Source organism: Providencia sp. PROV122 (assembly GCF_028482365.1).
Taxonomy (GTDB): domain Bacteria; phylum Pseudomonadota; class Gammaproteobacteria; order Enterobacterales; family Enterobacteriaceae; genus Providencia; species Providencia stuartii.
Genome location: NZ_JAMPQI010000007.1, coordinates 1 through 115,343, shown reverse-complemented (window position 1 = coordinate 115,343; position 115,343 = coordinate 1). Strand labels below are relative to the sequence as shown.

103 protein-coding genes, 4 tRNA genes and 2 pseudogenes (1 of these 109 running past the window's edge) are annotated in these 115,343 nt (G+C 40.1%); 48 read left to right on the top strand and 61 right to left on the bottom strand.

Annotation, left to right across the window (positions count from 1 at the left end; all coding sequences use genetic code 11):
- The 5 genes in view from PSE69_RS06660 to PSE69_RS06640 are tightly spaced (at most 10 nt apart) and all read left to right on the top strand, a layout consistent with a single transcriptional unit that may run on beyond the window.
- A protein-coding gene (locus PSE69_RS06660) for a type VI secretion system Vgr family protein (RefSeq protein ID WP_121875257.1) crosses the window boundary here: on the top strand, positions 1 to 1,690 show its 3' portion. 419 nt of this gene lie to the left of the window's left edge; 1,690 of the gene's 2,109 nt are visible here — the last part of the coding sequence; its start codon lies off the left edge, out of view; it ends in the stop codon at positions 1,688 to 1,690.
- A gap of 10 nt (positions 1,691 to 1,700) precedes the next feature.
- The gene (locus PSE69_RS06655; protein ID WP_004918554.1) at positions 1,701 to 2,912 is read left to right on the top strand and encodes a DUF2169 family type VI secretion system accessory protein; all 1,212 of its coding nucleotides are present in this window, start codon (positions 1,701 to 1,703) and stop codon (positions 2,910 to 2,912) included.
- Entirely contained in the window at positions 2,905 to 3,261 is a 357-nt protein-coding gene (locus PSE69_RS06650) for a DUF4150 domain-containing protein (protein ID WP_102781069.1), read from the top strand. Before PSE69_RS06655 ends, PSE69_RS06650 begins: the two co-directional genes overlap by 8 nt.
- Before the next feature lie 9 nt (positions 3,262 to 3,270).
- On the top strand, positions 3,271 to 8,037 hold the full coding sequence (locus PSE69_RS06645; protein WP_230088978.1) for an RHS repeat-associated core domain-containing protein: 4,767 nt from the start codon (positions 3,271 to 3,273) through the stop codon (positions 8,035 to 8,037).
- Positions 8,037 to 8,531, top strand: coding sequence for a hypothetical protein (locus tag PSE69_RS06640; protein WP_104873386.1), 495 nt, complete (start codon positions 8,037 to 8,039; stop codon positions 8,529 to 8,531). The genes PSE69_RS06645 and PSE69_RS06640 overlap by 1 nt, the downstream gene beginning before the upstream one ends.
- 205 nt (positions 8,532 to 8,736) lie before the next feature.
- On the opposite strand, the pseudogene PSE69_RS06635 reads toward PSE69_RS06640, so the two are convergent.
- Both PSE69_RS06635 and PSE69_RS19820 read right to left on the bottom strand, forming a co-directional pair.
- Positions 8,737 to 8,865: pseudogene (locus PSE69_RS06635) on the bottom strand (SymE family type I addiction module toxin); the annotation flags it as partial.
- A gap of 37 nt (positions 8,866 to 8,902) precedes the next feature.
- Positions 8,903 to 9,088: a hypothetical protein gene (locus tag PSE69_RS19820; protein ID WP_318566651.1), complete on the bottom strand. Its 186-nt coding sequence runs from the start codon at positions 9,086 to 9,088 to the stop codon at positions 8,903 to 8,905.
- 55 nt (positions 9,089 to 9,143) lie between these two features.
- Here PSE69_RS19820 and PSE69_RS06625 point away from each other — a divergent pair, with 55 nt between their 5' ends.
- The 3 genes from PSE69_RS06625 to PSE69_RS06615 all read left to right on the top strand — a co-directional run bounded on the left by PSE69_RS06625 (position 9,144) and on the right by PSE69_RS06615 (position 10,473).
- Positions 9,144 to 9,494: a hypothetical protein gene (locus tag PSE69_RS06625; RefSeq protein WP_259466031.1), complete on the top strand. Its 351-nt coding sequence runs from the start codon at positions 9,144 to 9,146 to the stop codon at positions 9,492 to 9,494.
- 320 nt (positions 9,495 to 9,814) lie between these two features.
- Positions 9,815 to 9,979 (top strand): hypothetical protein, encoded by a 165-nt coding sequence (locus PSE69_RS06620; protein WP_154610408.1) that lies wholly within the window; start codon positions 9,815 to 9,817, stop codon positions 9,977 to 9,979.
- Complete coding sequence (locus PSE69_RS06615) at positions 9,979 to 10,473, top strand: CPCC family cysteine-rich protein (protein WP_004918541.1); 495 nt, start codon at positions 9,979 to 9,981, stop codon at positions 10,471 to 10,473. Before PSE69_RS06620 ends, PSE69_RS06615 begins: the two co-directional genes overlap by 1 nt.
- A 111-nt stretch (positions 10,474 to 10,584) precedes the next feature.
- Here the strand turns inward: PSE69_RS06615 and PSE69_RS06610 are convergent, their stop codons facing one another.
- The 11 genes from PSE69_RS06610 to PSE69_RS06560 form a co-directional block, all read right to left on the bottom strand.
- Entirely contained in the window at positions 10,585 to 10,809 is a 225-nt protein-coding gene (locus PSE69_RS06610) for a SymE family type I addiction module toxin (RefSeq protein ID WP_072152284.1), read from the bottom strand.
- A 721-nt stretch (positions 10,810 to 11,530) separates the two neighbouring features.
- Positions 11,531 to 11,863: a helix-turn-helix domain-containing protein gene (locus tag PSE69_RS06605; protein WP_004918538.1), complete on the bottom strand. Its 333-nt coding sequence runs from the start codon at positions 11,861 to 11,863 to the stop codon at positions 11,531 to 11,533.
- Between the two features lie 970 nt (positions 11,864 to 12,833).
- Positions 12,834 to 13,607 carry a DeoR/GlpR family DNA-binding transcription regulator gene (locus PSE69_RS06600; protein ID WP_053110762.1) on the bottom strand — a complete coding sequence of 258 codons (774 nt, stop codon included), beginning with the start codon at positions 13,605 to 13,607 and terminating at the stop codon, positions 12,834 to 12,836.
- Positions 13,608 to 13,626: 19 nt separating this feature from the next.
- Complete coding sequence (locus PSE69_RS06595) at positions 13,627 to 14,256, bottom strand: epimerase (protein ID WP_014658027.1); 630 nt, start codon at positions 14,254 to 14,256, stop codon at positions 13,627 to 13,629.
- A gap of 21 nt (positions 14,257 to 14,277) precedes the next feature.
- Complete coding sequence (locus PSE69_RS06590; RefSeq protein ID WP_004918535.1) at positions 14,278 to 14,712, bottom strand: PTS sugar transporter subunit IIA; 435 nt, start codon at positions 14,710 to 14,712, stop codon at positions 14,278 to 14,280.
- Between the two features lie 123 nt (positions 14,713 to 14,835).
- Complete coding sequence (locus tag PSE69_RS06585) at positions 14,836 to 15,642, bottom strand: BtpA/SgcQ family protein (protein WP_004918534.1); 807 nt, start codon at positions 15,640 to 15,642, stop codon at positions 14,836 to 14,838.
- Between the two features lie 11 nt (positions 15,643 to 15,653).
- Positions 15,654 to 16,967: a PTS sugar transporter subunit IIC SgcC gene (sgcC, locus tag PSE69_RS06580; protein WP_004918533.1), complete on the bottom strand. Its 1,314-nt coding sequence runs from the start codon at positions 16,965 to 16,967 to the stop codon at positions 15,654 to 15,656.
- A 17-nt stretch (positions 16,968 to 16,984) separates the two neighbouring features.
- On the bottom strand, positions 16,985 to 17,263 hold the full coding sequence (sgcB, locus tag PSE69_RS06575; protein ID WP_004918532.1) for a PTS sugar transporter subunit IIB SgcB: 279 nt from the start codon (positions 17,261 to 17,263) through the stop codon (positions 16,985 to 16,987).
- Entirely contained in the window at positions 17,260 to 18,381 is a 1,122-nt protein-coding gene (locus PSE69_RS06570) for a M42 family metallopeptidase (protein WP_004918530.1), read from the bottom strand. Before PSE69_RS06570 ends, sgcB begins: the two co-directional genes overlap by 4 nt.
- Positions 18,382 to 19,647: 1,266 nt before the next feature.
- Entirely contained in the window at positions 19,648 to 20,022 is a 375-nt protein-coding gene (locus tag PSE69_RS06565) for a hypothetical protein (protein WP_225829581.1), read from the bottom strand.
- A 397-nt stretch (positions 20,023 to 20,419) separates the two neighbouring features.
- A tRNA-Lys gene (locus PSE69_RS06560) sits at positions 20,420 to 20,492 on the bottom strand.
- 250 nt (positions 20,493 to 20,742) lie between these two features.
- On the opposite strand from PSE69_RS06560, the gene cycA reads away from it, so the two are divergent.
- The gene (gene cycA / locus PSE69_RS06555; RefSeq protein ID WP_076914412.1) at positions 20,743 to 22,146 is read left to right on the top strand and encodes a D-serine/D-alanine/glycine transporter; all 1,404 of its coding nucleotides are present in this window, start codon (positions 20,743 to 20,745) and stop codon (positions 22,144 to 22,146) included.
- Positions 22,147 to 22,565: 419 nt separating this feature from the next.
- Entirely contained in the window at positions 22,566 to 23,312 is a 747-nt protein-coding gene (locus tag PSE69_RS06550) for a glutathione S-transferase family protein (protein ID WP_036943714.1), read from the top strand.
- 268 nt (positions 23,313 to 23,580) lie between these two features.
- On the opposite strand, the gene putP is transcribed toward PSE69_RS06550, so the two are convergent.
- Positions 23,581 to 25,065 carry a sodium/proline symporter PutP gene (putP, locus tag PSE69_RS06545; protein ID WP_014658023.1) on the bottom strand — a complete coding sequence of 495 codons (1,485 nt, stop codon included), beginning with the start codon at positions 25,063 to 25,065 and terminating at the stop codon, positions 23,581 to 23,583.
- Between the two features lie 454 nt (positions 25,066 to 25,519).
- On the opposite strand from putP, the gene putA reads away from it, so the two are divergent.
- Positions 25,520 to 29,503: a trifunctional transcriptional regulator/proline dehydrogenase/L-glutamate gamma-semialdehyde dehydrogenase gene (putA, locus tag PSE69_RS06540; RefSeq protein WP_014658022.1), complete on the top strand. Its 3,984-nt coding sequence runs from the start codon at positions 25,520 to 25,522 to the stop codon at positions 29,501 to 29,503.
- 407 nt (positions 29,504 to 29,910) lie between these two features.
- On the opposite strand, the gene fliZ is transcribed toward putA, so the two are convergent.
- Entirely contained in the window at positions 29,911 to 30,423 is a 513-nt protein-coding gene (gene fliZ / locus PSE69_RS06535; protein ID WP_004918523.1) for a flagella biosynthesis regulatory protein FliZ, read from the bottom strand.
- Between the two features lie 1,188 nt (positions 30,424 to 31,611).
- On the opposite strand from fliZ, the gene PSE69_RS06530 reads away from it, so the two are divergent.
- Together PSE69_RS06530 and PSE69_RS06525 are read left to right on the top strand one after the other, a co-directional pair.
- On the top strand, positions 31,612 to 31,926 hold the full coding sequence (locus PSE69_RS06530; protein WP_004918520.1) for a DUF5339 domain-containing protein: 315 nt from the start codon (positions 31,612 to 31,614) through the stop codon (positions 31,924 to 31,926).
- A 298-nt stretch (positions 31,927 to 32,224) separates the two neighbouring features.
- Positions 32,225 to 33,019 (top strand): hypothetical protein, encoded by a 795-nt coding sequence (locus PSE69_RS06525; protein WP_014658021.1) that lies wholly within the window; start codon positions 32,225 to 32,227, stop codon positions 33,017 to 33,019.
- A gap of 58 nt (positions 33,020 to 33,077) precedes the next feature.
- On the opposite strand, the gene mgtA is transcribed toward PSE69_RS06525, so the two are convergent.
- From mgtA to cspE, 4 genes are all read right to left on the bottom strand, one after another.
- A complete protein-coding gene (gene mgtA, locus PSE69_RS06520; protein ID WP_121875274.1) occupies positions 33,078 to 35,789 on the bottom strand; it encodes a magnesium-translocating P-type ATPase in 2,712 nt (903 codons plus the stop codon).
- 153 nt (positions 35,790 to 35,942) lie between these two features.
- Positions 35,943 to 36,641 carry an MgtC family protein gene (locus PSE69_RS06515; RefSeq protein WP_004918513.1) on the bottom strand — a complete coding sequence of 233 codons (699 nt, stop codon included), beginning with the start codon at positions 36,639 to 36,641 and terminating at the stop codon, positions 35,943 to 35,945.
- 520 nt (positions 36,642 to 37,161) lie between these two features.
- Positions 37,162 to 37,353, bottom strand: coding sequence for a protein DsrB (dsrB, locus tag PSE69_RS06510; protein ID WP_004918512.1), 192 nt, complete (start codon positions 37,351 to 37,353; stop codon positions 37,162 to 37,164).
- A gap of 108 nt (positions 37,354 to 37,461) precedes the next feature.
- A complete protein-coding gene (gene cspE / locus PSE69_RS06505) occupies positions 37,462 to 37,674 on the bottom strand; it encodes a transcription antiterminator/RNA stability regulator CspE (RefSeq protein WP_008911725.1) in 213 nt (70 codons plus the stop codon).
- Between the two features lie 471 nt (positions 37,675 to 38,145).
- On the opposite strand from cspE, the gene PSE69_RS06500 reads away from it, so the two are divergent.
- Positions 38,146 to 38,664: a YlaC family protein gene (locus PSE69_RS06500; RefSeq protein WP_004918510.1), complete on the top strand. Its 519-nt coding sequence runs from the start codon at positions 38,146 to 38,148 to the stop codon at positions 38,662 to 38,664.
- A 122-nt stretch (positions 38,665 to 38,786) separates the two neighbouring features.
- Positions 38,787 to 38,862: transfer RNA gene (locus PSE69_RS06495), tRNA-Asn, on the top strand.
- Positions 38,863 to 38,899: 37 nt separating this feature from the next.
- Here the strand turns inward: PSE69_RS06495 and PSE69_RS06490 are convergent.
- Both PSE69_RS06490 and PSE69_RS06485 read right to left on the bottom strand, forming a co-directional pair.
- On the bottom strand, positions 38,900 to 40,087 hold the full coding sequence (locus PSE69_RS06490) for an anaerobic sulfatase maturase (RefSeq protein WP_004918509.1): 1,188 nt from the start codon (positions 40,085 to 40,087) through the stop codon (positions 38,900 to 38,902).
- 12 nt (positions 40,088 to 40,099) lie between these two features.
- Complete coding sequence (locus tag PSE69_RS06485) at positions 40,100 to 41,815, bottom strand: arylsulfatase (RefSeq protein ID WP_004918507.1); 1,716 nt, start codon at positions 41,813 to 41,815, stop codon at positions 40,100 to 40,102.
- A gap of 218 nt (positions 41,816 to 42,033) precedes the next feature.
- Here PSE69_RS06485 and PSE69_RS06480 point away from each other — a divergent pair.
- Positions 42,034 to 42,109, top strand: a tRNA-Asn gene (locus PSE69_RS06480).
- 125 nt (positions 42,110 to 42,234) lie between these two features.
- Here the strand turns inward: PSE69_RS06480 and PSE69_RS06475 are convergent.
- Positions 42,235 to 42,480, bottom strand: coding sequence for a hypothetical protein (locus PSE69_RS06475; protein ID WP_225829583.1), 246 nt, complete (start codon positions 42,478 to 42,480; stop codon positions 42,235 to 42,237).
- A 38-nt stretch (positions 42,481 to 42,518) separates the two neighbouring features.
- Positions 42,519 to 43,487: a hypothetical protein gene (locus PSE69_RS06470; RefSeq protein ID WP_230088982.1), complete on the bottom strand. Its 969-nt coding sequence runs from the start codon at positions 43,485 to 43,487 to the stop codon at positions 42,519 to 42,521.
- Positions 43,488 to 43,784: 297 nt separating this feature from the next.
- Here PSE69_RS06470 and PSE69_RS06465 point away from each other — a divergent pair.
- The 4 genes from PSE69_RS06465 (at position 43,785) to PSE69_RS06450 (ending at position 46,405) form a co-directional block, all read left to right on the top strand.
- A tRNA-Asn gene (locus tag PSE69_RS06465) sits at positions 43,785 to 43,860 on the top strand.
- Positions 43,861 to 44,055: 195 nt separating this feature from the next.
- On the top strand, positions 44,056 to 45,105 hold the full coding sequence (gene pyrC, locus PSE69_RS06460; RefSeq protein WP_061064178.1) for a dihydroorotase: 1,050 nt from the start codon (positions 44,056 to 44,058) through the stop codon (positions 45,103 to 45,105).
- Between the two features lie 210 nt (positions 45,106 to 45,315).
- Complete coding sequence (bssS, locus tag PSE69_RS06455; protein ID WP_004918503.1) at positions 45,316 to 45,570, top strand: biofilm formation regulator BssS; 255 nt, start codon at positions 45,316 to 45,318, stop codon at positions 45,568 to 45,570.
- Positions 45,571 to 45,811: 241 nt separating this feature from the next.
- Positions 45,812 to 46,405, top strand: a complete 594-nt coding sequence (locus PSE69_RS06450; RefSeq protein WP_272675182.1) for a LuxR C-terminal-related transcriptional regulator — start codon at positions 45,812 to 45,814, stop codon at positions 46,403 to 46,405.
- Between the two features lie 34 nt (positions 46,406 to 46,439).
- Here PSE69_RS06450 and trhO read toward each other — a convergent pair whose 3' ends face one another.
- Positions 46,440 to 47,486 carry an oxygen-dependent tRNA uridine(34) hydroxylase TrhO gene (gene trhO / locus PSE69_RS06445; RefSeq protein ID WP_014658015.1) on the bottom strand — a complete coding sequence of 349 codons (1,047 nt, stop codon included), beginning with the start codon at positions 47,484 to 47,486 and terminating at the stop codon, positions 46,440 to 46,442.
- A gap of 259 nt (positions 47,487 to 47,745) precedes the next feature.
- On the opposite strand from trhO, the gene PSE69_RS06440 reads away from it, so the two are divergent.
- Together PSE69_RS06440 and PSE69_RS06435 are read left to right on the top strand one after the other, a co-directional pair.
- Entirely contained in the window at positions 47,746 to 48,378 is a 633-nt protein-coding gene (locus tag PSE69_RS06440) for a DUF1007 family protein (RefSeq protein WP_121874513.1), read from the top strand.
- Positions 48,369 to 49,394 carry a nickel/cobalt transporter gene (locus PSE69_RS06435; protein WP_121874514.1) on the top strand — a complete coding sequence of 342 codons (1,026 nt, stop codon included), beginning with the start codon at positions 48,369 to 48,371 and terminating at the stop codon, positions 49,392 to 49,394. Before PSE69_RS06440 ends, PSE69_RS06435 begins: the two co-directional genes overlap by 10 nt.
- Positions 49,395 to 49,532: 138 nt before the next feature.
- Here PSE69_RS06435 and ttrA read toward each other — a convergent pair whose 3' ends face one another.
- Genes ttrA through ttrB form a run of 3 tightly spaced genes read right to left on the bottom strand, consistent with a single transcriptional unit; the run spans position 49,533 to position 54,377 of the window.
- Complete coding sequence (gene ttrA, locus PSE69_RS06430) at positions 49,533 to 52,619, bottom strand: tetrathionate reductase subunit TtrA (RefSeq protein WP_154610410.1); 3,087 nt, start codon at positions 52,617 to 52,619, stop codon at positions 49,533 to 49,535.
- Complete coding sequence (gene ttrC, locus PSE69_RS06425; protein ID WP_014658010.1) at positions 52,612 to 53,640, bottom strand: tetrathionate reductase subunit TtrC; 1,029 nt, start codon at positions 53,638 to 53,640, stop codon at positions 52,612 to 52,614. The genes ttrA and ttrC overlap by 8 nt, the downstream gene beginning before the upstream one ends.
- Positions 53,640 to 54,377 (bottom strand): tetrathionate reductase subunit TtrB, encoded by a 738-nt coding sequence (gene ttrB, locus PSE69_RS06420; RefSeq protein ID WP_004918495.1) that lies wholly within the window; start codon positions 54,375 to 54,377, stop codon positions 53,640 to 53,642. Before ttrB ends, ttrC begins: the two co-directional genes overlap by 1 nt.
- A gap of 264 nt (positions 54,378 to 54,641) precedes the next feature.
- Between ttrB and ttrS the strand changes: the two genes are divergently transcribed.
- From ttrS to PSE69_RS06355, 13 genes are all read left to right on the top strand, one after another.
- Positions 54,642 to 56,387, top strand: a complete 1,746-nt coding sequence (gene ttrS, locus PSE69_RS06415; protein ID WP_081384213.1) for a tetrathionate respiration histidine kinase TtrS — start codon at positions 54,642 to 54,644, stop codon at positions 56,385 to 56,387.
- 128 nt (positions 56,388 to 56,515) lie between these two features.
- A complete protein-coding gene (gene ttrR / locus PSE69_RS06410; RefSeq protein ID WP_121874517.1) occupies positions 56,516 to 57,112 on the top strand; it encodes a tetrathionate respiration response regulator TtrR in 597 nt (198 codons plus the stop codon).
- Between the two features lie 268 nt (positions 57,113 to 57,380).
- Entirely contained in the window at positions 57,381 to 58,325 is a 945-nt protein-coding gene (locus PSE69_RS06405) for a Kdo(2)-lipid IV(A) acyltransferase (RefSeq protein WP_004918492.1), read from the top strand.
- 71 nt (positions 58,326 to 58,396) lie between these two features.
- A complete protein-coding gene (gene mdtG / locus PSE69_RS06400; protein WP_272675178.1) occupies positions 58,397 to 59,617 on the top strand; it encodes a multidrug efflux MFS transporter MdtG in 1,221 nt (406 codons plus the stop codon).
- A 443-nt stretch (positions 59,618 to 60,060) separates the two neighbouring features.
- Positions 60,061 to 61,593, top strand: a complete 1,533-nt coding sequence (locus PSE69_RS06395) for a peptide MFS transporter (RefSeq protein WP_004918490.1) — start codon at positions 60,061 to 60,063, stop codon at positions 61,591 to 61,593.
- A 142-nt stretch (positions 61,594 to 61,735) separates the two neighbouring features.
- Entirely contained in the window at positions 61,736 to 62,527 is a 792-nt protein-coding gene (locus PSE69_RS06390; RefSeq protein ID WP_121874518.1) for a PhzF family phenazine biosynthesis protein, read from the top strand.
- Positions 62,528 to 62,739: 212 nt separating this feature from the next.
- Positions 62,740 to 63,150, top strand: a complete 411-nt coding sequence (locus PSE69_RS06385) for an acyl-CoA thioesterase (RefSeq protein WP_014658007.1) — start codon at positions 62,740 to 62,742, stop codon at positions 63,148 to 63,150.
- A 265-nt stretch (positions 63,151 to 63,415) separates the two neighbouring features.
- Positions 63,416 to 63,871: a DUF1097 domain-containing protein gene (locus PSE69_RS06380; RefSeq protein ID WP_014658006.1), complete on the top strand. Its 456-nt coding sequence runs from the start codon at positions 63,416 to 63,418 to the stop codon at positions 63,869 to 63,871.
- A 435-nt stretch (positions 63,872 to 64,306) separates the two neighbouring features.
- On the top strand, positions 64,307 to 65,353 hold the full coding sequence (locus PSE69_RS06375) for an aliphatic amidase (RefSeq protein ID WP_004918358.1): 1,047 nt from the start codon (positions 64,307 to 64,309) through the stop codon (positions 65,351 to 65,353).
- A gap of 145 nt (positions 65,354 to 65,498) precedes the next feature.
- The gene (locus PSE69_RS06370) at positions 65,499 to 66,512 is read left to right on the top strand and encodes an AAA family ATPase (protein WP_121874519.1); all 1,014 of its coding nucleotides are present in this window, start codon (positions 65,499 to 65,501) and stop codon (positions 66,510 to 66,512) included.
- A 3-nt stretch (positions 66,513 to 66,515) separates the two neighbouring features.
- On the top strand, positions 66,516 to 67,001 hold the full coding sequence (locus PSE69_RS06365; protein ID WP_121874520.1) for an AmiS/UreI family transporter: 486 nt from the start codon (positions 66,516 to 66,518) through the stop codon (positions 66,999 to 67,001).
- 564 nt (positions 67,002 to 67,565) lie between these two features.
- Entirely contained in the window at positions 67,566 to 68,132 is a 567-nt protein-coding gene (locus PSE69_RS06360) for a tetratricopeptide repeat protein (RefSeq protein WP_004918352.1), read from the top strand.
- Positions 68,133 to 68,319: 187 nt separating this feature from the next.
- Positions 68,320 to 68,757, top strand: coding sequence for a universal stress protein (locus PSE69_RS06355; RefSeq protein WP_004918350.1), 438 nt, complete (start codon positions 68,320 to 68,322; stop codon positions 68,755 to 68,757).
- Positions 68,758 to 68,940: 183 nt separating this feature from the next.
- Here the strand turns inward: PSE69_RS06355 and PSE69_RS06350 are convergent, their stop codons facing one another.
- Together PSE69_RS06350 and agp are read right to left on the bottom strand one after the other, a co-directional pair.
- Positions 68,941 to 69,432, bottom strand: a complete 492-nt coding sequence (locus tag PSE69_RS06350) for a GNAT family N-acetyltransferase (protein ID WP_014658003.1) — start codon at positions 69,430 to 69,432, stop codon at positions 68,941 to 68,943.
- A 153-nt stretch (positions 69,433 to 69,585) separates the two neighbouring features.
- Positions 69,586 to 70,845 carry a bifunctional glucose-1-phosphatase/inositol phosphatase gene (agp, locus tag PSE69_RS06345; RefSeq protein ID WP_004918346.1) on the bottom strand — a complete coding sequence of 420 codons (1,260 nt, stop codon included), beginning with the start codon at positions 70,843 to 70,845 and terminating at the stop codon, positions 69,586 to 69,588.
- Positions 70,846 to 71,134: 289 nt separating this feature from the next.
- On the opposite strand from agp, the gene PSE69_RS06340 reads away from it, so the two are divergent.
- The gene (locus tag PSE69_RS06340; protein ID WP_004918344.1) at positions 71,135 to 71,575 is read left to right on the top strand and encodes a GNAT family N-acetyltransferase; all 441 of its coding nucleotides are present in this window, start codon (positions 71,135 to 71,137) and stop codon (positions 71,573 to 71,575) included.
- Between the two features lie 13 nt (positions 71,576 to 71,588).
- Entirely contained in the window at positions 71,589 to 72,137 is a 549-nt protein-coding gene (locus PSE69_RS06335; RefSeq protein ID WP_080998005.1) for a GNAT family N-acetyltransferase, read from the top strand.
- A 10-nt stretch (positions 72,138 to 72,147) separates the two neighbouring features.
- On the opposite strand, the gene PSE69_RS06330 is transcribed toward PSE69_RS06335, so the two are convergent.
- The 7 genes from PSE69_RS06330 to PSE69_RS06300 all read right to left on the bottom strand — a co-directional run bounded on the left by PSE69_RS06330 (position 72,148) and on the right by PSE69_RS06300 (position 79,897).
- Entirely contained in the window at positions 72,148 to 72,606 is a 459-nt protein-coding gene (locus PSE69_RS06330; RefSeq protein ID WP_036943686.1) for a YbaK/EbsC family protein, read from the bottom strand.
- A gap of 127 nt (positions 72,607 to 72,733) precedes the next feature.
- A complete protein-coding gene (locus PSE69_RS06325) occupies positions 72,734 to 73,414 on the bottom strand; it encodes a hypothetical protein (RefSeq protein WP_183124475.1) in 681 nt (226 codons plus the stop codon).
- Between the two features lie 104 nt (positions 73,415 to 73,518).
- The gene (gene fdnI, locus PSE69_RS06320; RefSeq protein ID WP_004918336.1) at positions 73,519 to 74,172 is read right to left on the bottom strand and encodes a formate dehydrogenase-N subunit gamma; all 654 of its coding nucleotides are present in this window, start codon (positions 74,170 to 74,172) and stop codon (positions 73,519 to 73,521) included.
- On the bottom strand, positions 74,165 to 75,046 hold the full coding sequence (gene fdxH, locus PSE69_RS06315; protein ID WP_004918334.1) for a formate dehydrogenase subunit beta: 882 nt from the start codon (positions 75,044 to 75,046) through the stop codon (positions 74,165 to 74,167). Before fdxH ends, fdnI begins: the two co-directional genes overlap by 8 nt.
- A 12-nt stretch (positions 75,047 to 75,058) precedes the next feature.
- On the bottom strand, positions 75,059 to 78,106 hold the full coding sequence (gene fdnG / locus PSE69_RS06310) for a formate dehydrogenase-N subunit alpha (RefSeq protein ID WP_102780659.1): 3,048 nt from the start codon (positions 78,104 to 78,106) through the stop codon (positions 75,059 to 75,061).
- Between the two features lie 533 nt (positions 78,107 to 78,639).
- Positions 78,640 to 78,963: a YnfA family protein gene (locus tag PSE69_RS06305; RefSeq protein WP_014657996.1), complete on the bottom strand. Its 324-nt coding sequence runs from the start codon at positions 78,961 to 78,963 to the stop codon at positions 78,640 to 78,642.
- A 28-nt stretch (positions 78,964 to 78,991) separates the two neighbouring features.
- On the bottom strand, positions 78,992 to 79,897 hold the full coding sequence (locus tag PSE69_RS06300; RefSeq protein WP_004918324.1) for a LysR family transcriptional regulator: 906 nt from the start codon (positions 79,895 to 79,897) through the stop codon (positions 78,992 to 78,994).
- 97 nt (positions 79,898 to 79,994) lie between these two features.
- Between PSE69_RS06300 and PSE69_RS06295 the strand changes: the two genes are divergently transcribed.
- Complete coding sequence (locus tag PSE69_RS06295) at positions 79,995 to 80,435, top strand: PACE efflux transporter (RefSeq protein WP_004918323.1); 441 nt, start codon at positions 79,995 to 79,997, stop codon at positions 80,433 to 80,435.
- Between the two features lie 464 nt (positions 80,436 to 80,899).
- Here the strand turns inward: PSE69_RS06295 and PSE69_RS06290 are convergent, their stop codons facing one another.
- Positions 80,900 to 82,330, bottom strand: a complete 1,431-nt coding sequence (locus PSE69_RS06290; protein WP_121874521.1) for a 6-phospho-beta-glucosidase — start codon at positions 82,328 to 82,330, stop codon at positions 80,900 to 80,902.
- 43 nt (positions 82,331 to 82,373) lie between these two features.
- Positions 82,374 to 83,813: a PTS cellobiose/arbutin/salicin transporter subunit IIBC gene (gene ascF, locus PSE69_RS06285; RefSeq protein ID WP_036943678.1), complete on the bottom strand. Its 1,440-nt coding sequence runs from the start codon at positions 83,811 to 83,813 to the stop codon at positions 82,374 to 82,376.
- A gap of 356 nt (positions 83,814 to 84,169) precedes the next feature.
- On the opposite strand from ascF, the gene PSE69_RS06280 reads away from it, so the two are divergent.
- Complete coding sequence (locus PSE69_RS06280; RefSeq protein ID WP_121874522.1) at positions 84,170 to 85,183, top strand: LacI family DNA-binding transcriptional regulator; 1,014 nt, start codon at positions 84,170 to 84,172, stop codon at positions 85,181 to 85,183.
- Positions 85,184 to 85,403: 220 nt separating this feature from the next.
- Here the strand turns inward: PSE69_RS06280 and PSE69_RS06275 are convergent, their stop codons facing one another.
- The 5 genes from PSE69_RS06275 to PSE69_RS06255 all read right to left on the bottom strand — a co-directional run bounded on the left by PSE69_RS06275 (position 85,404) and on the right by PSE69_RS06255 (position 88,944).
- Entirely contained in the window at positions 85,404 to 85,667 is a 264-nt protein-coding gene (locus PSE69_RS06275) for a DUF2798 domain-containing protein (RefSeq protein ID WP_014657992.1), read from the bottom strand.
- A 243-nt stretch (positions 85,668 to 85,910) separates the two neighbouring features.
- Positions 85,911 to 86,447 carry an aminoglycoside N-acetyltransferase AAC(2')-Ia gene (gene aac(2')-Ia, locus PSE69_RS06270; RefSeq protein ID WP_004918308.1) on the bottom strand — a complete coding sequence of 179 codons (537 nt, stop codon included), beginning with the start codon at positions 86,445 to 86,447 and terminating at the stop codon, positions 85,911 to 85,913.
- Between the two features lie 102 nt (positions 86,448 to 86,549).
- Positions 86,550 to 87,137, bottom strand: a complete 588-nt coding sequence (locus PSE69_RS06265) for a YcxB family protein (RefSeq protein ID WP_223854719.1) — start codon at positions 87,135 to 87,137, stop codon at positions 86,550 to 86,552.
- Positions 87,138 to 87,303: 166 nt separating this feature from the next.
- Positions 87,304 to 88,317: a LacI family DNA-binding transcriptional regulator gene (locus tag PSE69_RS06260; protein WP_004918303.1), complete on the bottom strand. Its 1,014-nt coding sequence runs from the start codon at positions 88,315 to 88,317 to the stop codon at positions 87,304 to 87,306.
- Between the two features lie 75 nt (positions 88,318 to 88,392).
- Positions 88,393 to 88,944, bottom strand: coding sequence for a D-lyxose/D-mannose family sugar isomerase (locus PSE69_RS06255; protein ID WP_004918301.1), 552 nt, complete (start codon positions 88,942 to 88,944; stop codon positions 88,393 to 88,395).
- A gap of 211 nt (positions 88,945 to 89,155) precedes the next feature.
- Here PSE69_RS06255 and PSE69_RS06250 point away from each other — a divergent pair, with 211 nt between their 5' ends.
- The 5 genes from PSE69_RS06250 to PSE69_RS06230 all read left to right on the top strand — a co-directional run bounded on the left by PSE69_RS06250 (position 89,156) and on the right by PSE69_RS06230 (position 95,333).
- Positions 89,156 to 90,193: an NAD(P)-dependent alcohol dehydrogenase gene (locus tag PSE69_RS06250; RefSeq protein WP_040132983.1), complete on the top strand. Its 1,038-nt coding sequence runs from the start codon at positions 89,156 to 89,158 to the stop codon at positions 90,191 to 90,193.
- A 3-nt stretch (positions 90,194 to 90,196) separates the two neighbouring features.
- Positions 90,197 to 91,708, top strand: coding sequence for a xylulokinase (gene xylB, locus PSE69_RS06245; RefSeq protein WP_004918297.1), 1,512 nt, complete (start codon positions 90,197 to 90,199; stop codon positions 91,706 to 91,708).
- Positions 91,705 to 93,207, top strand: coding sequence for a sugar ABC transporter ATP-binding protein (locus PSE69_RS06240; protein WP_121874524.1), 1,503 nt, complete (start codon positions 91,705 to 91,707; stop codon positions 93,205 to 93,207). Before xylB ends, PSE69_RS06240 begins: the two co-directional genes overlap by 4 nt.
- Positions 93,208 to 93,249: 42 nt before the next feature.
- Positions 93,250 to 94,290, top strand: coding sequence for an ABC transporter permease (locus PSE69_RS06235; protein ID WP_036943664.1), 1,041 nt, complete (start codon positions 93,250 to 93,252; stop codon positions 94,288 to 94,290).
- Between the two features lie 83 nt (positions 94,291 to 94,373).
- Positions 94,374 to 95,333 (top strand): substrate-binding domain-containing protein, encoded by a 960-nt coding sequence (locus PSE69_RS06230; RefSeq protein ID WP_376738367.1) that lies wholly within the window; start codon positions 94,374 to 94,376, stop codon positions 95,331 to 95,333.
- A 38-nt stretch (positions 95,334 to 95,371) separates the two neighbouring features.
- Here PSE69_RS06230 and PSE69_RS06225 read toward each other — a convergent pair whose 3' ends face one another.
- Together PSE69_RS06225 and PSE69_RS06220 are read right to left on the bottom strand one after the other, a co-directional pair.
- On the bottom strand, positions 95,372 to 95,737 hold the full coding sequence (locus PSE69_RS06225; protein WP_004918288.1) for a hypothetical protein: 366 nt from the start codon (positions 95,735 to 95,737) through the stop codon (positions 95,372 to 95,374).
- Positions 95,738 to 96,021: 284 nt separating this feature from the next.
- Positions 96,022 to 97,383, bottom strand: coding sequence for an alanine/glycine:cation symporter family protein (locus PSE69_RS06220; RefSeq protein ID WP_004918286.1), 1,362 nt, complete (start codon positions 97,381 to 97,383; stop codon positions 96,022 to 96,024).
- A 462-nt stretch (positions 97,384 to 97,845) separates the two neighbouring features.
- On the opposite strand from PSE69_RS06220, the gene PSE69_RS06215 reads away from it, so the two are divergent.
- Positions 97,846 to 99,036 carry a TPM domain-containing protein gene (locus tag PSE69_RS06215; RefSeq protein ID WP_171830837.1) on the top strand — a complete coding sequence of 397 codons (1,191 nt, stop codon included), beginning with the start codon at positions 97,846 to 97,848 and terminating at the stop codon, positions 99,034 to 99,036.
- A gap of 184 nt (positions 99,037 to 99,220) precedes the next feature.
- Here PSE69_RS06215 and PSE69_RS06210 read toward each other — a convergent pair whose 3' ends face one another.
- Positions 99,221 to 99,979 (bottom strand): YnfC family lipoprotein, encoded by a 759-nt coding sequence (locus PSE69_RS06210; protein ID WP_004918281.1) that lies wholly within the window; start codon positions 99,977 to 99,979, stop codon positions 99,221 to 99,223.
- Positions 99,980 to 100,943: 964 nt separating this feature from the next.
- On the opposite strand from PSE69_RS06210, the gene PSE69_RS06205 reads away from it, so the two are divergent.
- Positions 100,944 to 101,324, top strand: coding sequence for a nitrogen fixation protein NifS (locus PSE69_RS06205; RefSeq protein ID WP_223854717.1), 381 nt, complete (start codon positions 100,944 to 100,946; stop codon positions 101,322 to 101,324).
- A gap of 166 nt (positions 101,325 to 101,490) precedes the next feature.
- Here the strand turns inward: PSE69_RS06205 and PSE69_RS06200 are convergent, their stop codons facing one another.
- Entirely contained in the window at positions 101,491 to 101,943 is a 453-nt protein-coding gene (locus tag PSE69_RS06200; RefSeq protein WP_088498581.1) for a hypothetical protein, read from the bottom strand.
- A 737-nt stretch (positions 101,944 to 102,680) separates the two neighbouring features.
- Positions 102,681 to 103,349, bottom strand: a complete 669-nt coding sequence (locus PSE69_RS06195) for a hypothetical protein (protein WP_150376581.1) — start codon at positions 103,347 to 103,349, stop codon at positions 102,681 to 102,683.
- A gap of 639 nt (positions 103,350 to 103,988) precedes the next feature.
- On the opposite strand from PSE69_RS06195, the gene PSE69_RS06190 reads away from it, so the two are divergent.
- Both PSE69_RS06190 and PSE69_RS06185 read left to right on the top strand, forming a co-directional pair.
- A complete protein-coding gene (locus tag PSE69_RS06190) occupies positions 103,989 to 104,876 on the top strand; it encodes a PhzF family phenazine biosynthesis protein (protein WP_272675169.1) in 888 nt (295 codons plus the stop codon).
- A gap of 284 nt (positions 104,877 to 105,160) precedes the next feature.
- Complete coding sequence (locus tag PSE69_RS06185; RefSeq protein WP_004918269.1) at positions 105,161 to 105,565, top strand: DUF2251 domain-containing protein; 405 nt, start codon at positions 105,161 to 105,163, stop codon at positions 105,563 to 105,565.
- A 378-nt stretch (positions 105,566 to 105,943) separates the two neighbouring features.
- On the opposite strand, the pseudogene PSE69_RS19815 reads toward PSE69_RS06185, so the two are convergent.
- The 13 genes and pseudogenes from PSE69_RS19815 to PSE69_RS06125 form a co-directional block, all read right to left on the bottom strand.
- Positions 105,944 to 106,090: pseudogene (locus PSE69_RS19815) on the bottom strand (phage antirepressor Ant); the annotation flags it as partial.
- An 83-nt stretch (positions 106,091 to 106,173) separates the two neighbouring features.
- Complete coding sequence (locus tag PSE69_RS06180) at positions 106,174 to 107,040, bottom strand: MrpH family fimbial adhesin (protein WP_004918264.1); 867 nt, start codon at positions 107,038 to 107,040, stop codon at positions 106,174 to 106,176.
- A gap of 6 nt (positions 107,041 to 107,046) precedes the next feature.
- Complete coding sequence (locus PSE69_RS06175) at positions 107,047 to 107,577, bottom strand: fimbrial protein (RefSeq protein ID WP_004918261.1); 531 nt, start codon at positions 107,575 to 107,577, stop codon at positions 107,047 to 107,049.
- An 18-nt stretch (positions 107,578 to 107,595) separates the two neighbouring features.
- Positions 107,596 to 108,114: a fimbrial protein gene (locus PSE69_RS06170; protein WP_004918259.1), complete on the bottom strand. Its 519-nt coding sequence runs from the start codon at positions 108,112 to 108,114 to the stop codon at positions 107,596 to 107,598.
- 2 nt (positions 108,115 to 108,116) lie between these two features.
- Positions 108,117 to 108,614 carry a fimbrial protein gene (locus tag PSE69_RS06165; protein WP_014657978.1) on the bottom strand — a complete coding sequence of 166 codons (498 nt, stop codon included), beginning with the start codon at positions 108,612 to 108,614 and terminating at the stop codon, positions 108,117 to 108,119.
- A gap of 10 nt (positions 108,615 to 108,624) precedes the next feature.
- The gene (locus PSE69_RS06160) at positions 108,625 to 109,161 is read right to left on the bottom strand and encodes a fimbrial protein (RefSeq protein WP_014657977.1); all 537 of its coding nucleotides are present in this window, start codon (positions 109,159 to 109,161) and stop codon (positions 108,625 to 108,627) included.
- A gap of 10 nt (positions 109,162 to 109,171) precedes the next feature.
- Positions 109,172 to 109,780, bottom strand: coding sequence for a fimbrial protein (locus PSE69_RS06155; protein ID WP_040132977.1), 609 nt, complete (start codon positions 109,778 to 109,780; stop codon positions 109,172 to 109,174).
- A gap of 39 nt (positions 109,781 to 109,819) precedes the next feature.
- Complete coding sequence (locus PSE69_RS06150; RefSeq protein ID WP_014657975.1) at positions 109,820 to 110,608, bottom strand: fimbria/pilus periplasmic chaperone; 789 nt, start codon at positions 110,606 to 110,608, stop codon at positions 109,820 to 109,822.
- 57 nt (positions 110,609 to 110,665) lie between these two features.
- Complete coding sequence (locus tag PSE69_RS06145) at positions 110,666 to 113,335, bottom strand: outer membrane usher protein (RefSeq protein ID WP_004918248.1); 2,670 nt, start codon at positions 113,333 to 113,335, stop codon at positions 110,666 to 110,668.
- Positions 113,336 to 113,426: 91 nt separating this feature from the next.
- Positions 113,427 to 113,963, bottom strand: a complete 537-nt coding sequence (locus PSE69_RS06140) for a fimbrial protein (RefSeq protein WP_014657974.1) — start codon at positions 113,961 to 113,963, stop codon at positions 113,427 to 113,429.
- Positions 113,964 to 114,030: 67 nt separating this feature from the next.
- The gene (locus PSE69_RS06135; RefSeq protein ID WP_014657973.1) at positions 114,031 to 114,567 is read right to left on the bottom strand and encodes a fimbrial protein; all 537 of its coding nucleotides are present in this window, start codon (positions 114,565 to 114,567) and stop codon (positions 114,031 to 114,033) included.
- Positions 114,568 to 114,746: 179 nt separating this feature from the next.
- A complete protein-coding gene (locus PSE69_RS06130) occupies positions 114,747 to 114,977 on the bottom strand; it encodes a helix-turn-helix domain-containing protein (RefSeq protein WP_004918240.1) in 231 nt (76 codons plus the stop codon).
- A gap of 10 nt (positions 114,978 to 114,987) precedes the next feature.
- The gene (locus tag PSE69_RS06125; protein WP_004918238.1) at positions 114,988 to 115,302 is read right to left on the bottom strand and encodes a helix-turn-helix domain-containing protein; all 315 of its coding nucleotides are present in this window, start codon (positions 115,300 to 115,302) and stop codon (positions 114,988 to 114,990) included.
- Positions 115,303 to 115,343: the final 41 nt, after the last annotated feature.

Here is a 115,343-nt window from a genome sequence, read left to right as displayed (position 1 = left end):
CTTGAGCATTAATGCCGTCAGCCTACTCCCAGTGATAGATTTCCAAGAACATCTTGGTCAAGTTTCATCACTTACCGTCAAACGTGACGGTAAAGTTGTGCGTACCGTAAAAGGTATTCTTGCAGGGGCTGCTCAAGGTAATACCGATGGAGTGAAAACGTGGTATCATTTTGATATTCGTCCTGAAATGTGGATCATGACCCTCAACCAAGACAGTCGTATTTTCCAAGACCAAAACGCCCCCACCATTTTAAAAACCTTATTAGACGAAGCGCACGTCAAATCAGACTGTCTTTTTTACCGTGAAGCTTTACATCCGGTACGGACCTACACCACACAAAAACGGGAATCCGCTTATGACTTTTGGTGTCGCTTAGCCTTTGAAGAAGGGATTAACTTCTGGTTTGAAGATGAAGAGATGTTCTATAGCGATGAACATATGGGAATGACCGCGGGGATCCACCTCACCTACAACCCACAAGCCGATACCGATATAACGGATAGCACCGTTTCAACATGGCAATACGGTGAATATCTATGCTCAGATGAGACGATCCAAAAAGATAATAATTATGTTCGACCTTCCTACCCTCTGATGCATAAAGGGAAATTAGAAAAAGGTGGGCAACATAGTGTGTTTGAAAGTTATGGTCGTTTCCAATTAGATGCGGAAGGCGAACCTTTAACAAAGGTCCGATTTGAGCAATTACGTAGCGGTAGTCGCATGGGGAATGCCACGACTAACTGTTTTGCCTTACGTCCGGGAAAAATTTTCACCTTACAAAATCACCCAAATGCGCTGATGAATGACAGTTGGCAAGTCATCACTGTCACTCACCATGGCGTACAACCACTCGCCGATAACGGGGGTGGTGACGGAACTCAACTAAGTAATAGCGTTACATTTATACCTGGCCGTGAAGAATGGCGTCCGCCTCATCATTACAAGCCAACTGCCGATGGGGATGAATTAGCCACCGTAGTTGGTCCTCCAGGAGAAGAAATTTACGTCAACGAATATGGTGCCGTTAAAGTCCATTTCCATTGGGATCGCTATGGTAAGCCTGATCATGGCGCCTCCTGTTGGGTGCGTGTTGCTATGGGATGGAGTGGCAATGGCTACGGTTTTTCTGCCGTACCTCGTATTGGCACTATTGTGCAGATAAGCTACTTAAACGGGGATATTGATCGCCCCATTATCACGGGATGTACCTACGATGGGCGTAATGCACCACCAATAAAATTTCCTGAAAATAAAACGCGTACGACCTTCCGTACGAAAACCCATAAAGGAAAAGGTTTTAACGAGCTACGTTTTGAAGATGAGGATGGCAAGCAGGAAGTGTTTATTCATGCCCAAAAGGACATGAATACGAAGGTGCTCAATGACCGTACTACCCATGTATTACATGACCATATGGAAGTGGTTGATAACGACCAAGCGATGCTGGTGAAAGGCAATCGCACTGAAAGCATTAATAAAGACAATACAGAGACTGTTGGGCAAAGTAAAACTATCAATGTTACCAATCAGTTATCCATTAATGTCGGTGATGTCATTGAACTCCGCTGTGGAGCCAGCGTGTTGCGGATGGATAGTGCAGGCCATGTCACAATTAATGGACATAAGTTTAATTTTGAAGCATCCGGACCTGTACAAATTACCGGTAAAGATGTGGACTTAAACTAGAGGATAAGAAATGGAATTTCGTAATCTTACGCCTTTTTCAGTTCTTAATTATAAAATGCTCAATGTGGAAGATATTGAGCACCATGTAATTGCTATGAAGGTTGGGTACGCTCTGGTCCCAACAGAAAATAAAGGGGAATATGTTCCTTCTTTACTGACTGATTTAAATTTTGAGTTTGAAGATCAATTTATTAGTAAACCAAACAGTTCATCTGTTCTCGTAGAAAGTGACTTAGCCCCCTTCAAACCTCATTGTGATGTACTAATCAATGGCATAGCGTATGCACCAGACAACACGCCCGCTGAATCCATTACTGTCTCTTTTACCATGACAAGCCGAGATAATAAGGTACTAATTGAAAAATCCCTACGCTGTTTTGGGGCTCGTCAGTTTGTACTCGATGAAAAGTCAGGTGAATGGAAGTTAACTTCTCCTTCTCCCATACGGCAATTGCCGATTGATTATCGTTATGCATTTGGTGGTGAATGTAAGGTCTATGAAAATGAAAAACTGGCTAAGCCTATTCCCGATGAAGCGTTATTTCCTGAGGCGCTACGTGCTGAGCATCCTGAAAAGGATTTCGCACCGATAGCACACAGTACCTATGAATACAATCCGCTAGGACAAGGATTTATCACACCATGGTATCAACAATCTAAAGAAATCACTGTACTTCCTGCCCCACAAATCGAATCATTAGAATATCCAATCACCACTGAATGGTTGACGTCACAATTAAATAATGAGTTGCAACAAAATCCTGTCGCTGGATTTGGGGCGATTGGTCGAGCATGGTTGCCTCGGCGCTTGCTTGCTGGAACCTATGATGAAACTTGGTTAAACCAACGTCATCCTTATCTCCCCAGTGATTTTGATTTTGGTTATTGGAACTGTGCACCAATCGACCAACAAATTACTTACCCAAAAACTGATTTTTCACTAATACTCAAAAATTTAACACCAAGTGGTGAACTCAACACAACATTACCGGGACATCGGCCTTTTGTTTTATTGCGCATGTTAAATGGCCTTTTTATCCCTCTACATCTAAATTTAGATACGCTGTTAATTGATACTGAGAAATTACAACTGTCCTTAACCTATCGCTTAATGTTTGAAGCTGATTTACCTATACGTGTATGTGAAGCACGATTTGAAATGGATCCAAATGCCCCATTAGTTCGTCTTGCTGAAACTCAAGAGGAGTTGAACCATGGCTGATAATTATTTAGCTCGCCAACAAGGTGAATGGTTGGTGATTAGCTTAACCCCTGATGTCTGTAAAACGCCTATGGGTTCATCAACACCGCCAATTCCATACCCTGTTATTGCAAAATTAGAAACTGCAGCCTCTGTCGTGCCATCCGTCAAAGCCAATGGTCATCCCGTTGTTGTTTACGATCAAAGCTATATTCCAACCACTTTAGGTGATGCGCCAGGAGTAGCTAATGGTGTGAAAAGTGGTACTGTCGGCGGCAAATGCTATCCCATCGAGCATTCAAAGAGTGTTCGAGTAGGAAAAAAACCTATATTGCGTCATGACGATAAATTTTGGATGAATGGGAAATAGGGATAATAAATGTCTAATCACCAAGATAATGTAGATGCAATGCTCGTAATTGGTTCGAGCCCACTAGCTAAGCCATACCCACCATTTGAGCAAGTCAAAGATAAAGTTGCTGATTGGAGGTTATACAGTAATGCCAGATTTGATGACACTAGCGAACGCCTTATTTATATCGAATTTGACGATAGCTCATATAATATAATTTCAACAGGAAAATATTCACATGAAGAATATGAAATTTTTCGCCAGCAAAACCCTTCACTCAATTTACCTGAATTAAATTCGGATGAGAAAGGTTACCCTGAATCTGGGTTTATTAGCAGCCGAGAGGACGAAATTAAGAAACATTCCAACATTTCTGCAAATGGTAATACTCAAGGTGTCATTACACACCAAGCAAAACCTTCCTCTGCCCCTGTAGAAAATGCTAATCCCATTGTTAAGACAGAAACACCCGCAGAAAAAAAAATGTCAACACGGCATCCAGTCTCTTTATTGACAGCTGAAGAGGCTGAAAATGTCCGTCAGTGGGCTGAAGAACGAAAACAAGATTTAACCAAATGGGCAACTCAAACTAGTCACGAAGTATCAGCAGCTATTGACTCTCCTTTTGAAGGATTAAGCGGTGCTCTCAAAGAAACATGGAATGTGGTACCTGATGTACTCGACCTAGCTTATACTGGAGCTCAAATTATTGAAATTACAGGGAGTGTTCTTGGCTCAAAAATTGCTGGACTATTCAATGCTAAGTGGCAAAAGCAACTGGAAGATCATGCTCAGTTAGTTCGAGATCAATTTGGTGAATCTCCATTTGATGCTATTCGATTTACAGAATTGTCAGATGCAGAAAAAGGCGGTGCATTTCTGATGATGTTCACCCCAGTTGGTTTGGTAAAAAAAGCTGGAAAAAAATTGGGGAAAGAGCTCACTCAAGAAGCGGCTGAGATTATCGGCAAGACTTCGCGAAAAACATCTAATGAAGTAGCAGATATTGCTAATAAAGCACCATCTTCTGGCGGAACAGTTAAACCAAATACGAACTCGCCATCAAATAAAACCTCCGATACTCCATCAACTAAAGTCAACGAAGACACAAAAAAAACCCAAAAAAATCAAGATGGAAAAGGAAACGATACTGATAAAGTAAATACCTGTGGTGACCCCGTCGATATAGTGAGAGGCGATCTCATTCAAGCATGGTCAGTCATTAATATTCCGGGTCTATTACCTATCGAACTAACGCGAACCTATTACTCTACTCAATCCCCCAATGGTATTTTTGGAAAGAAATGGGCAGATAACTGGTCAATGTATCTGCTAATCAATGACAACACAATAGACTTTCAAGACCCTGAGGGGAGCTTATATACTTTTACCGCTCCTAACGATGAAGTGCGCTCCCGAAACTTACGAGCTCCACATTATCTACTATTGGGTAATAAACAAACAGGGCTACAAATACAAGATAATCGCCGTCAACGTATCTATCACTTTGATACATTATCTTTATCTTGTCGTCGATTAGTTAAAATCACTAATTTGCAAGGAATTGCACTACACTTTCATTACGATGATAAACAGCAACTCAGCCACATTTTACGTGATGATGGTTTTTTGGTTCGACTCCATTATCAACACAACCAACTAACTCATATCAATTATGAGCATGCTCAGCAAATACAACGGTTAGTTACGTGTCAATATGATAATCATGGTTATTTAAGTGAATGTGATGCTTTCCAACAAAACCACTTATGGCACACTTATACACCTGAAGGTTGGATGACCTCATGGCGAGATACAGATCAAACAGAACTCACTATTTGTTATGATAAACAAGGACGGGTCATTCAAACTCATTCAGATAGTGGGTATTGGTGCGATCGTTTCTTATATGATGACACATTACAGATTAACACTTATATAGACGGTGAAGGAGGTCATTACCGCTATTATTACAATGAAGATCAATTGGTCGTGCGTACCCTTGACCCTTTAGGTCGAGAAACTCGCACACAGTGGCGTGATTTTCAAAAGATCAGTGAAACCAATGATACTGGTGAGACTACACACTATATCTACCATGTCGATGGGTTACTGGCACAGATTCACCTACCAGATAAACGTAAAGTGGGTTATGAATATAATGATAATGGACAACTCACTCGTTACATTGCCCCAACAGGCGACGAATGGCAGCTAAGCTATGATACGCAAGGAAACCTAACAGCCATCATCGACCCACAAGGTCAAATACTAACTTACGAATATAGCCAACACGGCGAACTGCTCAAAGCCATTTCTCCCGATGGTGCACAGTGGCAATATGAATACAACGCCGCACATCAACTGATTAAGAGCACTAACCCATACCAAAATAGCACTGAATATCAGTTTGATGAACTCGGTCGCTTACAAGCTTATACCGATGCACTCAAGCACACTACCCGCTACCGTTATAGTCAAGAGCATGACGGCGTTAACGGCAGTGTCAGCGATGTATTATTACCTGATGGCACCCATCAACACATTGAATATGACAGCGAGCGCCGCGTTGTTGCGGTCACCGACGGTGAAGGTCGCACTACCCGCTATCGGTATGGCCCGTTTGATTTGCTCATGGTAATGGTACGCCCCGATGGCAGCGAAATTCATTTTGAATATGACGCATTAACTCGTCTGAAAAAAGTGATAAGCGCACTCGGTGAAACATATACCTATGAGCGTGATGCGGCTGGGCAAATCATTCGAGAAACCGATTTTACTGGACGCGTACTTGAATATCGTTACGACCGCTTAGGCCGACGCATTGCCACCCGTTACCCCGATAACCACGAGCTTCGCTGGCGCTATGCCTCCTCGGGGGTCATCATTGAACAAAGTGAATGGGTCGACGATGGCATTAATACGCAATGCCTCTCCACCACCACCTATGAATACGATACCCATTTACGCCTCGTTAAAGCCACTAACCCCGATTCCGTGGTCGAGTTCGAATACAATGCCCACGGCCAGTTAACCTGCGAACGCATTAATGGCCGTGAGGTACACCATCAATGGGATGAAGCTACACATACCCTCACCCAAACGCGCTTTGGTGAACGTGAACTCCATTACGCTTTCGGTCAATTGGGGGAATTAACTTCCCTACAAGTGGGTCAGCATGCCCCCTTACGCTTTAGCTACAATGCCGTGGGGCAAGAATATTTACGCCGCAGTGACGCCGGCTTTGTGAACTCCAGTCACTACAATGCAGCCGGTTTATTAGCACACCAACGCGCTGGACGCGGCTCCGAGAACTTCTTACGTGCCATGCAGGAAGCGCCGCATTTGCCTCCGGTCTGCACCGATGTGCACCGGTCATTCCACTATGACCGCGCCCATAATGTCGTGGGTATTGAAGATACGCGTTGGCAGCGAACCCAATACCGTTATAACGCCAATGACCAAATCACAGAAACCCAATACAGTAATCAGCACCGTAGCCAATACGAGCGTTTTCAGTACGACGCTAACTTAAACCTGATTGAACACACTGTCGTGCCTGAAGGCGCTCAAGTGGCTCTCCATCAGTTATCCCAACAGCAACAAGCCGGACGCGTTATTCGCCGTGGATTACCTCGTGGCTATCAAGACTACCATTACGATGTGAATGGGCGATTGGCTAAGAAAGTGGTGCATCAACACGGCTATCGCCCTCAAGAGTGGCGCTATCTGTGGAACACCCAAAACCAACTTATCCGTTGCTTTACCCCCAGTGGCGATGTCTGGCGTTACACCTACGATGCCTTTGGGCGGCGGCTCAGTAAAACTAAAACGGTGGATAGCGAAAAACTCAATGCGCATCCCGCCTTCCCCGTGTTAAAACCTCGTGTGACCGCGTGGCACTACTTGTGGTCCGGTGACCAAATGGTGGAAGAGGCCCCCGTCTATGCCGACGGTACTGTGGCATATGATGCGGGTATTCAATGGCTCTATCAGCCGGGGGCCATCACTCCTACTGCTCGCTATCAAAAGGGGCAATTACACTATGTGGTCACTGACCATCAAGGTACACCCCGAGAGATTTTTACTGAAAAAGGGATAGCCAGTTGGGCAGGACGCCTCAATACATGGGGTCAAATGGCGTTTTGGCAGTCTCAAGACGGTCGAGCCGACAATGACCCAAATTATACCGAATGCCATTTTCGTTTTGCTGGGCAATATGAAGACCGCGAAACGGGCTTGTATTATAACCGCTTTCGGTACTATGATAAGGACAGTGGGCAGTATATTTCACCAGACCCGATAGGGCTACTGGGCGGGTTGAATCCGTATGGGTATGTGCACTGTCCGACAGGGTTTATAGACCCGTTGGGGTTGGCTGGTTATTGCTGTAATGAGTTACTAAAAGAAGATAGATTTAGAAGACATCATTCAAGTTCAGCTATATATCTTAAACACACCAAAGCTAAAACTCAGGAAGAAGCAATGATGTTTTCTAGTGGAGGAAAACCTGCTCAATATTGGGATATAGACGCCCCCAATGGCAAAGTAACCGGTAGTTCAATGACCAGTTTTAGAAATAAAACAGAGAAAGAAGCCTTACGATATGGAGTATATTCTCCTCAAAAAGGTGGCTCCGATTATTATATATATGATGCAGGTAGAACAATTGGCTTTAATAATGGTCAACCTACACAATACATGAGAGTTGAAGTTACAAAATCTACTAATGAGTTTCATGGACATCCAATCAGTAACCAAACTTACAATGACTACATGAGAAAGGTTGAGTAATGGATAACTTATATAAAAAATATTCACCTTTACTTGGATTATATGTTCCGAGTGACTGGTTAGTTGTTAAAAATAATATGTATGATGTTGCACCTGAGATATTAAACTTACCTCATACTGAAGATGAATTATTTTTAATAAAAGATACTTTCTTTGAAAATGATATTTTTATATCAAGATCAAACCTACCAATATCAACAAAAAAAAGAGCAATATCAATAGTATCCATATTTGCTAGATTGCAAGAAAATTTTAATGATAAGAATCATATTTATTGTATTTATGATATAGAGTTATCATTGATCTTAGATGATAAGGAGTTTTCATTCACTAATGAAAATGGTGCAACAAATCGATTTGATGCAGCCAAAATAGCTTCTGAATATATGATTATCTTTACACAATATATTATGCCAAATTTAATTTTAGGTAAAAAACTCACCCAAAATCTATTTGAATCATATATTAGAAAAGCTTATGAAGAAAGAAATTAAGTTTTAGGTTAATTTTAATAACCAGAAGATCTTCAAATCTTCTGGCTTCTTTGTTTTTAAGAGCTGCTCAGTTTACCCTTTAGCCGCTCACATACTCAGCCATCAACTTGCGCATGGTGTGTTTGATGGCACTGAGTTGCGCTTGCTGTTGTTGGTTTTGCTGCTTCATCGCTCGAATGTCTTCGCTGTTCGGTATCAATACCAAACAGCCGTTTAAAATTTTTACCGTAAAGGTGAAACCTATCTCAAATCCTGCGTCTTTTAACCAATGCCCTTTTAGGTGTATTGCGGGCGGTGGTGTGGCTTTACTGCCGTTTGGGGCATAACCAACGATGTAATAACGTTCTATTTTTTGAGATTTAAGGGCTACATCAGCCCCAGTTTTGGTGCATCAACACGGCTATCGCCCTAAAGGGTGGCGCTATCTGTGAAACACCCAAAACCAACTTATCCGTTGCTTTACCCCCAGTGGCGATGTCTGGCGTTACACCTACGATGCCTTTAGGCCGCGGCTCAGTAAAACTAAAACGCTGGGTAGCGAAAAACACAATGCGCATCCCGCCTTCCCCGTGTTAAAACCTCGTGTGACCGCGTGGCACTACTTGTGGTCCGGTGACCAAATGGTGGAAGAGGCCCCCCGCCTATGCCGACGGTACCGTGGCATATGATGCGGGTATTCAATGGCTCTATCAGCCGGGGGCCATCACTCCTACTGCTCGCTATCAAAAGGGGCAATTGCACTCTATGGTGACAGACTATCAAGACACACCCCGAGAGATTTTTACTGAAAAAGGAATAGCCAGTTGGGCAGGACGCTTCAATACGTGGGGTCAAATGGCGTTTTGGCAGTCTCAAGACGGTCGAGCCGACAATGACCCAAATTATACCGAATGCCATTTTCGTTTTGCCGGGCAATATGAAGACCGCGAAACGGGCTTGTATTATAACCGATTTCTATACTAGGATAAGAATACCGGACAATATCTATGTCCTGACCCAATAGGGCTACTGGGTGGTGTGAATCCGTATGGGTATGTGCACTGTCCGACAGTTTGGGTGGACCCGTTTGGGTTGGTGGGGTGTTGCCTTGGGCTCACAGCATCCATTAACTGGAAGGGGTTCAATCCTCAGAAGAGAGATTACCAAATTGATGGTGTGACACATAATAACTTATCTGGTTTACAATATCATTATCTTAAGCATGGTAAGAATTCGGTGATATCACTCAGCCTCAATATTTAAATAAAGCCAAAGAGTTTTCTAAAAAACCGCTTACGGAAAGCATGCAGGAAGCTAAGGTTAATAACATTATTATTAAACATGATAAGAGTACTGATGAGATCTTTGTCAGTCATGCTGGTAAAAGAGAAATGCGGACTTATTATATAGATGATGGTCGGGATAGCGATGCATTCCAAACTGCAATTGAATTAGCGAAGAGTTTATAATGAAGATTGAATTTTTATATTCAGAAGTGATTGATTTCTTGAAACTTCATGCATTATTTAAAGAGACTGTTGATGGGCGGGTTCAATTTCTTTTTGAGCTGAGTGAAATAGAAGATAAGCAACCACTAGAGGCAATAAAACAAAAGTATAATGATATAATACTTGATAATTTTAATTATTCAAAATTACTAAAAAATAGTTTTTTTGAAGAAATCATCAAAGATATTACAGGAAATGAAATAATAATTATAGACCGTGATGACAATTTAATTCGTGGTGTTCCTTGTTCCGCCTGTAACTATATTGTTTTTGAAGACAAAGAAGATGCATTTTATGAAATTTGTCCGGTGTGCAGATGGCAAAATGATGGTAGCTCTGGAGATGACTATAGTAGCTGTAACCATAGTTCCATGAATGAATACAAAAATACTGAATTTTTTAAACATCAATTAAATATAGAGAGTAAAAATTACGTGAAGTTTAATAACCAATAGCATATAAACAAGTAAAAACGATTATATTGAGTAATAGTCCGGAAAGATCCCCCCATGATTTTCCGGCTTTATTTGAGAGCTGCTCAGTTTACCCTTTAGCCGCTCACATACTCAGCCATCAAGTTGCGCTTGCTGTTGTTGGTTTTGCTGCTTCATCGCTCGAATGTCTTCGCTGTTCGGTATCAATACCAAACAGCTGTTTAAGATTTTGACGATAAAAGTGAAGCCTATCTCAAATCCTGCGTCTTTTAACCAATGCCCTTTTAGGTGTATTGCCGGTGATGGATTGGCTTTACTGCCGTTTGGGGCATAACCGACGGTGTAATAACGTTCTATTTTTTTGAGATTTAAGGGCTATATCAGCCCCAGTTTTGGTGCATCAACACGGCTATCGCCCTAAAGAGTGGCGATATCACTGGAATACCTAACACCAATTGATGGCCTGTTTCTCTCCCCCTTCCCCGCTGTATAGAAGGAGTTTACTAACGTTTAGGTATTAATAATGACTGAAAACTTACCATTTAACACCGATTTTATATGAAAATTAAATGAGTATGCATGAATGTTGATATCAGTTTTACTACAGAGATAAAAGCAGATTTAGAGAATATAAAAATACTGAATAGAAGTAATAATCACTAGCTTAATTTTTACTAAAAGAGAAAAAGATGAGTTTAGAATGGCTCTTGGGGACACTATTTAGTTACAGATATACCAATAAATTATCATAATAGGTTATTATTTTTATCGCTCAAATAAAACTCACACTCTAAATAAAAATGGAGGTCTGAGATCTGAGTGCTTAGTGAAATTGAAGTATATTTAATATATTACTACTATTTATATGCTCTTTATGTACAAAATCACTTATCTGGTATCCCCCATATAAGTACCACGAATACCTCCCCATCATGATCACTTAACATGATGGGGAAATTTAAGAAATAACAATTAAACTCTACTTTATAACTTAAAGTAAAAATATAAAATACTTAAACATGCTAATAAGACTAAAAAATCATTAGATGAGTTTTATTTCAGGAGCACTTATGATTATTCAATGAGAAATAAAAACATTATAGTATTTATCTTGAACCATATTCATATCTATATCAAAAGCATTTAGATAAACCCCTTTAAAAAACTCAAACAGTGTAATTTTAAAAAAACCTAAAATTATAATCAAAACATCAGTAGGGATCGCACAAACACCACACTCATATCTAGATATTTGCTGCTGAGATACATTCATAATTCCAGCTAATTCCCTACCACTTAAAGAATAACTTTTCCTCAATTTTCTTAATTCTATTCCTACAGCTTTAATAAACACTTCCCTATGGCTCAAATCTAATTCAATTTGTTCAAATTCTAAATTACTAATTTTCATTTTTATTTAACCCCGAGTACAGAACGAAACATAAAGTCTGAATCATTCAATATTTCTTCGGTAATTTAATCAATTATCCTGATTAAATCAAATTATCCTAAAACAATATCCATTGATTATAGAAACCCAAAAAACAACAAATAAGTGTAAAAACTAATGAATTCTCTTGAACTTATAAGCCTTAATAGCTCTTAATCCAAAAAAGACCATCATTATTGAATAGTAATAAAAACCAAAAGAAAACTCAGGAGGGAATATATTCAGATTAAATATTCGATTTTTACAAAAAAAAGCATTTAAATTTAATTGATAAAGTATATATTACAAAAAAAGGTAAAAATCATTAAGATTTATTCAATATCTTATAAATTAGGTTAAAAAACAGTCTACGGTGTAATACTTATATTAAAAAACGAAATATTACGAAACACTCAGCATCAAACTGACATAATACAGGCAGTTTACTCCCCTCTACGGCTTATTCAAAAATCTGATTTAGACATTCTCATTTATATTACTTTACTCATTTTATTAGATACATTTTTCTCTTGAAAAGAGTATTTCATCTCTTCATCAAATAAAATTTCAGCAACTCAGTTAGAGCAGAGCTTACTTCAAAATCAATATATATAAATTGGATTTTTTTACCTCATAATAAAAAATGAAGGCACTTAAATTCAATTAGAAGATATATAATAAAATAAAAACCAAGTAAACTCGAAAACAATAAAATAGATATTGAACATCGAAAAAATTAAATCATGCTATATCTCAATGCTAACTGAGCGCATCATGATGATAGCTGAAAATTAATAATCATCTAAAATAATACTATAAATCTGAAATTATTCACTTACTACTTATCCTAAAATAAGACAGCGACAACTAGATTCACCCTATCCTTTTAAGTGATCATATGAACAGCAATTTTACGGAAACATATAGCCGTAATAAATACGCCTATTATTCCCTAATAACCACATTTTAATTCACAGCCTGCTTGGCGATACCGTTGCTGAGTTTCACTCGATAGCCCACTATCGCTAATAATTGTTTTAATACAAGATAGGGTTGCAACAGCATGAGGTTCGAACATATCAAACTTTGTGTGATCCGCTAGCAAAATAACCTCTGGTGAACGCGCTATTAGTTTGCGTTTAACTCCCACCTCAAACATAGTAGCATTCGTTATTCCCATCTCAATCGATAATGCATCACAAGACATAAAGACACAATCAACGGCAAAAGCATTTAACGTCTCTAATGCTAGGCTTTCACCTACCGTAAAATAACCAGGCCTGATTAACCCCCCAATGATATAACTTTCTACATTTGGAAACATTCCAAGTTGGTTAGCTATTTTGATGTCATTACAAATGACTTTAACGCTAATATCCCCCAGACACTTCGCTAATTCTAAACAAGTAGAGCCTGAGTCAAGAAAAAAACAGTCGCCTTCATGAATTAATTTGCGAGCAATGAGTGCGATTTCACGTTTAGATGCACAATTTAAAGAGCGTCTGACATCAAATTGAGACTCTTTATCTGTCGTACTGTCGTCGAAATTTAAGTGCCCATGAGTTCGCGTCATACCAGGATAATGTTCAGCGATATATTGAAAATCGCGACGAATTGTCGCTTCTGCACAACCAAACAACTCCACCGCTTGTTGTGTTGAAAGCTCTCGACATTTCCAAAGATAGTGCAGCATCTGTTGGATCCGATCAGATTTATACAGACTCATAAGCGACTTCTCTCCGAATTTAATTGCTAAGTTGTTTTATCGTATTTTCATAATCGTCAGTCGAAAACAGTGCTCTTCCTATGACAAGATTATTAATACCAACCTTTTTTAATGACTGAATTTTATCTGCACTGATCCCACCATCAGCCCAATACTCCAGTTGGCTAAAGAGTGGTGGTATTTGCTGAATTTTATCCACTATTGATGGTATAAATTGCTGATTTTCACCATCCGGCTCGCTAGTCATCAACATCAAAGCATCTAATTTATTAATGAGGTATTGATAAGGAGCAACTGGTGTACTTGGATTTAATGCTATGCCTGCTTTTGCCTTTATCTTTTTTATTTCAGCAATAATTTCTGAAGGGTTTTGCACCGCCTCAGGATGAAAGAAGATCCATTTGGGGCTAAAAGGAGCAAGCTCCCTTATCCAAAATAACGGTTGAGACACCATTAAATGAATAGATAATGCATGTTCTGTAGCTTGTGCAACTGCTTTTACCAACTTAATACCAAAAGTAATATTGTTGATAAAATTGCCATCTTCAATGTCCAGATGTAATGACCCAATATTCTGATTAGCCAGTTTATTAATAATTGAACCCAGCCAAAGTGGGTCAGCAGAAGCCAAAGACGGGTGTAATATCATCATCACTCCTTCATGGATAAATCAATATGAATTTAGCAACCGCAAAACATCATCATGGGTTTTAGCACAACGAATTTCATCAAGTAATAATGGATTATCAATAAGTTCAGCGATGTACTGTATGAGTCGAATATGATCATCACTTTGAGTTGCGCAAACAGTCATTAATAACCATACAGGGTCACAATCTTCATGACCGAATACAACGGGCTGTTTTAAGGTTGTGAGAGTAATTTGGTTATAGATAGCCCCTTGTTCCGGACGTGCATGTGGCATAGCAATGCCCGGAGCAATTAAATAATAAGGCCCCCAACTTTGGGTGTTTTTAATGATGCCTTGTAAATAGTTAGGCTCAGCAGCACCATGAATAATTAAAGGCGTACAAGCTATGCTAAGCGCTTCTTTCCAATCGGCTGCAACTTGATTTATTTGGATCCATTTAGCATCATCAATCATTGTATATTGACTCCTTTAAGGTTCGGTATATGCTTGATTATTGAGTCCTCGCCTAACTTTTGGCGAAGCTTGCGAGGACTCTTAGTATCACGAGGGAGATAAGTATTTTGCTTATCTCCTTTCTTATTGCCTTATGCTATGCACTTTCTCCATAAATCTTTCCACTCGAGTTTGATCAACAAAGTTGGCAAAAATGCCATCTTTTTTAAAAGTCGTCGCGGTGACACAGCCATCAGCAATACTCAGCTGCTCTTCAACGTTTTCGAGGCAAACCCCAGTGTTGGCAAAGACCACAGTATTCGGCACCGTATCTTTCACTTGTTTCAAAATTGCACTATCTGTTTTTGCTCCAGCAGTTAATCCCGAAACACATAGTGCATCTGGTTTATTATTAAAAACGGTAGACTTTGCTATTGAGCAGATATCTCGTCCACCTAGATATACCGCGGCTTCAGGTACAATATTAAAAAGCGTTTTTACATCCCCTGCCCCAATACGATGTTGATGGCGAATAGTTTCACCAACATTGGTATTCCATACGCCAAAATCACTTGCATAGGCACCCGTAAATATTTCTCGGATAAATTTCGCTCCTGTCGCCATCGCTAAATCGAACGAAGCGATCGGATCCCAAAGAACATTTACACCAAATGGTATACGGATCTCACTCATTAATTGACCAATGATCCGTGCCATTGCCGCAGTTGTCTCCGGCTTCACTTTAGTGAGATAAGGCAGGCTAAATTCATTTGAAAACATAACTGCATCAACACCGCCATTTTGTAATGCCATTAAATCCTCATATGCCCTATCAATTACCCATTGCATACTATGCTGCGCATTAAAATCAGGATCACCAGGTAATGCACGTAAATGGCACATAGCAATGACTGCTTTTTCTGTTCCAATAACATCCTTCAACCAACTCATTTCTATACTCCTTATTCAGGTAATTCACGATTACGTAAGAAAATAACGACACAGGCAACAATGCCAACAGTTAACACGACACCGATAAGACCAAATGACATTAATTCGTAAATAGACCAACCAAACATATTGCCAACTGACAGTGCGCTAATCTGCGCGCCATTTTCGGCAAAGTTAAATCCGCCATTACGTGCCATTTCGGTAAAGAAAGGGGCAAACTGCGTTGCGATGAGCAAAACGGTGCTCATAACAATCACACCACTCAGTAATGTGCGTAATAAGTCACCGCGGTGGATCACCGTGGCCATACAGATAAAGAAAGGAGCAACTGGCAAGTCAGCGAGTGGTAATACATTGTTCAATGGCAGGATACTTGCCAAAATCAACATGATAGGGATAAGAAGCAAACCCACTGCAATTGTGGTTGGATGACCCAGCGTTACGGCGGTATCTAGGCCAATAAACACTTCTCGATCATTAAAATGTTTCTGGAAAAATTTACGAGCGCCTTCAGAGATAGGAAGTAAGCCTTCAACAATTAAGCGGATCATGCGAGGGAATAACACCATGATCGCGGCAACCGTAATCATTAAAGTCGCACAACCTTTAAAGTCTTCTCCTGCTGCAAGCCCAAATAATAATCCCAGTACAACACCGATAATAACCGGATCACCCACCATGCCATAGCGTTTTTGAATAGCTTGTGCATCGATATTCTTTCCTTTTAGGAAAGGGATCTTTTCATAGATAGCATCAAGAAGTACAAATAGAGGAACTGAGCTAGAGCCATACCCTTGAGGAATTGAAATACCCTCCAAACCAACAATCGTCTGTACGCGTTTTGCCGTCCAATCTGCCATTTTTAGCGATAAGATGGCATGACACATAGCACCAGCGATACCATAAACTAAACTCCCCGTCGCAATTTGAACAACTGTTCCGGTAATTGCATAGTGCCAATAATTATAAATATCAACGTTCATTGTTTTCGTTAGGCGAGTAAACAATAACGTGATATTAAGTAAGAAAATAACGGGAATAATGACTGCACCAATCGCCGTTGCATAGCCAACACCGGATGCTGGCCCTGCCCCTACATCAAGTACATGTAGCGATAAGCCAAAACGTTCAATCATAATTTTGATGGGGGGGCTTAGGCTATCAATAGCCATCACGATCACTAGCCCCATTCCGACAAAACCAATACCGACGGTAACCCCAGCTTTAATGGCCTGTAGCCATGGAATGCGAAAGATTAAGCCAATAATTATCATGACGATTGGGACAAATACTGTACCGCCTAGAGAAAGTATATAGTCAAACATAACGTCACCTATGAGGTTTATTGTGATAACAACGTTTTAATTTTTTGTTTTAATGCATCGTCATTAACTCCTGTTAGTAAAGCGGCTCCATTCAAAGTCGGTACGCCATAATCTGTATCCGTTTTCATTGCGGTGATGATCAAATCAACACCGTGGCTGTTTAGTGGGATTTCGTTTAAACAACATTGTGAAGTCGCCACTAAGATGCCTTCACTAGCTAAGTAATCTTGGAGTTTTTGAGCAATCATTGTGGACGTAGACATACCCGTTCCACATGCAACGAGGACTTTTTTCATTTTAATGTAACCTCTTGGTTATTGTCTGAGTCAGACTCGATAGGAAACTGATTAGCGGGAAGTGTCGCTAATGCAGCCAATAACCGGATGCAGTCACTGAGATCTCGTAAGCTAGCAACTTCAGCCGGTGAATGTGTGTAGCGGCAAGGAATAGATAGGCTTGCGCAAGGAATGCCATCTTGTTCAACCTGAATATATCCCGTTTCTGTTATGACACCTGGTGCAACTTCTCTTTGTACCGGAATATGATTTTTGGAAGCTGTTTTTTCTAACATATTGATTAAGCGAACAGGAGTTACTAATCCCGCAAGCGTGCCTCTACCGTGATAGTTTAAGCAAGTAATGCCGACACCTTTGTTAATCACTAAATCCGAATAGTCTTGAAGGTCGGGCGTATCACAAGAAGGCGTAATATCGATCCCAATAGCAAGGTCGGGTTTTACACGGCGTAATACTGGTAAAATCCCACGAATATTAAATTCCTCTTGCACTGACGCGACAATAAATAGTGCGATTTCTAGCTTTTTATCTTTAATCGCATCAGCTAAACCAAGTAAAGCAGTGCATCCAAGTCGATCATCTAATGCTTTACTACACACCATGTCATTGCCTAATTCTTGAGGCGGGTTATACAGTGTGATTGGCGTACCGACTTTTATGCCCATTCTTTCAGCGTCAGCCTTATCTTTCGCTCCGACATCAATCCACAATTGATCAATCGAGGGTGATTGCGTACGTTCATCACCTTTAGCAAAGTGATAGGATTTAATACCGATACATCCAGGTATTGAGCCGTGCTCTCCCGCAAGACGGACAACAGATCCTGACATCGTCACCTGTGCAGGCCCTCCGACTCGTTCAAAACGAATAAACCCCGACGGTTCAATTTTTCGCACCATAAATCCCACTTCATCCATATGCGCAAATACCATTAAACGCAGCGCTTTTGCGTCGTCACTTCCATAACGAGCAACTATATTACCGAGGCGATCCTGCCAAACTTCCTTAGCGCTCTCTGTAAAATGTTTTTGCATAACATTGGCAATAGGGGCTTCATGACCTGAAATACCGTCCAAGGTCAGTAAGGAAAAAAGTGTATCTCGAATGGAAAATACCATAATGATGATCCTTCATTGACTAAAACGACATAAAGATGAGCGATTTATATGTAAAAAAAGACGGGATTATTGTGATTAAAATCACAACAAACTATTAAAAATAACAAATAGAAACAATTATGTGACAAATATATAACAATTTCGCTCATGCTGATTGCACTAAATTTTTAGGCATTGATGGCTTTTAAATACTTAACAATGGTGATAGTGAATAGATCTTAGAAGCATAAATGTCTATTTATCATGGACATAAAGCGCGTATATTGCCTTAATGGACTATGTTAGTTTACACGTCATTCCACACTGAAAGCTGATAACGTTTAACTATTGAGCTAAGTGAGCGTTTAAGCAGTGATATTTAATGAAAGGCAAATCGGCAGATTTATAGGGGATTGCATATCACTTTGTAGTAAATTTGCCTATCTTCATATTCATAAGTTGCGATGAAAATGTAATTACAAAACAGGGGTTTTTTAGTTAATTCATACTAAACCGCCTTTTAATATTTGTGTTAGTCATTTACCTGTAGTATTTTCTGTAAACCCATCCAATACTGATGATTATTTATGAACCCATTTAAAAAATTGATCACTGGATAATACCCTCTTATATCTGTTGCTATATTTTGGTTTATTTCTCAATTTTTAATTGGGGCGTTATTGAAAACGATCCCGTTGTGGTTGATTAAACACCCTGAAGAATCCCTTTTATATTCAATAATTGCGTCATACGGCTTAAAAGTTGTTCTCTCCGTTTGTGTTCTATCTGGGCTCATATCCTTTTTAAGAAGAGAATTCTCAATTATTTACTTGCTGACTACTATTTTTATCATTCTGCATATTATTTTTAATGGATATTTATTTTTTACATTCGCACATTCTATTTTGTCATCCCTCTAACATTGGGGTTCGTTATGGTTATCACAATAAATTAAGGCATTGAACACCCTTGGTGGTGGCTCGATACTTTTTCATAAAATTAATATTTAACGCTGACCATATATTGCAGCCGTAAACTAGCAGGCAAGCAAGCACGATTTCTATTGCTTCGTCGCCACCTAGCATTGAAGCTATCGAGAGCATTCAAATCGCAATAGAACCTGCAAAATCTAAATAATGAGTTAGAATGTGCCATACTTCGATTAATGTCCTCTGCCTCGATTTCGATACCACCGTGGAAATTGTGAAAAAGATGCTCATCCACAAGATATATACGATAGAAGAAAATAAGGAAGATCACCTAATCTAAAAGCATGTTGGATTAATATTAATTCACACACCTTATCAAATCATCTACTAATTTAAAATTAGGGCGTACTGTAATTGGAATTCGAATCGAAGTGTCCATTCGTGCAGTAATAACAGCTCGATGATACTTTACGCCACTAATGTAAATATCTATTGTTTTTCCAGTGTTTTTAACAGAAAAATCACTCAGCCCAGTACCGCTTTTTAGCATAATAGCTAATGAGTCGTTTGTATCTATATATGTATTGAGTTTCGCTGATTCTATATTTTTACAAGCTATAGAGATTTCACTCTCACTGGTTTTAAAAGACAAGCACTCATTATCAGGTTTGCATTGGTTAGCCGCTATTGTCGATGTAGAGAATAATAAAGCAGCAACAGCTAGTAACTTCATAATCATAAACTCATTTTTTTAAGTTACATGGATTATATCAGTTAATCATAGAGAGGGTATGATTAGAATCATTTGTAAATGGCATAGTGAGGAGTATTAGGAAAAGAAAATAACCGTAGAAAATGAGGAAGTTTACGCAGCGCAATATATATTTATGGGCTATCATTCGAGCTAAGCGCTAGATATCCAAGAAATACATCAGCAGTAGCCTACCGCACCAACACACTTTCAACGAAGACTTACATCACACTTGGGCAATTTGGGGAGGTTCTATCCGCGCTTCAAGAAATGGGCGACTGGGAAAACATTGATGATATTTTAAATGCGAATGGCACGAATATGACACGCAAGATAATTTAAAAATACTCACTCACACATAACGCACTGATTTAATTAGTGGGTCGTGGGGGGTTCGAACCCCCGACCAATTGATTAAGAGTCAACTGCTCTGCCAACTGAGCTAACAACCCGATGCACTTATTTAACGCCTCTCATTTAGCACAGTCAACATTATTCTGCTAATTTTACTTAACCAATTAAATTTTGGTTGCTAATGTTAACTTGGTGTTATATTCAGATTAAGATATCACCACTCTGATTACAGTCAGTTAAGTTTTTCTTACACTGACTGAGATTTGTGTCACAATATTTTATGCAAACACTGTCACACAATTAAAAATACACTGTGACTGCACATAACCACTTCTTTGGATAGATACTATGGAAGAAAATCAACCCTCAACATCAACAAATCCTCCCACAGAGAGGAATCAGCTAAAACGTAGCCTCAGCAACCGACATATCCAACTTATCGCTATCGGTGGCGCGATCGGAACGGGCCTATTTATGGGCTCAGGTAAAACTATTTCGCTAGCTGGCCCTTCTATCATCTTCGTTTATATGATTATTGGGTTCATCTTGTTCTTTGTTATGCGAGCGATGGGTGAATTATTACTCTCCGATCTTAATTACAAATCATTCAGCGACTTTTCTGCCGACCTGATTGGCCCATGGGCTGGCTTCTTTGTTGGTTGGACCTATTGGTTTTGTTGGGTCATTACTGGTATTGCTGATATTGTGGCTATCACATCCTATGTCAGCTTTTGGGTGCCTGATTTCCCTGAATGGGTGACCTCTTTCATCTGTGTTGTGACGCTGTTAACACTCAATTTAGTCTCAGTCAGATTATTTGGTGAACTGGAGTTTTGGTTTGCCATGATCAAAATTGTCGCCATTATCGCGTTAATTATCGTTGGCGGCACTTTAATCGCAATGAACTTCCAATCACCGGCTGGTCATACGGCATCACTAAGCAATATCTGGAATGACGGCGGAATGTTTCCTATGGGGATTAGTGGCTTCTTTGCTGGTTTCCAGATAGCTATTTTCGCTTTTGTTGGTATTGAATTAGTGGGAACTGCTGCTGCGGAAACCCGCGATCCCGAAAAATCATTACCAAAAGCAATTAACGCCATCCCTTTTAGAATTATTGCTTTCTATGTGCTATCGCTGATAGTTATTATGGCGGTAACACCTTGGCGCACCATCTTGGCGGATAAAAGCCCATTTGTAGAGATGTTTGTCCTGATCAGCCTTCCTGCCGCAGCAAGTATTGTCAACTTTGTCGTACTTACCTCTGCGGCATCCTCTGCCAATAGTGGCGTTTTTTCTACGAGCCGCATGCTATTTGGCCTATCAAAAGAAGGCGATGCACCAAAACAGTTTAGTCGCTTATCGAAAAAAGCCGTGCCTGCAACGGGGTTAATATTTACCTGCATTTGCCTAAGTTTCGGTATTATTTTGATCTACTTTATCCCAGATATCATGCACGCTTTCACGTTGGTTACTACCGTGTCAGCAATCCTATTTATGTTTATCTGGAGCATGATCTTATATAGCTATCTCAAGTTCAGAAAAAACCGCCCACAACTTCATCAGGCCTCGCATTATAAAATGCCAGCAGGTATTGTGATGTCGTGGATTTGCTTGGCTTTCTTTGTCTTTATGGTGATCCTGCTCGCCTTCCAGCACGATACAAGGCAAGCTCTTATCGCAACGCCTGTCTGGTTTATTATTCTATTCATTGGTTACCAAGTAGTTAAACGTCGTAAGCAGACCCATTAAAGACCAGATAGCAAAGTGTTCCCATAAAATTAGATACTTTGTTCAAATAACTTATCAGGCCTGATTTCAATACACTTCTGAACTCAGGCCTTTTAACGTTTATCTGTGTCGTAATGGCTTATCCATTCATATCCATAGCCTACCGATATGGCATATTTCTGCGCCAAATATGCTCAGCTCAAACTTCTTCATTTGTGCGAGTACATTTTCAATGCACTTTTTCCTAGCCGTGCAGGCACCTTCTGTTAATGACGCCATTGACTTAAATTAGCATAGAGAATTTATATCTACGGACTATTAAGAATTTGAGCTGTTATTTATTAATTTATTTTGATATTACTTTGAAATAGGTAAGTCACGAACTTGCCAGTAAAGTTCACTTTATCTCTAATGGGCAACGTTAAATTAAAGGTAAAAAAATGGCAGATTTATCCACATTAACTCTTTTTCATGATCCTACTTCAGAGCCAAGCAGGGCCGTTCACTGGCTTTGTATTGAAGCTAATATTCCCATCAATATCAAATACACATGGTTGACGCGGGGAGAACATCTTTCTAATGAATTTTTAGCCGTCAATCCGTTGCATCAGATACCCGCAATGCAGCACGACGATTTTTGCCTTTCCGAAGCAACGGCAATCATGAACTATCTTACAGATATTCACGGTTGCAGTGATAAATGGTTTGGAGCAACCCATCGAGCTAAGGCTGTCATCAATAAACATTTGTCTTGGTATCATACGAATCTTCGTAAAATATCAACATTGGAATATTTTCTTCCCGTACTGTTAATGCCTGCATATCTTGGGATGGCAAAACCATCGGTCAATGAGATTGAAGCCAAATTAAATGCACTTCATGATATGTTTGCAAATTTAGATTTTCTGCTTGAAGGCAAAAATTTCTTAGCAGGAAGTGATATTTCCGCCGCAGATTTACTCTACGCTTGCGATATTTTTGCTTTAAGGATTGACCCCAATTTTAAGCAAATGATAGAAAAATACCCCAATATCCGTGGCTGGTTAACAAAACTTGAATCAAGGCCAAGTTATGAGCTTTCACATAAAGCATGGGATCATATTGTTCCGCAAATATTGGCACTAAACGGTGGGTCTAAGGGGTCTCCAGAGTGGATTGCGGATACTTGTGAGAAAGTCATCGGGTAACAAAAGCAGATAAGCGATTTAGACAAGCCTAGAGGAAACAAGCTGAGCGCCTTACTCAAAGAAAATACTCAATTGGCTTATTTGTTCCGATTATTTTTACTGTCATTTACCGTGAAAAAACAACCAAAAGAACTCAAATTTGAATGCTCATGAAATGAGACTATTTAAAAAATAAAATCAATGAAAAAGATCCATTAGTCATTTTATATTTGCTCATAACCCCCAATAGTTGGTTACCCAACTATTGGGGGTTACTTTATTTTATCAATTATTTCATTTTATATTCCGCTTCAGCCTCATCAAAGCGGGCTTGAGCAGCGGCACTTGGCGCTTTAGTTATCATACTGACCACAATAATTGCAATTGTTGCAAGGATAAAACCAGGGATGATTTCATACAGATCAAACCATTTATATTTCATCCAGACTAATACGGTAACGGCACCAACAACCATCCCCGCAAGTGCACCTGTACGAGTCATTCGTTTCCATAACACAGAGATCAAGACGACTGGCCCAAATGCGGCACCAAAGCCAGCCCATGCGTTACTCACTAATGCTAACACCTTGTTATTCGGGTCACGTGCAATATAGATAGCAATCGCAGCCACTACCAGAACCATGATCCGCCCTACCCAAACCAGCTCTTTTTGGCTCGCATTTTTACGCAGGAACGGCTTGTATAAGTCCTCGGTTAACGCACTTGCGCACACAAGTAATTGACAGCTTAATGTACTCATAACCGCCGCTAAAATAGCGGAGAGTAAGATACCTGCAACCCATGGGTTAAACAGTATTCCTGCAAGCTCCATAAAAATACGTTCGTTATTTCCCATCACCGATGAGGCTAACGCAGGGTTAATTTCGAAGTAAGCAATACCAAAGAAACCAACCGCAGTTGTTCCTCCAAGGCAAAGGATCATCCATGTCATACTAATACGACGCGCAGAGCGAATCGTGCGATGTGAATCAGCAGCCATAAAACGCGCTAAGATATGAGGCTGACCAAAGTAACCTAGCCCCCACCCTAATAATGAAATAATCGCAACAAAATTCAACCCCTTAAACATATCTAAGTATTCAGGGTTTTTCGTTTGAATAACATCGATTGCAGTATCTAGTCCACCTAATGAGAAAATGATCACAATAGGCGTTAAAATAAGTGCAAATATCATCAATGAGGCTTGCACTGTATCAGTCCAACTGACAGCTAAGAAGCCACCAAGGAAGGTATAAGCGATAGTTGCTAACGCACCAAGCCACATAGCTTTTTCATAGCTAATATTAAAAGTACTTTCAAACAGTAATCCCCCAGCAACAACACCAGAGGCACAATAGATAGTAAAGAAAACAAGAATTACAACAGCAGAGATAATGCGTAAAATTTTACTATTATCCTCAAAGCGACTGGTAAAGTAGTCAGGTAGCGTCAATGCATTATTATTTTTTTCCGTTTGAACCCGCAAACGCCCAGCAACAAATAACCAGTTAAGATATGCCCCCAAGCTCAGCCCGATAGCAATCCAACTTTCTGAAATCCCAGCGAGGAAAATAGCACCAGGTAGCCCCATCAACAACCAACCACTCATATCAGAGGCCCCTGCTGAAAGTGCTGTGACTACACTACCTAAACTTCGTCCACCGAGAATGTAATCATCGAAATTCTTCGTTGAACGATAAGCTAAATAACCAATAAGTAACATGCCAGTAATATATACGATGAACATAATGATCATCGGAGTGCTTACAGTCATCCGTCTTCTCCATAGAATAGTTATCTTCTTTGGTTGTTGCACTAAATTGCACGCAAGCAAATTAAATAATAAATATAGTGTGTGTTGTGTTTGTATTTAGTTGCACTTGATTAAAAATGCTACCTTAGCATGCTAGACAATCTCATTTCCGATTAACAAGAAATTAACGTTATTTTGTTCAATAAACGATATCCGTATCACAAATGTTAAATTTTTGATGCGAGAATTAATCAATTCACTCACAACTTACCTAGCAAAAAGAATCAATAACCTATTGATTTTCAATCAAAACTAGCAAAATCCATTTCTAACCATCTCATTTTACAAATAAAAATACGATATATTTCACAATTCCTTTAGAATAGGCTTTAACAACGTTGCACAAAGTTGCAACATCGTGCTATTGATGTGTAACTTTTTTGTTTCTAGTAGCTAATTATTTAGAGGAAATGGGATGAGTAGTACGACAACTATGGGTGTGAGACTTGATGAAGCGACTCGTGAACGCATTAAAACTGCTGCTCAACGTCTTGACCGCACGCCGCATTGGCTAATTAAACAAGCCATATTTAATTATCTTGAACAGCTTGATAATCAACAGTTCATCCCTGAGATTTCCTCGGGACAAGATAACAAAGATGGCCAAATATCAGAAGAAGAATCCGTTACTGAATCGAATTATCAGCCTTTTTTGGATTTCGCTGAACATATTTTACCTCAATCGGTTAAACGCTCAGCGATTACATCTGCTTATCGTATTCCTGAAACACAAGCACTGCCGATGTTGCTACAACAAGCACAACTCCCCGCAGAGCAAGCAGATGCCGCCCATAAGTTGGCTTATTCCATCGCAGAAAAATTACGTAATCAAAAAAATGGGATTGGCCGCTCTGGTTTAGTTCAAGGCTTATTGCAAGAGTTTTCACTCTCTTCACAAGAAGGTGTTGCACTCATGTGTTTGGCTGAAGCTTTATTACGTATTCCTGATAAAGCAACACGAGATGCACTCATCCGCGATAAAATCAGTACAGGTAATTGGCAATCTCATTTGGGCCAAAGTAGCTCCATGTTTGTTAATGCAGCAACTTGGGGATTACTATTTACAGGCAAACTGGTTTCGACTCACAATGAAGCTAAGCTATCTAGCTCATTGAACCGTATTATTAGTAAAAGTGGCGAACCATTAATTCGCAAAGGCGTTGACATGGCAATGCGCTTAATGGGAGAGCAATTTGTTACTGGCGAAACAATTGCACAAGCATTAGCGAATGCAAGGAAGCTGGAAGAAAAAGGTTTCCGCTACTCTTATGATATGTTGGGCGAAGCGGCGTTAACAGAAAAAGATGCTCAAGATTATATGGTATCCTACCAACAGGCGATCCATGCTATCGGTAAAGCATCGAATGGCCGCGGTATCTATGAAGGACCGGGGATCTCTATCAAGTTATCAGCCTTACACCCTCGTTACAGCAGAGCGCAATACTCTCGCGTAATGGAAGAGCTATACCCTCGTTTGCTATCACTCGTATTACAAGCCCATCAATATGATATTGGAATTAATATTGATGCTGAAGAGGCAGACCGTTTAGAAATCTCCCTCGACCTACTCGAAAAACTTTGCTTTGAGCCGCAACTTGCAGGTTGGAACGGTATTGGTTTTGTTATTCAGGCGTACCAAAAACGTTGCCCATTCGTGATTGATGCAATTATTGATCTTGCTGAACGAAGCAAACGCCGCTTGATGATCCGCCTAGTTAAAGGGGCTTATTGGGACAGTGAAATTAAGCGCGCTCAAATTGATGGTTTAGAAGGCTACCCTGTTTATACACGTAAAGTGTATACCGATGTTTCATACCTCGCATGCGCTCGCAAATTGTTGTCAGTACCAAATCTGATTTACCCACAATTTGCAACTCATAACGCCCATACGCTGGCTGCAATTTACCAAATTGCAGGTAAAAACTACTATCCAGGTCAATATGAATTCCAATGCCTACATGGAATGGGTGAGCCATTATATGAACAAGTTGTCGGGAAAGTTGCTGATGGTAAACTCAACCGCCCTTGTCGTATCTATGCACCAGTCGGAACACACGAAACCTTATTGGCTTATTTAGTCCGTCGCTTACTCGAAAATGGGGCGAATACCTCATTTGTGAACCGCATTGCTGATGCGACCATTCCACTTGATGAACTAGTATCTGATCCTGTCAAAGACGTATTAGAGTTATCGAAAGCAGAAGGACAAATTGGGTTACCTCACCCTAAAATAGCCCTTCCTCGTGACTTGTATGGAAAGAATCGTGTCAACTCAATGGGGCTAGACCTCTCCAATGAACATCGCTTAGCATCGCTTTCTAGCGCACTTTTAACCGCAGCGATGCAAGAAAAATTAGCTCAACCACTACTTGGTGGGGAATATCAACTGGCTAAATCAGCCGAAAATGCGCTTCCAGTGATTAACCCAGCATGCCATTCTGACATTGTCGGTCATGTTCGTGAAGCAACGTTGGAAGAAGCGGAACATGCATTAAACATCGCCAATGATGCAGGAGCTATTTGGTTTGCGACTCCACCGTCAGAGCGTGCAGCTATCCTCTTACGTGCCGCAGACATCATGGAGCAACAATTACAGCCTCTACTTGATGTACTGGTTCGTGAAGCGGGGAAAACCTATGCTAACGCGATTGCAGAGGTTCGTGAAGCCGTTGATTTCTTGAATTATTATGCAACTCAAGTCCGCGATGACTTTGATAACAATACCCATCGACCGTTAGGCCCTGTGGTTTGCATTAGTCCATGGAACTTCCCTCTAGCAATTTTCACCGGACAGATTGCGGCAGCTCTCGCAGCAGGTAACACGGTATTAGCGAAACCCGCAGAGCAAACACCACTGATCGGCTCAATTGCAGTATCAATGCTCCATCAAGCCGGTATTCCACGTGAAGTATTGCAATTTTTACCGGGTAAAGGGGAAACGATTGGTGCGAAATTAGTGGGTGATGCAAGAGTTCGTGGTGTAATGTTTACAGGCTCTACGGAAGTTGCTGGATTGCTGCAACGTAATATTGCGGGAAGGCTGGATGCTCAAGGACGTCCAACCCCACTCATCGCAGAAACTGGCGGATTAAATGCGATGATCGTCGATTCGTCGGCCTTAACAGAGCAAGTCGTGACAGATGTTGTCGCTTCTGCTTTTGATAGTGCAGGTCAACGCTGCTCCGCCCTACGTATTTTATGTATCCAAGAAGATGTCGCTGATCGCACAATTCGTATGTTAAAAGGTGCGATGGAAGAGTGCCGTATGGGCAATCCAGAGCACCTTTCTACGGATATCGGGCCGGTTATCGATAATGAAGCTAAAGAGAATATTGAACAGCATATCCAGCAAATGCGTAGCAAAGGTAAAGAGGTCTTCCAAGCTGTATTTGACAATATTGATGACCTACGTGAGCAGTCCGAAGGTACTTATGTTAAACCAACACTGATTGAGTTAGACAACGTTGGCGAATTGAAAAAGGAAATTTTTGGTCCTGTATTACATGTGGTGCGCTACAAGCGCGAACAACTCACCGATCTTATTGAACAAATTAATGCGGCAGGATATGGGTTAACACTTGGTGTTCATACCCGTATTGATGAGACTATCAATCAAGTCGTTATGAAAGCAAAAGTCGGTAACTTATATGTCAACCGCAATATGGTAGGTGCTGTAGTTGGCGTTCAACCATTTGGTGGTGAAGGCCTCTCTGGTACCGGACCTAAAGCCGGTGGCCCACTTTATCTCTATCGGTTGTTAAGTGAACGCCCTGATAATGCGGTATCACGTACACTCGAAAGACAAGACAATGAGTTAGCAATGGATGCCAGCGCAAGACCACAACTCCTCGAACCTTTTGATGCCTTCTCGTCATGGTTGGAGAAGCAAGAAAATCGCATCGAACCAGCTATCTTTGAGCAGTTTGCACGTCATGCACAGGCGGGGACTTCGCGTTTATTACCTGGGCCTACAGGGGAAAGAAACACTTATACTTTAACGCCTCGAGGCACTATTTTATGTCTCAGTGATAACGAGAAAGACTGCTTAGTGCAATTGGCGGGAGTTCTTGCGAGTGGCTGCCAAGCATTATGGCCAGAAAGCGAAATACACCAAAAACTGTATAAGTCGCTACCTGAAAAAGTGCGTAACGCAGTTTCAATCACCAAAGATTGGCAAGAGTATAACGGACATATTGAAGCGGTTATTTACCATGGTGACAGCGATCAACTCAAAATCGTCTGTGAAACGGTTGCCAAACGTAAAGGCCCGATTATCTCTGTTCAAGGCTTTGAACGAGGTGAAACTAACTTACTGCTAGAAAGATTAGTTCATGAGCGCTCACTAAGCGTCAACACCGCTGCTGCTGGTGGTAATGCAAGCTTAATGACAATTGGCTAATTAACCACAGCCTGAGCCTAAAAAATATTGGGGTCAGGCTGTTTTTTTGGTTTTCAGAATACCTCAATTGATCAGACTCCCTACCCTCAATAACACGCCCCTATTCACGCTTTAATCACTTACCATTATTACTGGCGCTTTATGATATTGGTTAATTAAGAGCGAATTATGCTCAATAAACAATAGTCATTATTGCTTATTCTTTATATGACTTAATTGATCAAAATAATATCTATATTCTGATTCAGGAGTATTAAACTAATAAATATTTGGCAGTGTAATTGGTAATTGAATAATAAAAGTGGGCTTATTTAAAGGGAAAAGCAAAAAGGTGCCCAAAATGGACACCTGACATATTTTAACTATAACATTTTAAGCAAGCACTTGACTTGCTCTGATGCTATTGATTAATTTTTCTCTGATTCCCAGTATAAATATTGCTCATATTTACGGAGCGCAATATTATAATTACTGAAAGCCGATTCAGTCATTTTATCGCTTAATTGCTCTTGGATTTTGCTTGTAGTGAACTCTTTCATTGAGAAGTTTGATGATGAGAGTAGTTCATCTAGGCGGCGCAAACGAACAACATATTCACGAACGGTACTATGGCTCATTTCAGTCTGTAAAAATAAATACTGCTTAAATGACATAATATCAAAGAAGTCAGTATTACTATTGCAATAAATTTCGCTGCAGAAACGACAAAGTGCAGTAAATTTATCCTGTAACTCAAGCCAAGTATTTTCATCGACCAACTCAGTCATCTCAGCAATAGCTTCTTTATTCAAGATACTATCGTTAAAAACGAGAGAGATACGATCCAATGTTTTATGACAATGTGCACAATGTGTTTGGCTGTGTTTAAAGTCTTTAATATAACGACTCAGAGGCCGTTTCTTAACAATAGAAGCAGACATGATGATAAAGCCCTGTGTGTAAGTCTAAAATTAAAATTGTAGCGTGACATGTCACGTTACATTCTGATTATGCCCATAGCATTATTATTATCCGCTATGTTGCATAGTGATACAGATATACCTATATCAAGCTATTTACTTTCACTTAAGGTAAGCATTCATACTAAAAAAACACCGTATGCACTACTTCCCTCTGTGAAATGCATTCTATCGCGTCTATCGCTCTTTGGCGAATTTCTGCGAAGACTAGAGTTTGGTACGAATTTGATTTAGCGTCAACCTATTAAACCAGTCTTTTATTGTCTTTGCATAAAATCAAAGCACGATGAAATTTTATAAGACGCTCACCATACCAACCACTAGGACAGAAACTTTACTGATATTCACCAGTGCATTCAATGGAAATTTAATTTAAAAATCAGTTCTATAGATAAATTGACGCTAAAATAGCAAAAGTGTGACGCAAATCACTTAGCATAACTAAAATTTAACTATTTATGCCGTAGTTGTTTATTTTTTAAATAGTCCATAAGCTACTATAAACACTAAGATGTAAATTATTTTTTACATTTATATGACAATTACACATATGAATTTATTTTCTGATTATATGCAAAATAGTTATAGTTTATAGCAAAAAAGTCTATTAGGTTTATAGAACTTACTTAATGTTCTTCCAGAAAACCAGTAACTTAATGATATACAGTAAGTATATTCCTCTACGTACTTACTCATAGAAAAGGATCGTGAGTTCATCGAACGATGAAAAAAGCATCATAGAAAATGTCACGCCATCCACATTTTCTGTGGGTAAAACCCCCTTCAATCTGTGGATAACTTTCTTGGTAAGTGATGAAATGGCACTTTGCATTATCTGAATGAAAAACAAGCGACTCGCGGCAACTGTTCTAACGGCTCTCAATATCCAACAAGTGGAGCAGGTACACATATCGTACTTTCAATAACACATTTTCATTGTTCTTATTCCAAGCCTTATTTAATGAATAACTCGTATTATTTAGACTAAAAAACCAAATAGTAAATTTATAACGATAAAAATATTTATTTTTGATTAACTTATAAACGATTTGTCGAGTTATTTTTTAGGATTTGTCACGTTTGATATTGCAGCAATCTCTTATATACTCGATTTTGCTACTTCAATAACAAATAATTTTAAGGTTGATTATGAAAAAGTTAATTTTAGCTTGCGGTATGGGTTTAATGGCATTGACTATCACTGCTTGCTCTGAAGAAGAGAAAAAAGCAGAAGTAGTTGCAGGTGCAACTGAGACTTGTAACGCATATTTTGCTGAAGTGGATGGTTTAATCGCTAAAGCTTCTGAAGATCCACAAGCAAAAACTCAACTGGACTCAATGAAAGGCCAGCTGGAAGAAGGTAAAAAGCAAATTGCAGCATTACCTAAAGATCAGCAAGATAAAGCTTGCCAACAAGGTATTGATGCACTGAAACAAATGAAATCTGTATTAGGTCTGCAATAATCAGATATCTTTGAAAATATGGAGCCATTAATCCTTGGCTCCATCACTCATAGCGAATCTCTTCATATCTTCCAATCGATGACATCCACGAAAGGTATTATTGTTTTTTGAAAGTAATTTCATCTCTATTTACCTACTATAAATTATACGGAAAAAACAGTCATTGTGTGGCTATTAGACGCTATTTTAGATAATACGAAACTAACCTATTAAGATTCATTTTAATCGTAATCTAAATAACCACGTAATGATTAGATTTAAGGTTCTTTTAAATAGAGATTATTCAAAAGGGGAAAATATGAAATTTTATCTAACATCCACACCCACTAAAGCCTACGAAAGTGATACCTTTTTAAGAAAAATTAACAGTAAAGATAAGTTTATTGTCACTGTAGAGTCAGATAATAATGAATTAAAAGTTACCCCTCAAATAGCACCTAAAATAAACTATATTAAAAACACCCCTTTTGAATTAAAGAAAACATTAGAATTTGATATTAATCATATTCATGATAGCGTGAATCATTCCATCTCAGCATCTTTCCAAGATACCCTATCGAGTTTGACACGTGGGAAGCTTCCGTTTTTTAATCAAAAAGAAAAATCGAAGATTTATGAAAAGATTGTTGATGAATTTATCTTGCAAGAACAAAAAACCTATGTTTGCTCAATTATTAACAAAGAAATAGATAAAATAAACAGTCAAATTTTAACAAAAAACCAAGTTAACGATAAAAAAGAAAATATTATTACTAAAGCGGATAAAGCCAAAATATTTTCACAGATAGAGCAGTCTCATGGCATATACCTTGGTGTCGACTTTGATACGCTAGCTCAACCCTCAATTAAGGGAGCCGTTATCTCTGTCAAAGAGCTAGAAAGCAAGCTACACACTCTCGCAAAAGAGTTCTCGGACGGAAATAGCCTAGTGAGAGGCCAAATTAAAGAACTATGTTTAAACACAATTAGTGATTATATTTTCTCACACTATTACCCGAATATCTCATTAAGCAAGATCAGAGAAGATACGGCAACCCTCATCAATAATATTGTTATCGAGAAGTCCAAGCAACAACCATTAATTTTTGTTTGATAAATAAAAGCAGTAAAGTAATCTTATATCACTTTACTGCTTTATTATGCCCCTTATATTACAGCCAATTACCAAACCGTTTAATATAAAACTGTTTCATTAACTGAGCGACAATACAATAACTGACTAGAGTTAACACCAGCCAAGGGAAATATTCAATTGGTAATGGCTGTAATCCAATCATTTCACCAAATGGCGAGAATGGAATATATAAACCTAGTACCATAATAAACCCGGTGGTTAATAATACAGGTAATGCTGCTGTACTTTGGATAAATGGGATCTTTTGAGTCCGTAACATATGAACGACTAATGTTTGTGATAATAATCCCTCGACAAACCAGCCTGATTGGAATAATGCTTCATGAGCAACCGTATTGGCCTGAAATACATACCACATCAGTGCAAATGTAGTGATATCAAATATGGATGATGTTGGCCCAATCCAAACCATAAAACGGCCAATGTTTTTTGCATCCCATTTACGGGGACGTTTTAAAAACTCTTTATCCATTTTGTCCCAAGGTAAAGCCAACTGGGAAATATCATACAATAAATTTTGCACTAACAGGTGGATGGCTAGCATCGGCAAAAAAGGAATAAATGCACTTGCAATCAATACTGAGAAGACATTTCCAAAATTGGAACTCGCAGTCATATTCAAATATTTAATGATATTGCCGAACGTTTCCCTTCCTTTAATTACGCCCTGCTCAAGAACCATTAAATCCTTTTCTAGCAGAATAATATCAGCGGATTCTTTCGCAATATCGCTACCTGTATCAACAGAAATTCCGACATCCGCATCACGAAGTGCGGGCGCATCGTTAATGCCATCACCTAAAAAACCTACTGTATGGCCATTCGCCTGTAGTAATTTTAAAATTTTGGATTTTTGTAAAGGTGTTAATTTACAGAATACCGATACCTGCTCTACTTTTTGTTTTAACGCCTCATCGGTCATTGCCTCGACTTCAAGGCTAGTCATAATTTCACTAATACTTATCCCAACGTCACGGCAAATTTTTTCCGTAATGATGGCATTGTCACCTGTTAATACTTTTACGGTTACCCCATTGTCTCGCAATGCGGCAATTGCTGAAATTGCACTTTCTTTTGCAGGGTCGAGGAATGTCAAAATACCACGTAATTCAAGCTGCTGCTCAGCTTGGGCTGAAAGAGGTAAACAAGCCTCATCTTCATTTAAGTGACGAGTTGCAAGTAATAAAACGCGAAAACCTTGACGATTATAGTCACTCACTAACTCACTGATTTGCTTCCTAGCTTGTGAATCTAATAAGAGCGATTGACCATTTTGCTGATAGCTTGTGCATACCGCTAGCATCTCTTCCGCCGCACCTTTGCATATCAACAGAGCCTCACCTTCCGCTATTTTTACCGTGACAGAAAGTTTACGACGAATAAAATCAAACGGTAACTCATCGATTTTTTGATAAGCACGTAACTGTTCAATCTCCTGTTTCCCTCTTCCTCGGCGAATAATTGCCTGATCCATCATATTTTTCGTGCCGCTTTGATTAAAACTATTTAACCACGCGAGCTGAAGGATTTGGTTATCTTTCTGCCCTGCACTATCTAAATAATGCTCTAATATGATCTTATCTTGCGTTAACGTGCCTGTTTTATCTGTACAAAGGACATCCATTGCCCCAAAATTTTGAATCGCATTAAGCCTTTTAACAATCACCTTGTGTTTAGACATGGCGATCGCCCCCTTGGCTAAATTAGAGCTAACAATCATAGGCAGCATTTCAGGTGTGAGGCCGACTGCAACAGCAAGAGAGAATAGTGTCGCTTCAAACCAATCGCCTTTTGTAAAACCGTTAATCAACAAAACAATCGGAACCATCACCAACATAAAGCGAATAAGTAACCAACTCACACTACTGACTCCACGATCAAATGCAGTTTGTGCACGGGTTCCTACGATTGATTTTGCTAATGAGCCAAGGTAAGTTTTTGCCCCTGTGGCAACCACAATACCTCTTGCTGCCCCACTGGTAACATTGGTTCCCATTAAACAAATATTGGAAATCTCCAATAATTCATTTTCCGTTGGTGAAACCGTTTCAAGACTTTTAGCACTAACATCCCCCAAAGTGTCATATTTCTCTACAGGAATTGATTCCCCTGTTAATATGGCCTGACTGATAAAGAGGTCGCGAGACTCAACGAGTTTGAGATCTGCTGGAACCATATCCCCTGCCGATAACAGTACAATATCTCCCGGCACTAAACACTTTATTGGAATTTCTTTACGGACTGAGCGCCCTGTTTGGTTATCACGACGAAATACGGTTGCTGTCGTACGAACAAGTGACTTTAACGCCTCCGCGGCCTTATTAGTTCGATACTCCTGCCAAAATCGCAATAATCCGCTTAGCAAAACCATCGTGACAATAATAATCACGCCCGTTAAATCAGTCTCTTCACCGTGTCGTTCTGGGATCAGGTAATCGGTGAAAAAACTCACTACAGCCAACGTCATTAAAACAAAAATAAAGGGGTTCTTAAATGAAGAGAGTAGCTGTTTCCATGCTGGAGGGGCCTTTTCATGAGCGACTTCATTTTCCCCCACAGAGACTAATCGGTCGAGTGCTTCATTCTCGGATAAACCAAGTAAATGAGTTTGATACGCATTCAGCACTTGCTCTACTGTTTTGTTTGCTTGTTCGCCAACAATAAATTTTTGGCGTCCAGTCACTTTGGCATTTTTGCCAGTTCTGTGTTGATGCCTGATTTCAGTCATAACGTTTATCTCTACTAGGCACTTTGCGTGCGGCTTAAAACGCTATCTAACTGAAAATAAATTATTTATTCATAGTTAGATAGCTCCTGTATTGGCTCCATGACGGAGGGTGATCGTCCATTGCGGCTCCTTTTGTTAATGATGATCTGGCATTCAGGCTGGCAGCTCTGATGCGACTTTCCAATTGATTGCGCTAACACTCTGTTCAAGACTGATCCGACACACTAGCGCTTCAATTTCTTTCTGTTCCGCTGGCGTCGCTAAAAACTCCGCGAGCACCTCTAACTGTTCAGGTTTCAATGTATCGGCACTGCTTAATGACTGTAGACGAATATTTAACCCATTGATGGCCTGTAAAATTAAAGTTCTCACTAAGATTTCGTCTTCTTGATGGCACATCACGCGGATCTTATAGCGCTGCGCTATATCAATCGCCTGCTGCTGTGGCTGTTTGTTAATACGTTGTGCTGCCTCTCGCAGTAAGATATTGGCGCACAAGATAAGCATGGTTGCCATGGTCGCTAAAGAATATTGGCCAAGTCCACATAACACACCAATCCCCGCTGAGCACCAAAGGGTTGCCGCCGTATTCAAACCACGGATATTCATTCCTTCACGCATAATGACACCAGCGCCAAGAAAACCGATCCCTGACACGACTTGTGCCGCAATTCGTCCGGGGCTATCAGGTGAAGTTGTCACTGAGCTTAAAATAAATACAGCCGCCCCAGTTGCAACTAAGGCATTAGTGCGTAGCCCTGCCATACGTTGACGCCATTGACGCTCAGCGCCGATTAATGCTCCTAGGCACATTGCAGAAACTAAATTGAAAATATCAGGAGTAAATAACATGATTGTTCCTCCAAAAATAATTTGGATATATCAGTCATATTTCAAGCCGCAGTGTTTTTAACAATATTTATTCACCGCAGAGGCATCATTAGCTATACCTCTGGCAATGTATTCTCTTGCTGCTTCACTGCATCTCAAATTATTTTGGGTAGATGAAAATATGGAAAATAAATTCCATATAGCCTTAAAGTGAATAATAAAATAATTATTCAGACGTTATAGGCATATACCCGGAGGAAATAATGAATAGAAATAGAGCTTCATGATTTTTACTCACAAAATAACAATAAGCTATTGATAGCTCATCACTTTATATTAAGGAGTATCGCATGCATTTACGCTCGATACTGCCCGCCATGGTGGCAAGCAGTTAAATAGAAAGGTAATTAATTACTTGCCAATAAATTTAGTGTTTGTGTTACAACTCTGACTGTCCAAGTAATTATCTCCTAAGAAAATTTGCAAGAAGTATAGATTGCGTCATTTATGAAGTAAAGCTTTAAAAAAATATTTAACAAATTTAACTTTCAATAGGGCTGACAAATACGCCTTCACCACCCTCTTTTTCGTTAAAAAACCAAATACCGCCCGGGTACTCTGGCAAGGAAACTAAATACATTGTACCTTCATTAAAAGGCTCAATTAACAATATCTTCCCTTCACGACGACTCTGTCCGTCTGTTTTAACATAAACACGATCATGAATTTTCATTGATGGCGGTCTCCAGTAAAAAAAATCCTCTGAAGCCTAGTTTAGCGGGTATGAAAAAGCCCGTCATTAAAAATGACGGGCTTTAGAAAATCAGTTAAGCAATTAAGCTTAGATTGCAGTTACGTTAGCAGCTGCTGGGCCTTTCGCACCATTTTCAATGGTGAATTCAACTTGCTGGCCTTCTGCCAGAGTTTTGAAACCAGCGCCCTGAATGGCAGAGAAGTGAACGAAAACGTCTTTGCTACCATCAGCAGGAGTGATGAAACCGAAGCCTTTAGACTCGTTGAACCACTTAACTTGACCTTTCATTTTGTCGGACATTTGACTTTTCCTATATAACATCAAAAAAACTTGCCTTTTCGGCATATATGGGCCAGAGTCAACTATTTAATCAGGAAAAAACCAAGATGAAGCGTCACGGTCAAAGGCTATCTGGGATAACTTTCTTCTTTAGAACACAAACTCAGTAATCGTACATCAAATAGGACTGCTAAACAGGCCGAGACTCATTAACTCATGAGTTAAGGATAATAGCAACTATTTTATATAGATTACCCCTAAAAAAATGCTGTTTTTTAAGTTACGTCACTTTTCACGCGGTTAACCGAACAAATTTTTTCGCATTTTGTTGATAGATTAAAAGATTTATTGAACAAATATCCCATTTGTCAGTGAGATTATTCTTATACAGTGACAATTACACTCAAAATTTTTTACAACTGATATATAACAATTCAACTTACGCATGATACTCTTCAAGGTATAGATGCCTTTACAGAGAGCTATCACATTATGGATATCATCAAAAAAATACTTATTGAAGATTTAGACACCATCAATAAAAAAGAAAAACGCGATGGCAAACCTTACTTCAACAGTCAATTCATCGCAAATCATCCTTACCTGTGTATCGGTATGGTCGCGGCCTATATTCCATTAGCAATTTTGGTTTTATATGCCCCTTATTTTGGTCTGTATTGGATGCTAGGTTTTACCGCACTATTTGTTATTTTAGCGGCTGTCTTATTATTTGATATTAAACCTGTTTACCGTTTTGAAGATATTGGCGTGCTCGACCTGCGTGTTTGTTATAATGGCGAGTGGTTTGTTACCGAGCAAGTTTCTGATGCATCAATTCAAAAGATACTTGATTCAAATGAAGTCAATCATGCAATTAAGCAAGAAATAACCCGTTTGCTAGAACTTAAAGGGATGCTTTCATTTTATGATATTTATCATATTGCCTATCCTGAGATCCCATCACAGGCAAAGGCCCCTTTAATGACTCAGAATAAAGCGCAATATCAATAAGCTAGTATGAAAATCAACCATAATGCACAGTCAGTAATCAAACAGATTATTTTTGTGTTTTTATCGTTGACAGTCTGAGGCGATACCGTTAATATTCGCCTCGTTCTCAGGAACACAACAATTCCTCCATAGTTCAGTCGGTAGAACGGCGGACTGTTAATCCGTATGTCGCTGGTTCAAGTCCAGCTGGAGGAGCCAAATTTTGAAAGCCCGCTTTATAGCGGGCTTTTGCTATTTAAGCAACCGCATTTTTTAAGAATGCATTACGCCAATGCTGAACCCCCTGCGCATTTCGCTGATATTGCCTTATCGGCGCTAGCACCAAACTAAAAAAGGCAAAGTAGCCTTCGCACAATTGGTTACGTCCAAATTGATTCAAATGAGCCGGGCAACCGCCTTGGCAAACCATTTTAACCGAGCATTGTTGGCACTCTTTGCGTCGACTCTTATTTTGCCCAAAAGGCAACGAGATAGATGCCTCAACAAAATCACTAAATCCTTGCTGCCCATTAAATTGACCAAGATAGTGACTTTGATTTGCTTGATGATCGCAAGCGTAAATCTCGCCTTGAGTTTCCATCATCATATTCGTGCCACAGCGTTCTGAATGAACACAAGTACTGCTCACCTGAGTAAAGTATTGGCTATATACCTGTTCAATGTTCATCACAAAAACACGCCCGATATGCCCTGACGCTTGCCACTGTTGATACACTGAGCTTAAAAATAGCCCCCAATTATTCGCACTGAGCGTGAATCCTTGATGGATAGCATCCCCCTCCAGCATAAGGGGTTGAAATTGAATATAGCGAATACCAAGTTGTACAAAATGAAGGTAAATCTCTTTGCCTAAATGAGCGACACCATCGTGTACCACCGTCAATATATTGAATTCAATGTCAAACTGTTGCAGTAGTGCGATCCCTTTTATTACGGAGGCATAGCTGCCACTATTTCCCCTTCTATCATGACGGTATTGATCATGGATAGATTCGGGGCCATCAAGGCTCACGCCAATAACAAAATCATGTTGTTTCAAAAAACGGCACCAAGAAGGCGTTAATAACGTCGCATTCGTTTGCAACGTGTTAATAATACGCACTCCGTGAGGCGCATATTTTTGCTGTAACGCAATCGCGCGCTTATAAAAATCTAACCCCGCTAATAATGGCTCTCCACCTTGCCAGACAAAATTGATCTCTTTGGTGTAAGCCGGCTGGGCAGCTATATAATTTTTAATAAATGGCTCCAACATGGCTTTGAGCATTGGCGCCGCTTTCTGCTCATTATGCTGGGGGTAATAACAATAATCACACTTTAAATTACATCCCGAACCAACAGGCTTTAATAAAATATGAAAAGGAATTGCTGATTTTAATGATTTCCCCTGCAATCTGGGAGGATCATAAAAAGAAATTTTCATATTAACCTCCCATCATTTCACCTTTGCAGGCTCAATACGCTTATTTGTCTTCGGATCTATGCCGATATAGTTCCCTGTAGACTCATCGACACCGATGTAATCGATAGCCTCTCCTTTCGCTTCAATAATCATGCCGGTCTTGGCAAATTGTTCGTATTTCTTTTGCAGCTTTTGCACAATTTCAGGGTGTTTTGCCGCTAAATCACGGGTTTCAAGTGGATCTTCTTTTAAATTGAAAAGTTGCCAAGGAGCCATTTCTGCTTTTGGAGAGGCTTTCACTAAACGCCTTAATTTCCAATCGCCTTCGACTAACGCCGCTTGATTATGTAATTCGACACCAAATAGCTGCCGTGGATTAACAGTCGATTTGCCAAGGAAATGGGATTTAAAGCTCGTACCTAACATCGGTAATGGATGGATATTTTTGATCTGCTTATTAGCATCAATACCAGCAAATTCATATAGCGTTGGGGCAATATCGTAAACCGCCATCGGTGTTTTATCTATACTCCCCGCCTTACCAATACCCGGCCCAGTGATAATTAAATCGGTATTGATCCCCCCTTGAGCACTGGTCGTTTTATGGTAATTGGCATAAGGTGCATTACTGACATTCGCCCATTGAGGCCCCACAGAGACAAACGAATTCTTACGCCCAAGATTTTCATAGCTATTATCAAACTGTTTCCAATATTCAGGGTCTGACTCATAATAAAAACCGGATGCAGGGTTTGCACCATTATCTGTCGCAAAAATAATAATCGTATTTTTATCTCTCCCCGTCTCTTTTAGCGTATTAATAACGCCACCAATCTGATCGTCCATATAGGCAATCATTGCAGCATATACTTGCATCGTTTTAGCTGCATAGCGCTTTTCTTCAGGGGTTAATTGTTCCCATTCCTTATCCAAATTTAATTTCGGCATCGGTGTTTTATCGTTAATAATCCCTAATTCTTTCAAGCGATTTATTCTTTGCCGATAAATTTTGCCAAATCCTTCGTCATATTTTCCGTCAAATTTACGGATCCAGTCATCAGGCGCTTGGATAGGATCATGAGGTGCGGTGAAAGCGAGGTAAGCAAATATTGGTTGATCACTCGGAGTCTGTTTAATCCACTGTTCCAATTGCTGCGCATAGTTTTTACTTGAATAAAAATCGCTCGGCAACGAAACTTTCTCGCCATTTAACGTATAATACGTATGGAAACTTTCAACCGTTCCAAGCGGTTTAGCATCATCAAAATGACTGGTTCCTCCTCCCATAAAAGCAAATGCTTGATTAAAACCTCGGTCTGTTGGCCTCGCACCTTTGGTATAACCTAAATGCCATTTGCCTGACATCAACGTGTTATAACCCGCATCTTGGAAGCGTTCAGCCATGGTTACCACTCTATCCGTTAAGCGTAATTCATAACCTGGCTTGCCGACCGTATTTTCATACCACCACATCCCTCCCATTCCCGCTTGTTGGTTTGTGGCTCCAGTCATTAACATTGAGCGTGCAGGAGCAGACATCGGCGAAGTGTAATACTGGCTCATCCTGACACCTTGCTCAGCCATTTTTTGCAAATTTGGTGTTGGGATTTCCCCTCCAAAAGGGCTAATGTCCGAATACCCCATATCGTCGGCAATGATGATCAGAACATTAGGCCTATCATCGACTTCCCCCAATGCCACACCCGACATCACGGAACTTAATGCAATTGCTAGCAGTGTTTTTTTCATCACATCACCATATTGTTAATTTATTGTATCATTAACGTTAAATATAGTTTTACTTTATGACTATCGTTCTTAGGTATGATATCTATAGGTAATGTTTTTCGCCGACATAACCACCGCATTGCTCACTTAGCAATCACTTGGCATTTTTTTTCATATTTATACTTTACAAGCATGAACAGGATGGGTAATATGCGCCTCGTTCTCAGGAACACAGCAATTCCTCCATAGTTCAGTCGGTAGAACGGCGGACTGTTAATCCGTATGTCGCTGGTTCAAGTCCAGCTGGAGGAGCCAAATTTTGAAAGCCCGCTTTTTAGCGGGCTTTTTCGTTATGCAGACTTGTTCTAACATTATTTGAATAAATCGCGTTCGTTAGCTAATAACTCTTTATTTCCCTTCTCTATGGTTTGCCTAAAACGTTATGAGAGATCTAAGAAATCAATAATGGTCAAGTGCTTTTTATTCATTTCTAACACTCGATTTTGTAAATATTGCTGAGTGATTTCATAACGGTCATTGTTAGCATATTTCACATAAACCATTCTTAGTAAAAAATAGAGCACAAAAAGTGCCAAGTTGAGCCCTAAGAATAACAGCAGAATATGTAGATTAGCTATAAGTTCAGGAGCAAGGGAAAAAGAAAAAGGCATTAGTGAGAATGTCATAGTGAAACCAAAGAGAATGGCGAATTTTAATGAAAACATTACGCTATATCTTTTGAAGAAAAAAAATATATTGAAGTAAATAGGTAAGCTGATTGACTCGTATTATTAATGAGACCAATCACCGCTTTTTTCTCATCATGGATAATCTCAACATCATCCCCTTTTGCAACAATAAATGGCGCTTGGCTCCTCATAAAGATACTATTTTCCTTTCTTCGTTCATGAGTACCACAATAGTAAATATTGCCCTTACTGTGAATATAATGGTAATTATTGGATACATCAATTTCTACCCTTTTATCAGCAACATAGTTACTTATATGTACATTCTTATTAGTAGTTTCCTTTTCCTCAACTTCAAAATGACTAACATGCAAACCTAATTTTTTTATACGATTAATATTTATATCAGGATTACTTTCTATATAATAATGCTCAGTGAAACTCAATTTATTAATTATCTTTCTTAACAGAAAAAACATATAGAAATAGGCTTTTTTATTGAATATTCCAGTTTCACTTTGTCCCTTTTCTTTTTGTAAATTTAGAATCGCCGAATTAAAAGGAGAACATAACATTATCCACAATCCTTTTACCCCATAAATCAAACCTATGTAAACAATTGCCATCAGAATAAATGCTATTCCTGATAGGAATATATCTGCTTTTATAATCATTATCAGGATCGCCATGATAATTAGCACAAAAAAATTAAAGATAAATACAAAATCTCCCTCTCCTCGCTCGTAATCAGTCGTCAATTCACATCCATTTTCAGCGATTAACCAATATAACCAATAATCACCACTATCGAGTTGACTAACACAAACCTTTAATTTTTCATTTTTTTTGATACTGTCTAATTTGGGAAGTATTTGGGGAAATTGAGAGCTATAACAATATAAAACCTTATTTGATGCTATGATCCTTATAATGTCATCACCACAAATTTGTTGAATATCATATCGGTCAAACTGTACCTCAATGACCGTAGTATCCTTTGGCACATGCTCCTCCTTGTTCTATTCCATTTTTAGTTTTATCGTACGTTAAGATAACGTGCCTACTATTATTAAATCAGTTATCCATACTAAAATATGCAAACCAAGCCACAAAAATAGCAATGACCATTCATCGCAAATACCACAATTATAGCGATCAGTTTATTTTTAACACCTGTCAGATCCCTTATTCGATGAAAGTTACAGCAATTCGATCACATAACAAGCAATCGAACTTTTATTGCTGTTTCTTCTTTGACTTTTAGAATCAGTAACGCTAATATTCCTCTCGCTTTAAGGCGTTCCTCCATAGTTCAGTCGGTAGAACGGCGGACTGTTAATCCGTATGTCGCTGGTTCGAGTCCAGCTGGAGGAGCCAATCTCTTCTTATTTAATTCATCTTAATTCACCCAACCTTATCTTAAATTTATATTTGTTCTGTCCTATCATAAAACCATTCTTTTTCAAGATAATTGTGAATTAACATAGCTATTTTATCGTTTTCGTTTTATCATTCTGCTCCGGCTTGAGCATTTCGCTCATTACTCTATTTACCCTTTACGGAGCCGGTTTCATGACAACTGCAACAACTTTAACGATCCGCCGCCCAGATGATTGGCATGTTCATTTTCGCGATGGTGATATGCTAAAAACTGTTGTGCCTTATACCAGTCAATTCTTCGGTCGCGCCATTGTCATGCCAAATCTCGTTCCCCCTGTCACGACAATAGAGATGGCTAAAGCATATCGTGAACGTATTATTCAAGCAGTTCCTGAAGGTGATCGCTTTACGCCCTTAATGACGTGTTATTTAACTGACACCACGAATGCTGATGAACTAATACGCGGCTTTCATGAAGGGGTATTTACTGCTTGTAAACTGTACCCTGCCAATGCAACAACCAATTCAAGCCACGGAGTCTCTGATATAAAAAATATCTACTCTGTACTTGAGGCAATGGAGCAAGCAGGAATGCCATTATTGATCCATGGGGAAGTCACATCCAGTGAGATTGATATCTTTGATCGCGAAGCTCGTTTTATTGAGCAAGTCATGGAACCTCTTAGAAAAACATTCCCTAAATTAAAGGTGGTTTTTGAGCACATCACCACTAAAGAAGCTGCCCAATATGTACTAGGGGGCGATGACTATCTAGCAGCTACATTAACACCACAACATTTAATGTTTAATCGCAATCACATGTTAGTTGGCGGTGTGCGCCCACATTTGTACTGCCTGCCTATTCTAAAACGCAATGTTCACCAAGAAGCATTGCGTGCAGCCGTTGCTTCAGGCAGTGATCGTTTCTTCTTAGGAACGGATACAGCACCTCATGTTCAACATCGTAAAGAGTCCTCCTGTGGCTGCGCTGGGGTTTTTAATGCTCCAACAGCACTTGCAGCTTATGCAACAGTTTTTGAAGAACTCGGCGCACTTGCTCATTTTGAAGCCTTCTGCTCATTAAATGGTCCTAAGTTCTATAATTTACCTGTTAATGATGGCTTTATTCAGTTAACTAAAGAAGAAAATATAACCACCTCATCCATTGAGTGCGGCCATGATGCACTGATCCCTTTCCTTGCAGGTGAGGATGCTCGCTGGTCTGTACGCGTTGTTGACTAGTCATATCGACGGGAAGCTCATCACTTCCCGTTAGTCCTTTTCCCTTTTTTGTCACTTTTTTGCATAATCTGTCATTTGGATGCAAAAAAAAGCGTATTTTTCTTTTCAATTGGCAAAATCCCCTTATACTGATTGATACTCGTTATGAGTTTTTCGCTCTTAGTCAGTTATCGATATATATTTATCACGCAGTATGATTAGGAGGTGTTTATGAATAGAAAAAATGAAGTGATTCAGACTCACCCTGTTGTTGGCTGGGACATCAGTACTGTTGATGCCTATGATGCAATGATGTTGCGTTTGCATTATCTCCCAGAAAAAAGTGAAAACAGTGAGAACGCCATTGTTGATAAAACAATGTGGTTAACAACCGATGTAGCCAGACAACTTATTGATATTCTACAAGCCGGTATTGATAAAATAGAGTCCGGTGATTATGTAGAGCCTGACTTTAAAACGCACTAGTGAAAATAATGGATATTTGGTAATAACCAAATATCCATTAACACCATCAATAATTCATATCTTTTTAGTATATTAAATTTTTATACTTCTAATAATTAATATTCATAATATAAAAATAATAATAGTTATTTTTATATTAATTGCAAAAACAAACTAAATTAATTATTTTTTATCACTAGTTTATTGACTTTAATATCCATTCCAATTTATTGTAATCCTCTTTCGAACAAGGATGTTCCTTATGAGAATACTCATTATTGATGAATGTTATTATACTCGAATTGGTATTACTGAATACTTATCTTCAAATAAAAAACTTGAGTTTATTAGTGTAGGATGTATTGATGAAGCTATTCATTGTATTAACAATAGTAAACCCAATATCATACTCGTGAATTTAACTTATTATTGTCACCATTCCAATTACTGTTTAACTTTAAAAAAGCTATTAAGCACATCAAATGAGATTAGATTCTATATCTACATTAATGCCCCTTATCCAATATCTGATAAGCCACTATTACTTAAAGATAATTATTTTATTATGTCTAAGAAAATCATTATCCCTACGTTAGATAAAGTGATCAATGATGTGGAACAAATAGAAAAAACAATAAGGCTAACTAATAATTCAAACTCATCAATATTTACACTAAAAGAACAATGCATTATTAATAGTTGGATGAATGAAACACCGAATCATATTATTTCAAAAAAACTGGGGATCAGTAATAGCACCGTTTATTCACAAAAAAGACATATTGTCACCAAAGTCTATGTTAAAAACCGTATTGAGCTATTTTTTATTTATAATATTTTTAAATATCTCTATTAAAAAAAGCCCTTAATCGGGCTTTTTTTATGAGTGACTAATTATCGTTATTTAATAGGCCATCACTTAAGCGATGACGTGATTTATTAAATATTTTATTGCTGACTTCACGCCCTGCTCGACGTGCACGTTGCACTTCTTCTGGCAGTTTCATCTCCTCAGTACAGGCAACACTACAGCAGCCTTCATATTTTTCTGCACATGAAGGGCACTGAATAAATAATAAATGGCAGCCATCATTACGGCAGTTCGTATGCGTGTCACAAGGTTCACCACATTGATGGCAGTGAGCCAATACTTCATCAGTAATGCGCTCCCCCATGCGGTTATCAAACACAAAGTTTTTCCCTTTAAAACGTAACGGTAAACCTTGCTCTTTGGCTTTACGCGCATATTCAATAATACCGCCTTCAACGTGGTATACGTTCTTAAAGCCATTATGCAGCATGTAAGCACTCGCTTTTTCGCAGCGGATCCCACCTGTACAATACATGACTATATTTTTATCTTTTTGTTCCTGTAGCATATCTACAGCCATTGGCAGCTGATCTCTGAAAGTATCAGAAGGCACTTCAATCGCATTTTCAAAATGACCAACCTCGTATTCATAGTGGTTACGCATATCTACAAATACGGTATTCGGGTCATCAATCATCTCATTCACTTCATGTGCTTTAAGATATTGCCCTGTCTTTGAGGCATCAAATGAATCGTCAGTAATCCCATCCGCAACCACACGATCACGGACTTTCATGCGTAAGACCCAGAAAGATTTACCATCATCATCAATAGCGATGTTAAGACGTAAATTATTCAGTTCAGGGCTAGTGCTATAAATCAGTTCGCGCAACGCTTCGACATTTGATGATGGCACGCTGATTTGAGCGTTGATACCTTCTTTAGCGATATACACACGACCAAACACATTAAGTGCTTTGAACTTCACATACCACTCGTTGCGAAATTCTACTGGGTCGTGGATGTTGAAATATTTATAAAACGAAATCGTGGTACGTGGCTCAGTCTCCGCCAACATACGCTCTTTAAGAATTTTATTTGAAATTTGATTATGTAACACTGGCATGGTGTTCTTTAAACCCTTATAACTCATTGAGATTAATTTAATAAAATGTACCAGTGTCCACATAGTGCCCACACTAGCCATTATGACTATTATCGCTGTTATTTTGTGAATAAAAAACCCTGAATGTTAAAAGGTTTTATATTGAATATTACAATGCCCTCTCGATAGTAAGTTGCACCATAAATTTATTTCACATTGAAATTAAGTTATGTTATAACATTTTTCGCCTATTTGACTTACTCGTTGAAATGTACCGCTTATGAAATTCAATGTGTTATTCCTCAGTTTGTGTTTAGTCTTTTCTTTCAAGAGTTTTGCTCACCCCCATAGCTTTATCGATATGCAGGTCATACCCGAAATCAACCAACAGCAAGTTATCGGCCTGACATTCACGTGGAAGATGGATCCAATGACCTCTGCGGATATTGCTTATGAGTTAAAAAATAGCCAAGAAGATGACATTCAATGGAAAACGCAAGCGGCAACATTAATGGCAAATATTCTTGCTCAGGACTATTTCACCGACTTTTATTCACAAGGTAAAAAAATAGCTTTTCAAGCGATACCAAGCCATTACCGCTTACAACGTGAAGGGCTACAGCTTATTTTTTCATTTACTGCGCGATTAAAACAACCCGTGCCGATAAAAGGATTGGATATCGAGTTTATGACTTATGACCCGACATTTTTTGTCAGCATGACCTATCCCAATCAACAGGCGGTTATTCTATCTAACACGCTAGACTCCCAATGTAAAGTGACGCTCAACGAGCCTAATGTCACTGATGAGTTACGCTTTTATGCCTACTCGCTCGATATCAATCAAACACCTGAAGATGACACCACATTAGGGCTGCAATTTGCTCAAAAGGTGAAGATTGCATGCCAGTAATTCAACATAATAAGCCCAAGCACCTAAACTTAATCATCGTTGGCGTAGTTTTCATCGCTCTCTGCGCCGCCGGCGCTTATCTCTACCAAAATTGGTCAGTTTGGTTACAAACCAGTGTTGCTTGGCAGCGCCAGCTCAATCTTTTACTCTCGGAATTACTGCAATCGACTCAGCACGACCCATTACAAGCAGGTAGCTTGCTAGTCGCTGTCAGCTTTTTATATGGGCTCCTTCATGCACTAGGCCCAGGTCATGGTAAGCTGATCATTAGCACCTATATCGCCACCCACCCAACACGTTTAAAACAAAGTGTTATCCTTAGTCTACTCGCTTCTTTATTACAAGGTGCCGTGGCGATTGTGTTAGTTTCAGCTGTATTAGTGGTTTTCCAGCTCTCTACTCGCCACTTGAATATGGTTAGCTTATACAGCGAAAAACTCAGTTATGGTTTCGTTGTTTTGCTGGGTGCCTTATGTTGCTACAAAGCATTTCATCAATGGCGAAAAGCCAGAAATAAACGGACAGCATCAGTCTTACATATCCAGCGCCTTTTGCCGTTAAATTCAACCTCAATATCCGCTATCAAGACACCGCCTAAAATGGCTCCTCTTTGCCAGTGTGGTCACCAACATGTTGTCTCAAGTCAGCAGTTACAAGCCTCTTTACGCACCCAAGCCATTTTGGTGCTATCTATGGGGCTGCGACCTTGCTCCGGTGCATTATTGGTATTGCTTTTTTCTTATGTGATTGGGGTGTATACGTGGGGGATCTTCGCTGCACTAGCCATGGCAATGGGAACCGCATTCACCATCAGCCTTATTGCTTTGTTTGTCTATTTTATGCGTCATCACGCAATGCGGCTGACCAAAACTCAGGGGATCTCTTTTTCGCCTTACTGGCGCGCGCTCCTTTATTTGTGTACAGGGTTAATTTTTATTCTGTTAGGTGTCTTGATGTATCAAAGTTTGATGCTCACTGAAACAGCGTCACCTTTGCTATCGCCACGAATACGCTGATCAAAAGACGAAAAAAAGGAGGGCTCCCCCTCCTAGGCATCTGCCGAAGTTACGATGAGGTAGCCACATCGTAAAGCGCAATGTCAACTGTCTAAACTTATGGTGACCAACGCAAAGTGCGCTGGTCTGTTATTACTTTTAACCGATTAATTCAATTCGAGCCGGTAAGCCTTGTCTCACTGAGGCACCGGATACCCAATCTAACCAAGTATTCGCCACTTCACGCGTCGGGTCGGCAAAACCTAAATCATTTAGGTTAATGCCTGAACCATTCGCAGCGTTCATTGGCATTGGCTCACCATCAAGGTAATGCTGTTTAGCCCCCATTTCTTTATGACCATAACCATGTTCGATGGCTAAAACCCCTGGCATAACACCGTCTAACACACTGATTTGTGCTTCAACATGACCACCTGGCGTAGTTATCTTGACCCAATCTCCATGCTTAACCCCCATTTTTTGGGCATCATCAGGGTGAATAGCCACAAGATTGGTAGGTTTCACATGGCGTAAACGTTCAATCATTGTCGTTGAGCTACTCATGACATGGGATTTAAATGACATAAGCTTTAACGGCCATTCTGTTGGTGGGAAAACCTTATTCACATCTTCCCCATTCGCTAAACGAGGCGGATAGTAAGTTGGACAACCACTATAGCGCTCCCCCGTAATCGCATGACGGTTCACCGCCACCGTTGGGTTCCAAATCTGCAACCCTTTCTTCCACTGAGGCCCTGTTGCATCACCATCCCACGCTTTTTCATAAGGCGCAAAACGACCACCGCGAGTATAGATATAGGCAACACGACGGATCTCTTCCGGTTTGAGTGTTTTTTCCATTGCAGGCAAAATCCGTTCCACACCACTGATTTGGATGTCTTCATTTGCTGCTTCTGGCACTGGTTTTTCACCTAACCATGCCATATTTGCAGCGACACGTAGGTAATAATCTTCAGCACAATTAAGTGGATATTTATTTCCATCCATATCTTCAATCACGTTGTCACCAAACCCAGGAAGGTCGAGCGCTTTCGCCACTGCGATACAAAATGCTTCCATTGAAATAGGCTGACCGTCGGCCGTTTTCGCGGTACGTGCTCCAACAATTGGCCAGCGAGCAGTACTGGCTTTCACTTGAACCCCCGACCAAGCCCCACTAAAGCCCCAACTTTCAAAGTTATGGGTATCCGGCACAATATAATCCGCCAGCGCTGTTGTCTCATTCATAAAGGCGTCAATACCAATGATAAGTGGAAGATGTTTTGGGTCTTTCAGCTTTTCTTCCATCACCTGACGAATGCCTGCAATACCGTAAACTGGGTTAGTCATGTTGGTGATCCATGCCTTAAGTGGATACGGATAACCCATCAACGCTGACGCTAATTGTTCAGTTAACTGACCTTTAGCAAACGGATACCATGGTGCTTTTGCAGGATAAGGATTTTCACCAGCAGCAACGCGAGCCTTGAATTCATCTGATTTTTCATAGGATTCGTTACTACGGGATAACACAACACCTTTTGGTTTCACTTTGCCAGCGTAGCTCGTTATCTTGTAACGAGGACCATCGCTTTCACCGTTGAATTTACCACCACCTACTGATACCCCACCTTTCAAATTCAGGTTACCAATAAGCGCATTCAGCATAATGACCGACCACGCGGTATAGAATCCATTACCCCCCATCATACCGCCATGCGAGATCACCGCAGCTTTACGATCATAAGAGGTTAATGCACGCCCCAGTGACTCAATGGTTTTAACTGGAACTTGGCAGCGTTCGCTATACTCTTCCAACGTCATGCGCTCAGCCGCTTCTTTCAAACATTGGAAACTAGATTTAACCGTGACTTCGCTACCATCGTGCAATGTCACCTGACGCGTGACAAACAGCTCTGCCTGCGTCACATCATCTGCGGGTTTTAGCTCACCTGACGCATCCTGAACCAAATATGCTTTTTTGCTGTCATCATCTTCCGCCATCTGGCCATTAAGATGTGAAGCGATCAACAATTGCCCTGCTAATGGATGCTCGTCATCAGTGATCACTAAATGAGTAGAGTTGGTCCAGCTCTTTTCGCCAACTGCTTTCATCGATTTTTCGCTTGGTACGCGCAAATATGCGGCATTGTAACGCTCATTTTCGATGATCCAACGGATCATTCCCATGACTAATGCCGCATCCGTTCCCGGCTGCACAGGAACCCAATGCCCATGATCATTCGCCAAAGTCGTTGTAAGTGGCAATGCAGGGGCAACCACAACATAGTTAAAATTGTCACGTAAACGTGCAGATGCCAGTTGGCGACCTTGGCGTTTAAATGGGTTACCCGACTGTGCTGGCGATGTTCCAATAAATAGCGCAAAACGAACATTATCCCAATCCGGTTTGACGTGCGCATTTTTATCCAGATCATCCATTAGTGCCCCAGAGCCAGCACGGTATGCCAGACCACAATAGGAGCCATGGGCACCAAAGTTTTTACTACCAAAAGCATTTTGGGCAAAGCGGCGTATAAAACCATCACGACCATCATCCCCCGCGTTAGTCACCAGCAGTTGGTTGGCTTTGGGGCCTAATTTAGGTTGTGATGGATCGAGAGGCGTTTCAAGGTCACGGATCGCCCGTAAGCCATCAACATGCCCCTCACCAAATAAATCGCCCCCTTCAACCACTTCTTTGATTAATTGTTCAAAACTGATACGTTCCCATTTACCTTCACCACGTTTACCAACACGTTTCATCGGCTCTAGGATACGCAATGGGCTAGTTAACCCTTCCATTAAGGTTGCACCGCGAGCACACGCCGTGGAGCGATGTTCTAACCCACTTTCGCCGCCCATTTTATTAAACGCCGTTTTCAGTGGCATACCATACGGGAAATGTTTTTCGTGAGACAGAGGGTGATATGGATTCCCCGCAATACGTAGCACTTCGTTTTTTGCCATATCGACACGAGCACGGATCCCACATTGAGTCCAGCATCCAAAACATTGGGTCATCGCAATAACTTGGCTAGGATCCTCTCTCCAACCACCGTTAGCTTGCCCCTCTGGGCGCAATGAGTTGCCATGAATACGATCTAATGTGACTTTACCGGAAGTGCCATTGGCGAGGCCATCAACTGCACGCTTAGCCACATCACGGTAACCTGCACCAAATAGTGCTAAACCACCGACAACTAAACCACCTTTGAGCCACTGACGTCTTGAGAATTTAGCCATGTTGCACTCTCCTAGCAAACCAACGAACACCTTCACGAATAATAATAATCAAAGCGATCCACAAACCAAACGTACCAAGTAGGGCTAACAGTCCGTCCGTTCCCATCGGGAAGTGATATGGATTAACTAACACGTTATATTTTGGCACCGCTTGAACTTCCATTAGGAAAACCCAGCGCAAGCTCCACGTTAGCCCCATCGCCACTAATGCCGCTACTGTGATATAAACCATTGAGCGTGTAGCCTTTAATGTCATGATTGACATTGCCAATGCCACAACCCACAGTGCGCATATCCCCATGAGCATCCACCAGCCAGGGCTTGCGACCTCTAGTTGATGACGAACAGCAATACCCGAAACAGTGTCACCCGATAACCACAATGCAAAGCAGACAGCTAACAGAAGCAAGCTAATTGCCTGAAGACGTGCTAAGCGCTGCTGATATTGAGGTTCACGACGAGCCCCCAAGCTAATTAACGCAGGAACCGCTTGCATTGCACTAAAGAACAGCAGTACAGGGATCCACCAGCTAAACCAAATAGGTCGTGCGATCAGCACCGAGGCTTCACGACCGGTATATAACAATAAACCTACCGCAGACAGCGCTGACAGTAAGGCCACCCAACGTGTTGCTTTAAATTCTTTTTTCCAAATTAATTTCACCAACAATGCAACAAAGTAGAGGCCGCTAAAAGTGGTAAACAATGGCAGTAAAACTGAGCCCCACCACATCCATGACCAAATAGTTGGATGAGCATAGAAGTGCCAAACACGCGCCGTTTGGTGTAAGTCGGCGGTCAGCGCTAATGGAGCCGTGATCCCCATCGTTATCGTGATAAAGACGGCAATCATCTCTAATCGGCTATTTTCACTCTTACCTTGCCAGTGCAAGTAACAAGCATAAAGTGTCGCGCAAGCTGCGATACCGATAAAAAAGAAGTATTGAACGGCCCAAGGCAACCAGAAAAACTCTTGTGGCTGTGCCATAATTTCCGAAATATAGGTCACTTGTTCGCTCATCAGAATACCTCCTGCCATAATGCGGGTTGCCCTTTACCGGCTAGCGGTTCAACAAAAGCATCATCCAAGCCTAAATAAAACACTTGAGGTAATGTGCCACTTTCCGGTTTCAGCACTTTAATTTCGGCTTTATGTTCTTCGAGCATTTTCCGGATCGTACTGTTTGGATCTCTTAAATCACCAATAATTCGCGCGCCACCAACACAGGACTCAACGCAGGCTGGTAGTAAGCCGACTTCAAGACGATGCGCACAAAATGTACATTTATCTGCGGTTTGGGTCGTATGGTTGATAAAACGCGCATCATATGGGCAAGCTTGTACACAATAAGCACAACCAACACAGCGCTCATTATCAATAACCACAATTCCGTCTTCCCGTTGAAACGTGGCTTGTACTGGGCAAACGGGCACACAAGGCGGGTTATCACAGTGGTTACACAAACGTGGTAATAGGACGTTTGCCACGCCCTCCTGCCCTTTTAAAGAAACTTGATATTGGTTAACCGTCGTACGAAACTGACCTTGTGGTGTCTGATTTTCAACAGAACAACTAACGGTACAGGATTGACAGCCGATACAACGGCGTAAGTCAATCAGCATGCCATAACGTTTTTCAGGGTTACCTTCGCGGCGAGTTGGGGAGAAATTGAGTCCAGCTTCGGCAATCGGTATTAACGATGCCCCCGCGGTGACTGCCCCTAATTGTTGTAGAAATTTTCGTTTACTCAGATCCATAATTGGCTCCAGTAGGACATTGCTAATGCAAAAACAGATGGTAAATATTAGTATGCTTTTGGTTTTACAGGCTTTATTTACCGTTACCTCAACCTATTTTTGATAACCACGGTAATTCTTATTTCTCTTTAAAAACGGTGTGTTATCTTTAATTAGCTTTATTGTATGAGGGGCTGCGTAACGACCCTATTGTGGTTTACCACATACCCGTAACTAAATTGATCTAACGCAACGAATAACCCAAATATGTTAAAGAAATCATCTATGTCTTTGTATCGCCTACTGTTCATCTTGCTTCTTGCTGGCAGTTTTCCTGCTATGGCGGCTGAATGGAAAATCGGGGTGCTTGCACTACGCGGTGCAAACTCAACACAATCCCACTGGCAAATATTAGCCGACACATTAAATGAGTCTCTACCGGGTGAACATTTCACGTTACAGCCACTTAACTTGGATGAGATGCGTGACGCAATTGCAGAGCGTAAGATAGATTTTCTGCTGACAAACCCTGCTCAATTTATCCAACTCGATAGTCGCTATCATTTACGCTGGTTACTTTCATTGCGTTCATCCGTAGAGCCTGATAGCGCCACTCGTAACGTTATCGGAAGCCTTATTTTAGTGCGGGCAGACAGTGATATTAACGAGGTAAAAAACCTAATTGGTAAAAAAGTGGGGGCAATTTCTCCAGACGCTTTCGGCGGCTACCTTTTAGGTTATAAGGTACTCAGAGATATGGGGTATGACGCAGAAAAAGATTTTCGTATGCAGTTTCTCGGTTTCCCCGCCGATGCGCTCTTATATGCCTTACGCGATAGCTCACTTTCGGCTGCTATCATCCCTGTTTGCTTATTGGAAAATATGGACAGTGAGGGATTAATTGATAAAAACCAGTTTCGGCCTTTAATTGAGCATGCGAGCACTCTACCTTGTAAGACCAGCACTGAGCTTTACCCTAACTGGTCATTTGCTGCCTTGAATGATGTCCCCGATAATTTAGTTGATAAGGTGACCAAAACATTACTTTCATCCGATAAATCTGGCATGCGTTGGGGAGCCCCAGCATCAGTGAACCAAGTCGAAACCTTGTTACGTGATGTAAACCAACATCCACAGCAACGGCAAATTTGGCAAGACATTATAAGTTGGTTGATCCAGCATCAACTGTCGCTAGGCCTCGTCTTACTCTTTTTTATCTTACTTGGGGTCAATCATGTTTGGATAGCCTTCCTAGTTCGCCGCCGTAGCCGCCAATTAGAAGAGGCTCACAATCGCTTACGCCAACAGGAAGCGAATTTAGAAAAAGCTCAGCGATTAAATATATTAGGTGAAATGGCCTCAGGGTTTGCCCATGAGCTTAACCAGCCACTTTCCGCGATCCGCCACTACGCACAAGGTTGTATTTTACGTCTCAAAAAAGAGTCAGATGATCATCCCCTGATTAATGCCTTAACAAAAATTGATAATCAAGCGCAACGCGGGGCCGATATTATTCGTAATCTTCGCCTATGGGCTGGGAAACCTCACCAAGAGGTCGCACTGCAACTGAGTGAGCAGCATGTTATACCGACGATACAACATATTTGGCAATTACTACGGGTATCGCAACATTATCCACAGGTCAAACTCATGTTACCGGATAGCCGTGACGTTTCATTGAAGCTACCTGAAACACTGCTGGATCAACTGCTATCAAACCTCATTAGTAATAGCTTGCAAGCCGGCGCGACAACATTATGTTTTAGCTTTCACTTTGCCCCAGAACGGTTTTTACTCGTACTACAAGATGATGCAGGCGGCATGCAGCCTGAACAACTGACTCAAGGGATCACGCCTTTTGCAACCACTAAAAAAGAGGGATTAGGGCTAGGTTTAGTGATCTGCCAGCGATTGATCCAAAGCCAAGGGGGCGACATTCGCATTGAAAATAATGTGAGTGAGGCTGGCTTAAATGGGCTAAGAGTAACCCTCATTTTCCCGTACCACCATGGAAAATCGAGCGAAACATAGCCTTATTCAGTAACGATAAATAGGACTTTCGCATACTATTGATAACATTAACTATGTTAATATGTAAAAATACATTCATCATGAATTTAAACATTGATATCCCAATTTGATGAAGTGAGGTTCTATTCATGCCTGTTATCCATCTGGTGGACGACGATCCGGCAGTTACCGATGCTTGCCAATTTCTCCTTGAAACGCTCGGTTATACCGTCGTTATTTGGAATGACAGTGAACAATTTGTTCAGCAAGCCGACCTTCACCAAGAGGGCGTGGTACTCCTCGACATGCGTATGCCAAAACTGGATGGTCGCCAAGTTCACCAACTGCTCAAAGCCCAACAAAGCACATTAGCGGTGATCTTTCTCTCTGGTCATGGCGATATTCCTATGGCCGTCGAACAAGTCAAACTAGGCGCTGTCGATTTTCTACAAAAACCAATTGATAGCCAGCTATTAGCAAAAACACTTGAGCAAGCACAAGAAAAAACCCAACAAGCCACGGCAAGTTATCTTATTCAGCAGCGTTACCAAACACTGACACCAAGAGAAAAAGAGATTTGCAAATACGTTTTGCAAGGCTTAATTAACCGGGAAATCGCCGATGTGGCCTGTGTTTCTGTTCGAACCGTCGAAGTGCATCGTTCTCGCATGATGGAAAAAATGGCAGTACGGAATTTGGCCGAACTGATGAGTACCCTACAGACGGCCAATTTATTAAATGAATAATTTGTTATACTCACCATACTTTAGGTGGCAACGCTGTTAATTAAGTGAATTTACTCAAATTACAGCCTTAGGTCTCTACTGACCTGCCCCTCAAATTATTTAGAGTATATAATAGATACTATTGATAATTTGATTGCTTTTAGCACTGGCTTGCTTGCTCATCTCATGGCCTTCTAGTCGCTAAAATCAATCTGTTAATCGCTGTTGTCATAAAAATTTAAACAACTCACAACAGCCTTCAGTCACTAACCTAATTTTTTGGAAACCAATGATACAAGCTCCAAAGTTTGATAAAAGTTTATTACACCCACGTTACTGGCTCACTTGGTTTGGTATCGGTCTGCTTTACGTACTGGTTCTTTTGCCCTATCCCATGATTTATTGGATGGGAACCCGTTTAGGCTTATTGTCCAAACATTTGCTAAAAAAACGCGCCCAAATTGCCGATCGCAACCTAGCGCTCTGTTTTCCTGAAATGAGCTTAGAAAAACGCCAACACTACATTGATAAAAATTTTGAGTCCGTGGGTATGGGGGTTTTTGAAACAGGCATGGCATGGTTTTGGCCTGAATGGCGCATACGCCGCTGGTTCAAAATCGAAGGGCGTGAACATATGATTGCGGCTCAATCGACAGGTCGTGGCATTATTGTATTAGGGATCCATTTTCTGACATTAGAGCTTGGTGCAAGAGCTTTCGGTATGCTTAACCCCGGCATTGGCGTTTACCGCCCAAATGATAATAAATTAATGGACTGGCTTCAGACCCGAGGACGCCTACGCTCTAACAAATATATGTTGGACCGCAAAGACGTCAAAGGGATGGTACGCAGTCTCAAACAAGGGGAAATATTGTGGTATGCCCCCGACCATGATTATGGTCCTCGAAATAGCTCGTTTGCCCCACTATTTGCAGTAAAAAATGCAGCAACCACCAATGGCTCAGCGATCTTATTGCGCTTAGCGAATCCGCTTATTGTTCCTTTTATTCCGCGTCGCTTACCCGCAGGAAAAGGTTATGAGTTGGTTATTCAACCTGCTGTCGATGATTTCCCTATCGATGATGAAGTCGCGGTTGCAACCAAAATGAATCAACTTATTGAGCAAGCGATATTATTAGCCCCCGAACAATATATGTGGCTACACCGACGTTTTAAAACGCGCCCCAAAGGAGAAACTTCTTTGTACGGTGATTTAGACAAAATCCATCATTAGATAAAACACAACGGCTGTCAGTTATCTGGCAGCCGTTGTGTTTTAAGCATAAACAGTTGAGCAAGGAGTCTATGTTAAACAGAAACAGTTATTGGAAACGTAATCTTTATGTCGTTTGGTTCGGTTGTTTTTTAACCGGTGCGGCATTTAGCCTGATCATGCCTTTTCTTCCGCTTTATATTGAGGAGTTAGGGGTTACCGATCACAGCTCATTAAACCTATGGACAGGGGCCGTTTTCAGTATTACGTTTTTGTTTTCCGCTATTGCCGCTCCATTTTGGGGGCGTTTATCTGACCGCAAAGGCAGAAAGTTGATGCTACTACGCTCAGCACTCGGTATGGCAATAGTGATGGTGCTCATTGGTTTCGCTCAAAACATTTGGCAATTATTGATACTAAGGGCCTTATTAGGACTACTCGGTGGATTTGTGCCCAATGCAAATGCCCTCATCGCCACACAAGTTCCCGTGAAAAAAAGTGGTTGGGCAATGGGCGTATTAGCGACGGGTGCCGTTAGTGGTGCCCTGATCGGTCCATTGATTGGCGGGTTACTTGCTGACCAATATGGCTTACGCCCCGTTTTCTTTATTACTGCAACGGTCCTCTTTATTTGTTTTATTGTGACCTTATTCTATGTTCGTGAACGTTTTACCCCTGTTTCACGTAAAGACGCGCTGAATAACAAACAAGTATTTGCCTCCCTCAAAAATAAGAATTTGGTGATTAGCTTATTTTTTACCACCATGATTATTCAAGCTGCGATTGGTTCCATCAACCCTGTCATTACACTCTATGTTCGTGATCTTGCAAGCACGACTGAGAATTTAGCCTTTATTAGCGGGGTAATTGCCTCAATTCCAGGGGTTGCAGCGCTACTCAGTGCGCCTAGATTGGGGAAACTAAGTGATCGTATCGGGCCAGAAAAAGTGCTACTTGCAGTATTAGCGGCCTCTATTTTTGTTTTATTCCCTATGGGATTGGTGAGTAATTACTGGGAGTTGGGGGCGCTGCGTTTCTTGCTCGGTGCATTAAACGCCGCTTTATTGCCCGCAGTACAAACATTAATTATCTATAACATCTCACATCAAGTGACAGGGCGCATTTTCAGCTACAACCAAGCCTTGCGGGATGTTGGGAACGTGACTGGCCCGCTAATGGGCTCGTTTGTGGCCGCAAGCTATGGCTTTAGAGCCGTCTTTTTCTTTACCGCTGCCTTAGTTCTATTTAACTTACTTTATTCATGGTACATCATTAAACGTCAATCTCAGGATTGTAAATCACCATCGGCCTAATAGAAAAGAGAGGGCTAAGCCTTCTCTCGTTGTAGAACAAAACATCCCATCACGTTCACTGTGAATAATCGGTAGAGTTATTTATTCATTTCCCTCATTTATTGTAGGTATAACAGCATTTTATGCAAAAAACACAGAAAACATAACATAAATTTATGTTTTATAAGGCTATGTTTCTTTTATAATCACCTCTTTTCTTGTCAACAAAATTCCTGTATTGTCGCCTACCTTATCGTGAAAAATGCGAGTGATATCGACTTTTCACCTTAAAAAAACACTTTTCACAATAAATATATTCTGTTTTTCAGTGTTTTTATAATAATGTATGTTAAAAATATGTTTACAAAATGAAGTTAACATATCTCTAAATTTTGGCACCTACCACTTTGTCAGGTGTTTTTTCAAGCACAACTAATCAAAATATAATTTATCGGAGTTCACAGATGAGTCATTCTGCGACTAAAACAAAAACCTTTTTTGGGCATCCATACCCACTGAGTTCACTCTTCCTCACCGAAATGTGGGAAAGGTTCTCTTTCTATGGCGTGCGCCCACTGCTCATCTTGTTTATGAGTGCCGCACTGCTACAAGGGGGAATGGAGTTACCTATTGAGCAAGCTTCCGCTATCGTCGGGATCTTTGCTGGTGGGGTTTATATCACATCACTTCCTGGTGGCTGGCTAGCAGATAACTGGCTAGGGCAGCGCAGAGCGGTTTGGTACGGCTCGTTAATCATTGCATTCGGCCACTTATCGATCGCAATGTCAGCGTTTTTAAGCAATACCTTCTTCTTTGTTGGTCTCCTATTAATCGTGTTAGGAACTGGTTTGTTTAAAACCTGTATCACGGTCATGGTGGGAACACTCTATAAAAAAGAAGATACTCGTCGTGACGGTGGTTTCTCCTTGTTCTATATGGGGATTAACATGGGGTCGTTTATCGCCCCACTGATCATCGGCCCTCTGCATGAAAAATACGGCTGGCATCTTGGCTTTGGTCTTGGCGGTATCGGTATGCTGATTGCACTCTTGATTTTCCGTTTCTATGCCATCCCACAAATGCGCCGCTACGACAAAGAAGTCGGGTTAGATTCAACGTGGAACCGCCCAACTGTCGAGCGTAAAAATGTCGGTAAATGGGTAACGCTCGCTATGGCAATCCTCGCGGTGTTGGTGATCCTTATCGACAATGGCGTTATCCCATTTAATGCGGCGACAATCGCAAAAAGCTCAGCCTACATCATCTCCACGTGTGTGGGTATCTACTTCTTTTTCATGTTCTTCTTTGCCGGTCTTAATAGCAGTGAGCGTTCACGTCTCCTCGCTTGTTTGATACTGCTCATTGCAGCAGCTTTCTTCTGGTCAGCGTTTGAACAAAAACCAACCTCATTTAATATCTTTGCACGTGACTATACCGATCGCCAAATGGGCTCATTTGAGATCCCAACCATTTGGTTCCAGTCTATCAACGCATTGTTTATTATCCTGTTGGCACCTGTCTTTAGCTGGTTCTGGCCTTCTCTTGCCAAACGCAATATCAACCCAAGCAGCATGACTAAATTTGTCATCGGTATCTTATTTGCTGCGGCAGGCTTTGCGGTCATGATGATGGCAGCCAACCAAGTTCTTGCCACACAAACAGGGGTTTCGCCGTTCTGGTTAGTTTCGAGTATTCTTTTACTCACTCTCGGTGAGCTATGCCTAAGCCCTATTGGCTTAGCAACCATGACTCTGCTGGCACCACAAAAGATGCGTGGCCAAGTGATGGGGCTCTGGTTCTGTGCAAGCGCATTAGGTAACCTTGCTGCTGGTATCATGGGCGGGAATATCAATAAAGAGCAACTAAATTCAATGCCTGAGTTGTTCTCACATGTTTCAATCGCATTAGTTATCTGTGCAATCGTGCTAGCTGCATTAATCATTCCAGTCAGAAAAATGTTAAAAAATGCAGATGATAACGAAGTAAATGCAAAATAATTTTCCGTTAGTTATCAATCATCCCCTCGCCCGATATGCAGAATTGCCTATCGGGCGTTTTTATTTCATCCTTAAAACTATTATGTTAGTGATTAATTAACGCTATACTTTTCCCCTATTTAACCTGCTTTTGGAAACCGTTATGAGTCTTTCAACACTGCCTGTTTTCTATGTTGATGCTTTTACCAATACCCAGTTTCAAGGCAACCCTGCCGCGGTCGTATTACTTGATGAATGGTTACCAGATAACCAATTGATTGCGATTGCGGCTGAAATTAATTTATCAGAAACCGCATTTTTAGTTGGGGAGCATATTCGCTGGTTCACACCGGCGGTAGAGGTCAATCTCTGTGGGCATGCCACATTAGCGACTGCATTTGTCCTTAATCAGTTTAGGCAACACCCCATTAACCCTTTTATTTTTAAATCCCTCTCAGGGGAGCTGACGCTTTATAAAAATGGCAGTGGGTTTACTCTCGATTTCCCTATTCTCAACACACAACCCGCTTCAATTGCAGATTACCCACAGCTAGCCGATATTTTGGGGGTTGAAATTGAAGCATTGTGGCTAGCTAAAGATCGCTATGTCTGTTTCTTAAGTAGCCCTGACCAAGTGGCACACTGCTCTCCAAATATGTCTGCTTTAGCTGCACTGCCTCTACCTGGCCTAACAATTACAGCAGCAAGTCATGAACCACATATCGACTTTGTTTCACGCTATTTTGCCCCAGCTAAAGGCGTGGATGAAGATCCCGTCACAGGTACCTCGCATTGTGCCATTGCCCCATTATGGGCGGCTCGCTTAAATAAAAATCAGTTAGTCGGCCATCAAATATCGGCTCGTGGTGGTGTCGTACTATGTGCGGTTGAAGATCAGCGGGTAAAATTAACGGGTGAGGCAACACTGTTTTTAACGGGTCATATACATCTATGATCACTAATATATTTACCCTTGAAATATCATCGGTGTAATTTATTTTAAAAGCATATTACACTGAGTTGATAGATGAAAGGCAGCTAGGCGACGACGCATATGCCACTAAATACATACAAATGTATGCCATTATTGCATCAATGCCGTCAGCAATGCTGCCATTTGAAGTATGACGAATATCGTCTCCACAGCAATTATTGTAAGGCCATATTATGCGTTCTGACGTTGATGAGATAATCACGCAAAAAATTGAAGGTTCTATCACAAGTGTTTCAAAGGTTATTTTTCCAACCACCACTAACCACCACGACACCTTATTTGGTGGTACCGCTCTCGCTTGGATGGATGAGGTCTCTTTTATTACCGCAACACGTTTTTGCCGTAAACGCTTAGTGACAGTCTCAACCGAAAAAATCAATTTCACTCACCCGATTCCTTCTGGCACCATCGTCGAATTAGTCGGTAAAGTTAGCCGCGTTGGTCGAACAAGTTTGACTGTCAATGTGTCGATATTCTTAGAAGATATGTATCGTGAAGGACGCGAAGAAGTGATCCATGGTCAATTTAATTTTGTTGCCGTTGATGATAACGGAAAACCAACACCGTTATTTGATATGGAATAGTGTATATCTAGGTAGCAAGCTGTCAATCGAACCCGTTCAACAGGCACTCACCTGCTACCTAGCTGTCTAAAAACAACACGTTCAATCTAGATAGGAAAATTTCCGCGTATATCTTGATCAAATGCTTTTTTTTACTTGATTAGCTAATGATAGAATCCCCTCCCTTCGATAACCTCTCCCGATAGATGGCTCGATAAACATGTCAAGAGAATGACGGGTTCATTTTCTATTCTGGTTTAACTTTAATCATTATTTAAGAATCACTGTGAAAATACTTTTTTCTATTTCTTTAACAACCGCGATTTTGTCAGCCGTTTGGGCGTGGTTAGCGAATTCGTTAGGGCTGATTGGGTGGGCTGGTTTTTTAGGCTGTACCGCTTATTTTGCTTATCCAAAAGAAGGCATTAAAGGGTTGTTCATTACCTTCTTCACTACCGCCAGCGGAGTCGCATGGGGTCTCATTATGCTCCACAGCGATACCTTGTTTAATGGTATTCCTAATTTATTGGAATATTTGATCACGGGTATTGTGGCTTTTATGATGTGCATTCAAGCAAGGCAGCAATGGCTATCATATATTCCCGGCACATTTATTGGCGCATGTGCTCTTTTTGCCTCTCAAGGCGAATGGACAGCCGCCCTTCCTTCATTATTGGTGGGGGTCTTATTCGGTTATTTAATGAAAAAAAGTGGCTTATGGTTATCTGAAAAATTAAAGTGACATTTCAATTTTACGGGGTTGCCGTTTTATCATGACATTAATCAGTTAGTTGTGCTGATTTTTTACAAATAAGAACGACAACCCTCTACTAAAGATTAAACTTTGAAAAACAGCTAAGCGCGCCCATCACCAACATTTATCATTAATTTAAATCAAAATCACAATATAAAAATAAATTTATTACACAAATTTTCGTTATTATCCCCCATTACCTCTTCTGTGATTGACCAAGTAAAACCCCATATAAACGATAAAACACACTCTCTAAGAAAAAATTAGCTAATAAAATCAAACAATTAAATAACTCCACAAAATTCATTATAAAAATGCGACGTAAATCACATTTCGGCGCCATTTACTCCCCCCACTTGTAACTTAATAACTATATTTACTTAGTCGTAAAACGAACATCAAAATGACACAAAGGGGAAACTTATGAGACATGGTGATATTTCAAGTAGTCCAACATCAGTGGGTGTTGCGGTTGTGAACTATAAAATACCTCGTTTGCATAATCGAAAAGAAGTTATTGAAAATGCAAATAAAATCTCAGATGTTATTGCAGGAATGAAAACCGGTTTTCCAGGACTTGATCTGATTATTTTTCCTGAGTACAGCACTCAAGGCATTATGTATGATCATGAAGAGATGATGGAAACGGCAGCAACTGTACCGGGTGATGAAACACAAATTTTTTCAGCTGCATGTAAAGCAAATGGTGTGTGGGGCGTATTTTCAATCACAGGTGAACAGCACGAAGAACATCCCTTAAAAGCCCCTTATAACACACTTATCTTAATTGATGACAAAGGGAATATTGTACAAAAATACCGCAAAATTATCCCGTGGTGCCCTGTCGAAGGTTGGTATCCAGGCGATAAAACTTATGTTTCAGAAGGACCTAAAGGGTTAAAAATAAGTCTAATCATCTGTGATGATGGTAATTATCCTGAAATATGGCGTGATTGTGCAATGAAAGGCGCTGAGTTAATTATTCGCTGCCAAGGCTATATGTATCCTGCCAAAGAGCAGCAAATTATGATGGCAAAAACCATGGCGTGGGCAAATAACTGTTATGTCGCCGTGGCGAATGGAACAGGTTTTGACGGTGTTTATACCTACTTTGGTCATTCCGCTATTATTGGTTTTGATGGTCACACATTGGGCGAATGTGGTGAAGAAGAGATGGGCGTCCAATACGCGCAACTTTCCGTCACGGAAATTCGCGATGCGCGTCGATATGACCAATCACAAAACCATCTCTTTAAAATATTACATCGTGGTTACACCGGTATTTATCAATCAGGTGATGGTGATAAAGGTCTCGCAGAGTGCCCGTTTGAGTTTTATCGTAGTTGGGTTCTAGATGCAGAAAAAACTCAACAGCAAGTTGAAAGCATAACCAGAGAGACTATCGGTGTTTCAGAGTGCCAAGTTTACAATTTACCAACCGATGGCAATAAAATAAAAATTGTAGGCTAATGAATAAACTATAAATTTACTAAATATAAATTGTTATTTTTAAACGTTGTCGTATGCGTCAACAACGGGGAATATTATCGTATTTTATATAAATAGTTTTTCTTGATTTACTACTTAATAAATTATCACTATTTAGGAATAATCCATGCCCTTTATTAATGATATGCTAGCTGAAAGTCATAAAGAAAAACACATTTCAGAGCCCCAAAAAAAGATGGGCCATTTCCGGTTTATTTTTGATCCTGATAAAGTCATTCAATATATTGAAAATACTATTATTGGCCAAGAGGAGGCTTTAAAACAGTTAAAGGATATTCTTTATTGTATTAAAACCAATATTTTTGATCCCGAAAGGCCACTAAGTACCATGCTATTTCTTGGGCCAACTGGTGTTGGTAAAACAGAAACAGTGATCGCTTTAGCAAAAGCGCTTAATAATGGTAAAGCGCATTATTGTCGCATAAATATGAATACGTTGTCTCAAGATCATTATGCCGCATCTTTATCTGGTGCACCTCCCGGTTACGCCGGGAGTAAAGAATCATATTCCTTGTTTGATATAGATAAAATCGAAGGAAGCTATAGTACACCAGGTATTGTCTTATTTGATGAAATAGAAAAAGCAAGCAAAGAAGTGATTAGAACACTGCTCAATATTCTTGACACTGGTGAATTGAGCCTTGCAAATGGCCAGAAAGTTATTAACTTCAAAAATGCCATTATTATTATGACTTCCAATTTAGGCTCTAGAAATATTTTAAATGAAAAACAGGGGTTAGTACATTTATTCACTAAAAAATATTATCAGCAAAAAATACTAAAATTGTTAGAAAATAAATTCGAACCTGAATTTATTAACCGTATCGATAGAAAGATTAGCTTTAATAAAATAGATTCAGAACAAGCGAGTAAAATTATTGATATTGAACTTTCAAAACTCAATAAAAGAATCGCTAAAAACGCCGTCACAGTAGTACTGGATACTGCAACAAAAATGAAAATAAATTCAATGTGCGATCGTCGCTACGGGGTAAGAGATATCAAGCGAATATTTAAAATTCATATTGAACCATTAGTTGCCGATATAATATTACATGAAAAAAGCAGAGAGCACATAGAATTTACTGTCGAAAAAAATCAATTCTCCCTCAAGAGGTGATAAATGAATGGCCTATTACTCATTTTTATTGGTAGCGTTTTAATCATTAACGGTATTTCTATCATTAAAGGATATGACAACAAAGAAACAGGAATATTCAATGGCATTATTGGTTTTTTCTGCTTAATTGGCAATATTGTTTTAATGGTAAATGCTAAAGAAAATACTGCATACCTTGCCCTTGCTCAATCAATGTTATTTACATTCACTTATATTTTTCTCAGTTTTATAAAGATATATTCACTATCAGGGAAACTATTTGGTTGGTACTGCCTTTTTGTCTTTTTTAATGCTTTATTCTACGCCTACTACACAAGTGCTGATGCTCGAATGATTGCACTATGGTTGCTTTGGGCTATTCTATGGTTTCTATTTTTCTGCGTATTTTCACTTAATAAAACCATTAAATATCTCGGTGAGTTAACTTTGGTAATCGGTATTGTGACTTGCACCTTACCTGGGCTAATGATGGTAACTAACGCCTGGTAAAATAACGTCTAAATAACAACATCCCCTAAATTGCTAGGGGGTGTTAACGATTTTTAACTTATATTTAAATAATTATACGTTTAAGAAAATGCCTAAAAATAACCGGCTTTAAATGCCGTTTTTAAGGGGTTGTTAATTGATTTTTATTTATTCTTTAGCATGCTTGATATTTCAAAAAAACTATCCCAATCCAGCATTAGCAAAAAAAACCAGCATATCGAAAAATACTATATAATATGCTAATTACAATATAATAAACTTATAAAATACTCCCACTCCGTCACCATCTGAATTTAACTCACCCCATGCCTTGTTTTATATTAAAAATACACATAATCTGCGTGATATCGATTCATCACATTGAAATATCTTCCATCATATAAAAAACGTTAAAACACATTGATATTCTATGTTTGGCGACGTAGAGTATTTAACGTAAAATTTATTGGTTAACCCTAACAACGATTGTTGATAATGTTATTATTCGCTTGATCTATGTCTTCATATAAAAACGAATCACTATCTTTATCTTGCTCACTGACACAATAAGATATTAATAGCACTATGTATAAAATCTACTCATTACTGTTACTTTTCATTCTTTCTATTCACTCAAGTTTCGCGGAAGTTCCAAAAGAGACGTTAAGAATTGTGGAGAATGAAGCCAAAAAAGGTGATATCAAAGCGCAAGTTATGCTAGGTATTGGCTATTACCTAGGCAAAGAGATAAAACAAGATTATCCTAAAGCTAAAAAATGGTTAACTATGGCGTCCAATAAGGGTAACGCAGATGCACAGCTTTTTTTAGCCGATATGTACTTAAATGGTAATGGCGTTGAACCTAACATTGAAACTGCAATCAACTGGCTTGAAAAATCCGCCAATCAAGGCAATGCAGAAGCCCAGAATTACCTTGGGCAGATATACTATCAAGGCGTTGGAGTGAAACAAAACTACATTATTGCTTTTGATTGGTTTAAAAAATCAGCCGATAAAAAGTTCCCACCAGCACAATACCAAGTCGGTAAAATGTATGAAAATGGTGAGGGTACAGAAATGGATGATAAAGCGGCGAGCGAATATTTAAATAAAGCCTGTAAAGGTGGTTTAAAAGAAGCTTGTAAAAAGTAATCTATTCGTTTGATTCACTGCTACAAGCCGTAGCAGTGATACTTTCCTCCCCTACTTTCAACACTGAACAGCTATCCCCTTTCATTTTTAACCAAAATAGCTAATTACATTTAAAATATTAATGATTAATTTCAATATGCTTTGAAATGTTCTAAACTTATAAAATAAAAGATAAAAAGGAGGATTTATGTACAAAACTATTTTAGTTCCGATCGACGTTAGCGAAGATGCACTGACTGATCTCGTCATACCCCATGTTAATGCAATTCAGAAATTAAATGACGCTGAAGTTCATTTCCTTGCTGTCACAGCACCTATTTCTAACTATTTGCGCTATGGTGGAACCATTCTTCCTAGTGATTTCCCTGACGAAGAAAAGCAAGCCGAAGTGATTCTCGATGAATTAAAAGAGAAAGTTAAACGCTTCTCTATCCCAGAAAATAAGATCCACGTCACCTCTTCTGTCGGCTCCGTGAAAGATGAAATCTTGGCTATCGCTGAGGAAATCAATGCAGATCTCATTTTAATCGGCTCTCGCCATCCAAGTATGTCAACATACCTGTTAGGGTCTAATGCAGCATCTGTCGTACGCTATGCAAAAACTTCAGTTTTAGTCGTTCGATAATAAAAATGCGATAGCAAAAAATAGATTTTTTAATAAAATATTCAGCCTTTAAACTCATCAAGATCATCTTTTTACGATGATATCAAGAGATAATAAATACACACAATTTATAAGACTATTACACAAGATTATCAGTTAAATTGAAGGCTCATAAACATTTTCGTGGCTTTCACGCCCTGCTTTTTAGCAGGGTTTTTTCTTCATTAACGATGATAGTTTCAATCGAAAACGCTTAAAAGCCACCCCATCAAAATCCACCTCTCCCTCTTCGATAAAACCATAGCGCCTAATTGCGCCCAGTTTTTTTCGACTTAATGGGAGGTGGATAGTTATCGACGTTAATGACAGTTGAGCCGCCGCTTGCTCAACTATTTTTTTAGCAATATTTTTACCGTATCCCCAGTAATCTGGATGAAGCACTAACGCTAAATCTGCGTCTCCATTTTCATCTTGAAAACCACCCCAGCCGCCAAATACGCCATCAAAAGTTAATGCCCACACACCAAAGCCATGTGTTTGCCAGTGTTGCTCTTTTTGTTTGACCCATTCCTTGCAAAAAGTCTCATCAAATTGATTATCACCTAGCGGCATATGCGCTAATACAAGCGGGTGAGTATTTAATGCGATGATGTCATGACAGTTAATTTGACTTAAACGTTGTAATTGGATATTCATTTTGTCCAGTTTTATCGATTTATCTTGTGTAAAAAACAAATGCTAACACACACACGGGGGTCCATTCCGTGAGTTTTAACATGCGAAATATAAAGTATATATACAGATGATATTTATTGCCCGCAAGACCACGGGCAATAAATAGAGGCTATTTTAGTTTGATTGATCTAATGCTGATTTCATCACTTTTTGGAAATCTTCCCAAGAGCAGTATCCATTTTTATCTATTGGGCAATTTTTCATTTCTAGCGTGACATGTTTTGGTGGCGTTTCTAAAGACAGGTAACTATTATTTCTAAGTTGCTCTGCTGTTTGATATACATACTCCACTTTAACATAGTCTTTCTTATCGCTCTTATCATGCCAACGTTGGAAGACCAATTTTCCACCAATAGGCGTATATTCATATTGATCAGGTAGTTTATAAGGTTTGAAATCCATTGCTGACATTAAGGAAGCAATATTTGAGTCATGCCCAACCAACATAATAAATTTAGCAGTCTCACCTTTATCAGCGGAAACAAAGCCCTTATTGATATAATTTAATAATGGGTGAGCCACATTCTTCGCAATCAATTTGGGGGAAAATAGCGTTTCCTGATAACCATTTTTAAGGGTATTTAATTTAGTCCATTTATCATCAGTGTTGACCATACCCCAAGCCACTTGTGATTCAGGAAAACCCTCATAGTATTGCAAATCGATAGCATCTACTGCCGAGTTCGCTATTTTAAGTGAGCCAACAACCCCCGGTTCTTTATTCGCTTCAATAATAAAACTGTTTGTTTGCGATGAAAGCTCGCAGAGTTTATCGGTCTTACATTTCTCCGAATTTTTAATGTCGAGCACGGTATCCAATTCATCATAACCAGGTTTAAGGTTGAGGCCCTTTAAATGCTCCTCCATGGCTAATAATGCTTTTTGTTTAAACTCAGGGCTATCGTTAGTAATGATTGGATTAAAAACAGGATCCATCTTACCTATTTCAGGTTGGTGGTGGATCTTCACTGTGCACCCAGGAAATGCGCCCGCAGTGAAAAATTGAGCCGTTGCAATGGTTCTTTGTAAGCTATTCGTGTAAACGAAAAGATCTTCATTACCCGTTGGGCATAATTCATCGGGAACTAATTTATTTTGCTCAATCCATTCTCTAAAGTAGTGCCCCATATACACTTCTAGTGCACCACCTTTTGTTGTTAAATAGCCACTTTGCGCATCCCAAGCTGGCCATTTTTTATCGGTAACTTCGGTTAAGATCCCCGTATTCACAATCGGTGTGCGCAAATTATGACGACTTAATAATAAAACTTGGTCAAGTTGCATATTTTCGACATTATCGGTATTTGCAAGTACTGGAGTCATTGGGGTAAGCAATGCGGCTGATAAACAAACTGTTAAAACTTTATATTTCATCGAAAGCTCCCTACCATTTTGTTGTTGTATATTATCGTTATGATTCCTGCCGTTAATATTCTATAAAAACAATCCCATTATGATTATTTTTCTATAAAATTAACATTCCGTTATAATGAAGTAACTGACTTTTTTTTCTGCGATTAATATCTCAAAAATAGACTTGGCCTGCTGTTTTTCCCTCAATTAAGGATAAATACGCTATTTCTATGAAAGCTATTTTAAAATTGCGCTACGGCATATTAATCAATACACTCAAAGAAACGACATTGGGCTAAAGGCATCATTCATGGGTATTCAACCTGCTACTCCTGCACAATACCAGCAAATTATGGCTGTTTGGGAGTCATCCGTCAGAGCAACGCACGATTTTTTACCTGAAAATATATTACAGACGTTAAAAGTGGCAATCCGTGAACAATATCTTCCCCAATTGGCAACTTATGTCTCAATAGATGAAAATAACCAAATAAGTGGGTTTATTGGCGTTGATCAACATAAACTTGAAATGTTATTTATTTCAGCGGCTCATCGGGGTAAAGGAATAGGTAAACAACTCCTCAATTTTGCCATAAAAGAGCTGGGCATTAATGAAGTTGATGTCAATGAGCAGAATCCACAGGCTGTTGGTTTCTACCAACATATGGGGTTTACACAATTTGCTCGTTCTGAAACGGATGGTGAAGGTAACCCCTTCCCCATTCTCCACATGCAATTAACCACAAAATAATACAAGGTTTCACATGTCAATCATAGAACTTGAAACGCCTCGCTTACGTTTAAGACGCTGGGCCGAACAAGATAAAGAGCGTTTTTTTGATATGAATAGTTCACCGGAGGTAATGCGCTACTTCCCTTCGGTATTAAATAAATCACAAAGTGATCAAATGATGGACACGATTATGGAACGATTTGCCACCCAAGGAGGATGGGGCATATGGGCCGTTGAATTAAAATCGAACCATTCACTGATTGGGTTTGTTGGATTAAATATTCCAGAATATCCGCTTCCTTGCTCCCCTTGCACAGAAATCGCATGGCGATTACTTCCGCAATATTGGCGGCAAGGCTATACAACAGAGGCGGCCAAGACTGTTATCCAATTCGCTTTTAATCAACTTAAACTAAAAGAAATTGTCGCATTCACTGCGGTCGCCAATACCCCTTCTGAAGGCGTGATGAAAAAATTAGGGATGACCAAGGAGGCTGAAAACTTCGCTCATCCAGCACTCCCTGAAGGCCATTGGCTACAAGAACATGTGTTATATCGCCTACAAAACCCTTATTTGTAAATCGATACAACTATTGGCAAATATCTATCCAAGCACCTTTGGTCAGCTCGAGCATCCGTTGAGGCGATATTCTCAGCGCACTGTTTACAGAGCCAGCAGCAGGCAGTACCTCACTGTATTGTTGCAATGAAATATCGCAATATACAGGGAGTTCGGAAGGCAAACCAAATGGACAAACACCCCCAACAGGGTGACTGGTTAGCTCTACCACCTCATCGGCTCTGAGCATTCTCGCTTTCGAGCCTAAAGCCTGTTTAACCTTTTGGTTATCTAATCGAGCTTCTCCAGCACAAACCACAAGCACAACCTCATTTTTCACTTTCAATGATAAGGTTTTCGCTATTTGGTTAGGCTCAACATTATGAACGATGGCAGCTTGCTCAACGGTAGCCGTCACGCCATCGGTTTCAATAATGTCGATATCCGGCGCATGTTGAGCCATAAAGCGTCTAACAGATTCAATACTCATAGTCGTACTCTTTTATTGTTGTTTGCAAGTGATTGTTAATGTATGTCGCTGACTTCGCTCCGATAATTGAAGTCGCTGTTCTAAGCTATGCTGCTTTTTATGTTTGTTTTTCAGAAAAAGTGCTGTTTCAGTTCAATGGGTCACACGCACATTGATTTGCTGAATAACGAAGCGCAAGGTTTATATGGTGATACAGTTCATTGGTTAACCTATCATATTCTGCTTCTAACCCTTTTTCATAAGCTAAAAATGGGGATGAATCATTCCATGACCCCATACCACCGAATACCCAAGCGCCACATGCCACATCAAATAATCGTTCACAAAGCATCTCATTATCTTCAACTGGCTTTTGGAGTTTTTCTGCTTGCGATTTAAAAATAGCAGCAAATCCTGTTTCACCGATTTGTTCAGCTAATTGTTCAATTTTTTGCAGCGTCAGCAAAAATGCCTGCAAGTTATTCCCTTCATTTTGCAATGATGACAGAGATTGCTCTGATACTGTCTCAACAAATATGGCACTTTCATCTGCCCATTCTAAAGTTAAAACTATTGAAGTAGGCTTATCGCAAGTGATGACGATTTGTTGCTGTTGATTAAAATAGTATTGGCTGTTTCTTGTTATATTTAAATAACGGCGTAACTGTTCGATAAAATCATCCACCTGAGTTTCTCGGATAACTTCTGCGCCTTGTTGGTTACATAAAACCCAATATTTCACATAAGACATTTTACGTAATAATGAACGGTCTTTTTCTCGTTTTAATGCTCGAACGGAACAGTAAGCAATATATTGGTCAGCCCGCATGTTTTTTTCCTCTGCATATGCACGAACCATTAACACTAACAAAAAAATCGCCAAAAAAAAGCCACCGCATTATTGCAGTGGCTTTGAATTAAAAATGGAAAGCGTTACGATTTGTTTTTTTCCGTTTCCGCCTCTTTTGCTTCAATTTCTCGATACCAGCGAGGGTGATGTTTTTTCGCCCAACGACGACTGACTTTCCCTTCAATCATCCCCTTAATCGAGCCTTTAACCCAAAATGCCATATACATATGGATCAGAATAGCGTGAATTAAGATGATTGCCGCCGCCGCATGGATAAATAAACTCCAGCGTACTAACCACATTGGGAATAAATGCGCAAAATATGGACGCCAGATAATGATCCCTGTTGCTAAGAGTACAAAAATCATACTCATGATGCTCCAGAACATCATTTTTTGTCCTGCGTTATATTTGCCTACATCTGCAACATGGTGCTCGTTACCTTTAAGAACCTCCACAATGTTCTTGATCCAAGGTAAATCTTGTTTATCTGGAATGTTATGTTTTACAAAACGGAAAAACATAAACATCAACACCACAAAGATTAATACGCCAAAGAATGGATGTAGGATCCGCCCCATTTGTGGTGTACCAAAGGTTTCAGTCAACCATTGCAATGTTGGGAAAAAGAGCGCTATCCCAGACAAAGCAACTAAAAAGAAGCAGATAACCACGGTCCAGTGGCATGCTCGGTCAATAAACTTTGTCCGAACAATCATTTTGCTCTTTTTACTCATGACCATCTTCCTCCTCTTCATCATCCACTTCTTTATTAGGGCCAACTCCAACATAGTGGAAAATCAACCCTGCAAAAGTGGCAATAAAGCCGACTACTGAAAGTGGTTTCAAGACTGCCTTCCACAAGTTAATCGGTGTATCAATTTGTGGATCCTTTGGTAACCCATGATATAACTCTGGATTATCCGCATGTTGGAGTACATACATCACATGTGTACCGCCCACGCCTTTAGGGTCGTAGATCCCTGCGTTTTTAAAACCACGTTTTTGTAGTTTATCGACACGCTCAGAGGCATATTCCAACATCTCTTTTTTAGTACCGAAATGAATAGCCCCTGTTGGGCAGGTTTTCACACAGGCTGGCTCTTGGCCTACCGCGACTCTATCCACACACAAAGTACATTTATAAACTCGATTATCTTTCGGGTTTAAACGAGGAATATTAAATGGGCATCCCGCAATACAATAACCACAACCGATACAGTGCTCAGATTGGAAATCCACAATACCATTTGCATATTGGATAATAGCGCCTGCTGAAGGGCAAGATTTTAAACAACCAGGATCCGTACAGTGCATACAGCCATCTTTACGGATAAGCCATTCTAACTTGCCATTTTCAGTCGTTTCGCTAAAACGCATCACTGTCCATGACTTAGCGCTCAAATCCAGAGGGTTGTCATAAACCCCCACACAATGGCCGACCTCATCACGAATGTCGTTCCATTCCGAACACGCCACCTGACAGGCTTTACAACCAATACAGGACGTTACATCAATGAGTTTCGCAACTTCAAACTTGTCATCACGCGCTTGTGGTGGAGGCGTAATACTGTTGGTCGCGGAACGTTTAATAATGTCTTGAGATTGCATTCGTTCCCTCCCTTACGCCTTCTCTATATTAACCAAAAACGCTTTATACTCAGGTGTCTGAGAGTTTGCGTCACCAACGGATGGTGTTAACGTATTCGTAATGAAGCCTTTTTGCGTTGCACCTTCAAAGCCCCAGTGGATCGGTACCCCAACCGTTTCTATCGGTTTACCATCGACCATCAACGTTTGTAAGCGCTGTGTCACAACGGCTACTGCTTTAATGAAGCCACGTTGACTGCTCACTTTGACTCTATCGCCATTTGCAATACCTTTTGCCTTCGCCAAGGTTTCACTGATCTCAACGAATTGTTCAGGCTGCACAATCGCATTTAAACGCGCATGCTTCGTCCACGTATGGAAATGCTCCGTTAAGCGGTAAGTCGTTCCGACATAAGGGAACTGCTCATGGTTTCCAAGGCGCTTTTTATCGTCCTCAAAAATACGTGCCGCTGGGTTAGAAACGACATTTGGATGTAGCGGGTTCGTACCTAATGGGGTTTCAAACGGCTCATAATGTTCAGGGAATGGCCCTTCCGCCATTTTATCAATTGCAAATAGACGGCCTAAGCCTTCAGGTTGCATGATAAATGGCCCAGTACCGACTTCAGGTGCCGAAGCATTAAAGTCAGGAATATCATTACCGACCCATTTTTTCCCATTCCACTCGATCAACATCCGTTTTTTATCCCATGGCTTACCTTGTGTATCACAAGATGCACGGTTATAAATCACGCGGCGATTCAATGGCCATGCCCACGCCCAACCTAATGTATTTCCGAGTCCTGATGGGTCACTGTTATCACGGTTTGCCATCTGGTTCCCTTTTTCGGTCCAGCAACCAGTATAAATCCAGCAAGACGAGGCCGTAGAGCCGTCATCGCGTAACAGCGCGAACGAGCTAAGCAGTTCACCTTTTTTGGCTTGCAAATTACCGTCAGCATCATACAAATCGACCAATGCAACGCCATTGTTCTCTTTCGCAACTTCTTCTGATTCAGGATGGAATTGGCGTTTGTAATCCCAACGCATCTGCATTAATTGATCACGACCTTTCCCGCCTTCTTGCTCATAAAGCTCGCGGATTTTATATAAAATACCGGTTAAGATCTGGCCGTCATTACGTGCTTCACCCGGTGCGTCTGCTGCCTTCCAGTGCCATTGCAACCAACGGCCTGAGTTAGCAATCGAACCATCTTCTTCGGCGAAACAGGTTGATGGCAAACGGAACACTTCAGTTTGGATAGATGCCGTATCAACGTCATTCATCTCACCATGGTTTTGCCAGAAATTAGCCGTTTCCGTCACCAAAGGGTCAACAATAACTAAGTACTTCAATTTACTTAAGCAGCTAACTACTTTGTTCTTGTCCGGGAACGATGCAACAGGGTTAAAACCTTGGCAAATATAGCCATTAACTTGATCTTTACTCATCATGTCAAAATACTTCATGACATCATAAGCCTGATCCCATTTTGGCAACCAATCATAGCCCCATTGATTATCTTTTTGCGCAGCATCACCATAGAAAGACTTCATCAAACTGACAAAGAATTTTGGATAGTTACTCCAATAGTTAACCTGATTTGGCAACGTTGCTTTTGGTGTATTAGCAGCTAAATAGCTATCTACTGTCACCATTTTTTCAGAAGGCAAAGTGAGATATCCCGGTAGACTTGTTGATAACAAACCGAGATCCGTCAGCCCTTGAATATTTGAGTGACCACGCAGCGCATTCACCCCACCACCAGCCATACCCATATTGCCGAGCAGCAATTGGATCATCGCCATAGTACGAATATTTTGTGCACCAACAGTATGTTGAGTCCAACCTAACGCATATAAAAACGTTGTTGTTCTATCGGCAGCGCTGGTTGAAGCCAAAATTTCGCAGACTTTTAAAAAGTCATCTTTTGGTGTACCACAAATTTGTTCGACGATTTCGGGTGTATAACGAGAAACGTGCTGTTTGAGCAAATTCCATACACAACGAGGATGTTGTAAAGAGTCATCACGCAACGCATGACCATTTTCATCAAATTGATAGTTCCACGTGGTCTTATCATAAGCGCGTTTTTCCGCGTTATAACCACTAAATAGACCATCTTCAAAGCTGAAATCATCCCTTACCAAGAGTGCCGCATTGGTATAGTGTTGTACGTACTCTTTATTAATTTTGTTATTTTCTATCAGATACAGTAGTACCCCAGACAAGAAGGTAATGTCAGTACCTGAGCGAATAGGCACATAGTGATCAGCCACTGATGCCGTACGCGTAAAACGTGGATCAATGACAATCAGTGTGGCATCGTTGTTATTTTTCGCTTCAATTGCCCAGCGGAATCCAACAGGATGTGCTTCCGCAGCATTTCCGCCCATCACAACGACGACATTAGCATTTTTGATATCAACCCAGTGGTTGGTCATCGCACCGCGACCAAATGTTGGAGCAAGACTTGCTACCGTTGGTCCGTGTCAGACACGCGCTTGGTTATCAACCGCTAACATCCCGAGGGAGCGTGCAAATTTCTGAGTTAACATACCGGTTTCGTTGCTCGCCGCAGATGCACAAAGCATCCCTGTCGATAACCAACGATTTACCGTTGTTCCTTGTTCATTTTTTTCGATGAAATTTGCGTCTCGGTCATCTTTCATTAACCGAGCAATACGGGTGAAAGCTTCATCCCAACTTATACGCTGCCATTTATCAGAGCCTGGTGCGCGATATTCAGGATAACGTAGTCGATTTTCACTATGGATGTAATCAAGTAGACCCGCCCCTTTAGGACATAAAGCTCCACGGTTAACAGGATGATCAGGATCTCCTTCAACATGGAAAATAGCGGATTTAGCATTCATGGCACCATCGCCCATGCTATAGATTAATAATCCACACCCTACAGAACAGTAAGTACAAGTATTACGAGTCTCTTTAGACCGTAGTAATTTATATTCACGTACATTGGCCATTGCCGTTGCTGGCATAAAACCTAACGCTGCTACAGTAGTACCTGCCATCCCGCCGGCACAGATTTTAAAAAACTTTCTGCGACTGACGTTCATTGCTTCCCTCTTTATATTTATTGTCATTACCCTAAATAATCCAAGCATGCGATAGGTGGCTAACAACGCTATTTCGAGACAAAGATAAATTCTATAACTCGAATTAATCGGTGCAGTCCAACACTAAGCAACTTGAAACAAAATGGGTATAAGTCGGTCGCAGAATATCAGCGTATGATAATTATATATTGCCTAAAATCAATGAATGTGAAAATAAAAGGTAAATTAATATTAACTGAGTAGTTAATCTCCAATTAAATATACTACCAATAGAGTAGCCATTTTAAATATTGATACAGATCAATTAACGATAAATTTATAAATTGCAAAAATACAATTCAGATCAAAATATAAAAACCACAAGACCAAACAAAAATAAAACTTAAACCAAATAACGCGCTATTTATCATTATTATTAAATTTAACTTTAGGAATACGTAATTTTACTTTAATTCAAATAATCATCCAACTAAAAACAAAAATCCCTTTTCATTAATAAGCGTTAACTAATTATATTAATTTAAAATTAAACGCTATTTCCAACCACTAATAATAATACCAGCACCAATAAATACTACTACAGCCCCCACCCAGTCCGTTGTGTTTAATGATACACCATCGACTATACGCAACCATATCAATGCAGTTGCAATATAGATCCCCCCATATGTTGCATAAATTCGCCCACTTGCTTCAGGATGGAGCGTCAGCAACCAAACAAACAACATTAAACATAGTGCAGCAGGCAAAAGTAACCATGCACCACCTTGCTTTTTCATCCATAAATACGGGAAATAGCAACCTGCAATCTCAGCTAGCGCCGTTAAAAAGAATAAACCAATAATGTTTAGTGACATAAAAGTATTCTCTACATTAGAACCGTTTTCAAACACGGGAAGATTGCATTAATTGATTATTTGCCTTTAATAATTCAATACATTCCTGTGCACCACGCTTTAACACCTGACCTTTCAAGCAAACAATATGTATCGGTAGCTCTAAGCCATTCGGCGTATTTTTAAACTCTAATCGTTTCAGTGAACCCTGCTGTAATTTATCTTTAATTAAAGAGAGGGGTAAATTTCCCCATCCCATTCCAGCTTCAACTAATCCCAATGCCATTGAAAAATTATCTGTTCGCCAATAATTAGTCGCAACTACAGCACGAATATCGCTGAGCTGATGCTGAAAACTAGTAATAATTATTTGACGAGTTTGCACGAGATCTTCCATATATAAGGAAGCTGAATGCCCAATTGATGGATGTTTTGATGAGATGGTTGCGACTAAAGACTCATAGCCAATACAGTGAAACTGCTCTTGTGAATTGACCGATATACCACCAAATGCAATGGCTAATTGAATATGATTTTGATGCAATAAAGGTAAAATATCATCTTGAGGCGCGGTCATTAATTCCACATGCATTAATGGGTAGCGCTGACTCAATATTTTTAGCGCATCAAATAATAAATCAGGGTTAATTCCTTCCGCAATTCCAATCGTTAACGTACTTTCTACCCCTTGAGTCAACTCGCGAGAAAATACATTCAACTGCCATAGATTATCCACAATATTACGTGCATAAGGTGCTAAGGCCAGCGCTTTTTCGGTTGGTTTAGGCTCCCTTGTATGCCTTTCAAACAGCAAAAAGCCCAACTCCGCCTCTAAATTGGCGATAGCCATACTCACCGCGGACGGCACACGGTGTAATGCCCTTGCCGCTGCTGAAAAAGATCCTTTTTCTAATACCGTTAAAAAGATCATTAAATTATCACTGTTAAATGGCATCTCTAACCTTTCAATAATATTGATAGTAGCTGACTTTTATTATCATCAATCTTGATTTAATTTACCAGACCTGACGACACAGTAAATGAGATAAAACATGCAAGGTATTAAGCGTAAAATTGTTTTTATCACCGCCTATGAAGTGATTGGCTGGGTGATTTCATCATTAGCACTCGCATTTCTTTCGGGGAATTCAGCGGGTACAACTGGGCCATTGGCTTTGGTAATAACCACTATCGCCGTTAGTTGGAACTTTATTTTCAATGTCGCTTTTGAATATTGGGAATCCAAACAGAAATCCCGAATTCGCACATTTCGCCGCCGGTTTGCCCATGCGGTTTTATTTCAATTAACCTTGGTGATCTTTCTAATTCCATTGATTGCTTGGTGGCTATCAATTAGCTTGTTACAAGCTCTGATATTGGATTTTGCTTTAATTATTTTTATCCCTATCTACACATTCTTTTTTAATTGGGCCTTTGACAAGATATTTGGGCTTCCGGCATCTGCCTTGCCGCAACAGGAGCACAGTCATTAATGAGCTAACTCAAATAGCCATCCTAAATAAGGATGGCTATTTGGTTGTTGACGAAATAGTTAGAATAACCCGCAAACACTAGCCAATCATATTATCATTCACTGACCATCCCATCATTACTCCACCCACTTCTTCAATAGAGTGACTGTTGTCGTTCAAACAATGCCGCTTTCTACCTTCCAGCCAACTGAATGAGAGAGCGTTTTCCCTTCCTTTGAAGCGGATAACATTCCTCGCTGGTAACATGCCTCCATGATTTCATGGGTATACAGAATCAAACTCGCGCAATTCCTTGGCGACGATAACTTTGATCAACAACCATCGCTTCAAGGTAATTCACCGAAATGAGGCCATCATGAATTACCCTATTTCTCTGTAACGGTCATAAATGACTTTTTTGGCTACACTAGAACGTTTTTACCGTTTTAATAGCCCCTAGTTAAACACTGAACTAGGGGATTCTGTTATTCCAGATCCTCCCCATGACTCGCGATGACTTTTTGATACCAGTAGAAGGATTTTTTTTTCTTTCGTTCACGTGTTCCCCTACCTTGATCGTCAAGATCAACATAAATAAAGCCATAGCGTTTACTTAATTCCCCAGTGGACGCAGCAACCAAATCAATACAAGACCATGCTGTGTAGCCGATTACCGGAATACCATCCCCAATAGCCTCAGCCATAGCACGAATATGGCTACGTAAGTAGCTAATCCGATAATCATCATTAATTTCGCCGTCTTCCGTCACTTCATCTTTTGCACCGAACCCATTTTCGACTAAAAAAAGTGGTTTTTGATAACGGTCATACATCATATTCATCGTGATACGTAAGCCCAAGGGATCGATACCCCATCCCCAATCACTAACCTTGATATAGGGGTTTTTCAAGGACTTAACGACGTTGGCTTCGCTGCTATTCTGCTCGCTCATTTCTGCGGAAGTGCAACGGGAAGTGTAGTAACTAAAAGAGACAAAATCGACGGTATTGGTGAGAATCGCTTCATCTTCTGGCTCTACAACAAGCGAAATGTTCTTCTCTTTAAATAAGCGAGTTGCATAAGCTGGATAATATCCACGTACCTGTATATCCGTGAAAAAGAGGTTCTCGCGATCTTTATTCAGTGCCGCCCATACATCATCAGGACGACATGACCAAGGATAAAATCCCCCTCCAGCTAACATACAGCCAACTTGGTTGTCAGGATTAACTTCATGCGCAATACATGTCGCTAAAGCGCTGGCCACTAACACATGATGAGCCGCCTGATATTTAACCTGTTCAGGATCTTCATCAGCCTTGAAAACAAGCCCTGCGGCAGAAAAAGGGCTGTGCAGCATAATGTTGATTTCATTGAAAGTAAGCCAGTACTTTACTAAGCCATTAAACTCTTCGAAACAGGTTCGCGCGTAGCGGCTAAAAAAATCCACCATTTTTCGGTTACGCCATGAACCATACTCAGTCACCAAGTGCATGGGAACATCGAAGTGGCATAAAGTAACGAGTGGCTCAATATTGTATTTCTTACACTCATTAAACAGATCACGATAGAAAGCAATGCCTTCAGCATTAGGCGCCAACTCATCACCATTAGGATAAAGCCGACTCCATGCGATGGACGTTCTAAACACACTAAAGCCCATTTCCGCGAACAGTGCGATGTCTTCTTTATAGTGATGATAAAAATCAATAGATTGGTGACTGGGGTAATATTCATCCTTACGTAAGCTATAGCGTTGTTCCAACCCCAGTTTAACCGGCATCCGATGACTACCATAAGGGATCATGTCCACCGTGGTCAGCCCTTTTCCACTTTCACGGTATGCTCCCTCAGCTTGATTGGCTGAGATAGCTCCCCCCCAAAGGAAATTCTTGGGGAATTTTGCTGTGGACATACGTGTTTCTCCTGGTTTATTCATTCACTCAGATAATTATTTGTTACGAACGAGATAAAGCCTGTGCTACCTGTTTTGGTTTATCATCCTGTTTTTCAACAGGAATATCTTCAAACCCAAGAAGCAGTGTCACAATAAATGACATTACCACCGACAAGATCATGACTCCAAATACCCAAACGATACTCATCGGATTTTGTGGATCAAAAAACTGTACGCTGGTGAATAGACCCGGAGCGGCCATAGAGTGACTTGCTAAACCACCGATTCCAGCAATTGCACCACAGAAAAATCCAGTGATTAAACAAGCGATTAAAGGTTTCTTAAGACGTATTACTACGCCATACAGTGCAGGCTCTGTGATCCCGGCGACAATCGCTGAGGCCGCAGCGGCAAGTGCCGTCTGACGTAATTCAGGGTTTTTCGTCCGCCAAGCAACCGCCAGCGATGAGCCACCCAATGAGAGGTTGGCACCAATTTCAGATGGCATCACCATGCCTTCTTTTCCTGTCTCAGCAATTGTCTGAATAATGGTTGGAGTAAATACTCGATGCATACCCGTCATGACAAGCAGTGGCCAAATAGCTCCCATAATGGCGACAGATAACCAACCAAGATAGTCATGAATAGTGTAAACCAGCGCTGAAATGCCACTCCCAATCCAGACCCCCATCGGCCCAATCAGGATAATGGCAATCGGCGAAGCTATCAGCACAATGAGCATCGGTTTAAGGAAATTTTTTGTAACCGCAGGGGTGATTTTATCAATCCACTTTTCAATATAAGAGAGGATCCAAGTCATGCATAATGCAGGGATCACAGTATAGGTGTATTTTACTGGAGTAATTGAAATTCCAATAAAATCGACAGGTTGACCTTGCGCTGCTTTAGCCATTAATTCAATAAATGCTGGATGCACCAACACCCCTGAAATAGCAATGGCGAGCGACATATTGGTTTTGAATTTCAGTGCAGCAGAGGCGGCAACCATAATCGGTAAGAAGAAAAATGCCCCATCACCAATGACATTGAGCAAAATAAATGTGGAGGAACTTTTTGTCAGAATACCAGACATCTCGAGGATCATGGCCAGTAATTTTACCATTGACGCGCCAATAATCGCAGGGATCAGCGGTGACATCGTGCTGATTAAAGCATCGAGAATACCGCTTCCTACACGGCGAAAGGACCAGCTTTTTTTAGCGATAAGTTGAGTTTCCTGCACAGCTCCTTCTGGTAGCAACTTGATCACTTGCTCATAAACCTTTGAAACTGTATTACCAATGATGATCTGATACTGTAAGTCCATCTTCACTACACCCAGCACACCATCGATACTTTTTAAGCGTGCAAGGTCAACAGGCTTATCGCTTTTCAATACAAGCCGCAGACGGGTCATACAGTGAGTAATAGCAGTGATATTTTCACTCCCGCCAATAGCATCAACAATTGCACGGGAAACAGCCACATAGTTCTTTGACATAATTAAATGCTCTCTTGTAATCACACTTTTCATTCAGCGGTATGCAGCTATACCCGTAACGAATACATATTCTGGTTTTTTGTAAACGCACCTAACCCTATGTATTAATAGATATTTAATATCTTTGCTTAAGTGTTTATATTACTGGGCAACAAATAGGTAACCGGTTACATATAATATTTAATATATTTGAAAGTAGTTCAAGACGTTTATTATTTTAATTGTTTTTATGTGACAGTTTTCACGTAATAGGATTGGGTTTTGGCTGGGATCCGCTTTGGTAGTGACATAGACCTCTGCATCTCCCTATATAAAAGTGTAAAATGATTTTGATATCAATTTGTCAGGATAAAGATATGTCTACAATGCAGGAAGTAGCGAAACGGGCAAACGTATCAAAAGCGACAGTTTCGCGAGTACTATCTGGAAAAGGCTACACCAGCGAGGAGACCAAAGTACGGGTCTATCAAGCCATTGAAGAAACCGGCTATCGTCCTAATTTACTAGCGCGTCACCTTTCAACCAGCAAATCCGCCTGCATTGGTTTGGTGGTGACCAATAATCTTTATCAGGGCAGTTATTTTAATGAAATCCTGTCACAAGCAGCAAAAAAACTAGAGGACAACGGCCGGCAACTGCTCCTTGTTGATGGAAAGCACAGTGCAGAGGAAGAGCATGCTGCGATTCAATTTTTGCTCGGATTGCGTTGTGATGCGATTATTGTTTATTCACGCTTTCTGAGTATTAGCCAGATAGATGAAATCATTGATCAACATACCCAACCGATTATGGTTGTGAACCGTAAACTGAGAAAAAATCACAGTCACTGTGTTGTCTGCGATCATAGGGGCGCCAGTTTTAATGCGACACAGTATCTCATTTCCCGAGGGCATAAAGAAATTGCCTTTATCACTGGTTCAATGGACTCGCCAACCGCGATTGAACGCCTGTCTGGTTATAAAGATGCCTTATCTGCCAATGGTATTGATATTAATGAGTCACTAATTATTTCTGGTCACTGGACACCATCTTGTGGTACTCAGGCCGTAATAAAATTACAGCAGCAAGCGACGCCTTTCACCGCTATTCTAGCCAGTAATGACGATATGGCCATTGGTGCAATCAAAGCGTTGGATGATGCAGGTATAACCGTTCCACACCACGTTTCCGTTATCGGTTTCGATGATATTCCATTAGCCCCCTTCCTAAAACCTACTTTATCCAGCATTAAAGATCCCATAAGTGCAATGATTAATGAGGCGATCCATCGCACTATTTCAATGCTTGATGGTGGCTATTTTTCAAAAGAAAACATCTTTACGTCTGAATTGAAAATAAGGGATTCAGTCGCTGATGGCCCTTATTTGTAGCGACCCACCATTAATCTCGTATGAATTTGGTGGCTATCAATGAGTTTGTTACAAGCTCTGATATTGGATTTGGCTTTAATTATGTGTATCTCTATCTACACATTCTTTATTAATTGAGCCTTTGACAAGATATTTGGCTTACCCAAAACCAGCATTACCACAAGAAGCGCAGATAACTTAATAATACCAATACGCCATCCATCATAAGGATGGCGATTACTTAACTCTTAACAAAAAATAGAGAGAATCTTTTCGCTAGTGGCAGAACGACCAGTACGGTAGGAAAAGCAATTATCCATGATAACATCCAAGAACTTAACCAAGGTGCTAGCATTTCACTATTCAACCCTAACGCTTTAACTGTACTGATTAAAGAAACAATACCACTCATCACTAATGACAAGAAAAAAGGGATCAAAAAGATCAGTGCTCTGGTGGGAAGTTTAGGTATTCCAAAAAGGGTATTTTTATTTTGTGAAGACATCGTGCAGACTCCAAATAAGACGAACACAACAGCATATAACTGTTGCATGACAAGTTATATGCGTTGATTAACGTAAACGCTTACGAGTCCTTAGACTAAAAATCAGCCTGTATTCTATATATAACAATTTTGTTGTCAAACTGGATTACCATTTAATGGTTTTATTTTTATCAATAAAATGAAAACTAACCTAAATATTATTAACAGTAATCCAGAATAATAACGCTATATTATCAATATTGATTACCACTGATCACCGCCACGAAAATCACAGTAAAGCGAAGCGGTAAAATCAACCTCACCATCCGCTTTCCAGCCCATGACTCCGCCTTCTTCTTCAATAGAACGGATATAGCTCCCTTGTTTCAATTCAAACAACTTACCTTTCCAGATTTGCCATCCAACCGAATGATACAATTTTTGTCCATCATCTGAAGCCGACAGCAGCCCTAATTGATAACACGAAGCTATAATTTTATTGGTTTGCAGCATCAATTGCCGCCCAATACCTTGGCGACGATAACTTTGTTCAACTACCATCGCTTCAACATACCCTACAGAGATAGGCGTATTATCTAGGGCCATATGGCGTTGAATAATTGCAACATGACCAACCAATTTTTGTTGATCAAAAGCCATGACGTGCATTCCACCTAAAGTGTGCGCGAAATCGTCATGCGAAAAATCGCCTTCAAAACCTTCAATTAATAAATCGTAAAGCGCTTCTTTTTCACTCAGTGTCAATTGGCTGGTATGCAGACTGCGGTATTCTATGCCCATAAAAACCTATATTAAAGTCGATTAAAGATACCGATACATTATAACGCCATTGAACCACCAAAAAGCGAAACAATCGTGCACTTTTCTTCACTTAACAGCTTATTATGGCACCGTATGTCGCTCGATTTGCTTTTTAATAAACGAATAAAGTTGCTGAAACTCTTCTTGTGAAGAAAACACTCGTGTAGGGAAAATAATAAAATCATTATCTCCAACATGGACAAATACCAAATCTTCTTGCACATCAACCTTGTTAACTCGAGGCCATAACACCTTATACATACTGTTATCTTGGATGAACTCAATAAAATAACGGTTAATTTTAATATGTCTAATATATGTCTCATCGTTTTGCTCTTTGTGTTCATATTTTTTCATAAAATATTTTTCTAACACACTAGAAAGAAGGAGCGCCATCACTGCTATGACAATAAATGCTAGGGCTGTGCCACTCATTCTTTGTAAGCGAGCCATACTCGGGTCTATCTCTGTCGATAACAACAGCAATAATGCAATAGCAAAAAAGAATAATAAACCGATGACAAGACTATACAAGCTTAGATTGGCTATATTAAGGACCCAATGATAGGGTTTAGCCACGCTTATCACTTTGTTTGCTTTTATATACTTTTGTATTTTTCGTATTTCAGAAATAGAAAGTGAAAACTTGATGTCATAACGGTCTTTCATCTCACTAATGCCCCCAAACATTGGCTTTTAGTCTATCTTGGCAAGTATCACTATAGAGATATAAAAATGATATTTCCTCATGAAATATCACCCATAATAGTCTTATTCAGACACGTTAAGTTATGATAACAACAATATTTTCACCATTCTATGAAAGGAAAATTGACTAAACCGTATTGGTGAGTTTACCTCTAACAATAACCTTTGCTGGCTTCGCTGTTTCATCCGATGCCCTTCTCACCGCCATGTTAATCACTTGCCAAGAGATTTCTTGCAAATCGTGCGAGATACAAGGGAAGTTAAAACCATAAATTGATGAATAAGAGACCTCATCAATACTAAACAGTGAAACATCATCACGTAATGAAATTTGATGCTTAATACAAGCCTTGATGATCCCCAAAGAAATCTGGTTATTACAGCCGACAAAGAAATCAGGGGCACTGTTTTTTTGTAGATAGCTATCCGTCACTTTATAAGCTTCATCCATCAGAAAATCTGCATATAAAATTTCAACCTTATCGACACTTCCTTGTAATGCAGCTTTAAGCCCTGTCACCCTATCCCGTGCGACATTAGAATCTTCGGGTCCTGAAACAATGACAACACTTTTTGCCTCTTGTGACTGTATAAAACGCCCGGCTTGCAAACCACAGTCTAAATTATCAATATAAACACCACTACAGTGCTTAATATCAACTTCTCGGTCGACTAAAATAACAGGGATATTTAGCAGCTCAAGCTGCCGAAAATAATCGGGCTTATAAAAACGATCAGACGAAACCACAGAAAGAATGATGGCGTCAACATTATAGCCTATCAACTTTTCAATGATACGCGCCTCATTTTCCTTTGACTCATAAGAATCAAAAACCAATGTGTCGTACCCTACTTGATAGGCTTCTTGTGTCATCAACTTCGCTAAACCACCAAAAAATGGGTTCCCCATATCGGGGCTAACAATACCAATCGTTTTTGATGACTTAGCACGTAAATTGCGCGCTACGGCATTAACGACATAACCGATTTTGTCTGCCGCCTCTAAAATCCTTTTCAGCGTCTCGGGATGAACTTTATCTGGCTGAGAAAAAGCGCGTGATGCGGTGATTTTGCTGACATTAGCAAGCGCTGCGACATTTTCTAATGTCACTTTCTGTGACTTATGATCGGCCAATTTCATCTCCTTATTAAATTAAGTATCATTTCGTACCATTATAGTATCATTTAATCGTTTCAGTCATGCAAAACCGTAATATTATTCGACCCCTTCTAAACGTCGTACTCTTGGGTCGGTAAAAATATCAAATTCATCACGACTTTCACTTGAGAACTCAGAAACAACCGCTCCCATACTGCCAGCTTTAAACCAATGTAATGTATTAGGTTTTATCGTATACTGCTCTCCCGGTTTGAGTAAAATAAAGCGGTCACACTGATACCACTGCTCATCACCTTCTGGTTTAGGGCAAATCGGTTCCCCCGATTCATTTTTATTCAATGTTAACGAATCATCATCAACAAATAGGTATACTTCCCCCCACCGACAACGAAAAGTTTCTTGCTTACCCATTGAAGAGCCAAACGGTGGATGCCGATGCTCAGGGCAAACCTGATGGGGAAACAGCACCAACTCTTTAGCACAATAACGTTCGCTATTACAATAAGTTAACAGTTGTAAGCCTGAACGTGGATAGTCTGGTAATCCAAAACTGGCGATCTCAATTCGTGCTTTTTCTTCTTCTGTGAGACGGATATGTGCTTTTTCTAGGAAATTAACGACTTGCTGCCGATAGTGTGCTTTATTCATGCTCTGCTCTCCTCAATGATACCGATAACATTATAACGGCATCACCCCCTCAAAAAATGTGATCAGGTAGCCTATTCTTCCGCTTTTGTTTACAAAAATGCCACTCATTTAATGAAACTATAACCTGCGTCACATAAAAATAATAAAATTCGATCTAATATCCGCATCATAAAAATGATATCGATACCATAAAAATGAGCCAGAGGTAATCATGAAAGCATTAGTACTCGAAAAAGCAGGGAAAATTTCTATTCAAGATTGGCAAAGTCCTGAAGTCCTTGGAGAGGATGATGTCGAAATTAAAATTCATACCGTAGGCATTTGCGGTAGTGATGTTCACTACTACCAACATGGTCGTATCGGCCCCTTCGTCGTTGAAAAGCCAATGATTTTGGGCCATGAAGCATCCGGCGTAATTACCGCTGTTGGTAAAAATGTCACTCATCTAAAAGTTGGCGATCGCGTATGTATGGAACCCGGTATTCCTAATTTACAATCCACGCAATCGCGCGCTGGCCTGTACAACCTCGATCCCGCTGTACGCTTTTGGGCGACTCCTCCTGTTGATGGTTGCCTACGCGAGAGCGTTATTCATCCCGCTGCGTTCACTTTTAAATTACCTGAAAATGTCTCTTTTGCTGAAGGCGCAATGGTTGAACCACTCGCTATCGGTATGCAAGCCGCGACCAAAGCTGAAATCAAACCCGGTGATATCGCACTCGTTATTGGTGCGGGAACTATCGGTATTATCACCGCGTTGTCTGCACTCGCTGGCGGCTGTTCAGATGTCATCATCTGTGACCTCTTCGATAAAAAACTGGAAGTCGCTAAACAATATCCAGGCCTACACCCTATCAATAGCAAAGATACTCAAGCTATCGCCGATAAAGTTAATGAACTCACTGAAGGTAATGGGGTGAATGTCTTATTCGAATGCAGCGGAGCGAAAGCGGTGATCGCTAATATCACTGAGCATATGGCACCGGGTGGAACTGCCGTATTAGTTGGTATGCCAATTGATCCTGCGCCTTTAGATATTGTTTCAGCGCAAGCGAAAGAAATTACGTTTAAAACCATTTTCCGTTACGCAAACATGTACCCACGTACTATCCGCCTACTCAGTTCCGGTAAGCTCAACGTAAAACCTTTGTTGTCAGCCACTTATAAGTTTAAAGACAGTGTTGAGGCTTATGAGCGTGCAGCTGAAGGCCGTCCAACCGATATTAAGATTGTGCTGGAAATGGAGTAATACATGACATTGTATGCTGGGATCGATTGCGGTACACAAAGTACCAAAGTCGTTATCGTGGATAGCGAAAGCGCACAAATTTTGGGTGAAGGCTCTGCGCCTCACCCACTCATTAGCGAAGCATCTGGGCGCCGTGAACAGCATGCTTCTTGGTGGACAGACGCACTTGTCAGTGCGTTTCACCAAGCGCTCAATAATGCCAGTATTGATGGTAAAGAGATAGCCGCAATCGCCGTTTCAGGCCAACAACATGGTTTTGTGCCTTTGGATGCCCAAGGCAAAGTGATCGCACCGGTTAAACTGTGGTGTGATACGGAAACAACGGCAGAAAACCAAAAGATCATTGATGCTTTAGGTGGCACTGACGGTGCGTTATCTCAACTCGGACTCATGCCTCAAACAGGTTATACCATTTCTAAAATTTTATGGTTGAAAACTCACCACCCTGAACTTTGGGAACAGTTAGAGACGGTATTACTGCCACATGATTACCTCAATTTTTGGCTAACGGGCGTTCGTGTGGCTGAATTTGGTGATGCATCTGGTACTGGCCTGTTAAATATTCGTACCCGTGAATGGGATGTTCATACCATCAATCTAATTGATGATTCAGGCCGTCTACAACGAGCTTTACCTCCACTTGTCACTGCTGAAACCTGCATTGGCACCGTACTTCCTGAAATCGCCCATAAACTTGGCATTTCGAGCCAAACGAAAGTGGCATCAGGCGGGGGTGACAACATGATGGCTGCAATTGGTACTGGTAATATTATACCGGGTATCATCACCATGAGCTTAGGTACCTCTGGCACACTATTTACCTATTCGAATACACCTGTTGTCGCCGATTCAGAAATGATTGCCGGTTTCTGCTCTTCAACCAATGGTTGGCTGCCTTTGATTTGCACAATGAATGTCACATCAGCCACCACGACGATACAAAAATTTTTGAATCTTGATCTTAATGGTTTTAATCAGGCCTTAGAGCAAACAGAGCCGGGTGCTAATGGGTTACAAATACTGCCATTTTTCAATGGCGAACGTGTTCCTCAACTGCCTCTCGCTAAGGCGAGCATCCATAATATTGATAGTAATAATTTAAATGCACAAAATTTGAGCCTTGCTGTCGTAGAAAGCGCCACTTATGGTTTGCGCTTTGGCATTGATTTATTCCGTAAACAAGGGATACAAACCAACGAAATCCGCCTAACTGGTGGCGGGGCTAAAAGTGCCAAATGGCGTCAAATTGTCGCGAACATTATGAATTCCCCTGTTATTTGTGTGACTAACAGCGAAGCTGCCGCACTGGGAGCGGCTATTCAAGCTGTTTGGTGCGACACCTTAACAGAGCAAGATAATAAAACAGAATTATTAGCAAAAATTTGCCAGCGTTTCGTTCACCTTGATGAGAGCACGCTGGTCAATCCTGATAGTGAAAAAGTTTCTCGCTATGAAGCTTTATATCAAGACTATCTTTCGTTACTCCAAACTGAATATCCAGAGGTGGCTGTATGACAAACTCAGCGGGCATTCAGGCGGATGAACTTTTACATATTACTGGGGTTAAAAAATCGTTTGGGCCAGTCGTTGCGCTGAAAAATGCGCAATTTAGCCTGAAAAAAGGATCTATTCATGCTTTATGTGGCGGCAATGGCGCGGGTAAATCGACCTTTTTAAGTATCCTAATGGGGTTCATTCAGCCTGACTCAGGCGACATTTTTGTGAAAGGAAAACGGTGTCACTTTCATCAACCAAAGGATGCACTCAATGCCGGTATAGCGATTGTTCAACAAGAACTGAGTTCGATTCCTGATCTGACAATTGCAGAGAATATTTGGTTAGGTCGCGAGCCTAAAAAACTCGGTTTCGTTGATTTCAAAAAAATGAATCAACTGACAGCAGATTTAATGGCTGACCTACATTTTGATCTTTCGCCAACAGAAAAAGTGCGCAATCTCAGCGTTGCTGAACAACAACTGGTGGAAATTGCTAAAGCACTTTCTCACTCAAATGCTGACATCATCATTATGGATGAACCAACATCCGCAATAGGTGAAGAGGATGCGCAAAAAATCTTTGATGTGATTACGCGTTTAGCTCAAAAAGGCAAAGGGATTATTTATGTTTCCCACCGCCTATCCGAGATATTCCAAATCGCGGACACTTTTTCGATTTTCCGTGATGGCACATTTATCACTGAAGGGGCGATTGCCGATATTACTCGCGAACAATTAATTGAGCATATTATCGGTGGCGAATTTAAAGATGAATTCGCCAAATTCAACCAACCAACTAATGAAACTATTTTAACTGTCGAACAATTAAATTGGCTCAATAAAATAAAAAATATCAGCCTCACCCTGAAAAAAGGCGAGATCCTTGGAATATATGGGCTGGTTGGGTCGGGCCGTAGTGAGTTTCTTGATCTTATTTTTGGTATTGAACACGCCTCATCGGGAACCATTAAAATTAATGACATCCAATTAGGGAAACACTCCCCTCAAGATGCCATTAAAGCGGGCATTGCTTATGTCACTGAAGACAGGAAAGAAACGGGGTTAATGCTGGGTCGTTCAATTAACGAAAACATTAATATCGCTTCATTCTCTGATATTAGCCGAGCGAGTTTTATCAATGAAAAGAAAGAGCAAGCTCGTGCAGATGACATGATCAAACTCTTCAACATTAAAACACCAGATGCCGATCAACTTGCAGGAAATCTTAGTGGTGGTAACCAACAAAAGGTTGTCTTAGGCCGTTGGGCGCTTCTCGACCCTGAAGTGATGCTACTCGATGAACCAACCCGTGGAATCGATGTGGGAGCCAAAAAAGAAATCTATCGTTATATGTCGGAGTTCGCTTTAAAAGGCAAAGGGATCATCATGGTTTCTTCTGAACTGTCAGAAATTATCGGTATGAGCGACCGCATTATTGTATTCCGTGATGGTGAATTAGCTGGTGAGTTATCGGCAACTGAAGCAACTCAAACAGAATTAATGAAACTTGCTGTTTAATTCAGCACATTGGTTTTTATTCAAAAAATAAAGAGAAAAACTATGAATAGTACTTACTCTACGCCAACAACGGGGATGTCCTTTTTAGCCCGCAATAAGAAAAACATGCACAAGTACGGCATTATCATGGCTTTCTTTGTACTTTGCCTAATTGTTGCTGTGATAGGTGAAGTGCAAGTTGCGCGCGGCGAATGGACTAACAACTATTTTCTTAGTCAAGACAATATGTTGATTGTCTTACGCCAAATATCAATTAACGGTATCTTAGCGATTGGCATGACCTTCGTCATTATCACCGCGGGGGTTGACTTATCGGTTGGCTCAGTCCTCGCTCTGAGCGGTATTGTAGCAGCGCGTTTTGCAACCACAAATGCAGGCCTATCCATTGGCGACACCGCGAATGCCGTTATGATGCCAATGATCATCGCATTAGGCATTGGTATCATCTGTGGTCTCATTAATGGAACTATTTTAGCAAAATTCAACCTACAACCGTTTATCGTGACCATGGGGATGCTCTCCGCTGCCCGTGGCTTAACCCTATTAACTACCGACGGCAACCCCGTATCACAACTCAATAATGACTTTAGATGGTTAGGTAATGGTTATATCTTTGATATCCCCGTGCCCGTCGTCATATTAATCGTGATCTTTGCACTCGCTTGGGTATTGCTAAATAAAACAACATTTGGCCGTTATGTCTATGCGGTTGGTGGCAATCCTAAAAGTGCAAGAACATCCGGTATTAGTGTCATCAAAGTCAAAGTGCTGGTTTATACCCTGTGTGGTGCATTGGCGGGTATTGCTGGGCTGATCCTTACCGCAAGAACTGGCTCTGCACAAACCAGTGCCGGAGGAGCCTATGAACTAGATGCTATCGCTGCCGTCGTTATTGGTGGAACCAGTATGTCTGGTGGCGTTGGTACACTGGTTGGCACCTTCTTTGGTGTGCTAATTATCGGCGTTATGAACAATGGATTAGATTTGTTGGGTGTCCCCTCTTATTACCAACAAATCATTAAAGGTGCGTTGATCGTCATCGCAGTTCTGCTCGACCCTTCACGTAAACAAAGACGTGACTAATTAAAACAACACTGACCCTCACTGTGAAAGGTATCATAATGAAAAAAATGACTAAAATTGCAGCTCTTACCACTGCACTATTCATGAGTAATATGGCGCTTGCAGCCAAAGAGGAGCCTGTCAAAATTGCTATTTTGATGTATGGCATGAAAGCTGAATTTGTTCAATTAATGGAAAAAGCCGCCAAAGAGCACCCTGCGGTTAAAGAGGGTGAAGCGGTGATCACCGTTTACGATGGTCGCTATGATCCGATGGTGCAAAACAACCAAGCGGAAACAGCAATTCAGACTAAAGCAGATGCTATCATCATCAACCCAATGGATTATGAAGCGAACATTGATGTCGTCACTATGGCAAATGATGCCAAAATCCCTGTGATCGTGACTAACGCACGCCTCAACACGGATAAAATGACCGCTGAAGTTGTTTCTGATGACGTTTTAGGTGGTTATATGGAAGCAAAAACCGTCCTCGATAAAATGAACTGTGAAGGTAATGTTGTGATTATCGAAGGCCCTAAAGGGGGTAGCGGTGAGATCCAACGCGGTGAAGGTAACGATAAAGCTATCGCTGAATGTGGCCCCGGAAAAATTAAAGTATTAGAACGCAAAACGGCTAACTGGTCACGTGCAGAAGCAATGCCACTCATGGAAAACTGGTTACAAAAACACCGTGGCAAAATCAACGGCGTCATCGCTCAAAACGATGAAATGGCTTTAGGTGCTATCGAAGCCATTAAAGGTGCCGGCCTTGATGTAAATAGCTTTGCTATTGCTGGTGTGGATGGTGTTTCTGATGCAATCCTAGCAGTGCAGAACGGAGAAATGGTTTCTATCCTACAAGATGCCAATGCTCAAATGCAGGGCTCGATTGATATCGCAATGAAGTCAGTCAAAGGCGACAGCTATCAACCCAAATCAGCTATTTGGAAACAATATGCCGATCAACTGCAATGGAATGACGGTAAAGATAAACGTTACCAAATCCCTTGGACTGTAGTCACAAAAGACAATGCGCAACAACTGTTAGACGCACGTAAGTAAGTTATTTTTATCGCCACTCATACTTTGGGTGGCGATATTCAGCTCACATTATGAACAATCGGTAATTTCGTTATTTCCAATTCCGCTTCCCCTATTTTCGTGCATTCGACCTTTTCCCCATCCTTATAAATAAAATAGTAACGTTTATGATCCCCTGCCTTTTTCACTAATGAATCACCATTTAAGAAATTATAAATTTTATAGTTTACATTGTGTTCGTTATAACTAATGGCCGGGTGAGAGACAATAAAGCGGCTTCCCCACTTCAATGTGCTAATTAAATAATTTGTATGTAGTACGGTCATCACTCCCCTTTCAGGGCATTTAAGATCATATTCTTTCATCGCTTGCACGGGTAAGCAAATCGCACACAACATCGCAATCGAAATCCCCTTTTTTAGCATTTTCCCTCCGTATTATTAGCTTATTAATATATTACTCGCATCACCATTCGGGTTTTTATGAAAACATTGCCTCTACACAATTGCAATATTTTTCCTGTGAAATCATAGCGCTATTCTATTTATAAATAGAAAAAATCGATATTACATATAAGAAATATAGGTCTAACAGGGAAAGGCGTTGGAAAAGAATTAGGTGCGAATAAGAGCAAAATAAAAAACGAAAATACCCTACCACCTAAATGTTGAGATGGCCTCACAGAGCGTGAGGCCATCAGTGATATTATTTATTTTTCCATATCAATGCTGTCGGCATTGACATCTTTAATATGATCCCGCGTTAAACGGTAAACAACCGGACTTAACAATAATAGAGCAATCAAGTTCGGTATCGCCATCATCGCGTTTAAGGTATCTGCAAGTAGCCAAACAAAATCAAGAGATTGGGTTGCACCAATCGGTAATGCAATAAGCCATAACACCCTAAAGACCTTAATTGCCCTCACCCCAAATAAATATTGCACACATTTTTCACCGTAAAAACTCCATCCTAGGATAGTGGTAAAAGCAAATATGGCTAACGCAACGGCAACAATATAATTCCCACCGGGGATCGCTGATTGGAAAGAAGATGCGGTTAGTGTCGCCCCTGTTTCACTTGTTAACCATCCACCAGTAATAATGATAGTAAGACCTGTTACCGAACACACGATAATGGTATCGATAAAAGTACCTAACATTGCGATCAACCCTTGGCGGATCGGGTTTTGAGTTTTTGCCGCAGCGTGAGCAATAGGTGCACTTCCCAAACCAGCCTCATTGGAAAATACGCCACGCGCAACACCAAAGCGAATTGCCGCCCATACAGCAGCACCTGCAAACCCACCCTGAGCCGCAACCGGTGTAAATGCTGAGGTAATCACTAAAGAGAATGCAGCTGGGATCTCCGTAAAATTGAGCCCTAATACCAATAAACCTGCACCAAAATAAGCCACGGTCATGAATGGTACGAGTTTCCCTGCAACATCAGAGATACGACGCAATCCACCAATTAACACAGCACCAACTAAGATTACAAGTGCCCCAGCAGTCAACCATTTATGCACGCCGAAGTTACTTTCCAGCACATCGGCAACAGAGTTCGCTTGTACAGTATTCCCAATTCCAAAACTGGCGCAAGCACCAAAAAGAGCAAATAATGTACCTAACCAAATCCATTTAGGCCCTAAACCATTTTTGATGTAATACATTGGGCCACCAACATATTGTCCATACTTATCGACTTCTCGAAAACGTACCGCAAGCACAGCTTCTGAGTACTTTGTGGCCATACCAACCAATGCCGTGATCCACATCCAAAACAGCGCGCCTGGCCCTCCCATCACCACAGCGGTGGCAACCCCTGCGATATTACCAGTACCGATTGTCGCCGATAATGCTGTCATTAACGCATTAAAAGGCGATATTTGCCCTTCACCCCTATCCTCATTTTTCTGAAACAGTAACTTAAACCCTGTACCCAATTTACGGATTGGCAAAAATGCCAATCGGAGCTGCATATAGATCCCAACACCGAGGATCCCAATCAACATGGGAACTCCCCACACAATACCGTTAAGTTCTCCTAACCAAGCTGTTATCAGTTCCATTCTGCCCTCACATAAGCTGTATTCACTTTATTCTTTATCCGTCTGTCACAATTCAATAACATTTCTGTATAAAATTTAATAAAGACGATAAATCTATTAAGTGCGAGAAAAAAATGTCTTAAATAGCAAGATAAGTTAAAGAATGTGAGTAATGTCACCTCGTTGCGATTAGAAATTAAGCTTTTGTTAGACAATATGTGAGCTTTGCTACTCAAGAGTTCAAGAGTAGCCTATTAACATTTAATGATATGAATGACAGGTTTTAACGAATATTCTTATATTATCGGAACAATATTCAATGATTAAATTAATTTTAATTTAATCATTATTTCTCAAAACGCTATTCCATCCTATGAAAACGATTACAAATTAAATAAGATTATGTATTATTCAGTCAGTATATGCTGACGTTATATGACTATCGAATATAATGAAATTCACCCTTTCAGAAAGGATTCCACGATGATTGGCAAAATTCAGCAAACAAAACAATGGCTATGGGGATTGTTTTTCTTATTGTTCTCTATTCCCACTTTTGCGAATACACTTTCTATTCCCACGATGACCAGTCACGTCGTGGATGAAGCACATTTATTAACAACAGAACAGCGCGATAGTTTAGCTCGACGGTTAGCGCTATTTCAGCAACAAACTGGGTCGCAAATTGCCATTTTAATCGTAAAGAGTACTTCCCCATTAGATATTGAAAGCTATGCAGAAAAAGTATTCAATCAATGGAGGATTGGTCGTATAAATATTGATGACGGTGTTCTTTTACTCGTCTCTGTCAATGACCGTACAATGCGTATCGAGGTGGGTTATGGGTTAGAAGGGGCAATCAGCGATAGCCTTGCAAAGCGTATTTTAGAATATGATTTTATACCTGAATTTAAGCGCGGTAATTATGCAGGAGGTCTCAACCGTACTATTGATTCCCTAATCGCCTTAATAAAAAATGAGCCACTCCCTGACGCCAAAACTCCTAGCTTTTTTATTTCTAAACAACCTGCTCCCTTTGGTTTATTAGATGCTTCACTTGCTATCGTACTAGCGGCAAGCGCTTATATCTGGCTTTTTATCATATATCATCTTATTAAATTACATAAACTTAAGGCTGCAATTCCAATCGCTATCATTCTCTTGTTAACTGCTTACACTGGCGGCTTTAATAACCCCGCAGGTAATGGCATGAAGTTTGGAGAAGATTTTTTATATACAGAATTACCACGTTGGAGCCAATTCCTTTTTCTCAAAATACTACCCACCTGGATGGTGTTCATCCTCGCTTTCACTATGTTTGTTGCGATATTTCTACTTTTATTTTTGGCTGTTGCTATTATTTATAAAATACTTGGCCTCATTATTAAGTCAGAAAAAAAGCGTCTTTCGATTACTATTGCCTTCTTATTTACTGGTTTTATTTTTCTATTTGCACTCGTCATATCAGAAGGTGATTTTGTTATTTCATCCGTTATTTCAAGTAGTGTTGGTTGCATCATTGGCATTGGTCATTATTTTGGTTTTATCAATGTGTACATTGGTGGGAGCAATAATAATGGCCGAGGCGGCAGTGGTGGAAGCCGAGGCGGTGGCGGATTTAGCGGAGGTGGTGGCGGGAGCTCCGGTGGAGGCGGCTCTTCAGGGTCGTGGTAAATTTCCTTAAGACTACGCCATAGTAGCCATTCACGGGATACGCCTAACACGAGATTTCAAGTTAGGTTGCTAAAATAACAATTTATACCCTCTTATAACTGGCTTTTAAAAATTAAAAGCCAGTTATACTCTGAGAGGGCGATTCTTGGACACGGACTAAAGCTCCTTTATAAAAATTTCGCTATCAATAGAATGACACTTCCGTCGTACTATCTTTGATTAACTTAATGTCCTGACCATTTTCATTTATTGTTAGTTCAAAATGACACTTATGTGCAATATTTTGGCTATTGTAATCACATTTAGAGTCTACTTGTAGAATAGTCTGACCTAACACACGAATTTTCATTAACAGATCAAATGGCTTAGTGATATCTTTCCCATATGTAATAATGGTTTCAGATATTACTTTATTATCTTTGTAATATTTTATCGTTGTTGGTAGTTTAAACTCATTATAATTATTTTCGCTAAACTTTGTTTTATTATCTGCCAATACAGAGCCGATAATAATCCCTTCTTTGTTATATCGATATATCAGTTTTCCATTATTATCCTTTCTTGATAATATCGTACAGTTATTACCGATTTCCATTTCTACAGGGCCATTATTATCCCTACCAACTAATTTATTTTTAACTCTCTCAACAAAGAGATAATTATGTACACCACTGAGGTATTCGTCCTTTTTTTGGTTTAAAGCAAAACTATCTATGCAGCCATCACGACCAATTTTTAACAATGACTCATAGTTAATAGACTTGTCTTTATTGTAAACGACGGACCTAATTTCTTTAACATTTCCTTTAACTGGATTAAAATCATAGAGTTGTGCCATGTTGAACACAACAGGATTATATTGTTGCTTTTGAAATGCCAAAGATTCAGAAGCGATAAAAAAAGTAATTAGCGGTGTAATTGCCAATAGGTATTTATTACTCATTTTTAATTTTATACCTCTAAACGACTTGTATGCTGTGGTTTATTTTCAATAATCATTAATTTAATTTATTATCAATATAATATTTTACATAAAAATCAGTTAGTTAATAAAAAACATTACACGTAATAATAGCATGTATGCTCCTAAATATGCTAATGGTAACCACCTAAATAAATAAGATTTATCTCATCTTTTCGAGCCATCCGATGAGCAAATTTGAGTAAAACTTAAGCAAAAAGACACTTAAATTAGGAAAAATAACTTTTAATTATATTATACTTACGAAATATTCCAAGCACTGTAAAAATATCTTTACTCTTATAAATCCGAAGTCATAGTATGCATAGAAACAGGTACTGTTGTTAAGGTTAAATGGCTTTAATTTTCACACCCCAGAATATTGATATAAGTAAAAATAACTATATTTTCATTTGCTCACCATCAAGCGTAATAAAATAGCTTATCGCTCATCATTTAATTTGATAAAAAAATTACTACTCATTAACATAAATGTTCAATGCACAATCATTATAAATCGATAACATCAGAACATGTGCAAAGTGAGATGAGTGATGATGGCATAGCGACAAAATCATCCTTTCCGTAATTCCCCGTCTTATCACACACCAATCTATATCATACGGTACTTTTTATGGTCGAAGTGGTTTGCGCAGTTCAGAAGATTAGGTACCTAAATGTGAAGAAATTGCCATAACACTATTCACCTCTTTATATGGCAATATGGCGCCACCCGACGTTCATAGATGAAGAGCACACCGAGGACACGTCTTGAGCGCTTATGTATCCCCTCTTTAGCTATAGAGGTGATGTTTTACAAGCAAAGGTCAAAAACAGTTATTTCAATCCATCAGTAGGGTTGAAACTAGCATAAATTTATATCAATGTTCCTAGTCAGTGTGGTACGTTTATATATTACGATATTGATAATTCGACAAGGCAAAAGATGGAAAAGAAAAAAATATACTTTATCTATATGCCTAGCCCTATACTTGGCAGAAACCCTATACAAGGGGTAACAGGTTCCGGTATTTTCGGCGCTTTGTTTAATTTATATACCGAAGATAACTATATATTAGCCCTACAAAAAGCGATAGCACAGAAAAATTTAGACTGGCATGTTTACCGAGATGACACCGAATCAGATATAAAAAAACTTATTGAACAAGGTGCTAGACTTCTGGTCTGCGCCCCAGGTTTGAAATACATGTTTTATAGAAAAGGATTCGACAGAAAAAACATTATTTATCTCGACACTTTTGAATATGCGAATAATGTCACAACACCTGTTATAGATAGAATTGCCGAATTAGAAAATTTGCAGTGAATATACATTTATTCATCTTTATTTACGCATGTGGAAGTACCATACGCCATCTCTAAATCAACATATAAATGTACTGTTTTTTCAACAACATAAAACACCAACTCTATCAACACATCTATCATTAAGACCTTAAATTAAGGTTGTTTCTTAAGAAAATAAGAAGGAACTAGTTAAATTGAAAATACTGTTTCATTTTTTTTGAAAAACACAAAAATGCAGTTAACAGCAAACATAATGCAGTTTCCTCATACTTCCCCCAAAGTGCCCCCAACCTTTCAAGATCACTATCATAACGAATAGGACCTTCTGGGATGCTGGCCCACCCACCACTAAAATTAGAATATAAGAATGAAATAAGAAAACAAAACCATCCTAATAAGGTAAATATTCTGGCTAACCGATTTCTTTTAAATGATAAATACAAAGCAGCAACTTGAATGACTAATACTAATAACATGATTGCGTTAAAGAAGTAAGTTTCAATTTTCAAGTAAAGAGGAATGTTCATCTTGTAAACAACAAATAAAAAAGATGTGTTTTTTAACAAATAAAACAAAAATGAAGATATATTAATTATAATAATTATCTGAATTATCCATAATGAAATAGGTTTTTTCACTTAATATCCTTATCAGCTTACTAAAAATTTTAGACAAGAATACAGGATATTTAACTTACTGTCACCATTTCGTATTTCATAACTTCCTTTCATTAGTGGGCTGTAATTTTTTCATAATCTAGCTTCAATAAATGATAACTTTCATATTGAGCCAGTACATTCCTATAACATTTTAATTATCGTTATTTGACCAAAGGAGTATAAAATCAATTAGATAACCTACTGACTGGCATTCATTTAATATGTTTAAAAAAGTCGCTAGGAAAGATTTTATTCCTCTGCCCCATAGGTCATTATCAGATTACGTTTAAAAACACCAAACTTACATCATCTATAAGATAACACGAAGATATAAGTATACTCTACAAGTGACGGCTATTTGTTGTTGTAAACTTCAAGTCATGACCTATAACAGAAGCCCATGTGGTAGATTTATAAGGCCACTTCACTATAGTGACCTTTTGTTAAACTCTCTGAAAATTATTTTTGCTCGCTTTTTTCAGTAGGATCAAACGGTAGACCGTTAGCAAAAATAAAGGATAAAGCAACAATCAAAAATGTAGCGACCACGAATAATTTGTCTATCACTTTTTTCATATCGATCCCCCTAGTTTTAATCTATCAAAAATTATGACAAGTTCTATGATTTAGCAAGTAGCCTTTCATTGAGACAGCATTAAAGAAGATATATGCCAATAAGCCCGTTGTACGGGCTGTTTGACGAAAATAACTTGACGCTAAAAATGACTTAATACTTCATATGTTATTGATTGTTCTGAGCTATCAAGCACTTTAATTTTTGCGCCTTTGTATGAAATAATATTACTTTTCTTTAAATCATACTGGATATCATTATTAAAGCCTTGGTTTTCAATATTAGAACCTATTTGCCTATAGCCTATATTTACAGAGTCACCATTTTTCCCATTGAAAATTAATGCTTCTTCAAAGGAATTTCCTGCAGGATTACTTAATTTCACCTTATCAAATTTAGCCTTATCGCTACAGATAAAGACATTAAATTCGGTGACGACACATAGCTCATGACTCTCTTTTTTTACTAATAATGAAGTCCATGGTTGCCCAATAACTTCAACGACCACACTACCAGAATCATTCGTATTCGTAGGCATATAAAAATCACCTTTATCGCTTTCCCCTACCTTTTTAAAGGTTCCTGGCGTCACTTTATAGGCTAAATCTATCTGAGTTGAATCGAGCACTTTGATCCCATCAATCTCACTAATTACTCCATCCCTTACTAAGAGTTGCCCAATACTTATCGTGTTTACAGTTCCTATTTTTGGCTCGCTCACCTTATGTGAAGAAGGGGTATAGTTATATTCCGTAACTGCGCATCCCGATAAGGCAACCATACAAACACATAAGACTGATAATTTTCTCATTTAACTAAATACCTATATGGACAGAATAATAAAATATTTTACATACCGAATGTTACATTTATTAATAATGACCAACAAGTTATTGTCGAGTAACAGTAAAATGCGATTATCTTTTACCACCTAGTTATTCTTAATATTGCAGTTAATCGATGATTTTACCCCACTCTTTCATAGCAAAATTCCATTTATGTTAATTAATATACCGACAAACAATATGATGAAAGAGGTGAGTGACGCTGATATTGAGTTAAATGTTCGTTGTACTAGCTAATATTGCACCTCTCCCATAAATCGAGATGCTTTATATGTTACTTTAGCTGCACAAGTCCGAGCATTTTAGTTTTTACAAGCTTTCTTCCTAAAAAGATGATAGAAAGGGTTTCTGTCACAATAATAAAAGGCTTGATGGTCAGAGAAAGCATTTAGCTGTCTGTGGCATTGAAAAATATCTGGGTATATTGGGGCAGAGGTTGCTTTGAAAATATTGGTACTTTTCCGAGCTACCGCAACGTCTATGTAATCTATTTTATGTTTTAGGCACGACACAAAAGCGACCATGCCCAACCTCACATTGAAGATATCCAACCTATTAACGATACGCAAAACGTATAGAACCTATTTATTACACAGGAGCAGTTAATGCAAAACGAGGCAGCATACTCGGTTGAGCACGGCGTCAAGGTATACCTTGTGAACTCATTTACCCAGAATAATTCTGGCGGTAATCCTGCTTGGGTGGTTCTCAATCCCCCAAACCTAAGCATTGCACAAAAAATAGCTATCGCACGTCAAGTTGGTTTTTCCGAGACTGCATTTGTCTATACTGGCGAGGAGACGGATTTTGAAGTGGATTTTTTCACATCGGAAGGGGAAGTCGATTTTTGCGGGCATGCAACACTAGCCGTTTTTTTCACTCTAGCCTCACTTAATTTGCTTACACCAGGCTCTTATACACAAAAAACCAAAGCTGGTATTCTAAACGTAACCGTCAGTCCTGACAGTATCGTCATGGATCAAGCTTTACCTATCACGCGGCATGGGCCTGATGTTGAAGATATCGCCGCTGCCATCGGTATACGGCCCGAGGCTATTACAGAAACTGGCTTTCCCATTGAAATCATTTCAACAGGTTTGCCTGATATCATCATTCCCGTGCAGGCTGGCCAATTAGATATTCTGCACCCCGATCATGACGCTATCGCAAACTTAAGTCGTGAATTCGGTACTATCGGTTTCCATGTCTTTGAGCTGAGCCACCATGCCCCCATCACAGCCCACTGCCGAAATTTTGCCCCTCTATATGGCATAGATGAAGAATCGGCAACTGGCAGTGCCAGCGGCGCGCTAGGGTGCTATTTGGTCAATCATGTCTTACCTAATGAAACTCACTTTCTGTTAGAGCAAGGGCGAGCAATGGGCTGTTCTTCGATGATCCAAGTGACGATTGATAGACAAGCACAGGCGATTCGTCGTGTTAGAGTTGGAGGGCAAGCCACGATGATTGGTACAAGAGTAATTAGTATTTAATCAAGCACATCACAATTATCGTCCAAGTAAACCGTCGATAACGTTTTGCACTAATGGAGAAACAGCCATAGGCATTTCCACTCATTACCGATTAAATTCAGGTATTAATAGATTTGAGCGATTATAATAAAATGAATCCCTAACAAAAACTGCCACCACTAAGACTAGCGTATTTATACATATGTAGGATTGTAAGATAAATATTTTTACATATGACGAGCTTTTTCTATACTGAGTTTTGACAGTTTTTTTACTTTACAGGTGCATAAATTAAGGAACCACATATGACAATACTAGTTACAGCTCAAGAGCAAATTATCGTGGGGCAGGAAAAAGTAATCGAAAGTTTGGCCCCTGAAGGTACATTTGCAGCTGTATTTGAAGATGATGGAGAAACAGGATACTTCTATGCGCTAGATGAATCTGCTGAAGGCAACCCAATTCAGGACGCCCTCCATATTTACAATGTAGAGGATATTTCAGATAGAAACATTCCATCTGATGTCAAAATTGGCTGGTCAGAAGATAGTCTTAAGTGCGTTCTGTTAATTAATAATTACCCACATGGTATATTTAATTTTGAGACTAAAAATGGGTATTGTCGTAGTGGTTTTCCGCCACCAACAAATCATAAATGGTCTATTTTAGGACACGAATGGAATGATACTGTTCATGATTTTTTTAAGTAACGCGTCTGGCATTTTTTAGTTATTACTTTTTAAAAAACGATATCTCAACTGTCCACTTCCCCTAAAATAAGATAGCTATAATTAGAGTTTCTGCCCTAAAAATTACAGAAGCCGTTATGAAAACGTTCGTTTTACTGAAACGCAAATTGTCAGCAACTAGAAAACTCTAAATGGGTGTGTCTCAATTAGTAGGGAGTGGACATCGTCTGTATCGGCTTGGATTAAGCATATAATCAGAAAAGAATTACAAAGCCGTGGCATTGAGTTAAAGAACTGGCCGAATTGGGTAGCTAAATAGCTACCCTTTTTTATGGAGTCCGAAAACTCTACGAACTCCTCAACCAATGGCAAAGAATTATTAGTTTAGCAGGTGGTTCGTTAATTCTCCTCCAAACGTTGAGCTAACCAACGTTGTGCCAATTCAGTCAATTGATCCTTTCTTTGTACTGAGGGTGTATCTATATCAAGGAAAGCGCAATTACGAGCTTCTAAATAAGCCAGTAATTTCAATTGATCCGCACTCATACAATAAAAAGAACACTACCCCCATAACTACCAGTAAAGCTCAACTATCAAGTCAGTGAATTGGGTTCGAAGGTTTTGATTAACTAATTAAATGCAATAATGACGACTGCATTTCCAGTGTAATACCCAGGTGTTACCGTTCCTGATGCATGTAATTCAGAAGTGAATGTAAATGAATTCGCCGCATTATTTCCAGAAATGTTCATGTTCACGCCATTCCAGCCATTTTGATTGTTAATTAATGGATTTGAATAAAAGTTAGAAGTCGAATTTAAATATACATAACGCTCACCCGTGGTTGAACGAGCAAATAAATTGATATTTGTAGCCTGTGTACAAGTGATATTGCCAGAAACTGAGTTTGTTTTACCATTCAAACTTGTGTTACTGAGAGCCCCGTGATTAACAAAAGCAGGCAAAGAAATACTACATGTTTGATTTGTAGGTGGGATTTTACCACAGACGCTACCTGGCCACTGGATTGCATTCCTAACGCCTGGGGTTGGTTTATGGTTAACATAGAATAATCCAATACAAGTTGCATTTGGGCTATCAATGACAAACGATGCACGATAAGGAATTCCTTTTGCGCTACGAAAAGCCGCTGCGACTTCTTCCGCTGTTCGATACTGGTTAATTCGAATGCAGTTACCATAATCTAAGCAAGATCCACTCAACGACGGCGCACCAGATGCATACAGAACATCAGGGCCTACCCAACATTCGGTTGATCCATAACAAGGGTTAGTAACACCACTTGCTTCACTCCAAGAAAGAATGTCCATCGCAACACGAGGCCAAGCTCCAGAGGTCATACTCACAGGCATTACATACGCAATCGCATTGGCAGGGCGAGAAGGAAATAGAGACGCTAATGCGATGATTAATAATAAAATACTCAAACGGCTTGTATTTAACATTCCGTATATTTTTGCTTTTTTCGCATACATAATGATTTACTCATAATCTAATTTGAACGTGGCACTCGCAGCCCATGAACCAAGCACAATTGATTTATTTTGCAATGCAACTGGCTCAGCTCTCACATACGCTTGAAATCGTAGGTCATTATTATTTCCGGCATACAACCCTTGGGTATAACTGCCACTATTAATTTTGATTGCCGTACCGGAAATACTTTCAATACCAACCGCCACACCTGTTGCTTGGCTTCCAGCATCTAACGCTAATAAACCAGGTAAAGCCAAACTTTCTGCGCCCATAAATGTGACTTTCACTTCATGGCCTAATGCTAAATCGCAATTGATTAAGCGAATGGTAAAAGGCTGGCTATTTGTTTGAGTATTCAAATACAGGTATTTATCCACTATCGTACCGAAATCTAATTCAATCGATTCGTCGCCAGGATAAACGTCACAAGCATCTTCAATTAGCGTGCCATCAAATTCCACATTTGCAGAAAAAGTGGCAGTGACCCCCAAAAACCATAAGCCAAAGGCAAAGCTCATATTACGTTTAATATTCATAGTTATGACTGCCGCCTCCTATTCAAAAATAATGGTTAACGTGCCTGATGCAGTAAAATTATCCCCTACGAGCTCGCTTCCTGATCGCATGACAGGAACTGCTGAAAGGGATGGTAGTGAAGCCGCATTAATCAAAAAGGGTTCATTCAATGGTTGAGGTTGGCCATTTTTCTGAATTTGAATTCCTAATTTGCCATTATTCAACGGTGTCACCGTTCTTAATGTCGCATTATCAAATCCACTTCCCGCAGGTGTTCCTCCGAATATCAAGCTGATATCCCACGGTTGTGTCATATCGCCAACACAATTTAATTGAAAAGGAATAGGTTGCTTGAAGGCGGTACCATTGATTTTTCGTACACCGACTTTACCAAATGAAACTTTTATCGGGTCGTCATGGCTTAATTGGCAAACAGGAGGAATAATTAACGTGCCATCAAATGCCCAAGCCCAATTTGCTTGCGCTGAAGATATGGACATCACCATTATAAATCCTGCCATCCAATGCTTAATTTGATTGTTATTCCACATAATCATTCTCACTGATACTCAATTTTCAGTGTTGCCAGCGCTGTAAAAAATCCGCCATCGGTATTCGTAAAATTGGCATCACTGTTTTTTACTGGAGCAACCTCCAAGGTTGGCAGCGCTGTATATAACACATTGAAAGGCTGGTTAATAACTTGCTTAGCATTGTTCACATAAAAGGAAAGCCCGAGTTTTGGGTTACTCGTTTTTAATGCGCCATTGCTATTAAATGATGTTCCATCGCCGACAAGCGTGAGCTTTATAGCGTTTTTCGCTAGATTTGTGCAGCTGAGTCTCATTGGTACAGTACGCTTGTATTGAACTCCATCGATACGTGGAAGCAATATATCGCCAAAATGTATAGTTTCTTGCTGGTTGTTATTCAAAATGCACACGGGCGGTGTCACCAATAATCGACCTTTTAGCTGGATACCAAGTGTTGCTGCTTGGCTTTGGCTAAACAGGCTAAGAATCATGCAGACCGAGAGAAGATAACGGAATAATTTCATTGATATCATCCTATTGGTAATCCAATACCATCGTGAGATTGCCCGTAAAATCCCCACCTGATGTTAAGTTTACGCCTGTAGGTTTAACAGGGACGGCATACAAAGCAGGCGAACTCCCATAATTAAAATTGAATGTCGCACCATTACTAAGGCGGGTTCCATCACGGTAAATGGCAATACCTAAATTCGGGAGATTGGTCGTCACGGATGACTCACCATTAATTTGCCTATCAGTCCATTTCAGCGTCATCTTTAATGTATTCTTATATAAGCCATTACATATCAAGTTATAATTAATAGGTGAGCGCCCATAAGCACCATCAATCTTTGCCTGATGTATATCGCCAAAATCTACAGAGGTCGTTGTTGCACCGCCAAGGGTACATTCCGGCTCACCGTATACCGTCACGCGAATTTGGATATTAGAGCTTAGATTTGCAGCGATAGCATTGTAAGAAAAGCTGAGTGAAATCAGAGTACCAAAGAGAATTACCTCAGCTAGAACACACGCTTTCAAGCCTATAGTAAAAAAATAAGCTCCTCTCATCTCCATGCTCCTATTCATAACTTACCTGAAATCTAATTAACGCCTGATAAGCTCCAGCATTTAGTTGAGCAGAGGTACGTACTGGCGTTACATAGTAAGTTAATTGGTTTTGCCCAGGTGAAACCAACTGTGGTGTACTGTACTCACCTAAGTTAATTGGTGAACCCGCTGCATCACTTAATTGCAGGCCAATCCCCTGAACACCGATAACAGCTGCCAAGCGCGGGTCTTGAATATCTATAGGAGCCAAAAAGCGGACCTTCATTGACGGCATTTGTTGGCTCCACAAAAGATTCCCCTGTGCAGTGCGGCTGCGGCTTTCACCACTTAAACAATCCTCTAAACGCAGCTCAATCGCAACAGGGTTACCTGTTTGCCCGACATGCTGAAGCTGTCCTGTTCCCACAGTACCTAAATTAATAGTTTGATATGCTGATAACATTGCTAAACGACAAGCACTTTCCGTCAAGGCTCCATGGACATATAGCGTGCCATGTGAACCATCTACATCCCAGTTATCAACTTTATTTAGGGCTGTTCCCATCGCCATGTTACTGAATAAATTCAGCGCTAAACTTCCTAAGCCCACATAACGGAGCATCCTGCTTGTGTTTGTCATGATATTCTCCTGCTATCTCATCGCGCATTTCAAATCAGTCTATTTTTTTTCAGGTACCACATGGCAGCTATTTCCCTGACATGTAAACGACAGTGTTGGACGACCACCGTAATCATTGATATAGGTCAGCACAGGTTTATTACCTAATGCGTCTGCACTGACGTTCAGTGCTTTGCTGCTTTTTGGTGCCACCATCACTGGCTCAAACCCTGCGACCGTTTGTCCATTTTTGTTGGGAACAGCATCGACAAAAGAAACGTAATAGGCAGTTGGGTTATTAATCGTATACTGGTTACCCTGACGCGTAAGAGTTACTTTTTCCTGCCATGGGTTATCCATTTGCTCACGTGTCGGAATGATTGCTTTCGGTCTATAAAACAATTTGATACGTGTCTGTAACGCCAGTTGCAGTGTATTGGGCTTATCACTTTTTGGTGGAATCTCACGCAAATTAAAGTAATACACGGATTCTCTGTCTTGCGGCAGTGCAGCAGCACTTGGCAGCGCTTGGATTTTGATTTGGCTTTTTGCCCCTGGTTCAACACGCTGCACCGGTGGCAATACCGTAAATGGGTCGCTTATTTTTTCACCTTTCTCATTCTCCACCCAACCTTGAGCGAGATAAGGTAATTGTTTGTTTTCATTACTGATATTTAAACTGATCGATTTTTCGTCTCCTGTAATAATCGCTCGAGTTCTGTCTAAGGCAACTGCTGCTTGAGCAGAAGATAGCGTTGTTGAAGTCAACACAACGCTAGCCAATGCGAATACTGCTCTATGGGCATTTTTTTTGTTCATCAATTTGTTTTTCATCATGTTATTCATCATATTGTTATCTTCTATGGTTAAGGAACACTCATCGCTCTTTGCGTACCACCATTTTTATTATTTTTGTAACCAGCGACTTAGTTCCTTTGGCGCCGTTCTTTCAACAACAGGCACAACAAGTTCTGCTGTTTTCGGCATTGCTTCTAATGCACGACTGGCTGATTGTGTCTTTATGGTCGCTGGCGATGCGGCTTTTGCTCCCGGTTTGTGGCACGGTAGTAACCAGCTTGCCTGTAAATAATCATCTTCTGGCAAGGTATTAGGGAGTGTGATTTCACACTGCACTTGGTCATCCCAACGAACTTGCAAGGTATCTTTTGCATTTAAACCAGTGAGATAGGTATTTCCATCATCACCCACCATACCGACTTGCTGACCACGACCGTTTAAGACTATTGCTCCGAAAGGTGGTGTACTATTGTCCGATAGCCTTAACAACGCCATCGCACTATTTCCTGCGACAACATCAAATTGACGGTAGCCAATTGCCCCTTCTGTTAAAGTGCCTTGCTTTATAGATTGAGACACTTGTGCTTCATCTGGTAATGCATTCAAATCAACGCTAATTTGGTTGCGGTAATAGCTATTCACGTCACTAATAACGGCTTGTCCAAAGCGGTTGGTACGTACAATGGAGCCGTAACCACGTAATGGGATATTAGGCACACCATCGGTATCAACAAATATGCGAGTACCACCAATTTGACTACCACGATGTAGTACGGCACCTTTCTCTGTTGCGGTGAAACCACCTTGCAAAGAGAACCCTGCAGATCGATAACGGTCTTGTTGGTAAGTTGCGTTTGCGTTGAGCTGTGCTAAGTCTCCCTGATGAGTGTAATAGCCACTCACGAGCGCACCTGAACGCGCCCATCCGGTACTTAGCTGATAGTTATTTCTCTCATCGATGGTACTGTAGTAACTCACACGCTGTGAGTTATCATTTTTATCCCAACTACTGTTATAACTAACGGAGCTTTTTTCACCCCAAGGCACTGTGAGTGACGCATATACGCCATCATCATTACTTTCACGATAACGATTTCGATAGGCCGTCAAGTTGAGGCTAAGATTCTTCCATTTACCAATATCAAAATAGCGCGCTAACGAAATACTATAGCGGTCGTTATCGGGTTGATCCCAATAGGTTTGATGGTAATAATTGATGAACGCACTCAGCCCTAACTCTGAAAACTGTTGGTTATAAGAGATGGTATACATTTCTTTGCTGTTGTATTGGCGAGCACCTGTTTCCTGCGCATCCAAATACTCAGACATACTCATAAAACCTTGCTCAGAGAATCGATATCCTGCAAATGTCACTTGGCTGTTATAGGTATCAAAACGTTTAGAGTAACTTAAACGATACGAGCTCCCACGATACGTTTTATCGTCAATACCACTTAAGTTGGTTAAATGCGCCCGAGCATGAGTGACATCAAATGACAATGCACCGAATACCATTAAGTCACGACCAATCCCTATAGCCGCGGATGCATAGTTTTCTGCACCAATTCCACCACCATACAGTGACCAGCCGTTGTTAACCCCCCAAGAGAATTCGCCACTTGCAAAGGTATCGCCACTAACATGATGGCGCCAATTTGTTGGGCGCCCTGCGGCTAATTTGTAACGCAGTTGCCCCGGACGTGTTAAATACGGAACACTTGCAGTATTTACAGTGAAATTCTGTGTTGAGCCGTCTTGTTCTTTAACTTCAACATCGATTTGCCCAGCTAATGCATCATTTAGGTCTTGGATACGAAATGGGCCCGCAGCGACTTGAGTTTGATAAATAATGCGTCCTTGTTGGCTCACGATGACGGTTGCATTACTTTTTGCTACCCCAGTAATTTCTGGTGCGTATCCACGTAGATTAGGTGGTAGCATATTGGTATCGGTAATCAGGCTAAGCCCTGTAAACCTGAAACTATCAAAAATATCAGAGGTTAAATAATCCTCACCTAAGGTGAGTTTTGCGCCTAAGGATTTGATTGCTCGGTAGACATAATAACGAGTCCAATCTAGTGATGTGGTCGTGCTTTGCCCTTGTTGCTTATCAATACGCATTTGCCAGTCAGCACGAACACGCCAAGCACCCAAGTTAACACCAGCAACCCCATTACCGCTGGTACTGTAGTTAGTTTGTTGTCCTGAGCGGGTTTGTTGGCCCACTTGTGCATTTAAGTTGTAATCAAACAATGCGCCGGGTAATCCTTCTTCCCAGCGTGCAGGAGGATCCCAATTCTCAGCGGTATATTCGAGGTAGGCTTGCGGCAAACTAATATACATAGCCGAAGTCGCAAGGTCGGCTTTAACTTCAGTTCCGGGCAAACTTTCAAGTGATAAACACTGTCCTTCGTGCCACCACTTCAATGTCGACATCAATTCAGGTTTGATACCGAATTTTTCAACTAAAGCAGGGCTCAGGCAAGGGAGGCTTTCATTCGACTCACCTTCAGGTGCATAGTAAAAGACAGTTTCTTCCGGCATGCTTTGCTTGTTTAAGAAGACCGTAAAACTGTATTCACCAGGCATGAGATAGCCTGGACGCGCAAATTGGCTTAGATCAATGTTGTTACGATCATTGACGTCTAGCATATCCATATTAAATGTAATATCGGATGCGTGACCACCAAAGCTAATAGCCAACGCGACTAAAAGCCCTAATCTGCAAGGCCGAGTTATCTGTAACACAGGCGTGTGAATGAAATTCAGGGTCATCATCTCGACCTTCTTTTGCGTTCTTTTATCCGTAATGTCATTTCGCTCACGAAGCTCATCCTACAAAGGGAGTTTCATTTATAAGAGGAGCCGACTATTCATAATCCAGTTTGAAGCGTAATTGACTGTAGTATTGGCCTGATACCAATGGGCGGTTATTCGCCACCAACCGTAGCCGATAGGTGAGATCTTTTGTTCCAGCTGTTAGTGCGCTCACTGACATTCCTTGGCCTGGTATGGCAATTTCACCATCTCCCTCACGTTGAATTTGTAATCCAACACCTTGAGCTTGTCCGTTTACACCAAATAACCCCCTGTCATGGGAGCCATCGAATGTTACGCGAAAGTATTGCCAATTCGGTTTGTCAGGATTTTGGCGTTCAAGAACACAATTCACTAATCGGATAACAAAAGGGCGAGCCGGTCCTTGTCCATCACGGCGAATTTGAGTCAGTGCAATACTTCCCATATCAATAGTTTGATCACGGCTGCCGACATCAATTGCACATGCTGTTTCAATAATGCTTCCATTCATACTCACTGAGCCTTGAGCATGTGCAGTTGATACCGCAGTCAACGTGCCTATACTTAAGATCAATGAAAACACTCCACTGGTTATCGAATGATTCATTGCTTCCTCTCTTACACCCAATTCAGTCGGAATGAACCAACAAATTAATTTGTTGGCTCAAGATGAATTACTCGTAAGACAAAGTGAAATCCGCTACTGAGCTAAAGTCACCGGCAGTGATAGTGTCGATATCGCCACCATTACCTTTTAAGTAAGCAGCGAAATTCAGTGTGTTGTTACCATTTTGAATTTGTTGGAATGGTGTAGCTGTTCCTAAAGTCACCACATTGCCGCTACCATTAGTGATCTGAACACCAGCGCCAGCACCAGTACCAACAATACCCAGTGTTTTATTGGTATTGTCGAAAGATGCAGCAGCACCACTAAAGGTTAATTGAACACCTTTAGCCAGTTTAGTGATATCACAATTATCTAAAGTGATTTCGAATGGACGTGGAGTTGATTTACCGCCATCAACTAATGCCATGTTAGAAATTTGGCCTAATTCAACTGTTTGGTCGATTGAGTTAGGAGAGATTGAGCATGGTGCATCGATAATAGCGCCTTTGAACGTTATTTTACCGTGGCCTTGATCCGCTGCATTTGCTGCAGAAGCTAATCCCAGAGCCATAAAAGTTGCCATTGCAATAGATTTCATTTTCATGAATATAAAGTCCTATGTTTTTTGTTAAATAAAGAATGAGTGTCAATTTTTATTGCTCATTGCTCATTGCAGACACTCTATTTGCAATGAACTGGAAAAAAGCAGAGCACTAGCATTTGATTTAAAAAAATCAAATGCTAAAAATTAAAATTTAATTATTAATAATTAAAATAACATATTTAGTCTTCTATCAAAAAAACTTGAATTGGTACTTTAAATAACTCAGATAATTGAGAAAGAAAATCAATATTAATATGGTTAACTCCTGATTCATAACGGGAAATTTGCTGCTGACTTACGCCGATATATCTCCCTAACTCCTCAGCAGTTAAATTCATTTCTTTTCTGTATCTTTTTATTTTCTTTCCTACAATAATATTAAATGTTGGTTTTATTATATTTCCTGACATAAGGTTAAGCCTATTTCATAAATTGACTAGTTCCAGAAAACCATCCTTCAGCTTTAAAATAACATTCCATATTATGGATATAATTTATTGAGTTATTTTGAAATCCAACGCCATCTAATAAACAATTAATATCAATATCAAGCGAGTTCGCAATTTGCTTAATCTGCTCTAGGTGTAGTCGAATAACTCCGCGCTCAATACGTGAAACATGTTGCTGAGAGCATAAAAGTAAATCAGCTAACTCAGAACCACTTAGCCCTTTAGCTCGGCGAGCTTTATGTATATTGCTCCCAACAATTTCTTTAGGAGATAAGTTAGATTGCATAAAATCCTCCTCATGAAACTGAATGATTTACTAATTTAACT

Bases quoted from the DNA above. Each gene is read 5' to 3' on its own strand.
- PSE69_RS06185 (WP_004918269.1), top strand. From the start codon at position 105,161: ATGACAATACTAGTTACAGCTCAAGAGCAAATTATCGTGGGGCAGGAA.
- PSE69_RS06205 (WP_223854717.1), top strand. From the start codon at position 100,944: ATGGAAAAGAAAAAAATATACTTTATCTATATGCCTAGCCCTATACTT.
- PSE69_RS06385 (WP_014658007.1), top strand. From the start codon at position 62,740: ATGCGTTCTGACGTTGATGAGATAATCACGCAAAAAATTGAAGGTTCT.
- PSE69_RS06175 (WP_004918261.1), bottom strand. From the start codon at position 107,577: ATGAATATTAAACGTAATATGAGCTTTGCCTTTGGCTTATGGTTTTTG.
- PSE69_RS19820 (WP_318566651.1), bottom strand. From the start codon at position 9,088: ATGCGCATTGTGTTTTTCGCTACCCAGCGTTTTAGTTTTACTGAGCCG.
- ttrS (WP_081384213.1), top strand. From the start codon at position 54,642: ATGTCTTTGTATCGCCTACTGTTCATCTTGCTTCTTGCTGGCAGTTTT.
- PSE69_RS06655 (WP_004918554.1), top strand. From the start codon at position 1,701: ATGGAATTTCGTAATCTTACGCCTTTTTCAGTTCTTAATTATAAAATG.
- PSE69_RS06165 (WP_014657978.1), bottom strand. From the start codon at position 108,614: ATGAAATTATTCCGTTATCTTCTCTCGGTCTGCATGATTCTTAGCCTG.
- PSE69_RS06490 (WP_004918509.1), bottom strand. From the start codon at position 40,087: ATGAAAATTTCTTTTTATGATCCTCCCAGATTGCAGGGGAAATCATTA.
- sgcC (WP_004918533.1), bottom strand. From the start codon at position 16,967: ATGTTTGACTATATACTTTCTCTAGGCGGTACAGTATTTGTCCCAATC.
- PSE69_RS06565 (WP_225829581.1), bottom strand. From the start codon at position 20,022: ATGAAGTTACTAGCTGTTGCTGCTTTATTATTCTCTACATCGACAATA.
- cycA (WP_076914412.1), top strand. From the start codon at position 20,743: ATGGAAGAAAATCAACCCTCAACATCAACAAATCCTCCCACAGAGAGG.
- PSE69_RS06645 (WP_230088978.1), top strand. From the start codon at position 3,271: ATGTCTAATCACCAAGATAATGTAGATGCAATGCTCGTAATTGGTTCG.
- ttrB (WP_004918495.1), bottom strand. From the start codon at position 54,377: ATGGATCTGAGTAAACGAAAATTTCTACAACAATTAGGGGCAGTCACC.
- PSE69_RS06585 (WP_004918534.1), bottom strand. From the start codon at position 15,642: ATGAGTTGGTTGAAGGATGTTATTGGAACAGAAAAAGCAGTCATTGCT.
- PSE69_RS06335 (WP_080998005.1), top strand. From the start codon at position 71,589: ATGTCAATCATAGAACTTGAAACGCCTCGCTTACGTTTAAGACGCTGG.
- PSE69_RS06640 (WP_104873386.1), top strand. From the start codon at position 8,037: ATGGATAACTTATATAAAAAATATTCACCTTTACTTGGATTATATGTT.
- PSE69_RS06300 (WP_004918324.1), bottom strand. From the start codon at position 79,897: ATGCCATTTAACAGTGATAATTTAATGATCTTTTTAACGGTATTAGAA.
- putA (WP_014658022.1), top strand. From the start codon at position 25,520: ATGAGTAGTACGACAACTATGGGTGTGAGACTTGATGAAGCGACTCGT.
- PSE69_RS06225 (WP_004918288.1), bottom strand. From the start codon at position 95,737: ATGCTAAAAAAGGGGATTTCGATTGCGATGTTGTGTGCGATTTGCTTA.
- PSE69_RS06620 (WP_154610408.1), top strand. From the start codon at position 9,815: ATGCAGGAAGCTAAGGTTAATAACATTATTATTAAACATGATAAGAGT.
- PSE69_RS06275 (WP_014657992.1), bottom strand. From the start codon at position 85,667: ATGTCTTCACAAAATAAAAATACCCTTTTTGGAATACCTAAACTTCCC.
- PSE69_RS06265 (WP_223854719.1), bottom strand. From the start codon at position 87,137: ATGAAAGACCGTTATGACATCAAGTTTTCACTTTCTATTTCTGAAATA.
- fliZ (WP_004918523.1), bottom strand. From the start codon at position 30,423: ATGTCTGCTTCTATTGTTAAGAAACGGCCTCTGAGTCGTTATATTAAA.
- PSE69_RS06475 (WP_225829583.1), bottom strand. From the start codon at position 42,480: ATGACATTCTCACTAATGCCTTTTTCTTTTTCCCTTGCTCCTGAACTT.
- PSE69_RS06220 (WP_004918286.1), bottom strand. From the start codon at position 97,383: ATGGAACTGATAACAGCTTGGTTAGGAGAACTTAACGGTATTGTGTGG.
- PSE69_RS06235 (WP_036943664.1), top strand. From the start codon at position 93,250: ATGAATAGTACTTACTCTACGCCAACAACGGGGATGTCCTTTTTAGCC.
- putP (WP_014658023.1), bottom strand. From the start codon at position 25,065: ATGACTGTAAGCACTCCGATGATCATTATGTTCATCGTATATATTACT.
- PSE69_RS06600 (WP_053110762.1), bottom strand. From the start codon at position 13,607: ATGAGTCTGTATAAATCTGATCGGATCCAACAGATGCTGCACTATCTT.
- PSE69_RS06530 (WP_004918520.1), top strand. From the start codon at position 31,612: ATGAAAAAGTTAATTTTAGCTTGCGGTATGGGTTTAATGGCATTGACT.
- PSE69_RS06130 (WP_004918240.1), bottom strand. From the start codon at position 114,977: ATGTCAGGAAATATAATAAAACCAACATTTAATATTATTGTAGGAAAG.
- PSE69_RS06195 (WP_150376581.1), bottom strand. From the start codon at position 103,349: ATGAGAAAATTATCAGTCTTATGTGTTTGTATGGTTGCCTTATCGGGA.
- PSE69_RS06295 (WP_004918323.1), top strand. From the start codon at position 79,995: ATGCAAGGTATTAAGCGTAAAATTGTTTTTATCACCGCCTATGAAGTG.
- PSE69_RS06215 (WP_171830837.1), top strand. From the start codon at position 97,846: ATGATTGGCAAAATTCAGCAAACAAAACAATGGCTATGGGGATTGTTT.
- PSE69_RS06240 (WP_121874524.1), top strand. From the start codon at position 91,705: ATGACAAACTCAGCGGGCATTCAGGCGGATGAACTTTTACATATTACT.
- PSE69_RS06180 (WP_004918264.1), bottom strand. From the start codon at position 107,040: ATGTATGCGAAAAAAGCAAAAATATACGGAATGTTAAATACAAGCCGT.
- PSE69_RS06330 (WP_036943686.1), bottom strand. From the start codon at position 72,606: ATGAGTATTGAATCTGTTAGACGCTTTATGGCTCAACATGCGCCGGAT.
- PSE69_RS06150 (WP_014657975.1), bottom strand. From the start codon at position 110,608: ATGATGAATAACATGATGAAAAACAAATTGATGAACAAAAAAAATGCC.
- ttrR (WP_121874517.1), top strand. From the start codon at position 56,516: ATGCCTGTTATCCATCTGGTGGACGACGATCCGGCAGTTACCGATGCT.
- PSE69_RS06155 (WP_040132977.1), bottom strand. From the start codon at position 109,780: ATGACAAACACAAGCAGGATGCTCCGTTATGTGGGCTTAGGAAGTTTA.
- PSE69_RS06250 (WP_040132983.1), top strand. From the start codon at position 89,156: ATGAAAGCATTAGTACTCGAAAAAGCAGGGAAAATTTCTATTCAAGAT.
- PSE69_RS06500 (WP_004918510.1), top strand. From the start codon at position 38,146: ATGGATATCATCAAAAAAATACTTATTGAAGATTTAGACACCATCAAT.
- PSE69_RS06590 (WP_004918535.1), bottom strand. From the start codon at position 14,712: ATGATTGATGATGCTAAATGGATCCAAATAAATCAAGTTGCAGCCGAT.
- PSE69_RS06340 (WP_004918344.1), top strand. From the start codon at position 71,135: ATGGGTATTCAACCTGCTACTCCTGCACAATACCAGCAAATTATGGCT.
- ascF (WP_036943678.1), bottom strand. From the start codon at position 83,813: ATGTCAAAGAACTATGTGGCTGTTTCCCGTGCAATTGTTGATGCTATT.
- PSE69_RS06440 (WP_121874513.1), top strand. From the start codon at position 47,746: ATGAAATTCAATGTGTTATTCCTCAGTTTGTGTTTAGTCTTTTCTTTC.
- PSE69_RS06210 (WP_004918281.1), bottom strand. From the start codon at position 99,979: ATGAGTAATAAATACCTATTGGCAATTACACCGCTAATTACTTTTTTT.
- PSE69_RS06515 (WP_004918513.1), bottom strand. From the start codon at position 36,641: ATGTTATTTACTCCTGATATTTTCAATTTAGTTTCTGCAATGTGCCTA.
- sgcB (WP_004918532.1), bottom strand. From the start codon at position 17,263: ATGAAAAAAGTCCTCGTTGCATGTGGAACGGGTATGTCTACGTCCACA.
- PSE69_RS06450 (WP_272675182.1), top strand. From the start codon at position 45,812: ATGAGAATACTCATTATTGATGAATGTTATTATACTCGAATTGGTATT.
- fdxH (WP_004918334.1), bottom strand. From the start codon at position 75,046: ATGCAATCTCAAGACATTATTAAACGTTCCGCGACCAACAGTATTACG.
- PSE69_RS06390 (WP_121874518.1), top strand. From the start codon at position 61,736: ATGAGTCTTTCAACACTGCCTGTTTTCTATGTTGATGCTTTTACCAAT.
- PSE69_RS06525 (WP_014658021.1), top strand. From the start codon at position 32,225: ATGAAATTTTATCTAACATCCACACCCACTAAAGCCTACGAAAGTGAT.
- PSE69_RS06160 (WP_014657977.1), bottom strand. From the start codon at position 109,161: ATGAGAGGAGCTTATTTTTTTACTATAGGCTTGAAAGCGTGTGTTCTA.
- PSE69_RS06405 (WP_004918492.1), top strand. From the start codon at position 57,381: ATGATACAAGCTCCAAAGTTTGATAAAAGTTTATTACACCCACGTTAC.
- PSE69_RS06365 (WP_121874520.1), top strand. From the start codon at position 66,516: ATGAATGGCCTATTACTCATTTTTATTGGTAGCGTTTTAATCATTAAC.
- PSE69_RS06140 (WP_014657974.1), bottom strand. From the start codon at position 113,963: ATGAATCATTCGATAACCAGTGGAGTGTTTTCATTGATCTTAAGTATA.
- ttrC (WP_014658010.1), bottom strand. From the start codon at position 53,640: ATGAGCGAACAAGTGACCTATATTTCGGAAATTATGGCACAGCCACAA.
- dsrB (WP_004918512.1), bottom strand. From the start codon at position 37,353: ATGAAAATTCATGATCGTGTTTATGTTAAAACAGACGGACAGAGTCGT.
- mgtA (WP_121875274.1), bottom strand. From the start codon at position 35,789: ATGACTGAAATCAGGCATCAACACAGAACTGGCAAAAATGCCAAAGTG.
- pyrC (WP_061064178.1), top strand. From the start codon at position 44,056: ATGACAACTGCAACAACTTTAACGATCCGCCGCCCAGATGATTGGCAT.
- agp (WP_004918346.1), bottom strand. From the start codon at position 70,845: ATGAAATATAAAGTTTTAACAGTTTGTTTATCAGCCGCATTGCTTACC.
- PSE69_RS06255 (WP_004918301.1), bottom strand. From the start codon at position 88,944: ATGAATAAAGCACACTATCGGCAGCAAGTCGTTAATTTCCTAGAAAAA.
- PSE69_RS06350 (WP_014658003.1), bottom strand. From the start codon at position 69,432: ATGAATATCCAATTACAACGTTTAAGTCAAATTAACTGTCATGACATC.
- bssS (WP_004918503.1), top strand. From the start codon at position 45,316: ATGAATAGAAAAAATGAAGTGATTCAGACTCACCCTGTTGTTGGCTGG.
- PSE69_RS06125 (WP_004918238.1), bottom strand. From the start codon at position 115,302: ATGCAATCTAACTTATCTCCTAAAGAAATTGTTGGGAGCAATATACAT.
- PSE69_RS06190 (WP_272675169.1), top strand. From the start codon at position 103,989: ATGCAAAACGAGGCAGCATACTCGGTTGAGCACGGCGTCAAGGTATAC.
- PSE69_RS06370 (WP_121874519.1), top strand. From the start codon at position 65,499: ATGCCCTTTATTAATGATATGCTAGCTGAAAGTCATAAAGAAAAACAC.
- mdtG (WP_272675178.1), top strand. From the start codon at position 58,397: ATGTTAAACAGAAACAGTTATTGGAAACGTAATCTTTATGTCGTTTGG.
- fdnI (WP_004918336.1), bottom strand. From the start codon at position 74,172: ATGAGTAAAAAGAGCAAAATGATTGTTCGGACAAAGTTTATTGACCGA.
- PSE69_RS06230 (WP_376738367.1), top strand. From the start codon at position 94,374: ATGAGTAATATGGCGCTTGCAGCCAAAGAGGAGCCTGTCAAAATTGCT.
- PSE69_RS06280 (WP_121874522.1), top strand. From the start codon at position 84,170: ATGTCTACAATGCAGGAAGTAGCGAAACGGGCAAACGTATCAAAAGCG.
- PSE69_RS06485 (WP_004918507.1), bottom strand. From the start codon at position 41,815: ATGAAAAAAACACTGCTAGCAATTGCATTAAGTTCCGTGATGTCGGGT.
- PSE69_RS06595 (WP_014658027.1), bottom strand. From the start codon at position 14,256: ATGATATTACACCCGTCTTTGGCTTCTGCTGACCCACTTTGGCTGGGT.
- PSE69_RS06395 (WP_004918490.1), top strand. From the start codon at position 60,061: ATGAGTCATTCTGCGACTAAAACAAAAACCTTTTTTGGGCATCCATAC.
- PSE69_RS06305 (WP_014657996.1), bottom strand. From the start codon at position 78,963: ATGTCACTAAACATTATTGGTTTATTCTTTTTAACGGCGCTAGCTGAG.
- PSE69_RS06650 (WP_102781069.1), top strand. From the start codon at position 2,905: ATGGCTGATAATTATTTAGCTCGCCAACAAGGTGAATGGTTGGTGATT.
- PSE69_RS06435 (WP_121874514.1), top strand. From the start codon at position 48,369: ATGCCAGTAATTCAACATAATAAGCCCAAGCACCTAAACTTAATCATC.
- PSE69_RS06375 (WP_004918358.1), top strand. From the start codon at position 64,307: ATGAGACATGGTGATATTTCAAGTAGTCCAACATCAGTGGGTGTTGCG.
- PSE69_RS06290 (WP_121874521.1), bottom strand. From the start codon at position 82,330: ATGTCCACAGCAAAATTCCCCAAGAATTTCCTTTGGGGGGGAGCTATC.
- PSE69_RS06260 (WP_004918303.1), bottom strand. From the start codon at position 88,317: ATGAAATTGGCCGATCATAAGTCACAGAAAGTGACATTAGAAAATGTC.
- xylB (WP_004918297.1), top strand. From the start codon at position 90,197: ATGACATTGTATGCTGGGATCGATTGCGGTACACAAAGTACCAAAGTC.
- PSE69_RS06570 (WP_004918530.1), bottom strand. From the start codon at position 18,381: ATGGTATTTTCCATTCGAGATACACTTTTTTCCTTACTGACCTTGGAC.
- PSE69_RS06615 (WP_004918541.1), top strand. From the start codon at position 9,979: ATGAAGATTGAATTTTTATATTCAGAAGTGATTGATTTCTTGAAACTT.
- PSE69_RS06360 (WP_004918352.1), top strand. From the start codon at position 67,566: ATGTATAAAATCTACTCATTACTGTTACTTTTCATTCTTTCTATTCAC.
- cspE (WP_008911725.1), bottom strand. From the start codon at position 37,674: ATGTCCGACAAAATGAAAGGTCAAGTTAAGTGGTTCAACGAGTCTAAA.
- PSE69_RS06145 (WP_004918248.1), bottom strand. From the start codon at position 113,335: ATGATGACCCTGAATTTCATTCACACGCCTGTGTTACAGATAACTCGG.
- PSE69_RS06170 (WP_004918259.1), bottom strand. From the start codon at position 108,114: ATGATTATGTGGAATAACAATCAAATTAAGCATTGGATGGCAGGATTT.
- PSE69_RS06605 (WP_004918538.1), bottom strand. From the start codon at position 11,863: ATGAAAATTAGTAATTTAGAATTTGAACAAATTGAATTAGATTTGAGC.
- PSE69_RS06325 (WP_183124475.1), bottom strand. From the start codon at position 73,414: ATGCGGGCTGACCAATATATTGCTTACTGTTCCGTTCGAGCATTAAAA.
- PSE69_RS06355 (WP_004918350.1), top strand. From the start codon at position 68,320: ATGTACAAAACTATTTTAGTTCCGATCGACGTTAGCGAAGATGCACTG.
- PSE69_RS06550 (WP_036943714.1), top strand. From the start codon at position 22,566: ATGGCAGATTTATCCACATTAACTCTTTTTCATGATCCTACTTCAGAG.
- PSE69_RS06135 (WP_014657973.1), bottom strand. From the start codon at position 114,567: ATGAAAATGAAATCTATTGCAATGGCAACTTTTATGGCTCTGGGATTA.
- ttrA (WP_154610410.1), bottom strand. From the start codon at position 52,619: ATGGCTAAATTCTCAAGACGTCAGTGGCTCAAAGGTGGTTTAGTTGTC.
- trhO (WP_014658015.1), bottom strand. From the start codon at position 47,486: ATGCCAGTGTTACATAATCAAATTTCAAATAAAATTCTTAAAGAGCGT.